Source organism: Lutispora thermophila DSM 19022 (genome assembly GCF_900142105.1).
GTDB classification, from domain to species: Bacteria; Bacillota; Clostridia; order Lutisporales; family Lutisporaceae; genus Lutispora; species Lutispora thermophila.
This window is the reverse complement of the sequence record NZ_FQZS01000006.1, coordinates 115,343-230,685: the sequence shown is the minus strand read 5'-3', so window position 1 is coordinate 230,685 and position 115,343 is coordinate 115,343. Positions and strand designations below refer to the sequence as shown.

Annotated in this window: 102 protein-coding genes, 1 tRNA gene, 1 pseudogene and 1 riboswitch (1 of these 105 cut by a window edge); of the genes and pseudogenes, 19 read left to right on the top strand and 85 right to left on the bottom strand. The window is 35.1% G+C overall.

Annotation, left to right across the window (positions count from 1 at the left end):
- Together spoIIP and gpr are read right to left on the bottom strand one after the other, a co-directional pair.
- Positions 1–508, bottom strand: the beginning of a protein-coding gene (spoIIP, locus tag BUB48_RS05470; protein ID WP_073025236.1) for a stage II sporulation protein P. 701 nt of this gene lie to the left of the window's left edge; 508 of the gene's 1,209 nt are visible here — the first part of the coding sequence; it begins with the start codon at positions 506–508; the stop codon falls past the left edge of the window.
- 101 nt (positions 509–609) lie between these two features.
- Entirely contained in the window at positions 610–1,584 is a 975-nt protein-coding gene (gpr, locus tag BUB48_RS05465; protein WP_073025235.1) for a GPR endopeptidase, read from the bottom strand.
- 171 nt (positions 1,585–1,755) lie between these two features.
- Here gpr and rpsT point away from each other — a divergent pair, with 171 nt between their 5' ends.
- Positions 1,756–2,019: a 30S ribosomal protein S20 gene (gene rpsT, locus BUB48_RS05455; RefSeq protein ID WP_073025233.1), complete on the top strand. Its 264-nt coding sequence runs from the start codon at positions 1,756–1,758 to the stop codon at positions 2,017–2,019.
- Between the two features lie 44 nt (positions 2,020–2,063).
- On the opposite strand, the gene holA is transcribed toward rpsT, so the two are convergent.
- The 4 genes from holA to BUB48_RS05435 all read right to left on the bottom strand — a co-directional run bounded on the left by holA (position 2,064) and on the right by BUB48_RS05435 (position 6,527).
- On the bottom strand, positions 2,064–3,119 hold the full coding sequence (gene holA, locus BUB48_RS05450; protein ID WP_073025232.1) for a DNA polymerase III subunit delta: 1,056 nt from the start codon (positions 3,117–3,119) through the stop codon (positions 2,064–2,066).
- A 27-nt stretch (positions 3,120–3,146) separates the two neighbouring features.
- Entirely contained in the window at positions 3,147–5,477 is a 2,331-nt protein-coding gene (locus BUB48_RS05445) for a DNA internalization-related competence protein ComEC/Rec2 (RefSeq protein WP_073025231.1), read from the bottom strand.
- 322 nt (positions 5,478–5,799) lie between these two features.
- Complete coding sequence (locus BUB48_RS05440) at positions 5,800–6,180, bottom strand: phage holin family protein (protein ID WP_333782559.1); 381 nt, start codon at positions 6,178–6,180, stop codon at positions 5,800–5,802.
- Positions 6,181–6,263: 83 nt separating this feature from the next.
- A complete protein-coding gene (locus BUB48_RS05435) occupies positions 6,264–6,527 on the bottom strand; it encodes a hypothetical protein (RefSeq protein ID WP_073025230.1) in 264 nt (87 codons plus the stop codon).
- Positions 6,528–6,687: 160 nt separating this feature from the next.
- Between BUB48_RS05435 and BUB48_RS05430 the strand changes: the two genes are divergently transcribed.
- A complete protein-coding gene (locus BUB48_RS05430) occupies positions 6,688–7,887 on the top strand; it encodes an alanyl-tRNA editing protein (protein WP_073025229.1) in 1,200 nt (399 codons plus the stop codon).
- Here BUB48_RS05430 and BUB48_RS05425 read toward each other — a convergent pair.
- Positions 7,851–8,153, bottom strand: coding sequence for a hypothetical protein (locus BUB48_RS05425; protein WP_073025228.1), 303 nt, complete (start codon positions 8,151–8,153; stop codon positions 7,851–7,853). The two genes, BUB48_RS05430 and BUB48_RS05425, sit on opposite strands and share 37 nt — an antisense overlap.
- A 109-nt stretch (positions 8,154–8,262) precedes the next feature.
- On the opposite strand from BUB48_RS05425, the gene BUB48_RS05420 reads away from it, so the two are divergent.
- Together BUB48_RS05420 and BUB48_RS18020 are read left to right on the top strand one after the other, a co-directional pair.
- The gene (locus tag BUB48_RS05420) at positions 8,263–9,189 is read left to right on the top strand and encodes an AEC family transporter (RefSeq protein WP_073025227.1); all 927 of its coding nucleotides are present in this window, start codon (positions 8,263–8,265) and stop codon (positions 9,187–9,189) included.
- A 199-nt stretch (positions 9,190–9,388) separates the two neighbouring features.
- A tRNA-Sec gene (locus tag BUB48_RS18020) sits at positions 9,389–9,485 on the top strand.
- Between the two features lie 237 nt (positions 9,486–9,722).
- On the opposite strand, the gene BUB48_RS05415 is transcribed toward BUB48_RS18020, so the two are convergent.
- From BUB48_RS05415 to BUB48_RS05395, 5 genes are read right to left on the bottom strand one after another with little or no spacing between them, the layout of a single operon-like run.
- On the bottom strand, positions 9,723–9,986 hold the full coding sequence (locus BUB48_RS05415; RefSeq protein WP_073025226.1) for a cysteine-rich small domain-containing protein: 264 nt from the start codon (positions 9,984–9,986) through the stop codon (positions 9,723–9,725).
- A 19-nt stretch (positions 9,987–10,005) separates the two neighbouring features.
- Entirely contained in the window at positions 10,006–11,925 is a 1,920-nt protein-coding gene (gene selB, locus BUB48_RS05410; RefSeq protein ID WP_073025225.1) for a selenocysteine-specific translation elongation factor, read from the bottom strand.
- Positions 11,926–11,950: 25 nt separating this feature from the next.
- Positions 11,951–13,354 (bottom strand): L-seryl-tRNA(Sec) selenium transferase, encoded by a 1,404-nt coding sequence (gene selA, locus BUB48_RS05405; protein ID WP_073025224.1) that lies wholly within the window; start codon positions 13,352–13,354, stop codon positions 11,951–11,953.
- A gap of 15 nt (positions 13,355–13,369) precedes the next feature.
- Entirely contained in the window at positions 13,370–14,413 is a 1,044-nt protein-coding gene (selD, locus tag BUB48_RS05400; protein WP_084524386.1) for a selenide, water dikinase SelD, read from the bottom strand.
- Between the two features lie 49 nt (positions 14,414–14,462).
- A complete protein-coding gene (locus BUB48_RS05395; RefSeq protein WP_073025222.1) occupies positions 14,463–15,086 on the bottom strand; it encodes a DUF655 domain-containing protein in 624 nt (207 codons plus the stop codon).
- A gap of 146 nt (positions 15,087–15,232) precedes the next feature.
- Here BUB48_RS05395 and BUB48_RS05390 point away from each other — a divergent pair, with 146 nt between their 5' ends.
- On the top strand, positions 15,233–16,489 hold the full coding sequence (locus BUB48_RS05390; protein WP_073025221.1) for a D-alanyl-D-alanine carboxypeptidase family protein: 1,257 nt from the start codon (positions 15,233–15,235) through the stop codon (positions 16,487–16,489).
- 42 nt (positions 16,490–16,531) lie between these two features.
- Here BUB48_RS05390 and BUB48_RS05385 read toward each other — a convergent pair whose 3' ends face one another.
- The 8 genes from BUB48_RS05385 to BUB48_RS05350 all read right to left on the bottom strand — a co-directional run bounded on the left by BUB48_RS05385 (position 16,532) and on the right by BUB48_RS05350 (position 22,057).
- Positions 16,532–16,915: a RidA family protein gene (locus BUB48_RS05385; protein WP_073025220.1), complete on the bottom strand. Its 384-nt coding sequence runs from the start codon at positions 16,913–16,915 to the stop codon at positions 16,532–16,534.
- Positions 16,916–16,932: 17 nt separating this feature from the next.
- Positions 16,933–17,586: a helix-turn-helix transcriptional regulator gene (locus tag BUB48_RS05380; protein WP_073025219.1), complete on the bottom strand. Its 654-nt coding sequence runs from the start codon at positions 17,584–17,586 to the stop codon at positions 16,933–16,935.
- Between the two features lie 89 nt (positions 17,587–17,675).
- Entirely contained in the window at positions 17,676–18,014 is a 339-nt protein-coding gene (gene rsfS / locus BUB48_RS05375; protein WP_408631039.1) for a ribosome silencing factor, read from the bottom strand.
- Between the two features lie 37 nt (positions 18,015–18,051).
- Positions 18,052–19,017, bottom strand: a complete 966-nt coding sequence (locus tag BUB48_RS05370) for an LCP family protein (RefSeq protein WP_073025217.1) — start codon at positions 19,015–19,017, stop codon at positions 18,052–18,054.
- 16 nt (positions 19,018–19,033) lie between these two features.
- The gene (yqeK, locus tag BUB48_RS05365) at positions 19,034–19,606 is read right to left on the bottom strand and encodes a bis(5'-nucleosyl)-tetraphosphatase (symmetrical) YqeK (protein WP_073025216.1); all 573 of its coding nucleotides are present in this window, start codon (positions 19,604–19,606) and stop codon (positions 19,034–19,036) included.
- 11 nt (positions 19,607–19,617) lie between these two features.
- Positions 19,618–20,253: a nicotinate-nucleotide adenylyltransferase gene (nadD, locus tag BUB48_RS05360; protein ID WP_073025215.1), complete on the bottom strand. Its 636-nt coding sequence runs from the start codon at positions 20,251–20,253 to the stop codon at positions 19,618–19,620.
- Between the two features lie 291 nt (positions 20,254–20,544).
- The gene (locus BUB48_RS05355; protein WP_073025214.1) at positions 20,545–21,189 is read right to left on the bottom strand and encodes an NlpC/P60 family protein; all 645 of its coding nucleotides are present in this window, start codon (positions 21,187–21,189) and stop codon (positions 20,545–20,547) included.
- A 208-nt stretch (positions 21,190–21,397) separates the two neighbouring features.
- Positions 21,398–22,057 (bottom strand): MgtC/SapB family protein, encoded by a 660-nt coding sequence (locus BUB48_RS05350; protein ID WP_073025213.1) that lies wholly within the window; start codon positions 22,055–22,057, stop codon positions 21,398–21,400.
- Between the two features lie 213 nt (positions 22,058–22,270).
- Between BUB48_RS05350 and BUB48_RS05345 the strand changes: the two genes are divergently transcribed.
- Positions 22,271–23,104, top strand: a complete 834-nt coding sequence (locus BUB48_RS05345; RefSeq protein ID WP_073025212.1) for an aminotransferase class IV — start codon at positions 22,271–22,273, stop codon at positions 23,102–23,104.
- A gap of 34 nt (positions 23,105–23,138) precedes the next feature.
- Here BUB48_RS05345 and BUB48_RS05340 read toward each other — a convergent pair whose 3' ends face one another.
- Positions 23,139–24,509: an alanine/glycine:cation symporter family protein gene (locus tag BUB48_RS05340; protein ID WP_073025211.1), complete on the bottom strand. Its 1,371-nt coding sequence runs from the start codon at positions 24,507–24,509 to the stop codon at positions 23,139–23,141.
- A 337-nt stretch (positions 24,510–24,846) separates the two neighbouring features.
- On the opposite strand from BUB48_RS05340, the gene BUB48_RS05335 reads away from it, so the two are divergent.
- Genes BUB48_RS05335 through BUB48_RS05325 form a run of 3 tightly spaced genes read left to right on the top strand, consistent with a single transcriptional unit; the run spans position 24,847 to position 26,123 of the window.
- Positions 24,847–25,290, top strand: a complete 444-nt coding sequence (locus BUB48_RS05335; protein ID WP_073025210.1) for a cell wall hydrolase — start codon at positions 24,847–24,849, stop codon at positions 25,288–25,290.
- Positions 25,291–25,317: 27 nt separating this feature from the next.
- Positions 25,318–25,815: a hypothetical protein gene (locus tag BUB48_RS18485; protein ID WP_242944171.1), complete on the top strand. Its 498-nt coding sequence runs from the start codon at positions 25,318–25,320 to the stop codon at positions 25,813–25,815.
- Positions 25,816–25,841: 26 nt separating this feature from the next.
- Positions 25,842–26,123 (top strand): hypothetical protein, encoded by a 282-nt coding sequence (locus BUB48_RS05325; protein ID WP_073025209.1) that lies wholly within the window; start codon positions 25,842–25,844, stop codon positions 26,121–26,123.
- A gap of 68 nt (positions 26,124–26,191) precedes the next feature.
- Here the strand turns inward: BUB48_RS05325 and BUB48_RS05320 are convergent, their stop codons facing one another.
- Positions 26,192–27,925 (bottom strand): ABC transporter ATP-binding protein, encoded by a 1,734-nt coding sequence (locus BUB48_RS05320; protein WP_073025208.1) that lies wholly within the window; start codon positions 27,923–27,925, stop codon positions 26,192–26,194.
- Positions 27,926–28,219: 294 nt separating this feature from the next.
- On the opposite strand from BUB48_RS05320, the gene BUB48_RS18015 reads away from it, so the two are divergent.
- Positions 28,220–28,393, top strand: coding sequence for a hypothetical protein (locus BUB48_RS18015; RefSeq protein ID WP_175548367.1), 174 nt, complete (start codon positions 28,220–28,222; stop codon positions 28,391–28,393).
- On the opposite strand, the gene BUB48_RS05315 is transcribed toward BUB48_RS18015, so the two are convergent.
- Complete coding sequence (locus tag BUB48_RS05315) at positions 28,390–29,304, bottom strand: N-acetylglucosamine kinase (protein WP_073025207.1); 915 nt, start codon at positions 29,302–29,304, stop codon at positions 28,390–28,392. The two genes, BUB48_RS18015 and BUB48_RS05315, sit on opposite strands and share 4 nt — an antisense overlap.
- Positions 29,305–29,466: 162 nt before the next feature.
- Between BUB48_RS05315 and BUB48_RS05310 the strand changes: the two genes are divergently transcribed.
- Complete coding sequence (locus tag BUB48_RS05310; protein WP_073025206.1) at positions 29,467–30,744, top strand: sensor domain-containing diguanylate cyclase; 1,278 nt, start codon at positions 29,467–29,469, stop codon at positions 30,742–30,744.
- Between the two features lie 68 nt (positions 30,745–30,812).
- Here BUB48_RS05310 and BUB48_RS05305 read toward each other — a convergent pair whose 3' ends face one another.
- Positions 30,813–31,343, bottom strand: a complete 531-nt coding sequence (locus tag BUB48_RS05305) for a cob(I)yrinic acid a,c-diamide adenosyltransferase (protein WP_073025205.1) — start codon at positions 31,341–31,343, stop codon at positions 30,813–30,815.
- A 28-nt stretch (positions 31,344–31,371) separates the two neighbouring features.
- Positions 31,372–32,064, bottom strand: a complete 693-nt coding sequence (locus tag BUB48_RS05300) for a Crp/Fnr family transcriptional regulator (protein WP_073025204.1) — start codon at positions 32,062–32,064, stop codon at positions 31,372–31,374.
- Positions 32,065–32,163: 99 nt separating this feature from the next.
- Between BUB48_RS05300 and BUB48_RS05295 the strand changes: the two genes are divergently transcribed.
- The 3 genes from BUB48_RS05295 (at position 32,164) to rbr (ending at position 35,187) form a co-directional block, all read left to right on the top strand.
- A complete protein-coding gene (locus BUB48_RS05295) occupies positions 32,164–32,895 on the top strand; it encodes an ATP-binding protein (RefSeq protein ID WP_073025203.1) in 732 nt (243 codons plus the stop codon).
- 54 nt (positions 32,896–32,949) lie between these two features.
- Positions 32,950–34,512 (top strand): hydroxylamine reductase, encoded by a 1,563-nt coding sequence (gene hcp, locus BUB48_RS05290; protein ID WP_073025202.1) that lies wholly within the window; start codon positions 32,950–32,952, stop codon positions 34,510–34,512.
- Positions 34,513–34,653: 141 nt separating this feature from the next.
- Positions 34,654–35,187 carry a rubrerythrin gene (gene rbr, locus BUB48_RS05285; RefSeq protein ID WP_073025201.1) on the top strand — a complete coding sequence of 178 codons (534 nt, stop codon included), beginning with the start codon at positions 34,654–34,656 and terminating at the stop codon, positions 35,185–35,187.
- 53 nt (positions 35,188–35,240) lie between these two features.
- On the opposite strand, the gene msrA is transcribed toward rbr, so the two are convergent.
- From msrA to BUB48_RS05230, 11 genes are all read right to left on the bottom strand, one after another.
- Complete coding sequence (msrA, locus tag BUB48_RS05280; RefSeq protein ID WP_073025200.1) at positions 35,241–35,711, bottom strand: peptide-methionine (S)-S-oxide reductase MsrA; 471 nt, start codon at positions 35,709–35,711, stop codon at positions 35,241–35,243.
- 24 nt (positions 35,712–35,735) lie between these two features.
- Positions 35,736–38,045, bottom strand: a complete 2,310-nt coding sequence (helD, locus tag BUB48_RS05275) for an RNA polymerase recycling motor HelD (RefSeq protein WP_073025199.1) — start codon at positions 38,043–38,045, stop codon at positions 35,736–35,738.
- Positions 38,046–38,079: 34 nt separating this feature from the next.
- Positions 38,080–38,898, bottom strand: a complete 819-nt coding sequence (locus BUB48_RS05270) for a PHP domain-containing protein (protein ID WP_073025198.1) — start codon at positions 38,896–38,898, stop codon at positions 38,080–38,082.
- Positions 38,899–39,162: 264 nt separating this feature from the next.
- Positions 39,163–40,167 (bottom strand): asparaginase, encoded by a 1,005-nt coding sequence (locus tag BUB48_RS05265; protein ID WP_073025197.1) that lies wholly within the window; start codon positions 40,165–40,167, stop codon positions 39,163–39,165.
- Positions 40,168–40,194: 27 nt separating this feature from the next.
- Positions 40,195–40,842 carry a DNA-3-methyladenine glycosylase gene (locus BUB48_RS05260; RefSeq protein WP_073025196.1) on the bottom strand — a complete coding sequence of 216 codons (648 nt, stop codon included), beginning with the start codon at positions 40,840–40,842 and terminating at the stop codon, positions 40,195–40,197.
- Positions 40,843–41,721: a DMT family transporter gene (locus BUB48_RS05255; RefSeq protein ID WP_073025195.1), complete on the bottom strand. Its 879-nt coding sequence runs from the start codon at positions 41,719–41,721 to the stop codon at positions 40,843–40,845.
- A gap of 275 nt (positions 41,722–41,996) precedes the next feature.
- The gene (locus BUB48_RS05250) at positions 41,997–42,374 is read right to left on the bottom strand and encodes a desulfoferrodoxin (protein WP_073025194.1); all 378 of its coding nucleotides are present in this window, start codon (positions 42,372–42,374) and stop codon (positions 41,997–41,999) included.
- Positions 42,375–42,493: 119 nt separating this feature from the next.
- A complete protein-coding gene (gene menA, locus BUB48_RS05245) occupies positions 42,494–43,447 on the bottom strand; it encodes a 1,4-dihydroxy-2-naphthoate polyprenyltransferase (protein ID WP_073025193.1) in 954 nt (317 codons plus the stop codon).
- 14 nt (positions 43,448–43,461) lie between these two features.
- Positions 43,462–44,550 (bottom strand): redox-regulated ATPase YchF, encoded by a 1,089-nt coding sequence (gene ychF / locus BUB48_RS05240; RefSeq protein ID WP_073025266.1) that lies wholly within the window; start codon positions 44,548–44,550, stop codon positions 43,462–43,464.
- A 300-nt stretch (positions 44,551–44,850) separates the two neighbouring features.
- Entirely contained in the window at positions 44,851–45,771 is a 921-nt protein-coding gene (locus BUB48_RS05235; protein WP_073025192.1) for a pseudouridine-5'-phosphate glycosidase, read from the bottom strand.
- The gene (locus tag BUB48_RS05230; protein ID WP_073025191.1) at positions 45,765–46,697 is read right to left on the bottom strand and encodes a carbohydrate kinase family protein; all 933 of its coding nucleotides are present in this window, start codon (positions 46,695–46,697) and stop codon (positions 45,765–45,767) included. The genes BUB48_RS05235 and BUB48_RS05230 overlap by 7 nt, the downstream gene beginning before the upstream one ends.
- A gap of 186 nt (positions 46,698–46,883) precedes the next feature.
- Here BUB48_RS05230 and BUB48_RS05225 point away from each other — a divergent pair, with 186 nt between their 5' ends.
- Positions 46,884–47,453 (top strand): hypothetical protein, encoded by a 570-nt coding sequence (locus BUB48_RS05225; protein ID WP_084524384.1) that lies wholly within the window; start codon positions 46,884–46,886, stop codon positions 47,451–47,453.
- 59 nt (positions 47,454–47,512) lie between these two features.
- Here BUB48_RS05225 and BUB48_RS05220 read toward each other — a convergent pair whose 3' ends face one another.
- The 8 genes from BUB48_RS05220 to BUB48_RS17530 form a co-directional block, all read right to left on the bottom strand.
- Positions 47,513–48,277 carry a MerR family transcriptional regulator gene (locus BUB48_RS05220; protein ID WP_073025189.1) on the bottom strand — a complete coding sequence of 255 codons (765 nt, stop codon included), beginning with the start codon at positions 48,275–48,277 and terminating at the stop codon, positions 47,513–47,515.
- A gap of 56 nt (positions 48,278–48,333) precedes the next feature.
- Positions 48,334–49,800, bottom strand: a complete 1,467-nt coding sequence (locus tag BUB48_RS05215; RefSeq protein WP_073025188.1) for a M1 family metallopeptidase — start codon at positions 49,798–49,800, stop codon at positions 48,334–48,336.
- A gap of 152 nt (positions 49,801–49,952) precedes the next feature.
- Complete coding sequence (locus BUB48_RS05210; protein ID WP_084524389.1) at positions 49,953–50,840, bottom strand: cell division protein FtsX; 888 nt, start codon at positions 50,838–50,840, stop codon at positions 49,953–49,955.
- Between the two features lie 4 nt (positions 50,841–50,844).
- Positions 50,845–51,513, bottom strand: a complete 669-nt coding sequence (locus tag BUB48_RS05205; RefSeq protein WP_073025187.1) for a cell division ATP-binding protein FtsE — start codon at positions 51,511–51,513, stop codon at positions 50,845–50,847.
- Between the two features lie 24 nt (positions 51,514–51,537).
- Positions 51,538–52,632: a coiled-coil domain-containing protein gene (locus tag BUB48_RS05200; protein WP_073025186.1), complete on the bottom strand. Its 1,095-nt coding sequence runs from the start codon at positions 52,630–52,632 to the stop codon at positions 51,538–51,540.
- Positions 52,633–53,057: 425 nt separating this feature from the next.
- The gene (locus BUB48_RS05195; protein ID WP_073025185.1) at positions 53,058–53,627 is read right to left on the bottom strand and encodes an accessory gene regulator ArgB-like protein; all 570 of its coding nucleotides are present in this window, start codon (positions 53,625–53,627) and stop codon (positions 53,058–53,060) included.
- Complete coding sequence (locus BUB48_RS05190; protein WP_073025184.1) at positions 53,590–54,963, bottom strand: sensor histidine kinase; 1,374 nt, start codon at positions 54,961–54,963, stop codon at positions 53,590–53,592. Before BUB48_RS05190 ends, BUB48_RS05195 begins: the two co-directional genes overlap by 38 nt.
- Before the next feature lie 42 nt (positions 54,964–55,005).
- Complete coding sequence (locus BUB48_RS17530) at positions 55,006–55,149, bottom strand: AgrD family cyclic lactone autoinducer peptide (protein WP_084524381.1); 144 nt, start codon at positions 55,147–55,149, stop codon at positions 55,006–55,008.
- A 332-nt stretch (positions 55,150–55,481) separates the two neighbouring features.
- On the opposite strand from BUB48_RS17530, the gene nifJ reads away from it, so the two are divergent.
- Positions 55,482–59,006 (top strand): pyruvate:ferredoxin (flavodoxin) oxidoreductase, encoded by a 3,525-nt coding sequence (nifJ, locus tag BUB48_RS05185; RefSeq protein WP_073025183.1) that lies wholly within the window; start codon positions 55,482–55,484, stop codon positions 59,004–59,006.
- 31 nt (positions 59,007–59,037) lie between these two features.
- Here nifJ and BUB48_RS05180 read toward each other — a convergent pair whose 3' ends face one another.
- Positions 59,038–59,208 carry a CDIF630_02480 family spore surface protein gene (locus BUB48_RS05180; RefSeq protein WP_073025182.1) on the bottom strand — a complete coding sequence of 57 codons (171 nt, stop codon included), beginning with the start codon at positions 59,206–59,208 and terminating at the stop codon, positions 59,038–59,040.
- Positions 59,209–59,472: 264 nt separating this feature from the next.
- Between BUB48_RS05180 and BUB48_RS05175 the strand changes: the two genes are divergently transcribed.
- Positions 59,473–60,846, top strand: a complete 1,374-nt coding sequence (locus BUB48_RS05175; RefSeq protein ID WP_073025181.1) for a uracil-xanthine permease family protein — start codon at positions 59,473–59,475, stop codon at positions 60,844–60,846.
- An 86-nt stretch (positions 60,847–60,932) separates the two neighbouring features.
- Here the strand turns inward: BUB48_RS05175 and BUB48_RS05170 are convergent, their stop codons facing one another.
- Positions 60,933–62,321 (bottom strand): radical SAM protein, encoded by a 1,389-nt coding sequence (locus BUB48_RS05170; protein ID WP_073025180.1) that lies wholly within the window; start codon positions 62,319–62,321, stop codon positions 60,933–60,935.
- 207 nt (positions 62,322–62,528) lie between these two features.
- A complete protein-coding gene (locus BUB48_RS05165; protein WP_073025179.1) occupies positions 62,529–63,083 on the bottom strand; it encodes a TetR/AcrR family transcriptional regulator C-terminal domain-containing protein in 555 nt (184 codons plus the stop codon).
- A 182-nt stretch (positions 63,084–63,265) separates the two neighbouring features.
- Here BUB48_RS05165 and BUB48_RS05160 point away from each other — a divergent pair, with 182 nt between their 5' ends.
- Positions 63,266–64,342 carry a UvrB/UvrC motif-containing protein gene (locus tag BUB48_RS05160; RefSeq protein WP_073025178.1) on the top strand — a complete coding sequence of 359 codons (1,077 nt, stop codon included), beginning with the start codon at positions 63,266–63,268 and terminating at the stop codon, positions 64,340–64,342.
- A gap of 44 nt (positions 64,343–64,386) precedes the next feature.
- On the opposite strand, the gene BUB48_RS05155 is transcribed toward BUB48_RS05160, so the two are convergent.
- The 6 genes from BUB48_RS05155 to BUB48_RS05130 all read right to left on the bottom strand — a co-directional run bounded on the left by BUB48_RS05155 (position 64,387) and on the right by BUB48_RS05130 (position 73,584).
- On the bottom strand, positions 64,387–65,433 hold the full coding sequence (locus BUB48_RS05155; protein WP_073025177.1) for an HD-GYP domain-containing protein: 1,047 nt from the start codon (positions 65,431–65,433) through the stop codon (positions 64,387–64,389).
- A gap of 601 nt (positions 65,434–66,034) precedes the next feature.
- On the bottom strand, positions 66,035–66,856 hold the full coding sequence (locus tag BUB48_RS05150) for an EFR1 family ferrodoxin (protein WP_073025176.1): 822 nt from the start codon (positions 66,854–66,856) through the stop codon (positions 66,035–66,037).
- A gap of 59 nt (positions 66,857–66,915) precedes the next feature.
- Complete coding sequence (locus tag BUB48_RS05145; RefSeq protein ID WP_073025175.1) at positions 66,916–67,920, bottom strand: aldo/keto reductase; 1,005 nt, start codon at positions 67,918–67,920, stop codon at positions 66,916–66,918.
- A 213-nt stretch (positions 67,921–68,133) separates the two neighbouring features.
- The gene (locus tag BUB48_RS05140) at positions 68,134–69,219 is read right to left on the bottom strand and encodes a dipeptide epimerase (RefSeq protein WP_073025174.1); all 1,086 of its coding nucleotides are present in this window, start codon (positions 69,217–69,219) and stop codon (positions 68,134–68,136) included.
- A gap of 134 nt (positions 69,220–69,353) precedes the next feature.
- Positions 69,354–70,529: a DUF819 family protein gene (locus tag BUB48_RS05135; RefSeq protein ID WP_073025173.1), complete on the bottom strand. Its 1,176-nt coding sequence runs from the start codon at positions 70,527–70,529 to the stop codon at positions 69,354–69,356.
- 403 nt (positions 70,530–70,932) lie between these two features.
- Positions 70,933–73,584, bottom strand: coding sequence for a translation factor GTPase family protein (locus BUB48_RS05130; RefSeq protein WP_073025172.1), 2,652 nt, complete (start codon positions 73,582–73,584; stop codon positions 70,933–70,935).
- A 170-nt stretch (positions 73,585–73,754) separates the two neighbouring features.
- On the opposite strand from BUB48_RS05130, the gene BUB48_RS05125 reads away from it, so the two are divergent.
- Positions 73,755–74,444: a DUF3298 and DUF4163 domain-containing protein gene (locus BUB48_RS05125; RefSeq protein WP_073025171.1), complete on the top strand. Its 690-nt coding sequence runs from the start codon at positions 73,755–73,757 to the stop codon at positions 74,442–74,444.
- A 156-nt stretch (positions 74,445–74,600) separates the two neighbouring features.
- On the opposite strand, the gene BUB48_RS19080 is transcribed toward BUB48_RS05125, so the two are convergent.
- From BUB48_RS19080 to BUB48_RS04970, 32 genes and pseudogenes are all read right to left on the bottom strand, one after another.
- Entirely contained in the window at positions 74,601–74,702 is a 102-nt protein-coding gene (locus BUB48_RS19080) for a cysteine-rich CWC family protein (RefSeq protein WP_207648319.1), read from the bottom strand.
- A 79-nt stretch (positions 74,703–74,781) separates the two neighbouring features.
- Positions 74,782–75,918, bottom strand: coding sequence for a radical SAM protein (locus BUB48_RS05115; RefSeq protein ID WP_073025170.1), 1,137 nt, complete (start codon positions 75,916–75,918; stop codon positions 74,782–74,784).
- A 15-nt stretch (positions 75,919–75,933) separates the two neighbouring features.
- Positions 75,934–76,518, bottom strand: a complete 585-nt coding sequence (locus BUB48_RS05110) for a GrpB family protein (protein WP_073025169.1) — start codon at positions 76,516–76,518, stop codon at positions 75,934–75,936.
- A 228-nt stretch (positions 76,519–76,746) separates the two neighbouring features.
- Positions 76,747–76,920: a hypothetical protein gene (locus tag BUB48_RS18010; protein WP_175548366.1), complete on the bottom strand. Its 174-nt coding sequence runs from the start codon at positions 76,918–76,920 to the stop codon at positions 76,747–76,749.
- Between the two features lie 77 nt (positions 76,921–76,997).
- Positions 76,998–78,998: a ferrous iron transport protein B gene (gene feoB, locus BUB48_RS05105; RefSeq protein WP_073025264.1), complete on the bottom strand. Its 2,001-nt coding sequence runs from the start codon at positions 78,996–78,998 to the stop codon at positions 76,998–77,000.
- Between the two features lie 130 nt (positions 78,999–79,128).
- Positions 79,129–79,413: a FeoA family protein gene (locus BUB48_RS05100; protein ID WP_333782555.1), complete on the bottom strand. Its 285-nt coding sequence runs from the start codon at positions 79,411–79,413 to the stop codon at positions 79,129–79,131.
- A gap of 463 nt (positions 79,414–79,876) precedes the next feature.
- On the bottom strand, positions 79,877–80,686 hold the full coding sequence (locus BUB48_RS05095) for an alpha/beta fold hydrolase (RefSeq protein WP_073025168.1): 810 nt from the start codon (positions 80,684–80,686) through the stop codon (positions 79,877–79,879).
- A 67-nt stretch (positions 80,687–80,753) separates the two neighbouring features.
- Positions 80,754–80,879, bottom strand: a complete 126-nt coding sequence (locus BUB48_RS18815) for a hypothetical protein (protein WP_278308946.1) — start codon at positions 80,877–80,879, stop codon at positions 80,754–80,756.
- Between the two features lie 186 nt (positions 80,880–81,065).
- The gene (locus BUB48_RS05085; protein WP_073025166.1) at positions 81,066–81,842 is read right to left on the bottom strand and encodes an EFR1 family ferrodoxin; all 777 of its coding nucleotides are present in this window, start codon (positions 81,840–81,842) and stop codon (positions 81,066–81,068) included.
- A 304-nt stretch (positions 81,843–82,146) separates the two neighbouring features.
- A complete protein-coding gene (locus BUB48_RS05080) occupies positions 82,147–83,877 on the bottom strand; it encodes a methyl-accepting chemotaxis protein (RefSeq protein WP_073025165.1) in 1,731 nt (576 codons plus the stop codon).
- Between the two features lie 25 nt (positions 83,878–83,902).
- Positions 83,903–84,391 carry a chemotaxis protein CheW gene (locus tag BUB48_RS05075; protein WP_073025164.1) on the bottom strand — a complete coding sequence of 163 codons (489 nt, stop codon included), beginning with the start codon at positions 84,389–84,391 and terminating at the stop codon, positions 83,903–83,905.
- A gap of 1,062 nt (positions 84,392–85,453) precedes the next feature.
- The gene (locus tag BUB48_RS05070; RefSeq protein WP_073025163.1) at positions 85,454–87,616 is read right to left on the bottom strand and encodes a methyl-accepting chemotaxis protein; all 2,163 of its coding nucleotides are present in this window, start codon (positions 87,614–87,616) and stop codon (positions 85,454–85,456) included.
- Positions 87,617–87,981: 365 nt separating this feature from the next.
- Positions 87,982–89,280: a sensor histidine kinase gene (locus tag BUB48_RS05065; RefSeq protein ID WP_073025162.1), complete on the bottom strand. Its 1,299-nt coding sequence runs from the start codon at positions 89,278–89,280 to the stop codon at positions 87,982–87,984.
- Complete coding sequence (locus tag BUB48_RS05060; protein WP_073025161.1) at positions 89,273–89,959, bottom strand: response regulator transcription factor; 687 nt, start codon at positions 89,957–89,959, stop codon at positions 89,273–89,275. The genes BUB48_RS05065 and BUB48_RS05060 overlap by 8 nt, the downstream gene beginning before the upstream one ends.
- Positions 89,960–90,050: 91 nt before the next feature.
- On the bottom strand, positions 90,051–91,991 hold the full coding sequence (locus BUB48_RS05055; RefSeq protein ID WP_073025160.1) for a CotH kinase family protein: 1,941 nt from the start codon (positions 91,989–91,991) through the stop codon (positions 90,051–90,053).
- A gap of 24 nt (positions 91,992–92,015) precedes the next feature.
- Positions 92,016–92,687, bottom strand: a complete 672-nt coding sequence (locus BUB48_RS05050) for a DUF4956 domain-containing protein (protein WP_073025159.1) — start codon at positions 92,685–92,687, stop codon at positions 92,016–92,018.
- A 17-nt stretch (positions 92,688–92,704) separates the two neighbouring features.
- Complete coding sequence (locus BUB48_RS05045) at positions 92,705–93,382, bottom strand: polyphosphate polymerase domain-containing protein (RefSeq protein ID WP_073025158.1); 678 nt, start codon at positions 93,380–93,382, stop codon at positions 92,705–92,707.
- Positions 93,383–93,513: 131 nt separating this feature from the next.
- Positions 93,514–94,539, bottom strand: coding sequence for a protein-glutamate methylesterase/protein-glutamine glutaminase (locus BUB48_RS05040; protein WP_073025157.1), 1,026 nt, complete (start codon positions 94,537–94,539; stop codon positions 93,514–93,516).
- A gap of 31 nt (positions 94,540–94,570) precedes the next feature.
- Complete coding sequence (locus tag BUB48_RS05035; protein WP_073025156.1) at positions 94,571–95,386, bottom strand: CheR family methyltransferase; 816 nt, start codon at positions 95,384–95,386, stop codon at positions 94,571–94,573.
- A 43-nt stretch (positions 95,387–95,429) separates the two neighbouring features.
- On the bottom strand, positions 95,430–97,259 hold the full coding sequence (locus BUB48_RS05030; RefSeq protein ID WP_073025155.1) for a methyl-accepting chemotaxis protein: 1,830 nt from the start codon (positions 97,257–97,259) through the stop codon (positions 95,430–95,432).
- 31 nt (positions 97,260–97,290) lie between these two features.
- Positions 97,291–97,776, bottom strand: coding sequence for a chemotaxis protein CheW (locus tag BUB48_RS05025; RefSeq protein ID WP_073025154.1), 486 nt, complete (start codon positions 97,774–97,776; stop codon positions 97,291–97,293).
- Positions 97,777–97,823: 47 nt separating this feature from the next.
- A complete protein-coding gene (locus tag BUB48_RS05020; protein ID WP_073025153.1) occupies positions 97,824–99,953 on the bottom strand; it encodes a chemotaxis protein CheA in 2,130 nt (709 codons plus the stop codon).
- A 46-nt stretch (positions 99,954–99,999) separates the two neighbouring features.
- On the bottom strand, positions 100,000–100,362 hold the full coding sequence (locus tag BUB48_RS05015) for a response regulator (protein WP_073025152.1): 363 nt from the start codon (positions 100,360–100,362) through the stop codon (positions 100,000–100,002).
- Between the two features lie 322 nt (positions 100,363–100,684).
- The gene (locus BUB48_RS05010; protein ID WP_242944170.1) at positions 100,685–102,580 is read right to left on the bottom strand and encodes a sensor domain-containing diguanylate cyclase; all 1,896 of its coding nucleotides are present in this window, start codon (positions 102,578–102,580) and stop codon (positions 100,685–100,687) included.
- 431 nt (positions 102,581–103,011) lie between these two features.
- Positions 103,012–103,755 carry an SDR family NAD(P)-dependent oxidoreductase gene (locus BUB48_RS05005; protein ID WP_073025150.1) on the bottom strand — a complete coding sequence of 248 codons (744 nt, stop codon included), beginning with the start codon at positions 103,753–103,755 and terminating at the stop codon, positions 103,012–103,014.
- 316 nt (positions 103,756–104,071) lie between these two features.
- Positions 104,072–104,821, bottom strand: a complete 750-nt coding sequence (locus BUB48_RS18005; RefSeq protein ID WP_073025149.1) for an ECF transporter S component — start codon at positions 104,819–104,821, stop codon at positions 104,072–104,074.
- Entirely contained in the window at positions 104,788–106,473 is a 1,686-nt protein-coding gene (locus tag BUB48_RS04995) for an ABC transporter ATP-binding protein (protein WP_073025148.1), read from the bottom strand. The genes BUB48_RS18005 and BUB48_RS04995 overlap by 34 nt, the downstream gene beginning before the upstream one ends.
- Entirely contained in the window at positions 106,446–107,339 is an 894-nt protein-coding gene (locus tag BUB48_RS04990; RefSeq protein WP_073025262.1) for an energy-coupling factor transporter transmembrane component T, read from the bottom strand. The genes BUB48_RS04995 and BUB48_RS04990 overlap by 28 nt, the downstream gene beginning before the upstream one ends.
- A complete protein-coding gene (locus BUB48_RS04985; RefSeq protein WP_073025147.1) occupies positions 107,336–108,259 on the bottom strand; it encodes a DUF4430 domain-containing protein in 924 nt (307 codons plus the stop codon). The genes BUB48_RS04990 and BUB48_RS04985 overlap by 4 nt, the downstream gene beginning before the upstream one ends.
- Before the next feature lie 99 nt (positions 108,260–108,358).
- Positions 108,359–114,040 carry a DUF4430 domain-containing protein gene (locus tag BUB48_RS18290; protein ID WP_073025146.1) on the bottom strand — a complete coding sequence of 1,894 codons (5,682 nt, stop codon included), beginning with the start codon at positions 114,038–114,040 and terminating at the stop codon, positions 108,359–108,361.
- Between the two features lie 175 nt (positions 114,041–114,215).
- Positions 114,216–114,368, bottom strand: a complete 153-nt coding sequence (locus tag BUB48_RS04975; RefSeq protein WP_139249913.1) for a DUF2292 domain-containing protein — start codon at positions 114,366–114,368, stop codon at positions 114,216–114,218.
- A 159-nt stretch (positions 114,369–114,527) separates the two neighbouring features.
- A riboswitch (cobalamin riboswitch) is annotated at positions 114,528–114,726 on the bottom strand.
- Positions 114,727–114,846: 120 nt separating this feature from the next.
- A pseudogene (locus BUB48_RS04970) lies at positions 114,847–115,095 on the bottom strand (GNAT family N-acetyltransferase); the annotation flags it as partial.
- Between the last annotated feature and the right edge of the window lie 248 nt (positions 115,096–115,343).

Below are 115,343 nucleotides of genomic sequence, written 5' to 3'. Positions count from 1 at the left end.
AATCAGTTTCTGCCAAACTCTCATGCTCTTTCATTTCTTCTGCTGTATATTCATCTTCCTCACTGAAATATATTTCTTCTTGAGGCACATCGGAAAAGCTTTTTATATCTGGCAAATTATCGTTTATGGTTCCAGATGTGTATAATCCTCCTTGATTAATATCCATAAATCCTGAATAAGTAACCTTAAAAAAATTAAGTGGATCCTCTAGAAATTTGGAAGGCAGTGAAACCAATCTATCTGAAAAAAAGTCATCTATTCCTGTAATGGTAATTCCTTTATATTCTTCATAAGCAGCTTTCAAAGTAGGTATTGAATTATTCAAAAAAAACAGAAAAATATTGTTTGTATTTTCTTCGTCTATACCTTCATATATCTTAGTATTGCTGAAAACTTCATATGTTTCCTTCACGTCTCCATTAAAAGAGAAAAAAAACAAAAGAGTTACCATTAAAGCTAAGATAATAAAACAGAACCTCTTATTTTTATATCTCCTTTGTATATTCAAATACCTACACCCCACTTCACATTGGATCCAAAAAAGAAAATAGTATATATTTTAACTTATATGCCACATTGATACTTTTATGATAAAAACATTACAGGAAATCAGTTAGTAAACCTATGGACATCATCCATATGTATGCCTGGATGCAGTGAAATATTCAAACCATCTGCTATTACATCTGAAATTTCCTCTATAAAATCATCTATCTCCTTAGGAGTAACCATTAAACTTCCCATTTGTGGTGATAAAACCTCGCTTATAAGAGCCATCTTTTCCTCTCTGTCTATATTCCTTAGCATTTCATAGAAGCTCTTTTCGTTCTTTGCTTCTTTTATAAGATTATCAATAACCATATCAATTGTATCATTGGCCATAGTAGCTGCATCGACTACAGTGGGTACACCAATGGCAATTACAGGAACTCCCATAGTCTTTTCGCTTAATTCCTTTCTATTGTTTCCAACACCCGAACCAGGATTTATTCCAGAATCTGAAATCTGAATTGTTGTATTTACCCTCTGAAGCTTTCTAGAAGCTAAAGCATCTATTGCAATAACAACATCTGGTTTAACCTTGTTCACAACTCCCAATATTATTTCACTGGTTTCTATCCCTGTAATGCCTAAAACTCCTGGAGAGATGGCACATACAGACCTCACGCTTTCGTCAATCTGCTCAGGAAGGTATTCTCTCATATGCCTTGTAACCATTATTTTCTCAACCACTTTTGGTCCCAATGAATCAGGAGTAATGTTCCAATTACCTAAACCTACTACCAAAATAACAGACTTATCGTTGAGCTTTATCAGCTTTATTAATTCTTTAGCCAAGGCTCTGCTTACATCTTCCATCAAGTCTATATCTTTTTCCTTAAGTCTTGGGATCTCAAGGGTTATGTAGTTTCCTACAGGCTTTCCCATCAATCTGGCTCCGATTTCATCCTCAACCCGTACTCTTGTTATTCTTATATCATCATTTCCATCTGTAACAACACTAACTCCCGGAATGCTTTCATTACTTGTACTCTCATGTAACTCTTTTACTTCCAAAGCTAAATCGGTTCTTATATTCGTCATTGTTTTCCCTCCAAAAAATCCCTTGTTATCTTTTCCATAATAATATTATCAATATTTTTTTGTATTATATTCATAATACAGCCAAACAATACTTTTGGTAGGCTATTGCTTTTTACCATTCTGTGTGATAAAATACCATTTGTTAATTGATTTTTAAAGGAGGTGAATATATTGGCAAACATTAAATCCGCAGTTAAAAGAATCAAAGTTACAGAGTTCAAAACTCGTAGGAATAAGATGATTATTTCCTCCTTGAAAACTTCAATAAAGAAATTCGAAGAATCTGTAAAGGCCGGAAATCTTGAGGAGGCCCAAGTACTATATAGAAAGGCTGTTAGCTTAATAGATAAGGCAGCTGCAAAGGGAACCATCCACAAGAATACAGCTGCAAGGAAGAAATCAAGACTTTCCAGCAAATTGAAAGCTGCAATGTAATAGAATATAATAACCCTGGCAATATGCCAGGGTTTTTACTTTTTTCATTCATCAAATAAAGTAGTAAATAACAGTTCTATCGAAAGTCTCTCTTGCATTTTACCGGACTTAATATTAACATCACACTCTATGCACCTGTTAAAAGCATTGTACAATGTATCAAAACTCATTATGTCTATATGTTTCATATAGAGCTTTACCGTATATTCATGTATTTGTGCCTCTTTGGCAATTCCTTTTGCATCCAGCCCCTTACTTTTAAGCTCTTTTATCTTCATTAAGTTCTTGATTCCTTTTGAAATCATAGACAAAATACCAAATGAATTTTCACCGGATAAAAGCATATCATTATATATTTTGAGAGATCTTGAAATATCTTTCTGCCAACATGAATCAATTAGCTTGAATATATCATTTTCTAAACTCCTTCTTAATAAACCTTCTAGATGCTCTTCAGTTACTGTAATATCATCTCCCACATAAGCCAGCACTTTATTTATTTCGTTCTGTACATGATAAAGATTGGTTTCGGAATTTTTATCCAAATAGCCTATATTTTCTGCAAAATACTCTACAGTTGAAATCTTAATTGTTTTCCCGGCTCTTAAGAAATGTCCTCTAATCCATTGGACCAAATCACCCTTATCTATTTTGTCAAACTTATATACTCTTCCATTTTTATTGATATCCTTGAATAACTTTTTTCTTCCATCCACATCCCCATGATTTATAAATACTAAGCAAGTTGATTCTGGAATTTCAAAAATAAACTTTAAACCATCAGACTTATCATTTTCTTTTGGCTCCTCAATATATTCTTCTGATGATTTTTTAAATTTTGAAGCAAGCCCCTTATAATCCTTCACTACAACTAATCTTTTATCACTTCCAAAAGGCAAAGTGCTGCAAGCATTAATCAAATCCTTTATATCTAATGTGTCATCTTCAAAAATAGCGAGATTTATTTCAGGAAATCCCGTCAATACGTTTTTCTCCAGCTCTTCTAAGGCTTTATCCAGTAAAAAACTTTCACTGCCATATAATAAATATAATCTACCTATATCTCCCGATTTAAGGCTATTAATAAAAGACCTATACATAAAAATCCTCCTATGGTTTTGTACATATTATCTTACAGTTTTTAACTTCAACTTATCACCATTGGTAATAATCCTAATTGCTCCATTTGTATCTGTTCTATAAATAAGAGCTCCGGCTTTTTTGATGTTTTCCAGCACTTTTTCAGAAGGATGTCCGTATACGTTTTTCCCCACTGATATTAGGGAAATCTTTGGCGATACCTTGTTTATAAACTCCATACTGGAAGAAGTAGAGCTACCATGATGAGGAACCTTTAAAACAACAGAACCGATATCCAGATCTTTCAATATATTTTCTGCTTCTCTCTCAATATCTCCTGTAAAAATCATTGAAAATCTTCCGTAGTTTAATTTTGCAACAATGGAATTGTTATTTTCATCTGAGGAAGTCCCCACAATCAGTTTATCAGTTGGAAATAAAACTTCCAAGCATATATCCTTCTCCAATAAAATCTTATCCCTAGCACCAACATAATATATATTGGCACCTTTACGTCTGGATATATCAATGAGCCTTTCTAGCTTATCACTTTTAAATGGAGCTTTGGGCAATAAAAGATTTCTTATGTTAAACTCTTCAGCCACTTTTATAAGCCCTTCCATATGATCTTCATGAATATGAGAAACCATAACAGTATCAATGCCCCATACCCCTAATTTTCGTAGAGCCGGCACTGTCACTTTTGAACCAACATCGTAATAGAAATCGCCCTCTTTTGCTGACCCCCCACCATCTATCAATATATTCTTTCCCTTTGGTGTAGTAATCAATATAGAATCCCCTTGTCCCACATCCAACATCACTATTCTTAAGTCATCATTGATAATATATTTTACACTAATAACCATAGTAAATATAGCTGCCATCATATAGATATAGAACTTCCATTTCCATATATAATAACTTATATACTTGTCATAATTGACTAAGCAAATAAGAAATAAATAGTATATTAAATACACATAAATAGGTAATGCAGATATGCTTATGCCTGCAAATGGCAGACTGCCTGAAATTTCTACTATCTTAAGTAATACGGATATCAAATAATAATCGACAGCGAATACATATATAGATATGTATGGTAAAAAAACTCCTATAACAATGCCAGGAAAGGCTACAGCTATTATAGCATAGGTCATCGGTACAGCAATGATGTTAATGATAATATTGATTATTGATAAGTATTGAAAATAGTAAATCAAAATAGGAGCTATGCCCAATTGGACTGCTATCGATAAAGCGACAGAGTTGTTTATAATCTTTGGTATATTAATGGATTTGAGCTTATTAAGCACTGGATTATACAAAAAAGCTATGGAATAAATGCAACTATATGAAATTATAAAACCCTGATTGTGTATCAACATAGGATTAACAAGGAGCATTAGAATAGCTGAAAAAGAAGCTGATGAAACCAGATCATATTCCTTTCTATAAATCTTGCTTATAGTAAGGACAATCATCATCAAAAGAGCCCTCACCGCAGGTGGAGGACTTCCTATCATCATTGTATAATAAATTAGGATAAGTCCACATATTAATCTGCTTTTCCTTTCATTTACTTTCATCAAACTTAATAACTTATTAATCATAGATGCTACATATGCCACATGTAGACCCGAAACCGACAGCAAATGAGAAAGTCCGGTTTTCTGAAAATTAGTCAATTCTTCTTCATCAATCCACTGTTTGCTTCCTAATATAACTGCTTTCAAAAAAGCTGCCTCTTTTTCCGGCATAGCTGAATCAATAACTGCTTCCATTCTTTTTTTCATGTTATGTAATAGCAGGATTCTCAAATCTCCATTTGTCTCTTTTATCAATTCATTACTTGCCGATACAAACTGATTATATATTCCATTGCTTCTGTTATATAAACTATAATCCTGATCTCCAAAATTCCTTTTGTTTATAAACCCTACAGCTTGTCCTCTTGCTTTCACTAAATCTCCTGCTCTATAAAAAGAATTACCATAGTTCTTAAATAATATTTTTTCTTTATATTTATAATGCTTTCCTTGATACACAAATCCTTTCATCTCTGCATTGTAAGCAGTATAACTTCCTTTATTAATTCCGTCATCTATAATCAGCAACTCAACTTCTATATTCTTATTCTCATAGCTGCTCAACTTGCTTTCATAGGAAGCAAACCAGGTATAATCTATCATCCCTATAAAGAAAGCTAATATAATGAATATAAAAGTTTTATCTTTCTCCTTCAGATTCATAAAAAATAGACATAGCATTAATAGTAAGCTTATGATTATAATAACTATTGGTGGCTTGATTAAATTTGAGATTATCATGCCTGTAAATATTGAAATAGCTATATGAAACAGAGGCTTATCCATATACTGTTACTCCCATTTTAATAGTTATATGGAAATTATATCATAATATAGATATATACTTCCAGGTTATGCATATTAGAAAAAAATAAGAAAGCCTTCCTATGGAATCATTTAAAATACCCAAGGAAGCCTTCCCTCCGTGTTCTACTGAATCTAAACTCCAAATGAGTTAAGATTCAGTACAAACCCGATTAACAATTCTATGAATCAGAGAGCACTTTAGCTTTTCCTTATTAGAATTGTTTAAGCAATGCATTTAATGAAAGTATAGATTTAATAAGCTTATAACATTCCTAGCGTTATAAAACTGTCTGAGGCAGTTCTACATAAATCTTGTGGGTAACAGCATATCTATTAACCCTATTACCAATGCGCCTATTAAAGCGCCCCATATAGATACAGCCATGTTATTTACAAAATACTGTGTAAAATAAATTATAGCTGCAGATACTAAGAAACCCGATATTCCTCTTCCAAAAGGTGCTGCATCAAAATTGAACAGCATTCCGATTAGATAATCCACCGCAGAAATTACTAATGCAGCAATTAAAGCGGTCCAGAACCCTCTTATCGAAAAGCCCGGAACCAACCAGGAAGTAACTAGAAGGACAACAGCTGCCACTACAAACCTAATAATAAATCCTACAACGCTTCCTCCCATATTTTTTCTGGTTTCTCCATTATTCATGTTTCCTTCGTCCACTAAAGTTCACCTCCAAAATTTACATCTTTCGTATCGTTTACACACTATATATTATTGCTGTATTTTCTCTTTTTATTTATCCATTATTTCCCATAATCTTGTTTTTTACGACTTCTCATCTCTTGTACTGTATTCTTAGTTCCCGAATACAATCCTGCTGCTGAAAGTCCATATATAATTCCTTGAAATATTCTCATCTTAAGCTCTGGATGATCCAAATAAAAGACCCCAGCTATCACCCCCATGATCAATGAAACCAAAGCAGAAAACTTTCTCGGCAATCCCAAACTCTTTAATACTTCTGTTATAGCAATTATTACAGGTATTATAATGGCCTCACTAAGCATACATTCCCTCCTTTCCTCTGATATATTATATGAATCGGTAGTGCTTGTTTTATGCATGTTTACAAATAGCAACTAATAAGATAAACTATTTTAAAAGTATTCTCTTACACTTTTTGAGCCTTAGTAAGTTTCAATTTAATCCAACACAGGAGGATAGAAGATGACTGAAAAACTATATCTCAACAATTCTTATATTTATGAATTTGAAGCCAACATAATAAATTGCACTCCATATAATGGTTATTATGCTATAATCCTCGATAAGACAGCTTTCTATCCTGAAGGAGGAGGTCAACCTTCTGACCGGGGATATATAAATGAACATGAAGTATTAGATGTTATTGAAAAAGATGGACAAGTACTTCATATTGTAAATCATGGTATAAGCACCAGAAAGGTTATATGTAGAATAGACTGGAATAGAAGATATGATTTCATGCAGCAACATTCAGGGCAGCACATTCTTTCCCATTGCTTTTTAGAGTTATTTCAAGGTAATACAGACAGCTTCCACTTAGGCTCAAACACCGTAAGCATAGAAATAGATATCAAAGAATTCAGTCAATATGACTGCAATAAAATTGAAGCTATGGCTAATGAAATTATATACAACAATCTACCCATCTCTTCATCAGTTATCCCTGAAGAAGAGTTGAATAAGCTACCTTTAAGAAAGCAACCAAGTGTTAAAGATAATATAAGAATAGTCAAGATCGGAGATATTGACTATAATCCTTGTGGTGGCACCCATGTAATGGCTACAGGGGAAGTAGGAATTATAAAAATCGTAAAGTGGGAAAAATTAAAATCATCCTATAGATTCCATTTCTTATGTGGAAAGAGAGCACTGATGGATTATGGATATAAAAACTTGTTACTACAATCCTTGTGCGCAAAATTATCTGTAAAAGATTTTGATTTGGAAAAAGCTGTAGATAGACTGATGGAAGAAAACAAAATCCTAAATAAAGAATATATAAATTCTAACAAAGCTCTATTAAGATTTGAAGCAAAAGAGCTTTATAACTTATCTGACACAGTTAACGACATTCGAATAATTAAGTCAGTTTACAATGATAGAAAGTTTGATGATATAAAGTACATGGCCTCAGAATTAACAACAAGGGAGAAAACTATAGCATTGCTAGCAACGATAAATGAAAATGCGCAGGTAGTTTTCAGCCGTTCAGAAGATGTTTGCATGGACATGAATATGTTACTAAGATCTGTATTGCCTAAGATAAATGGTAAAGGGGGAGGTAGTTCAAAAACTGCTCTGGGAGGAGGATCTGTTGGAAGCATAAAATGCATGATGGAAGAAGCTTATGATTTATGCTTAAAATCTTTATCACAGGCATAATCACTTTCAATTTTTTTTACCAGCGTTTTTATTAGGGTCTTCAACATATCATTGACTTCATCTATTATATCTCCCATATCATCAGCTCTATTTATAGCACCTTCCAAATCGCTTTTATGGGCAAGGGTTATCCTGTTAAACTCATCTGCAGCTCCGACTAATAGCCTATAAGAGCTTACTAGTGGATTTAATAAATCAATAAGAATCTTGATGTCTCTTAATAAGGGATCTGAATGATCTATGTTTATTGTTTGTTTTTCTTCCATATTATCACCTGCTCACATGATAGAGTATCCTTTAAGCCTTCGACTTCTAAATAAAATTTATGTAACATTGTTAAATGTTATTCCCATTTTATGAGTTTTGAGGTGGATTATGAGTTTCCAAGTAGCTGTAAATCAAATTCTAATTTTATTTACAATAATGATCATAGGATTCATATGTAAAAAAACTAAGTTAATAGATGAAAACACGGAGAAATCTCTATCAAGTGTTATGTTAAACATAACACTTCCTTCACTTATGCTCTCCACAATAAATGTTAGCTATGATCCAGATACTTTGCCAAATATGCTCCAAATATTCTGTATTACAATTGTTTTTTATATCATAATAATATTGTTCGCCAATGGAACCGCTCGATTGTTTAGATTTAAGTCTCCTTTAGCAGATACTTACATTAACTTAATCACCTTTGCAAATGTCGGTTTCATGGGATTCCCCATAGTAAATGCCATGCTTGGTCAAATAGGAGTATTATACGCCACAATAGTCAATCTCATATTTAATCTATTATTGTGGACATATGGAATATTGATTATCAATAAGGAAGGTTCCATAGATTTAAAAAAGCTTTTCAATATTGGCACAATATCATCTTCTTTAACAATAATACTTTTTACATTGAAAATCAGAATGCCTGCAGTTCTTCTTACTGCATTGGATATGATTGGAGATATGACAACTCCTATCTCTATGATACTTATTGGTTCTTATATTGCAGATATTGATTCAGTAAAAAGCTTCTTTGATTGGAGAATAGGAGTGATATCCTTTTTCAGACTTTTATTGATACCTACTGTTTTAGCTTTTGTACTTAGCTGGTTAGGTATAAATAATACAGTGATCTCCTTATGTACAATATTGGCAGCTGCGCCTTCTGGCACTACCAATGCCATATTTGCTAAACAGTTCAATGCGGAACCGACTTTTACATCGGTTGCAGTATTTGTTACAACCCTCCTATTCTTAGTAACTCTACCATGTATAATATTCATTCTTAACAATTATATACTCATATAGTAAATGTCATTGGGTATAATAAATAAGATTATAGTAAAACCAGTTTCTACATCAGCAAGAAATTCCTTTTATGTAATACGTTTAATGGAATGAATAAATAAAAAATATACAATTTTAATGCATTATATTATTATTTCTACAAAAAACGATTGTTTTTATTTCTATGCTGTGATATTATGTTAAACGGAGCTTATAACAAGGGGGTAGATGGGTGCTGGTGTGCCCTCTGGTCTTCAAAACCAGCGTGGGGAGTTGGTAGCTTCCTGGGTGGGTTCGATTCCCACATACTCCCGCCAACTAAGATAAAAACCTCTCATTGGGAGAGGTTTTTTTATGATGTTTAGGAAAGTATGAATTTCATTAATTTATACTTTCCGTTAAAAGCATTTCAAGAAAGGCTTCATTGATTGTTATAAACGCTTCCAAAGGAAGCCTCTCTTATAAAAATATTAACTTTCCGTAATGACTTTCAAAAAAGCTTTTTCGTTAATAAAATACTTCCGTAAGCCTTTCTTATTTTTTTCATGAAGTTTTTATTCTTTTTTCTTAGCCATATCTATTAAGGCCGATACTTTTCCCATTATATAATCATATCCTTTTTCACTGTGAGGGATTAAACAATTACTGCAATCCTTTATTCCACCTTCAACATATTGATAATTTCCTCCACAATTTTCTTTTAGTGCATACAATGGACAATAGCAAAACAGACAATTGAACTTTTTATTATCTCCTGATTTATGGCAAGGATAAAATTCACATTCTTTATGGGTAAAAAATTTATATTGCTCTCCCACGTTACCCCCTCTTTCATATTTATTTGCTACTATGCAATATTCTCTTATCCTCTACTCTCCTGGTTATTTTGATTTGATCAAAATAATCCAAAATAGCCATAGCATATTTCCTACTGGTTCCTAACAGATCTCTAAACTCCCCAAGCTGTATAGATTTATTTTTCTTAATATAATCTACTACCAACTCTTTTGCATCTTTTATTGCTTCCTTTGAGAAAACTGTTTCCAAATCAACTCTTATGAGTTCTCCACTGTCTATTAAAGTATTATATATGGGTTCAAGTATCTTTTCCTGAAGTTTCAGTATTGTGCTTAAATCCTTATACTTCGGTGGATTGTACTTGTTGCTATTATATAAATCCATAATCTGCTTTCTTATTTTCTCCTGTTCTTCGCTTAACTCTACTTTAAAATCCCATAGTGAAACATTCTGTTCATTTACCTTTACCACTTTATTAGAAATCAGGAAACCATAAAGCTCATCGCTTACTTTTGGCTTTGTATAACTCATAACTTTTGTCCTAAGCTCCTCTTTTGACATCCCAGTTTTAAGCGGATTCTTTTTATGGAAATCCTCAAGGACTATCTTTACTTTTTCAACTAAATCCTCTAAAAACCTGCTGTGTACATAAAAAGCTCCTTCCATAGTCTTAAAGGATTTAATGGCACCCTTCTTTTCAAGATTCCCCAACACTATGTTGCAGCTTTCAATGGAGATATTGCCTGCTGCCTTTGCTATTGCAGCAACATCAGGATATGATTCACTCATCCTGAATATTTGCTGTTCTACAATATCTTCTATATCCCCCTTTTCTTTTACACTAAGCTCTTCTATATTTTCTTCTCTGAATCTTTTCCTTTTTGGAGGATTTGGATCCAATATTGTTCCTCCTCCTATGGTTATCATGGGTGAGTAAAATCTAATTACGAAACGATCATCCTTTTGACATGCAATTTGCTCTTCAAGCCTCATTTGTACAAATGCATTTTCTCCAGGTAGCAACTCCTCTCTATCAAGAAGTACAACTCTTCCAAATACTTCAGCAGATCCATGATATATCCTCAATCTATCTCTGTTGCTTATACTTCTCTCTGCATCTTTTAATAGCTCCAATTTTGCATCAAACATATATGTGGGTTCCATAGAATCTATTGCAGCAATAACATCACCTCTTGAAATCTCCTCCACTTTTATACCGGCTAAGTTTATTGCAACTCTTTGACCTGCTTCCGCAATACCTACCGTAGTCTCATGAACCTGTATACTTCTTACCCTGGACTCTATCTTATGCGGATAAATCATTATCTTATCGCCTTCTTTGATTGTTCCGGAAATTAAAGTACCAGTAACAATAGTTCCAAACCCTTGTATACTGAAAACTCTATCTATAGGAAGTCTCATTGGCTTATGAACATCTTTAGGTTCTACCTCTTCTGTGAGAAAATCAATTTCATTTACCAATCTATCCAAGCCTTCTCTCGTTGTAGAAGAAACCGGTATAATAGGTGCATTCTCTAAAAAAGTTCCCGAAACATCTTCTTTTACCTGTTCAATAACTATCTCAAGCCATTCATCATCTACCATGTCTTTTTTTGTAAGAACAATTATTCCCTTTTTTATTTTCAACAGTGACAATATATTCAAATGTTCCTTTGTCTGAGGCATAACACCTTCGTCAGCTGCAACAACAAGCATTACTAAATCTATACCACCGATGCCTGCCAACATATTTTTGATAAACCTCTCATGGCCCGGTACATCTATAATTCCTGCTCTTCTTCCACTAGGCAGATCGAAATAAGTAAAGCCCAACTCAATGGAAATGCCTCTTTCCCTTTCTTCTTTAAGCCTGTCTGTATTCCTGCCTGTTAAAGCTCCTATAAGTGTTGTTTTTCCATGATCTATATGTCCAGCAGTACCAATAATCACATGTTTCAAATCAGAAACCTCACTTTCGATCGACTTATTCTAAAGCTTTAATAAGTGCTTCTTCTATTATGTCAAACTCATCTTCCCAGATTGTCCTCATATCTATTAAAATTCTATCTTTAGATATTCGAGTAATTATAGGCGTTTCATTGCTTCTCAGCTTATTTTCCAGTTGATTAACGGAAATTCTATCCGATGATATGCTAATTACGATAGTAGGCATCTTGTGCATTGGCATAGAACCTCCTCCTACCTCCGAATAATCATCACATAGCAACATTGAACATTTATCCTCTAAGGAATGCATCAATTTGTTATATAACTTTTCTGCTCTCTTTCTTATTTCTTCTTTATCTTCTGTGAGCATTCTTAATACAGGTATTTCTTTTATAGCTCTTTGCTCATCCAAATAAAGCTTTAAGGTTCCTTCCAATGCTGCAAGGGTCATCTTATCAATTCTAAATGCTCTAGTTAGAGGATTTTTCTTCATTTCGTCTATATATTTTCTTTTACCAACAATTATACCTGCTTGAGGTCCTCCAAGCATCTTATCTCCACTAAAGGTTACTACATCCATACCGGAAGCAATTGCTTCCTGAACTGTAGGCTCATAGGGCAGTCCATATTTTGATAAATCTATAAGCATACCGCTTCCCAAATCTTCAATAACCGGTATACCTTTCTTTCTCCCTAAATCTACTAACTCGTCAGATTTAACTTCTTCTGTAAATCCTATTATCCTATAATTGCTTGTATGTACCTTCATCAATGCCTTGGTATTATCACCTATTGCTTTTTCATAATCCCACAAGTGAGTCTTGTTGGTAGTTCCCACCTCAACTAGCTTCGCACCACTTTGAGCCATAACATCTGGAACTCTGAAAGAACCTCCGATTTCAACAAGCTGTCCTCTCGACACTATTACTTCACCATCTTTTGCCATGGTGCTGAGAACAAGCATAACAGCTGCTGCATTGTTATTTACAACCATTGCAGCTTCAGCTTTAGTCAAATAACATAGTATTTCCTCAACATGGTCGTACCTGGATCCCCTTGAGCCTTTAGCAAGATCCATTTCTAGATTTGAATATCTGGATGAAATCTTTACAAGGTTATCAATTACAGCAGGACTAATACAAGCTCTACCTAAATTTGTATGAAGAACTACTCCGGTTCCATTTATAACATTCTTCAAATTGTTGCCGCTTTTATCCTTAACATAGGCGATAATTCCATCTATTATAGAATTATGACTTAATACAAGCTTATGGACATCCTCAGCTTGCAAAATACTTTCTCTGTACTTTTTCAGGTATTCTCTGATGGAATCCACTAGTACAGTTCTAGGGTATATATCTAATAGCTTTGTTATATGCTCATTATTTAATAACTCATCAACAGAAGGTATACTGCTAAGAAGTGCTTTTTTATCAGACATATTCATCCTCCATTTTTAAATTACTTCTAAAGGTTTTTTACCTTTATTTTTAACTTTTCCGATTATGCTGAAAGGAGTTTTGTTCTTTTCTCTCAGTAAGCTAAGTAATTCTTCAGCTTTGCCCTCACTGACGGAAATCATCAATCCTCCTGAGGTTTGAGGGTCAAATAATATATCTTTTATTTCCTGCTTTACGTTATTGATAAAAACCACTTTATCCCCTATATGTTCTTGATTCCTGTATGCACCTCCGGGGATTATACCCATTTTCGCAAGTTCAATGCTTTCCTGTACAACAGGTATATAATCGGACCATATTTCAATTGTTACATCGCTTCCTTCTGCCATCTCCAACGCATGACCTAATAATCCAAAACCTGTAATATCTGTGCAGCTGTTTACTCCCACAGCTTGCATTGCTTCACAAGCATCCTTGTTCAGATACGACATAATATTTATAGCCTTTTCTATTATTTCTTTTTCAACCAAATCTGCCTTTATTGCCGTGTTTAGTATCCCAATTCCTAAAGGTTTCGTAAGTATCAATACATCTCCAGGTTTTGCATTAGAATTTGTAACAACTTTATCTGGATGAACAATACCCATAACTGACAATCCATATTTAGGCTCATTATCCTCTACACTATGTCCTCCCGCTACCACTGCACCTGCCTCAAGAATTTTATCTGCACCGCCTTTAAGAATCTGCCCCAGTATATCCACCGAAAGGCAATTGGGAAAACATACAATATTCATAGCTGTTAAGGGCCTACCTCCCATGGCATACACATCACTTAAAGAGTTGGCAGCCGCCACTTGGCCGTACTTATAAGGATCATCTACAACGGGCGTAAAAAAATCCATTGTAAGTATTATACCAGTATCATCATTTATTTTATAAACAGCTGCATCATCTGATGTATCCAGACCAACTATTAAATTATCATCATTAAACTTTGGTAAATGGCGCAAAACTTGTGCCAAGGTCTCTGGACCTATTTTGGCCGCTCAACCTGAGCTATGTGTCATCTGCGTAAGCCTTTTATCTTTTATATCCATTTTATCATCCCCTTCATCAGCAACGATTGCTTCTGTTATTCTAACACAACTATTTTACCTTTATCAAATCCTTAATAGCTTCGTATCTCTTTGCTCCTATTCCTGAAACATTTTTTATATCCTCTATGCTTTTAAAAGGACCATTTGCTTCCCTATATTCTATAATCCGTTTTGCATAGGCTTCTCCAATTCCCGGTAAGCTGTCAAGTTCATCTATACCTGCAGTATTTATATTTATCTTTCCGTCATTGAAACTACTGTTTACGCTCGTTTTTCCATTGCCTGATAAAATTTCTGCCTTTTCAATATTCTCCCCAATTCTTGGTATATATACCTTCTCTTCATCCGATAGTTTTTTAGATAAATTAACTGCATCAAGATCTGCATCAACAAGAGCTCCTCCTACATAATTAAGAGCTTCTCCCAGTCTAGTGCCTTCTTTAATCCATATAAATCCTGGATTTTTAACTGCTCCACTAATATGAACCCCTATTAGTTCTGATTCCTGTTGAGTTCTCTTGATCTCATCTTCATCTTTTTTTGCGTCTTCATATTCATTACTTTCCAAAGATATCTCAGTAGGTTTATGAGAGTTAATATACACGTTCCCTATGAGAGCTAAAGCTAGAATAATTATAATGCAAATAAGCACTTTTTCTTTTTTGCTATACATAATTATCCACACCCCTCATTTTTGATACTACTTAGTTCTACATTCGATAAATTATTCCTTGTTTTTCACATATTCTTTATTTATTTAATGTTTTTTTAAACTTTTTTTGATATACTATTCTATGAATATTTGAATTGGAGGTAGAAATGAAGAAAAGAATCATAATTTTGACAGCAGTTTTAGTCTTTATATGCAGCTTTAGCACTACATGGGCAGAACCAAATATTACATCTCCTTCAGCTATTCTCATGGATGCAAAGACAGGACGGATCTTATATGAAAAAGAAAGTGAAGTACAAAGATTCCCTGCTAGCACCACAAAAATTATGACTGCCATACTATGTATAGAGCAAGGGAATTTAAATGATATTGTCACCATAGGCACTAACCCTCCTCTCATTGAAAAAGGAAGCAGTCAAATTTATCTTATTCCCGGTGAGCAGTTAACTTTAGAACAGCTCCTCTATGCAATGATGCTAGAATCTGCAAATGATGCTGCAGTAGCTATTGCGGAACATATATCAGGTTCGGTGGAAGAGTTTGCAAAGCTCATGAATAAGAGAGCTAGAGAATTAGGTGCACTAAATACGAACTTTGTAAATCCAAATGGTCTTCATGACGATACTCATGTTACTACTGCAAAAGATATGGCACTTATTGCCAAACATGCAATGACTTTACCTAAATTCAGAGAGGTTGTAAGTACACTAAAATATACTATTCCAGCGACCAATAAGCAACCTGAAAGAAATTACATAACAAACACAAACAAACTTCTATGGCAGACTTATAAAAAATACAGCTATGAATATGCAATCGGCATAAAGACGGGATATACAACAAAAGCAAAACATAATCTGGTAGCTGGAGCCCTAAAGGATGGAATGGAGCTCATATCTGTTGTAATGAATGAAAACAGCACAAACAGTGATGCTAATATGTACACAAACACCATTGCCCTCTTTGAGTATGGCTTTAATAATTTTACAAGCAGAAAGCTGTTAACAAAGGATCAGATAGTAACTACTATAACCATTCCTGATTCTGATGAGAAACTGAATCTTTTGGCTGCTGAAGACTTTTACTTTACTATGTCAGAAAATGAAACCTCAAAAATCGAAAGTAATATTACGCTATTGGACAATATCAGCAAACCTATAAGCAAAGGCCAGGTACTAGGTTATATAAGCTATTCCATAGATGGGGAAGAAATTTATAAGGTGAATTTGCTGTCAGCAGAAGAACTGTTATTGCCTGAAAAAAAATCTGTACCTGTTTTAAAATGGTTTTTTCGACTATTTATAGCTTATATTGTTTGGAGGACCATTGTAGTTACTAGCCGCTATATCAGAAAAAAAAAGAAGAAAAAAAAGAAAACAAGCTCCTGTACTCTTTATGGATAGAAAAAGAGGCCGATTCTGGTAATAGGCCTCTTTTTCTATATATTATTCAATATATGCTATTACTTCAATCTCTACCTGCACATCCAATGGAAGCCTTGCAGCTTCTATGCAGGATCTGGCAGGTTGATTTTTTGTAAAATACTGAGCATATATCTCATTGATCTTACTAAAGTTATTCATATCTTTGATAAATACTGTAGTTTTAAGTACATTATCTAGATTAGTACCTGCAGCTTCAAGTATTGCTTTAACATTTTCCAAACATTGTCTAGCTTGAGCTTGAATATCCCCCTCAGCTATCTTTCCTGTTTCAGGATTCAAAGGTGTTTGACCTGAAACAAACAAAAGATTTCCACATCTTATTCCTTGTGAATAGGGACCTATGGCTGCTGGAGCCTTAGTTGTGCTAATTACTTCTTTAACCATTTTCATACCTCCTAAAATTATGCATTTACTCTTATTTCATCCAAGTAGTTATAAATTGTGTACCTGGAAACACATAGCACTTTTGCAACATAGTCTACTGCTCCTTTTATCAAGAATACACCTTTCTCTTCCAAAGCTTCAACTATGCTTACTTTATCTTCCTTTGACATAAAAGCAACAGGCTTCCCGAAGTTCTCCAGTGTCTTATCTACAATATTGCTTAGAACTTCATTTATTGTACTTCCGAAACTATCTTCCTGACTCTCAACGGAAGAATCTTGAGAAGCAATTTCAAACATATCGTTTAGGATATTCTTCACTACAGTGATTTCAGATACGTCAATATTTATGCATAAGAAACCTATTAGCTCTCCATTTTCATCTTTTATATACATAAGGGAAGACTTAAGTATTCTACCATCTGATGTCTTTTTCATATAATTAATTTTAGGTTTATCGAATTGTCCCCTTTTAAGCGTTGATAGCCCATATTCACTCATTGGACCTCCTACCTGACGGCCTGTAACATGAGAATTAGCTATAGCAACTATTGAACTTTGAGGATTTTTTATATCATGCAAAACCACTTCACAATTTTTACCAAAAGTCTCTGCTAAACCTTCTACTATAGGAATGAATGTTTCCAATAAAGGATGTACTTTATTTTTCAAAGTTTACCCTCCCCACATACACATGTCTACTTTATATTGTATCACAATTAAAATCTCACTTCCATCATGGATGTGAGATTTTAATATAATCATTCAACAGTAATAGTTTTTGCATCTACCCAGAGCCTTTCCAGGTTATAAAAATTCCTTTCCTCTTCATAGAAGATATGAACAACTACATCATAATAATCCAATAGTATCCATCTGCCACTTCTAAATCCTTCTTTATGATGCAGTTGATAACCTTCTTTATCCATATTCTCTTCTACGTTATCACAAAGAGATTGAACATGCGTAGTGGAAGTACCTGTTGCAATAACAAAATAGTCACTTAAAGTAGAAAGTTCCCTAATATCGAGGACCTTTATGTCCTTTGCCTTTTTATCCTGTAATGTTTGTACGATTCTGTCAACCTTTAGCTTAGATATTTCCTGCAAAAATACCCCTCCAGTATATTGATTGTATTCATTTCCTGCTAACAACATCTGACTCTTGGTCATCTATGCTATCAATATTCTCTCCTGCACTTTTTTGGATGCCAATGGCACTGCATACTTCTTCATTAAACTGCTTTAACCCATCCTCATCATAGATAAAATAAGAAATATTATTAATATATTTTGCATCTCCAGGTAGAGTATACATCTTTATATTCTCTACATCAATATCCTTCAATCTTAATGCATAAGAAGCTAACTCAGACTGATCCATATTAGTCTTTAAATATTTGCTGGCAGTATCCAGTATTGAAAAAGCCTTAGGTAACATTTTGGGACTGGTCATATGCTCTATCAAGGCTTTAGCAAACTGTTGCTGAACAGGTATTCTATCCAAATCTCCATTTGCATAGGTTGCCCTATATCTTACAAAATGCACTGCATTCTTTCCATTTAGAACCTGTTCGCCTTTTTTAATATTTATATGAAGATTCTGAGTGGGATCATCATACTTCATATTTATAGGTACATTAACTTTCACTCCGCCCATTACATCGATTATCTTTTCAGCACCTTTAAAATCCATCGTAAAATAATAATGAATGGGTATATCTAGAAGTTTGCCTACAGTATCCATAGCCAGTAAGGCTCCCTCTTTTTTGCTCACTGCATGATTAATTTTGTCATAACCATAATTTTCAATATAAACCCTGGTGTCCCTAGGAATAGAAATAATAGCTGCTTTATTATTATCTTTATTAAATCTCACCACCATCATAAGATCTGATCTGGCATCATCTATGCCCATAACAAGAAAATTCACTATTGAATCATCTTTAGCACTTGGTGGTTGAAGATCAGGATTGTCTTCTATTATTTGAGCTAGTTCAGACTCATTATGCTTAAACTTGCCAAGATAATAATAAGTTGAACCTCCTATAATCAAAGCAAAAACCAGAAACGAAACAGTAAAAATTATTAAAAATCTCTTCATGATAACACTCCATTCATCATAGTGTTGTGTTTTTTATTAAAAAGTTTCTTGCATCGACTGTATCATGATGAAGCAGTCCTTTTCTATCAATAATATATTTAATTGTTAAGTCAAAAGCAAATAGCAAGGCTTTGTCTATGTCTTGATAAACTAAATCCCTTATATTATCAATACCATCAAATTTTCTTGAAGGTTCTATATAATCAGCAATAAAAACAATTTTCTCCATGAGAGTCATATTTTCTTTTCCTGTAACATGATATCTTACTGAAGAAAGTACCTCTACATCATCTATACCAAATATAGATCTTGCTATATAAACAGAACCTGGTCCATGCAGAATTTCAGGTATATTATAGCTTTCTTCGTCTACCGGGAAACCGCAATTCTGAGCATAATTGACTAAATCCTCATAACTTTCTTCCTTGCTGCAGTCGTGAATTAAACCTGCCAACCTCGCTTTACTTTCATCTACATCATAATGCTCTGCGATAGATGCAGCAATATCAGCTACATTTAAAGAATGGATGTACCTTTTTTTTGATAAATGCTCTTTTAAGTACTTATCTATAAAATTCAATCCCACCATAGCAAACTCCACTACTTCACATACAAACCGTTCTTTCTTATATAATGCTCCACAGACTCAGGCAATAAATACCTTATAGTCTTATTGTTTTTTATCCTATTTCTAATATCTGTAGATGAAATTGCTAAAGAAGGTACTTCAATACTATATATCTCCTTACCGTATTTAGACTTGATTTCTTCAAGCTTTTGTTCCATTTCATATCCATAAAAACCCGGTCTCGTGGCAGCTACAAACTGACACATTCCCAATAACTCCTCTACATTGTGCCATGTAAGTATTTCTAAAATGGCATCGGCACCTGTAATAAAATAGATTTCTGCATCATCGCCATGTATTTTTCGTAGTTCCCTTATTGTATCAACGGTATATGTGATACCGCTTCTTTCTATCTCCAAACGAGAAACTTCGAAATAAGGGTTTGTTATCGTAGCCAAAACTGTCATTAAATATCTGTGATACGCATCTGTAGTAAGTCTATTCATTTTATGAGGAGGATTTTTAGTTGGCATAAAAAGAACCTTTTCCAACTGAAACTTATCTCTTACTGCCTCAGCTGTTACCAAATGTCCGTAATGTATTGGATCAAAAGTACCTCCCATAACCGCCAGTCTTTTATATATATTTACTCTATCGTTTTTATCCATCTTCTTTTGTACCTCATTCTATTATTATACTGCATTCATTATCATGCAGATGTAAATATTATACACCATTATTTTTTTGCAAGCAATTAAAAACCGCAAATTATTGCAAATACTGATCATTAGCTTTTTATCATCTTCATATAATATATGAAGATGAGCTTTTGAAAAAAATTCTATACACTTTGTTAACTTTTTAACTTTATCATAGTATAGACATTATCCCCTTTAAAAAATTTTATCTTAGAATTATTACATCACAAAACATAAAAAGGTAGCCTTTCGACTACCTGTCTATAATCCCACAACCCGTTTCAGTAATATCTTCAAATACTCCAAATTAACAGGCTCTTTGCCTTCAAGTACATTTGTCCAATACTGAGTTGCTGTTATATATCCCTTTTGCCTCAATCTATCCACGATAACTAAAATCTCTTGCTTATGTTCTTCATATACAATATAAGGACATTTACACCATCCAGTCCATGGTGTTGCTCCGGTTCCTTTCAAAGGTGTTTTCACCACCCCGTATTTCGTTCCTTTTGCTTCGATTACCCATCCACCACCTATATATACACCTATATGCCCTGATTTGTATACCAAAATTCCCGGAATCTCTGGCAAGTTATTAATTTGACCTTTTTCTTTTGCAGCATTTACCATACCGCCTACATTTACATCTGTCTTTGAATCATATTTTATACCGTTACCGGTATCCCAAATATATGCTTTTATTAGGCCAATACAATCCACAGTTTTTTTCCCAAGCCAATTTTTTCTGATGAAACTTTCATACTGTCCTACTTCTTTAGGATACTGCTTCAACTTTTGCTTAAGTAATGTTTCATTGAGTGTCAGACCGAATGTCCCCCATACATAACCCCATTTCTCTTTCAATGCTTTTTGAGCATACTCTACAAGACCTTTATTAGTTTTCATTCATTCATCACTTCGCCCTTAATAAACATATTTTACTATACTTAATTCATATACCTATACTTCTCTGCCTAATATAGAATATTAGAACATATGCTGTAATAGTTCCTATGAATGATGGGAATTCTTTATGACTCCTCTTAAAACATTTAATCCAATATTTTGTAAAATTCCATGAACATAAAATATAATTTATTTTCATAAAGGAAATTTAAATTTCAATCATGCTTATACCATCAATTGAGGTAATTGCCTTAATTATATCCTCAGGTTTTAAGTCTTTTGTTCCTTTCAATACCAGCTTTATTATCACATTGTACTCATCTATTGGTTCAATAGAAATGTTCTTTATAGCAACATTGAGTTTCCCCAATTCAATGCCAATTTTACCTAATTGCCCAGGCTTATCCACAGACTTTATGATTAAATGAAGATATTGTCTTTTTTTATTTATAACTACTTCTATTTTATTCAATGTAATCAAGGATAGCAGTACAAAAATAGTAGCACATATTGCTCCAGAATAGAATCCAAGCCCACACACCAAGCCTATGCAAGCTACTGACCAAAGACTGGCTGCAGTTGTAAGGCCCCTTATGGTTGCACCCTCTTTGAGTATTGTACCGGCCCCTAAAAAGCCTATTCCACTTATGACTTGTGCACCTAATCTCATTGGATCCATATTAGCTTGATATTTAAGCAATTCAAATGCATACAAGTTTCCTATCATAACTAGTGAAGAAGCTACACTCACTAATATATGAGTTCTAAAACCTGCGGGACGATTTGAGGTTTCTCTTTCTAAACCGACCAATCCAGCTAATACCGCTGCTGTACCAAGTCTTAATAATACATCCAATAAACCAGTCATAAACATCACTCCTGTTATATCACTCACTTGAGGCCTTATTGCCTAAAATTCATTGATTCTAAAGTTCATGTATCAAATAAGCCTCACTAAATTATACGTAAATACCTAATTTTTGAAAGCTTGTTACATGTAATGTTTATTATGTAAAATAAATATAGTTCATATTATGATATAATACTAATGTAAATAATAAAAAGTATTGGAGATGATGGTATGAATAATGAAGCCATAGAAAAATACTCAATACATAATGGAGACATCATAAATAATGAATCTCAAGCTGTTTATGAAAACTCCCATTATAAAATAGTTTACGAAGTAATACGTGTTATAGATGGTATACCTTTATTTTTGGAAGATCATATGTCCAGATTGTTAAAGTCATCAGAAATGATTGATATTAATATATCACACTTGATTGATAAAATTCAATCGGATATAAAGAAGGTTATACTTATAAACCATAGCCCTCTTAAGAACTTGAAAATAATAGTATATAAAGATTACAATAATACCATCAACTATTCAATCTTCTTTATCAAAAGCAGCTATCCAAATCCGGATCTTTATGTGACTGGTATCAATACAATATTATTTAAAGCCTTAAGGGAAAACCCTAATGCAAAGGTACAGAATTCTCAATTACGAGAAAAAATCAATAAAGAACTTCTCAAAAATGATGCTTATGAAGCACTTTTGGTTAATGAACAAGGTTATATAACTGAGGGCAGTAAATCAAATGTGTTTTTTACCAAAGACAAGACTCTATACACTTCCCAAAAACAAGATGTGCTTCTAGGTGTAACTCGCACTCATGTAATTGAGTTAGCCAATGAACTAGGTATAAAAGTTATTGAAGAACCAATACACAAGTCATTTTTAAACCTTTGTGATGGTTTATTCATAACAGGAACTTCTCCAAAAGTACTGCCCGTTTGCAAAGTAGACGACATGACATTCAATTCTTCAAAAGATGAAACAATACAGAAGTTAATGAAGGCTTATGATTTAAGAATCAAAGAGTATGTAAACAGCTATAAATCATAAAGCGAGGGTTTCATTCCCTCGCTTTATGATTTATTTACGCATTTACATTTTTCCTTGCTGCCTTATTTTCACTTGCAAAAAACTCTTTAGTAAGCTTGATTATGACACCACTTAGACCTAGAACACCTATTAAGTTAGGAATTGCCATCAAACCATTCAATGTATCTGCCAAGTCCCATAGGGTATTCAATCCGCCTATAGCACCTATAACAATAAATGGTATCCATATGATCCTGTATAGTTTGTTAATCTTAGGTCCGAATAGATATTCTGCGCAACGTTCTCCATAATATGCCCAGCCTAGTATGGTAGAAAATGCAAATAGCAATATACCTATTGATACTATATATCCTCCAGGTCCCGGAAGACCTTCATTAAATGCCAATGTTGTCAATTCTGATCCAGTTGCTCCACTATTCCATACACCTGACATTATAATTGAAAGGGCAGTCAATGAGCAAATAACTATTGTATCAACAAATACTTCGAATACTCCCCATAAACCTTGACGAACAGGATGGTCAGTAGTTGCTGCAGCATGAGCTATTGGAGCGCTACCAAGGCCTGCTTCATTGGAAAATACTCCACGAGCAATACCTTTTGTCATAGCAATCTTCATAGTAGAACCTGCAAAACCACCTATAGCTGCAGTACCAGTAAAGGCGCTCCCAAATATCAATCCAAAGGCTTCTCCTATATGAGATATATTAACAATAATTATATATAGAGCACCAAGAATGTAGAATGCAGCCATGAAAGGCACTAATTTTTCTGTAACTTGACCTATTCTTTTTATGCCTCCAATTATAACTATAGCTGATAATACTGCCAATACAATTCCTGTAACTAATTTGCTAATTCCAAAGCTTACTTCCAGAGATGCAGCAACAGAATTAGACTGAACCATGTTGCCTATACCAAAGGCTGCCAAAGCTCCAAATGCAGCAAATATATAAGCTAACCATTTCATCTTCAGGCCCTTTTCAATATAATACATGGGTCCTCCTACATAACGGCCATCAGGAGTTTTTTCCCTGTATTGAATAGAAAGTACAACTTCACCGAACTTAGTAGTCATTCCAAATAAAGCTGAAATCCACATCCAGAATACTGCGCCAGGTCCTCCAACAGCTATAGCTGTAGCAACTCCGGCGATGTTGCCTGTTCCTACCGTTGCAGCCAACGCCGTTGCAACAGCCTGGAATGCTGTAATTTCACCTTCGCCTTTTCCTTCTTTTGAGAACATCTTGAATAAGGTGTTCTTCAAAATGTAGCCCAACTTGCCAATAGACATAAAATTAGTGCGTAAAGTTAAATAGATGCCTGTACCTACTAATAATACCAACATAGGTGTGCCCCAAACAAAACCGTTAATAATACCGTTGATTTCCATCAACTTATCCATATAACCCCTCCTATTACTTGCTATTCATATTATATACACCCAACATACACTGAAATTAATTATATTGATTTTGGGTCATATAATATTTATTTACATTTTATCAATAACTCTGAATAAATACAACTAAAATTATTCATTTATCTTACTATTCTCATAATTGTTAATAATTTGACAACAATTGAGATAATTTTCCAAACTATAAAACCTCCTTCGCTTAAGTAATTTCCATAATTTTCCTTTCGGTATTTAAAATTTATTCCTCTAAGCTTTATTTATCAGTAGCAGTATTTTTTTTGCAACATATAATGTTATTAACATTGTACCAGAGGTGTGTGTTATGTCTTACGACATTCGTGAACTTTTTGCTAGAGTTATAAAATGTGAAGCTGGTGGCGAAGGTGACAATGGCATGAAGGCTGTTGCCACTGTAGTCATGAACAGAGTTCATGTACCTAATGGCGAATATTTCAGAATTGGTCAGGGCGATTTAAGAAGAATACTAAATCAGCCTGGTCAGTTTGATTGCATGACATCTGTTATTGGCGGAAGACCTAACCCCCAGAATATATGGTCAAACCCTCCAGAAGAGATTCATTATTCAGTGGCAGATTGGGCATTATCAGGGAATAAAATACTAGGAGCAGCATGGAGCCTTTGGTATTTTAATCCTTTTCAACCTACATGCCCTCAAATATTTCCCAGAAATGGAACTGGATCCTTTGCCACCAGAATTCAGCAGCATTGCTTCTATAACCCTACCCAATTATATTACTTAACTTGATTTGAAAGGAGTGTAAAAATGAGCTGTATGGATAGTTATAGAATTAACAATATTCCTGTTGTCCCACTACAACAAATGGGAGGAACAGCTTATCCATATGGATCCTTTGGCAACCAAATGATGCAAAATCAAACGCCTTCCACTACTCAATCTATGCCACAGATGCCGCAAACGAGCCAAATACCTCAAGGCGCTCAAATGACACAAGTACCAACTGTACCTCAAATGCCTATGATGTCTCAAGATACCCAAATACCTCAGACTCCGCAAATTCCTTTACAAGAAATGCCTCAATCAGAAACACCTCTTGGAGTTATGGATATAGAGTTTACCCAAGGCTACTTGAGAAGCCAAATAGGTTCTAAAGTAAAGGTTGAATTCTTAATAGGAACAAATATGTTGATAGATAGGGAAGGTTTGTTGGTGGATGTTGGTGTCAGCTATATCATCATCAATGAAACGGAAACCGATGACCTACTTTTATGTGATATTTATTCCATTAAGTTTGTAAGGTTTTATAGATAATAAAGCCTGACAAAGGAGATGTTGAAATGAAATCATATTTGATTAGCTATGATATTAACAGAAACAACAAAAATATTTATGATCTTCATAAAGTAATAAAGGACTGTTCATATGAAGATACTTGGGTTCAATGCTTCCATAATCTATGGATAATCAAATCCGAACATGACATAAACAGAATATATGAATCAATTAAAGATGTTCTTGATGCCAACGATTGCTTCTTAGTGGTTGAAATAACTAATAACTGCGATGGATGGCTTGAAACAAATATTTGGGATTACATTAATAACACCGTGTTTAAATAATAAGTTTGCTTCTCAAAGTAAAATCAGCCTTGATTTCATATTTCAAGGCTGATTTTGTACATGGCTCTTTAGTTCACATCTGAAAACTGAGCATTATATAGTCTTGCATAGACGCCATTGTTATTCAACAATTCTTGATGATTTCCTTTTTCAGCAATACCTTCATCGGTCAAAACCAGTATTGTCTTTGCGTTTTTTATTGTAGAAAGCCTATGAGCAATAACAAATGTTGTTCTATTCTGCGAAAGCTTTTCCAAGGACTCTTGAACAATCTTCTCGCTTTCATTATCCAATGCGGAAGTAGCTTCATCCAAAATCAATACCGGTGGATTCTTTAAAAATACCCTAGCAATACTGATCCTCTGTTTCTGCCCTCCAGAAAGCTTTACTCCTCTTTCTCCCACATAAGTATCATATCCATTTTCCAGCTCCATTATAAAATCATGGGCATTAGCTTTTTTTGCAGCTTCTATTACTTCTTCTTCTGTCGCATCTGGTTTCCCATATCTTATGTTTTCCATTACCGTTCCGGCAAAGAGATATACATCTTGCTGCACAATTCCAATATTCTTTCTCAGGGATCTCAGTTTTATATCCCTTATATCAATATCGTCAAGCAATATCTGTCCTTGTGTCACTTCATAAAATCTAGGAATAAGACTACATATGGTTGATTTTCCCCCACCAGATGGTCCAACTAATGCCACTGTCTCCCCGGGGTTCACATTTAGATTTATGTTCTCCAGTACATAACGACTATCGTCATACTTAAAGGACACATTTTTAAAAGTAATCTTTCCTTTTACTTTCTTCAATTCTATGCTGTCTTTTTTATCCACAATATCCGGTTCTGTATCCAATATATCAAGGAATCTTTCAAAGCCTGTCATACCCTTTTGAAACTGTTCTGTAAAGTTTATCAATGTTCTGATAGGATTTAACAAGGTATTAATATACAACAAAAAAGTAACTAAATCTGTAGGCCTTACAGTGCCGGTTTTCATCAATAAAGCACCTGATATTACAGTAATGACATAAATTATTCCTTGAAACAATGCGACACCACTGAAAAACTTGCCCATATATCCATAACTTTCTTCTTTTGTATGTAAAAACTCTTTATTTCCTTTGTTAAATTTATTTATCTCTATTACTTCGTTTGAAAAGGACTTAACTACCCTTACACCGGCTATACTGTCCTCCAACTGTGAGTTAACATCTGCAATTTTTTGCCTGTTTTTCATAAAAACTGATCTCATTTTTTTATTATATACATAACCAAAATAAGTCATAGGTGGGATAAAAGCAAATACAATCAACGTCAACTTCCAATCCACATTAAGCAATATGAGAAAAGAACCAACTATCTTTACAAAAGATATAAATAATTCTTCAGGACCATGATGAGCAAGTTCAGAAATGTCGAACAGGTCATTTACGATTCTTGACATAAGTTGGCCTGTCTTGTTGTTGTCATAAAACGAAAAAGATAATTTCTGGAGATGATTAAATATATCATTTCTCATATCATATTCCATTCTTGCTCCCATAATATGTCCCCAAGCATTAACATAATAATTGCATCCATACTGCACAAAATAAAGTACCAACAATCCTATACCAATTCTAATTATAAGTCCAACTGAAGCTCCTCCTCCTGTTATTGCTTCATCCAATAGAAAAGAAACTATAACAGGAAACACAAGATCTACACCAGCAGCAGTAAAAGCACAAAGCATATCAAGTATAAAAAGCTTTTTATATGGTCTATAATAACTTATAAATCTCTTTAATTTGCCCATGGTCTTCCTCCTATTTCATATTGTATGAAAAATAACAAACATTATATATGATATCATATAATAAAAAATCTTTATAGTACAATAGTAGTTCTTATATGCTTGCATATTGCATTAATATCAAAAACTGCATATAATATAATATATACCCTATACCTGTATATAGTAATAATCCATGGAGTGAGAGTTATGAAAATTTCAGTTGCAGAAAATGCAAAAATGAAATTATTAAAAGATAGTAATAGTAATTATAGAATAGTTATAAAAGGTTTTGGCTGATCAGGCCCTGAATTCGAGTTGGTTCCGGGTGAACCGCAAGAAGGTGATGAAACATATACTGTAGATGGTATTAACTTTTCTATAGAAAAAGAGTTCATCGACTTGATACCAGGTTTTCAAATAGAATACAATGATGACCTGAGCCAGAATGGTTATGTAGTTTATGTGGATGGTGCAAGCAGAAGCTGCTAGATAGCAGCTTCTTTCCATGCCAGCATTAAAGCTCCATAAACAGGTTCTTTTTCTCCTAAGCTTACATGGATTTCAGGCGAGTTTTGTTTCAGTTGGTCAATCAATATGTTTCTTACCACTTCCGATTTTGTTAGAACACTTCCTGACAATGCTAATTTAAAGCTTTCTAAATTCATTTTCCTTTTTAATGCATAAACCATGTTACAAAGTTGATATGCTGCATTTTTTACAATATTTTCAGCCGCTTTATCACTTTTTGCCATATCCATCACTACAGGAGCAAGTTCTCCAATATGCTGTTTCTGAGTTCTGGGATCATATATGTATGTCATTAGTTCTTCCAAAGTTTTAACTTTCAGTTTTTCCATTATAGCTTCAGTAAGCATGGTGTATGGTATAATGCCATCCATGCTTCTAACTATCGTATTGAGAGCATCTCTGGCTATGGAATAGCCACTTCCTTCATCTCCAATAATATGACCCCAGCCACCAACTCGAACATGAGTCCCATCTTTTTTTATTCCGTATGCAATTGAGCCTGTACCGCTTATGATAACTGCTCCCTCCGCTTTTCCATTTGCTCCTACAAGAGCGACAAAAGCATCATTATATAATAACAGTTTATTACTATATCCCAATTCATTCATCATCTCTTTGTAAATCATTTCATCCATTTTATTGTTTATACCGGCACAACCCATGCATATACATTCTATATCCTCATGTTTTATTTTCAACTCATTTTTACAATAGGCCAGCAAACTACCAAAACTTTCCTTGACCTTTTCAATTCCCACGGACTGATAATTAACAGGACCACTTTTAGCGGTTCCTATAACTCTTTTATTGCTATCACCTATCAAAGCTTTCAGATTTGTGCCACCACCATCTATTCCTATGTATATCTTCATATACCATACCCCCGATTACTATACAAAAAGCATGATTTTCCTTGATGAAATCTTTCTCTATATACTATATCATAATATTAGAATAATTGTTTGATTTCATTAGATTTACAGATATAATAAAAATATACAGGCATTTTGGTTTTGAGGGGGACACAAACTAAAATGAATTTAGAAAAATCATGTATAGATAGCATATCCATCTATACTGAAAAGCTAAGGCAAGCTTATGAAATAATAGAAAAAACCTCCATAGTTATTTTTGAATGGTCAATTGGACCCGGTATTCCAGTTAAATATGTATCAGAAAACATATCTAACTACGGATACACATCAGATGAATTTTATAGCGGCAAAATTGACTACTGGGATTTCGTCCATAAGGATGATGTGGAAAAGACTATGAATGCTATATACGAAAAAAGGGCTTCCAAAGAAAAGGAATTCAAACACACCTATAGAGTGGTTTGCAAAGATGGTTCCATAAGATGGGTAGAAGAATGGACTCTGTGGGAAAGGGATTCCTATGGAAATCCTATAGCGGAAAAAGGCATAATAAGAGATATAACTGAGCAAAAAGAAACAGCAGAAAAGCTTAGACAAAGTGAAGAAAGATATAGAAAACTTTTTGAAAATGCATGTGCCCTCATATGTACCTTTGATGGAAAAGGAAGATTTACCTCAATTAATAATGCTTGTGCTGATATAACCGGATATTCAAAATCCGAATTAATGAACATGAGTATTTTTGATTTTCTGGTATTGTCAAAGGCTGATGAAAAAGTCTTGAGAAGAAGACTAATAGGTCTCATAAGTAAAATACAGAACAAAAACATAGAACTGACAATCATGAACAAAAATAAAATGAAAATTATTTTAGAAGGTCGCCTTCTACTTATAAACGAAAACTATTCTACTGCAGAAATACAGGCAGTGCTTCAAGATGTAACATCAAAAAAAGAAGCGGAAAACAAAATATATCATTTAAGCTATCACGATAAGCTAACTGACTTATATAACAGGGCTTACTTTGATGAAACATTGGAAAAAATGAGTCAATCGGGTGAATTCCCCTATAGCTTGATAATGGGCGATATGAACGGCCTTAAAAGCACCAATGATTTATATGGCCATAAAACTGGAGATAAACTTATTCAAACAATGGCAGATATTTTAAGAAAGTGCTGCAGAAAATCCGACATAATTGCTAGAATCGGCGGAGATGAGTTTGCAATAATACTTCCAAACTGTTCAGATCAGGAAGCACGCAAGATTTGCAACAGAATAAAAAGAATGTGTGCTTTATATGAAAACGATAAAATTAAACCAGATATTTCACTAGGTTATAGCACAAAGGAGAATTCTGCGAAAACAAATGATGACTTAATACTTGAAGCCGATAGGAAAATGTACTTAGATAAGGCATGTATTATCAGAATATAGTATGTACGAAAGAGGCTTATATACATCAAACTTTTCTACTTGCTTGTACATAAGCCTTTTAATGTTTATTATTTATCAAACTCAACTAATACTACTTCATCTTCTAAAAACCTTGCCATAGCGTATATTGCATCAGATAATCTATTAACATATTTCATAAGAACAGGACTTACAGTTTCTTCTTTGCTTAGTGTTATTATCCTTCTTTCAGCTCTTCTGCATATTGTCCTTGCCATATGCAAAGCACCACTGGCCTTGCTGCTGCCTGGTAATATAAACTTAGGAATATTATTGGCTCTTCCCATGAAATTATCAATGAGTTTCTCTAGATACTCAACATCTTCTTCCTTAACTGGATGTGGAAATTTACTTCCATCCATCGTTGCCAGCTCTCCGGCTACATTAAACAACATTCTTTGGATCTTGTTGATCTCCTCAACTATCTCATCATTATCAACGAAGTTTTTCGCAAAACCCAGAGAACAATTGAGCTCATCTATGGTTCCATAACAGTCAACCCTTATGCTGTCCTTATCAACTCTGGTATTATCATAGAGACTGGTCTTACCTTTATCACCGGTTTTAGTATAGATTTTCATAACAAACCTCCTCATACACAATAATATATTATTCAGCCATGAGCTTTAACGCTTCAATATCCTTTATAATCACTGATGACTTATAGAAATCTAAAACGCCCTCATCTCTCATTTTGCACAGTTCTCTTGATAAAGCCGGTCTAGATACATTTAAATAATCTGCCATTTCATTTCTGTTTAATGACATCATGAAAGACATGGTTCCGATTTTATTATAATGATCCAGCAGCAAACTACTTATCCTTCCTCTAATACTCTTTTTGCTTAGATAATCAAGCTTTTTACTCAGTAGCAGAGCTTTATTTGATACTACTTTAAGCATATTCATAATCAATAATCTATGGCTATTGCACGTAGCTGCACATTGCCCTAGAATTTTATCAGAAGGCAAATACATTACATTACTTGATTCTTGAGCAATAACTGTAGCAGGCCATTGCTTAAGATCGGAAAATGCAGCCATTTCTCCAAACATGTCACCGGCTTCTACAATTGTTATTATAACTCTGTCTCCTACGGAGTTTTCTTTTGTAACTGCTGCACTTCCTGATAACATTATACCTAATCCTTTAAACTCATCTCCAGCTATTTTGATAGGCTCATTTTTTTCATACTTATCTATTTTAGGTTTTATACATTCGAGCATATTATTCAAGTCCTGCTGATTTATTCCATTAAACAATGGACATGCCGAAAGGACATTCAACCATTTTGTGTACATTTTTCATAAACCTCACTTTTGTAACTTTGGTTACCGATTTTATGCTTTGATACTATTATACTTAAACCATCAAGCAAAGTAAATGAAGGAGGAAACATTATGGTAAGAAAAATAATAAAAATAGATGAAGAAAAATGTAACGGCTGCGGTCTATGTATAGATGCATGTCATGAAGGAGCATTAGAATTAGTAAACGGCAAAGCCAAGTTAATATCCGAATCTTATTGTGATGGTTTGGGAGATTGCTTGCCTCAATGTCCAACAGGTGCTATTAAGATTGAAGAAAGAGAAGCCGATAATTATGATGAGGAAGCTGTAAAGGCTCGCATGGAATCAAAAAAGAATCATTCCCATAATACATTGCCATGTGGATGTCCAGGCTCTCATGCCAAAGTTATTGAAAGACCCCATCTAAATGAAGATTCAAATTGCACTTGTCATGATTCAACATCCAAGACTTTAGAATCACAGCTTAGGCAGTGGCCTTGCCAAATAAAGCTGGTTCCAGTTAACGCACCTTATTTCAATAATTCTAATCTCCTAATTGCAGCAGATTGCACGGCTTATGCATATGCTAATATTCATGGTGATTTCATGAAGAACAAAGTTACTTTAATCGGATGTCCCAAATTGGATAATGTGAATTATGCAGATAAGCTTACTGAGATAATCAAGCACAATGATATAAAAAGCATAACAGTATTAAGGATGGAAGTACCATGCTGCTCTGGCTTGGCCAATGCTGTTAAGCAGGCTCTATTTAACAGCGGCAAGATGATTCCCTGGAGAATAGTAGTTATAGGAACAGACGGCAGCATTGTAGAGGAATAGAAAATATTTTGCAAATGAACATAAATAAAAATTAAATTTATAGGAGGTAAAATTATGAGTAACATGTTTTGTTTTCAATGCGAACAGACAGCAGGAGGAAAGGGCTGTACTAAAGTAGGAGTTTGCGGTAAACAGCCTGATGTTGCTTACAAGCAAGATGAATTAATTTGTGCATTGGTTGGATTGGCACGAGCTGTTAATGGCAACAAGCCCTCCGATCATACTGTTGAACTGATGCTTAAAGGCTTATTTACAACAATAACAAATGTTAATTTTAACGCAGAAACAATTGGAAAATTGATCAGTGAAGTAGAAGAAGAAAAAAACAAACTAGGCGGCGCAGATGACTTCTCAGTAAATGCACTGTGGTCCGGCGATTCTGATATTGTATCCCTTCGTTCCACTTTATTGCTCGGAATAAAAGGTATGGCTGCTTACGCTTATCATGCAAGGGTGTCCGGCAAGAGCAATGATGAAGTAAACAACTGGTTCTTCAAAGGAATGAAAGCCTTTGGTGAAAGCCATAGCCTTGAAGAATGGCTGAATCTCCTTATGGAATTCGGAATGATAAATCTTAAATGCATGGAACTACTAGACGAAGCAAACACTTCTGCTTATGGAACCCCTGTGCCTACAAAGGTAACAACAATAATTGAGAAAGGCCCATTTATTGTCGTTTCAGGCCATGATTTGTGCGATCTTAAGCAGTTACTGGAACAGACAGAAGGAAAAGGAATCAATATATATACTCACGGAGAAATGCTTCCTGCTCACGGTTATCCGGAACTGAAGAAATTTCCTCATTTAAAGGGTAACTTTGGAACAGCATGGCAGAACCAGCAAAAAGAATTTTCAGATGTACCCGCTGCTTTCTTATTCACTACAAACTGTCTGATGCCACCAAAACCATCCTATATGGACAGAGTATTCACTACAGAAGTGGTCTCCTATCCTGGACTCGTTCACATAGATGATGTAGACGGCAAGAAGGATTTCACTCCTGTAATTGAAAAAGCGTTGGAGCTTGGCGGATGGCCAGAAGATAAAATAATGACAGGTATAAACGGCGGCACTGAATTGATGACAGGCTTTGGACACGGCACCGTTTTAGGTGTAGCCGATAAGGTTATAGATGCTGTAAAATCAGGAGCCATCAGGCACTTCTTCTTAGTGGGTGGTTGTGATGGCGCTAAGCCTGGAAGAAATTATTATACAGAGTTTGTACAAAAAGCACCAAAGGATACAATTATATTGACACTGGCCTGCGGCAAGTTCCGTTTCAACGACCTTAATATTGGTGAAATAGGTGGATTGCCAAGAATAATGGATATGGGGCAATGTAACGATGCTTATTCTGCAATAAAAGTGGCAATTGCACTATCAAAGGCTTTCGAGTGCGATGTAAATGAACTTCCATTGACCTTAGTATTATCTTGGTATGAACAGAAAGCGGTATGCATTTTGCTGACCTTATTGGCTCTTGGCATAAAGAACATTTACATTGGTCCTTCAGTACCCGCATTCTTCTCACAAAATGTGTTGAATGTATTAGTAGATAAATTCAACATTACTCCTATAACAACACCTGAAGAAGACTTAAAAAAGATATTAGGATAGTCTAATAGACAGCTGGTTATTACCAGCTGTCTACATTTATGTAATAATAATTATTAATTAATTTGCCAAAATTTAAAATTTGCTATATAATTATCATAATGTATAATAATTAGCTAAATATTATTTTGTGAGGTGTTTTTTATGGATATCAAAGGAACAAAAACTGAGAAAAACCTATGGGAAGCTTTCGCAGGTGAATCCATGGCAAGAAACAAATATACATACTTTGCTTCTGCAGCTAAAAAGGAAGGCTATGAGCAAATTGCAGCTATCTTCCAAGAAACAGCAGATAATGAAAAGGAACATGCAAAAATTTGGTTCAAACTTCTTAATGGCATAGGCAACACAGCAGAAAATCTAAAGCATGCTGCTGAAGGCGAAAACTATGAATGGACTGACATGTACAAGAAGTTTGCTGAAGAAGCAAAGGCAGAAGGCTTTACAACTATAGCTGCTCTTTTTGAAAAAGTAGCTGCTATTGAAAAGGAACACGAAAACAGATACAATGAGTTGCTTAAGAATGTAGAAGTTGGTTCAGTATTTGTTAAAGATGGCAAAGTATATTGGAAATGCAGAAACTGCGGCCATATCCATGTTGGTGAGAAGGCACCGGAAATGTGCCCTGTATGCTCTCATCCAAAGGCATATTTCGAAGTAGCAGCCCATAATTGGTAAAATTAAGGTTGGGTCATAACCCAACCTTATTAGCTATTAATCAAAAAAACTTTTTATAATTTTATATGGCAATAACCTCCTGGATTCTTTTTCAAATATTTTTGATGATATTCCTCAGCATCATAAAAACTCTTTAAAGGTTCAATTTCTGTCACTATTGGATCATCATATTTCTTTTGCTCCTCTTCTGCGCTAGCTTTAATGGTTGGCAAATCTTCTTCATGAACATAGTATATCCCCGTCCTGTACTGTGTTCCTTCATCCGGTCCCTGACGATTGGAGACTGTAGGATCAATAACTTTCCAGAATTTTTTCAAGAGATCCTCCAATGAAATCTGGTTCTCGTCATATTTTACATAGCATGCCTCTGCATGACCTGTCATTCCGGTTTTCACATCCTCATATGTAGGATTTTCTGTAGTTCCATTAGCATAACCCACTTTTGTTTCTACTACGCCCTTAATTCTTGACATATATTCTTCCACTCCCCAGAAACAACCGCCTGCAAATATAATTTCTCTCATTTACATCCCTCCTTGCAAACATTATTATATTATACTTGCCTGTCCTTTACACCCTTGCAAAAGTGGAGACATTTTCCCTGAATAATATATATTTAGCCTGTGAAGAGGTCTTGTCATAGCTACATATAATAATTTTATATCCATTTCATTGTCCCCATAATTTTCATCATTGCAATCGGCTATAAAAACTACATCAAATTCCAAACCTTTTGATAGATAAGAAGGCAAAATTACTATATTGCTGTCATATTCCTTCTCATTTCCTGTAATCAATTTGGGCTTGTATTTTGAGCCTTTGAAAAAAGAATAAACATCCCTACATTCATCTAAAGTCTTACATATTATAGCCATTGACTTATAATTTTCAACGGTTAATTCATCCATGTCCTTTTGGATTTGCTTGCATATATCCAAGAGATTATCTCTCCTGCCGATAGCCACTGGTTTGCCATGTCTTATTACAGGCTTAGCAACAGGGAAATTCTTTGCCTTTAAATTATCCAATACTGAATTGGCTGCATTCATAATCTCTACAGTTGTTCTGTAACTTTGCTCCAACACAAGCAGCTCACAGTGCTTACCTTCGAATACCTTCTCTTTTATCTCCTCCCAGTCTATGGTACCTCTATATGAATGTATTCCCTGGGCCAAATCTCCTAGAATTGTAAATGAAGAATCCTTAATTATCTTTCTTATAACAAGAATCTGAAAAGGACTAAAATCTTGTGCTTCATCGATTACTATATGTTTAACCGGTATCTTTTCATCTATTCCATATATTTTATACTTCATATATATGATAGGAGCCAAATCTTCAATCTCCACATAACCCTTCTTAAAAATCTCAAAGGATCGATGGACCATAAAATCAATCACTTCACCGGATATTCCCTTATCTGATAAATCAAGGCTTGTAATATGGTTCTGAAGAAAATCTTTATAATATTCAAAGGGATTTAATTTAGATATTCTTTTTATATACTCATTTACAGCTTTTTTTGAATAGGCTTCTATCTTGCCTACCAACTCATTTTTATTATCGATTATGTTTATTATAAGATTTTGTCTCTCCTCTGATTCTTCCATAGTGTTCTTTATCGTATTTATCTGATTTATGCATGTCTCCTCCAGTTCTTCTATTATTGCTTCCTTTTTAGCTTTGAGACGATTGCTCATATGCTTTTTAAGCTCATCAAGCCTTTTAACAATTGGAAGATTGATATATTCTTTTAAAAAGATATCATTAAGTTCTTCATATCTAAATACAGTAATCTGATTGAGCTTAAAATCTTCACAAGGTATATAGCTCTCCCCCACTTTTGCTATATAATCATCTATCAATTCCTTAAATAGCATTGAGCATTTTAATTTAGATTCCTCCATCATAAGATGGTTTCTCTTTATATGATGGGATTCCTCGCTTTCATTGACAAAAGTGTTTATCTTTTCATGTCCGTCAGCTATCTTTAGCTTGAGACCGATTAACTTCAAGGCAAATTCTTCAAAAGTAGTCTGCAATGCTTTCTCAACACCAAGCTCTGGGAGAACTTCTGAAATATAATTCAAGAATAGACGATTCGGAGCTATAATCATAAAATTTTCTGGCTTGAAAGCTTTTTCATAGTTATAGATAAGATATGCTATCCTATGGAGGGCTATAGTTGTTTTACCGCTTCCTGCAGCTCCCTGCACTATCAGCGGCGTCCACATGTCTGCTCTGATTATCCTGTTTTGCTCAGCCTGAATTGTTGTTACTATATCTTTTAATCTATTGTCTGCATTGGCACCCAATGATGCTTGGAGTATTTCATCGTTGGTTGTTATATCAATATCCAATATATCATCTAAACGTCCTTCATTAATTATGAACTGCCTTTTTAAAATTAGATCTCCCTTGATGATACCTTCAGGACATGAGTACTGTGCTTCCCCCAATCTTGACTCATAATACAGATTTGCTATGGGTGCCCTCCAATCCGTTATTATCAGCTCCATGGTATCTTCATCAATTAATGCCATCTTTCCTATATAGTATTTCTCTTTATTATGTCTACCTTCCTCTTTAAATTCAACACAGGCAAAATATGGTTTATTTTTTGCCTGTGTCAGATTTTTTAGCTTTACTTCCGCCCTATCCTGTAGCATTGTGTTTATCATAAGATCAATATATTGCTGACTACTTTCTGAATTAAAGTGTTTCTTTCCTTTTGCCACAGCCTCATCTATAACATCCTTACGCCTTATAAAGGATTCAAGACTTTTATATACATGTTTAAGAGTGAACTCAAGCCTTTCCTTCTCAAGTTCATATTCCTGGTGGTCTTTTGCTGCCATCAGTTCACCTCCTCTTTTGTGTTGCCGCTGTTCTTTATAGTTCAAGAACTATATTGTCATAAAATATGCTTGGCTTTCCTAGGCTTCTGTGAGTAAAGAATGTGCCATGACAATCTGACCCTCCGGTTATAAAAAGCCTGTTGCATTTGCAGAAATCAATACTGAATTTTGTTACTTCCAAATTATTTTCTGGATGATAACATTCAATACCCATAATACCTTCTTTAAACATAGCAGGTACTATTGCATCATATTCAAGACGATAAAAAGGCGCACCGGGATGAGCCAGTATAGGTATACCTCCAGCTTTTTTTATGACTTCAATTACTTCTTTTGGACTGGGAAACTCAGTTTTGTCAAATGGATTTCCCCATCCATCAAACAATGGAAAGAAATCCTTTGTGCTTTTGCATATTCCTCTGTCAATAAGATAGTTTAAGGCCTTCCATCCACCTCTTGTATTGTCATTTTCATATTTCTTGTAGTCAGTCAGGCTTACATTCAAACCTTTCCTCTCAAGAAACTTAATGCTCTCTTCATCTTTATTCTCCATTATTTTCGTATTAACAGATAGAAGTTTCAGCAACTCCTCATTATAGATATCTATACCGTAGCCAAGTATGTGATAATTACCTCCATCATATGTGGTATCAACTTCAACACCTGGTATTAAAATTAATCCGGCTTCACTGGCTAAATCCTTTGCTTTCTCAACATTTTCCACTGAGTTATGATCTGTTATTGCAAAAATTTTTATATCGTTTTCTAATATTTTCTTTACAACTTCTTCAGCTGTCCAAGTTCCATCAGAAGCTGAAGTATGAATATGCAAATCTACTTTGCCCTGCTTCAAATTAAGACCCCTCTCAAAGCAATTTTACATACTATTATATACTTAACTTCTGTAAAATTCCATTAAATTAATATTACATTAGTTATACAAAAATAAGAAAGGCTTCATTTGCAAACATTTTAGCAATCAATGAAGCCTTTTAACAATCAAGTAACTTTTCTTAAAACCATTACGGAAAGTTAATATTAAGGTGGAATAATAATTTTCTATGGGTTATAGAAAGCATGTGTTCATTTCTGTTATGTTTTTTATTTTATACCTCAGCTATATTTCATTTTCATAATATTGGCCGTGTTCCATTATGTCTCTCAATTCTTTTTCATCCTGAGTCACTGAAAGAGCTAACATTAGTTTTATTCTTGCTTTCTGTCCCGGTAAGTCTCCTCCGAATATTGCACCCATCTCTCTTAATTGCTTTCCTCCGCCTTCATAACCATATGTATCCAATACTCTACCAGTAGGACATCTTGATACAACAACCACAAAGACACCTTTATCTATAGCATATTTTATGCCTTCAAGCATCTGAGGGGGCACATTTCCTCTTCCCAACGCTTCAAGTACAATACCTTTTGCTCCCGTATCCACTGAATACTTTATAAATTTAGAATCCATTCCTGCTGCACATTTGATTAAATCCACATTAGTTTCTATCTTATTTGTAGGAATATATTGTCTGTTAACAACATTTCTATGATATATTACCCTATCATTATCAACAACGCCCAAAGCTCCAAATTCCAGAGATTTAAAGGTATCAAGGCTTAGCGTATTGGTTTTTGTTACTTCCCCTGCTGCATTGACTGTATTGTTCATAACAACTAAAACACCTTTGTTTTTTGAATGAGGCGATATCACTGTACATACAGCAGCTGCCAGATTGCTTGGTCCGTCATATCCCAACTCAGAGCTGTTTCTCATGGCGCCCACAACAACAATGGGTTTCTCGCAATTGATTGACAAATCCAGCAAATAGGCAGTTTCTTCCAATGTATCTGTGCCATGGGTGATGATAACACCACATATGTCTTCTCTCTGTACTGTTTTCAAAACTAAAGATCTCAACTCCATCATTTTCAATGGATCCATATGAGGTCCTGGCAACTTGCCGAATTCTATGGATTCTATTTCTGCAAACTTATCAATATTAGTAACCAGTGACATTATTTCATCACTTGATAGGGAAGGTATTGCAGCACCTATCCTTGGATCCACCGACATGGATATGGTCCCCCCTGTAAAAATTATTGCCACTTTTGGCTTACTCATCACATGACCCCCAATACTTGTGCTTTATTATTTAACACTTACATAAGGATTATCTTTTATGTAAAATCTCCAAGGAAAATATTTTGCTTCTTGGGCATAATCGATCCCAATTCTTTTGGTTTCTACAATATCATATTCCTCTTTGAAACTCCTATTTTCACATATAAAAAGTCTGTTTCCTGTCAAGTCTTCTCCGTTGTATTCCTTCTCTATATTTAAAGCTTTGCATAACTTGCCCGGCCCATTGGTTAAATTGATTATTTGTGATTTCTTAAGTTCTCCCAAAGCTTTACCGTATCTATATACTGCCATAATTTCACTTCCCTTAATTGGTTCCAAAGCTCTTATTAAAACGGCTTGAGCAATTCCTTCCTTTGCAGCCACTACATTCAAACAATAATACATGCCATATATTAAATATACATAGGCATGACCTTCTTCTCCATACATAACTTCTGTCCTTGCAGTCCTTCTGCCATTATAACTATGAGCTGCTTTATCTCCAACGCCCATATAGGCTTCAACTTCTACAATTTTCCCTATAAGCTCTTTGCCATCCATTGAATGTACTAAATATTTCCCAAGAAGATCTTTAGATAATTTAACAGCGTTTTTACTATAAAAACTCCTATCTAGCCTTGAAAGATCTAATTGACTCTTCAAATCAGAATTCACCTAGCTAACCTCCGATTCCTTTGCCTCATATTCAATACCAGATTCCCTGGACACGATAATACTCCTTATGGTAACAGATAATATTACTATTATACCTCCCACAACAGCATAAACACTTGGCTTTTCACCAGCAAACAAGAATACCCAAACTGGATTCAGTAAAGGTTCTATAACAGTCAAAAGAACTGCTTCTATGGCAGACAAATGTTTCGAAGCTAATGCATACAGTATGTATGAAATTCCTAATTGAAAAACTCCCAATACTATTATTGCAATAATGCTCTTCAAATCTGGCAATCCACCAACGATGAAGGGTATTGCCACAATAAACGTAAGCACATTTCCTATTAACGTAGTCTCAACAGGAGAGCCAGACTTTTGTAGCCTGAGGCATATGGTGACACAGGCTAAGAAGAATCCGCTTACTACAGCAAGAACATTTCCTAGCATGCTGCCACCTCCTACACCATCCAAAAAGAACAATAACATGCCGCCGAATACAGATAAAATGGCTATATAATCATACCATCTAATCTTCTCTTTCAACAGCCATACCCCTAGTATGGCAACAAAAATCGGTGATGTAAACTGCAAAAGTATTGCATTGGCAGATGTAGTGAGCTTGTTAGCAGCTACAAACAATATTACCGTTGCGGCATAAGAAAAAGCTCCTCCCAATTGAGCTTTTGACCAGGTTAATCTTGGCTTCTTTAGATATAAAAATACTACAATTGATGCAATTAAACTTCTTGAACCGGCAATGGCTATGGGATTCCAATCTACAACCTTGATTAATATTCCTCCGGTGCTCCACAACAAAGAAGCCAACACAATAAAAAATATTGCTTTGTATCTTTCATTCCTAAATAGTTCCTTCATATTTCTACCCCATAATCTAATAAAATTCCACTACAGATAATTCTATATTTACTGGAAAAATCCTTTATATCAACTAAAATTACTTTATTTAACAAGTAAAATGCTCCCTCTATAGGAGCATTTTATCAATATGGAAGCCTGTTTAGATTTTTCCTTTTTCTTTATTGCTATAAATTGCTATATCTAAACACTTGTAATAAAATATGCTTATTAATCTAATCTTTCTATAATATATTAATATTAAAATGTCTTGTATAAACAAGGTTTAATTTAAACTATAGACTTGACTTCCATAATCCATGGATATTGCAGTATTCGTATATATCAACATTTTCTTTGTCGCAGAATACGGCTTTTGGTTCCTCTCCTGGTCTAAGATGAATTCTTTCTACTCCATTATCAGATACTACAGCAATCCATTCAATATAATGTTCCGGTATCATTGGGTGTAACACTGAACCTACCTGTACCACAATCTTTCCATTTTCTCTCGAAGCCACGGGAACATGCTTCTCAGTAGCTGCATCGGTAGTGTTTGCTTCGAGCTTGTTCATTGGCTTACCACAACATACCAGTTCACCGCCACCTTTGCTTATAAGTTCAACAATATTCCCGCATATACTGCATCGATAGAAAGCAATATTTTGTCTCATAGTTAACCCACCTTTCTTTAAATTGTTATTAATTAATTTATAACAAGTATAAATTAAAACATTATCAACTCATGGAAAACTTTTCTTAATTATCATTATAGTCCATTAATTTATAATCGTCAAATAACTGTTATTATTTCTCCAAGTAGCAATGTTATAGCTAATGCACCATTTATCATAACAAAATTTTTAACTGCCAATACAAAAGTATCCTTCTTGGTCTGGATTTGAAAAAAGGATTTAATATTCTTGCTGACAGGCAAAAATGTTATTAATGCCAGAGTACAGGCATATGGTATTATTCTCATTATTATCAATAGAATAAGCACCATATAGATGATATAATAAGATATTTTAAAGATCATCAGAGCCTTATCCTTACCTATGTATATTGGTAATGTATATCTGTTGTTTTCTATATCATCCTCAATGTCACAAATATTATTAGCAAGCATGATATCAGCTATTCCTATAATAGCAGGTACAGCAACCAAAGCAATATAAACAAGTTCCAGCAAGTTAATCTGTATGCTTAACATGTTTTCTTTCAAAGCCAGTGTAACTATATCACTATCAAATATATGTATATAAACAGCCAAAAAAGTGATGAAAAAACCCATAGTAAACCCTGAAAACACTTCCCCAAAGGGGGTTCGAGAAATAGGAACAGGTCCATAAGAATATGTTATACCTATAAAAAATGATAGTACTCCTATAAGAAGTACAATAGCATTTGAGTTTAAAAATAACAGCAACCCAAATGCTGTCGCCAAAGCAAGGAGAGCAAATATTGTTGTGCGGACACTTCTTTCGCTTAGTTTATCCCTTACAATGGCATTATGGCTTTCATATCCGTACCCATATTTTTTAACTGCCTTCCTGTAGTCTTGATAATTGTTGATTGCTGTTGTAGCCATATCTATACATAGTAAGGATACCAACATCATGGCAAAATTATTCACATTAAAGGTTTTGTAACGATAAATGGTATAAAATGTTCCTATGAAAAATGGTATAACACTAGCCACTTTTGTCTGTATTTCAACCAGTTTCAAGAAACTCCTTATCTTCATTCGTACCCTCTCTTTTATACATTAAATCTCAAATTTATGATGTCTCCATCTTCTACTATATAATCTTTTCCCTCTAATGTGAACAAGCCTTTTTCCTTTACTTTTTGTATAGAGCCAAGCTCCTTAAGGTCTTTAAACTTATATACCTCCGCTCTTATAAAACCCTTTTCGATATCTGAGTGTATTTTCCCTGCGGCTTTTTTTGCAACAGTACCCTTCTGTATAGTCCATGCTCTAACTTCATCATGGCCGGCAGTAAGAAAGGATATGAACCCAAGGTAATCATAAGCAGTTCTGGAGAGTTTGTCCATCCCGGATTCTTCAATCCCTAGATCCTCTAAAAACATTTCTCTGTCTTCCGAATCTAACTTTGCTATTTCCAACTCAGACTTTATACATAATTCAATGAAGGGTGTATTGGTATTTCTAGAATACTCCAAAAGATCCTCTCTTGATGGGTAGTCTTTTGATTTAAATTGCTCTTCATCCAAATTAACCACCAATATCATTGGCTTTTCAGATAGGAAACTAAAGGTCTTCAAATGCTCCTTTTCATCTTCATTGAGTTTTAAATTATGTATAAGAAGTCCCTTTTCCAAACCTTCTTTGCATTTCTTCAACACTTCCAGCTCCGCCAAGTTTTCCTTTGTAACTTTTTTTGATGCCTCAATTCTCTCTATCCTATTATCTATTATTCCTAAATCGGCAAAGAGCAGCTCCATGTTTATTGTATCTATATCCCTCATTGGATCTATGTTACCTTCTACATGCACAACATCATCAGATTCAAAAGCTCTCACAATATGTATTAAAGCATCTGTTTTTCTCACATTATCAAGGAATTGATTGCCCACTCCTTTTCCAGTGCTAGATCCGCTAACTAAACCCGGAACATCTACAACTTCAATAGTTGCATATGTAGTTTTTTTAGGTTCATACATGCTGGCTAAAAAATCAATTCTCTCATCGGGTATTTTGGTAATACCAATATTTGCCTCTACCTTTCCCGTTGTAAAACCGGCAACCTCCTCATCTGCTCCTGTTAAAAGATTAAATAAGCTAGTTTTACCTACAGAAGGTAGTCCTACCAATCCTATTTTCATATGGCTCGCAGGTTTCACTGAATATGCAATCCCCTGCTCTTCAACTCCTTTTCTCAGTATTGATAATTTTTTCAAAGTTTAACTGTATTTTACCATATTATATCATTTTTGTGCATACTATTGATAATCCTGTTTTTATTGCCTTCTCATATGATATTTTAATTGTCATTAATAAAAAAAAGGTATCCTTTGGAATCGTTTATTGAAACCCATTACGGAAAGTATATATTAAGGTGGAATTACATTTTCCTATGGCTTATAAAACTAGAAGCTTCGGAGCATAATCCGAAGCCTTCTCTACTATCTATATAACTTTGCAAGTTCTACAGCCAATTGGGCTCCAACTTTGGCATTATTGTATACTAACGCAATATTGGATTCCAGACTGTCTCCTCCTGTCAAATCCTTGACCTTTGCTAAAAGAAATGGTGTTGATTCTTTGCCGTGTATTCCTTTCTCATGTGCTTCCTTTATGGCTTTCTCTATAGCATTTGTTATAGTATCATAATCCATTTCATGTTCTTCCGGAATAGGATTGCCCACAACAACACCGCCATTTAATCCTAAATCCCATTTGGTTTTCAACGCTGCTGCAAGATCTTTAGCATTATCAACTCTATAATCGACTTTATAACCGCTCCTCCTTGTATAAAAGGCAGGGAATTCGTCTGTACCAAATCCTACTACAGGCACGCCAAAGGTTTCCAAGTATTCAAGAGTCAACCCTATATCAAGTATTGATTTGGCACCTGCACAAACTACTGCAACATTTGTATGAGCCAATTCCTGCAAATCTGCTGATATATCAAAGGTTTCCTGGGCCCCTCTATGTACCCCTCCTATGCCACCGGTAGCAAAAACTTTAATTCCTGCCAAAGCAGCAATAATCATAGTAGACGCCACTGTTGTAGCTCCATCCATCTTATTTGCCACAATAAATGGTATGTCTCTTCTGGAAGTTTTCACAACATTATGTGCTTTACCTAAGTATTCGATTTCATTTTCAGACAATCCTACTTTAAGCTTGCCTTCGAGAATTGCTATTGTAGCAGGTACAGCACCATTCTCTCTTACTATTCTTTCAACATTCAATGCAGTTTCAACATTTTTTGGATAAGGCATTCCATGGGATATGATAGTAGATTCTAATGCAACAACAGGTTTACCTGTCTTTAGAGCATCTGCAACTTCAAGTTTTATATCTAAATATTTTTCTAACATAACTCAATCTCCTTCATCTTTGATTTTATATTTTCAATTGACATGTAAGGGTTAATTGTGTTTTCATGGGAAATGGCAATAATTGAAGCAGCCATCGCCATTTTTGCCATTTCATCAATACTCATACCATAAAAGTGTCCATAAGAAAGAGCAGCCATGAAAGCATCTCCTGCTCCGGTAGCATTTACAACTTTTACTTTTGGTGTTCTTACATGATTCATAATATGACCATCATTATAAAATACCCCATCTTCGCCCAAACTGATAAATACTCTTTTGACCCCTTTTTGCAAGAAGTACTCGGAAGCTATCTTCAGATCATCTTCATTTTTTATAGCAATTCCCGTCAAAAGTTCTGCCTCGATCTTGTTGGGCTTGATGGTATGAAAGTATCCAATCAGATCCTTTACCTTTTTTGCCTTAGCAGTTGATACCGTATCAAGGAAGAAGTCAATGTCATTATTGCTCATTAAGATGTATTCTATTACTTCTCTTGGAATATTGGTATCAATTATGCATAATTTAGATTTCTCAATAACATTCATTTTTTCTTTTATGAAATCCACTGTCAACTTTTCATTTATATCCATATAGGATATAGCAGCAACCATATCTCCAGATTCATCTAACATAGATAAGTATATTGATGTTGCTTCATCTTTGAGAACTAAGGAATCCTTCATATCAAGACCTATTGACTCTGCTTCTTCAAGAATCTTCAAACCATAAGGATCCGTCCCAACAACACTTATCAGCTTTGTTTTAGCTCCAAGCTTTGTTAGGTTTTCTGCAATATTTCTGCCTACACCTCCCAAGGAAATTTTTATTTGTCCTGGATTGGAATCATGTAATACCAATTTGCCATAAGGAAAACCTTGTATATCAATATTAGCTCCACCAACTACACAAATATATGAATCCTTCATATTCCACTCCTATCATAATATTTGTAAAAAGTTACATAATAAATTTACTACAAAAATTTTATTAAGTCAAAAAAGAATATCATACATACACTTTACATTGATTTTTATTCATATGGTTATACTAAATTAAAGTGATATTCATTACTTTTTTGCATAATTTCATGCTAAATTAAAGGAGGATTACCAGTGAAATTAAAAGCATTGTTTTTGATACTGATATTTTCACTTTCATTGATTGTAGGGTGTACAAACAATCAAACAACTCCAGAACCTGCTCCAACCCAACAACCAAATCCATCAAATGAAACCCCGGATGCAGTTACAACCGCATCAATTGTAGACAATGCGGAGGACTTTGAAAAGGCTATTAGCAATACAGGTACTTGGATAATAGCTGTAACAAAGGATATCTCCACAAACAAAGAATTGGTTTTGGATGGAGAGTTTAAAAACGGAAAAAAAGATGATGCAGGCAAAGATATTATACAAAGAAAAATAGCCCTATATGCTCAGGATTCAAATAGAAATATAACAGCCAGATATACCCTGACTGCACCAAAGTTGACTATAAACAGTCCGGAAGCAAGCATTCAGCATGGAACATTCAAAGGCGATCTTTATGTATCTGCAAAAAACTTCAAGCTGGTAGACGCTACCGTTGAAGGCAATGTTTATTTTACAAATGAAGATGCTCAATCTACATTCAGCATGGATGAGAACAGCAAAATCACAGGTACTAAGGGAATGGCTAAGTAATATTGAAGCAGCCAATGCTTAAAATCAAAAAATTGGCTGCTTTTAACATCTTCTGTATATTATTTATTTATGCCAGTATATATGAGTATGGCGTCCCTCAAAAATTCAGCTGTTCCTGGTTGCATATAATCATAATAAGCTCTGAACCTTTCATCGCACACATACATCTGTGCTACTCCAGCATGAGCTTCCTTGCTGTACTCATGCCAATACATAGTTAACCACTGTTTATGAAGTTCAGCGGCTCTCTGTGCCAATTCTCCAGCCGGATCACCGGTTTTAAAGGCTTCAGCCAGTACATCCTTGACTTCCTTCTCCAATTTCACAGTTTTCTCATAATCTTCCTGTGTCATGTTCATGAACTTTTTATTTGATTCATCTACTGCTTCATTTCCATACTTTTCTCTGGCTTCTTTGCCATATTTTTTCTCGTTATCTTCTATCTTCTTTTTCTTAAAACCCTCAAATTTCTCTTTATCACTCATATTAATCCTCCCTTCCAAAAAGGCAATGGTTTTTTCTACATTTTCAATGAGCTTATCTATTTGCTGTCTTTTTTCAAGGAGCTTTATCCTATGGTCTCTCAGTGCATCAGCTTCGTTAAAAGCAGGCGAGTCGAGTATTCTTTTTATGTCTTCCAAGCTCATGTCCATTTCTCTGTAGAACATAATTTGCTGAAACCTGTCAACTTCTTTCTGACCATATATACGATATCCTGATGAATTGATCCTTGCCGGCTTTAGGATCCCTATTTCATCATAGTATCTTAAGGTTCTGCTGCTAACACCTGCCAACTTCGCCAGTTTTTGCACCGTATATTCCATGTTGTTACCTCCTTTCAATAAGAGCATACACCTTTACGCTGCGTTAATGTCAACAGCTATTTAAATATTTTTTCTACCGCTTCTTTTCCTGAAATTTCTTCAACTACATTTAAAAAGTCAATAACATGTGCGTTTTTATACTTATATCGTTGATAATAGGTTTGCATTATTTTAAAGAAATTTTCATCGCCTACAATATTTCTCAATCTATGGAGGATTAAAGCACCTTTTTTATATATGACATCGTTATAGCTCTTCCAACTTGCGAAGTTTGCAACTGAAGCCTCTACGGGATGATCTGCTGATTCTAGATTCTCATAGCTCTTCATTAATAAATCCAATTTATCATCATTACCTAATCTGTGGGCCAGATAAAGCTGAGTTGAATAATTGGCAAATCCTTCATCAAGCCAGGGTGAAATATGCTCATCATTTCCTACTGTCACGTACCACCATTGATGGGCTCCCTCATGAGCAATTACACTTATTAATTTATCCATATCTTTATAATGGCTTTGTCCTAAAGTGACAAGCTGAGGATATTCCATTCCTCCACCTGTCAGATAGGTTTCTACTATTGAAAATTCATCATAGGGGTACTTTCCGAATACCTCATTGAAATATGCAATAACATCTGCTCCAATTTCATCAGCTTCTTGTCCTAATTCTTTGTTTTTCATGGTATAATAATTCTTGATTTTTATACCATTAATTACTTGCTCTTCCATAATAAAGTTCGGGCTGCTGACCCAAACGAAATCTCTAACCTTTTCTGCCTTTATATCTACTATTTTATAACCTCCTTCGCCACTGTTTCTTTCAGATATTATTTTGCCTGTGGACGCTATGGTTTCATCAGCAGGTAACTTTATCACAACATTATAATCGGCAACATCACTGTAATTGGATTCTCCAATATTGGAATAATCTCTTATCTGCCATTTGCCCTCTTCCTGGGCAGCCAGTATGGGATACCAATAAGTAAATTGAGTTATATCTTTATATTGCCCAAATCTTGTTGTGCTGACAGGAATCTTCACTATAAACTCTATTTCAATTTCCGCACTGTGATTTTCCTTTATAGGTTTGTCTAAAGGAATATCTATGTAAAAATCATCATAATCCTGTAAAACCTCTTTGCTTAATTCCATATTTTCTATCTTCAGGTTTGTCAATTGAATATATGCTGGATCAAATCCATTGGGATAACATTTCTCTGCCGAGCCTATAGCCGGAACTGTGCTCAGTTTTCTATACAGATTGGGATATAGATATAATACTATGTTCTCAACGTCAACACCTTGATTATTCATATAGGTTATATTCTCTTTACATTTTAATATGCTTTGCTCTTTTTGATACTCCACATAAATATAGTATGAGTTAATGAAATGTTCATTTGATTCTTCCATTACTGCTGCTTTTTCAGCTATTGGCTGGGCTGCTGTATGAGGCAGCATCGTAGTACAACCTGTAAACAGACTCAAAATTGTAAACATCTGTATTAATACCCATTTTATCATTCTTCTATCACTCCTAGGTTTATAAAATATTGGGCCTTCATGTCTATTTTCTCACTTATAATCTATATTGCATATATCTTTTATCTATGAAATAAGGGATAGAATTTTATATTAAAATCCATCCCTGCAAATTTTTTGAACCTTTATTCCTTTTACCTGCTCTTGGCTGAACGCAAACCGAAAAGGCTGCCTAGTAAACCTAAAACAGCGCTTAACAGCATAATCATACTAACCAGGTTTGTAACCATGGATTTCTGGTCAGGTAGAGGTATAAACGGAAGAGGTCCTGTCATGACAGAATAAGCATATCTTAGCGTCAGTGATAGTATTATTGACGCCAACAAACCTCCTCCTAGAGTTAAAATCATCCCTTCAATTATAAATGGAAAAGATATGAACCCATCCGGGGCACCAAGCAATATAAGCGTATTTATTTGCTCTCTGTTCTCGTAAATTCCTGTCCTTATAATGTGGGATATTATAATCAAAGTGGAAGCTCCAACTGCAACAATAAATATATACCCAAGGGTTTTCAATACAGATGACAGGTTACGAACTTTATCGAAAATCTCTTTGTTATCTCTTATCTGATCTATGCCCTCAATATTTTTCAATCCTTCAATTACAGACTCCATAGACTTTAAGTCAATTTGCACCTCAATATATGGACTAAAAGGATTGTCATCCAAATACTGTAACACTTTAGCTTCCTTCCCCAATATTTCCTCCATTCTATGATAGGCTTCATTTTCATCTACCAATCTTACTTCTTCAACTCCAGCCAAAGTCTCAATATTATTTATGATATGTTCAACTTTTTTCTTGTCAATGTCCTCTGCAAAATAAACATTTATCTCTGCCTCATCCTCTATGATTTCTACCACTTGGTTGCTTATCCACCAACTTGATAACGTAGCAGCAGCAAAAAAAAGAATCAATCCTATACTCACTATTGATAGTATGTTTGACATGAAGTTAATCTTGATGATTGTTCTAGCTTCCTTCATAAAATAACCAAAATTATTCATTATAGTTTTCACTATATCAATCCAGCCTTTCTTGATGTATAATGCCGCTCTCAATATGAATAAGTCTGCCTTCTCTTAAATTATTTATAAGATGAGTTGCATGGGTAGTGATAACTACTGTAGTGTTCTCTTCTTTCAATGAAGCAAAAAGCTCCATTATGTTTATGGCATTATCTTTGTCAAGATTGCCTGTAGGCTCATCTGCAATGATAAGTCTCGGCTTTCTCACTATTGCCCTGGCAATAGCTACCCTTTGGCACTGCCCCCATGACAGATGCTCCACCATTGAAAACATTTTTTTCTCTAACCCAACTTTTTTTAAAGCAATTACCGCATTTTCCTTCAATTTTTTATTAGACATATCCAAAAATCTGGCACCCAGCATAACATTCTCAATAGCTGTTCTGCCATTTACCAGACGAAAATCTTGAAATACAGGCCCGATGGATCTCCTCATTTGTCTTATCTTAGAGGCTTGTCCCCTGATTATAGGTTGTCCTAATACAGTCAATTTCCCGTCGGTAGGAAACTCAATTCCTATAAAAAGCTTCAACAGGCTTGTCTTTCCCGAACCGCTTGGACCTGTAATATAAATCATTTCACCAGGTTCTATATGTAAATCAACATTTCTCAAAGCCATTGTGCCATCTGGATAGTTAAGGCATACACCTTCAGCTTCAATCAAATACATCACCTCCTATGGATCATTCTAGAATAGACTCCAGCCAATAATAAGTTCCATGAAATCTTCTCCTATTTTAACAGATTTGATAGTGGCGTTATTGCCTAGGTAAGGCAAAAGATCCAAAACCATCTGTCTATCTTTAAAAAGCTCCTCTATTGAACCATTCTCAAGCTTCATATCATAAAAACTGCCTTCTTCTGCTTGGAAAATCAAGGTATGCTCACCATCTATAATAAATTTGCCACTCAAATTTAGATTCCATTTTGGCAGCTCAATGCGGATTTTTTCAGACTGAAAATCGATAACCATTTCTTCTAAATCTGCTTCCTTTGAAATAATATCATTAATCGTATCTTCCTTTATAACGCTTTTTATTCCGTTTGCTGAAAAAGACAGATTCAACTCCTCTGGAGATATATTGCTTTCGTTCACTATCTTAGAAAAGTTCTCAGCAATTTTTGAAAACATTGTTTTTGCTTCATCCCATGCAATCTGCATACTTGTCAAATAATCCCTATAATATTCCTTTTCTTCTCCTAAGCTGGATATAAGCTCCTCCAAATCAACCTTAAGTGTGTTTGCCTTTTCCAGAGCCTCGTCCAACTCTCTCTGCCTGTCCTCCAGCAGTTGAATATTATACTTAAGCTTATCTTTATTATCCATAAGTTTGTTTTTGCTCTCTTCTACTTTATCTAGCAATTCTCCCGTATTTCTTGCAAGATCTCGCAGTATATTGATTCTTCTTATTAATGAACTTAAGCTATCTGATTCCAGTATTATGCCTATATAGGAAACAGGACCCATTCTTTGATAACTCTTCAATACCTGCTCCAATCCATTCTGTTTTGCTTTGTACTCTTCTTCCTGTAAAGAAATTTCGTTTTCCAGTGTCTTAATATCATCGTTTATCTCAGCAATTTCCTGGGCAATCCTTTCCTCTTCACTTTCCATTACATCAATTTCTTGTATAATTATAAAAAACTGTTCCAACACCTTTTTTTCTTCAACAGTAATTCCATCTAACTTTTCTTGCACTGTAGCAAAGGGATCAGCTTGCCCCGTTATTGCATTTGCAAATATAGAAATTATCAAAACCATAACCAATAAATATGATTTCATTTTATGCATTACCCCCTCTTCTACATGCCTCATGATTTGATTATAGCACTCACATTTTAATTGAGCAATGTGACCTATCAGTCATTTCAAATACACCTCATGTTTAATAGCTCTTGCAATATTTATCTCTCACACCAAAATATCATGATATGGCATATAAAAAGTTGTGCAGCTATCTGTATTATATCCTTGGACTCCAAAGCATCATTTTGTTTTGTTAATCTCATATAAATAAAAGAAAGTCCTCCTTTGGAAGCATTTAAAACAACCAAAGAAGCCTTTCTTTAAATGCCTTTAACGAAAAGTTAAATTAAGTAAATTTATACTTTCTAAGCATTAAAAAACTGAAAGTATAATAACTTTCAGCTTATTGTAATCTATTTTTCCATTTTTTTATAACAGTAACAATATCCATATAAACCACATTAATTATACACATACTTTTTCTTTATATATCCCAATATTAAAGAAATTGATTCCGCAAGTATTGTAAATAATGCAATATTTGAATATATCTCTGACATTTTGATGCCAATTATACCTAGTAGGATAACGACAAAAATGGATAAGTGCTTTAATTTTTTTCTTCTTTGTTGGTTGATGACTGGCTTGTTTGGATGGTCAACAGGAGAAAATATGTAAGCTATAATAATTGAAAAAATTATAATTGCGATTTTTACATATACCGGAATGATTATGGATATTCCCAAAAAAATACTTGATCCTAGAAATAGCAGGGATGATAGAAAGCACCTCCAGTAAGTCTCTTCGTGATGTCCTCCCGCAAAAACTCTTATTATAGAAAAGAATAAAAATGCCGTCAAAAATTCCTTTGTTAAAGAAAGTGAAGCAAAAAGCAATATGTATATAATTGTTTTGGAAGCTTCGCTAAGCAAACACTCAAATCCAAACTTAATCTTTATTAATTGCAAATCAGTTAAATTAGGTACATTATTCTTAATATGCATGGTTAACCAATTGGCTATATTGCTCATAACATTCATCCTTTATGGGAAATCTCAATATAAACTCGGTTTCTTCATCGCTGCTTATAACTTCAATATTTCCATTATATTTTTTTAACATGCTCTTTACAATGTATAAGCCCAAACCATGTTCAGCTTTTTGCTTCTTTGTTGAGAAACCATTGTCAAATATTTTGTCAATTATGGCTTCAGGTATTTTGGGACCGTTGTTGGCTATGGATATATGATACTCATTATTCTCTACATATGTACACATTGATACAGCCTTATTATCCTTTTTTTCTGATGATATCAAAGATTCAAAGGCATTGTCGATAATGTTGCTGATTATGCTTATAAGGTCATTATCCTTTATATCCAAAATACTTAATGGAACTTCAATATCTACGTCAAAATTTATGCTATTTTCATAAGCATAATTGCTCTTAACAACAAGAAGTCCATCAATATATACATTCCCTGTCTCAAATATTTTATATGATGTCTTTAATCCACTAGTAAGGCCATTGATATATTTCTTTATTCTTTCAAGAGCATCAGGTTTGTTAATTACACAAATAGCATGTATGGCATTCAAATGATTGGCAAAGTCATGCTTTTCTCTTCTTACAATGTTTATCATAGTTTCGAGATTATTTATGTACTCAGCTTGTAAAGTGAATTTTTGTTGTATATTCAAAAGCTTTACTCTATCTTGAAAATCAAGGATTCCAAATGTAATATATATTAAAAAAATAATAAATAACAATACCTCATATTTAAGCAAATCATCAAGATTATCAATCATAAAATTAAAACTCAGTATAAAAACACACATCATATAAATGCCTAAAACTGAATAATTAACAAGACCAGTACTTAACTTCCTATCTGAAGGTTTAATTACTGGCTTAAGTTTACTATTAAAAGCTACCAGAGCTATTATCATTTGAACAGTTTTAACTATTATGGAAAAAATCATTTTTATAGAAGGATAATTTATAATATCATTCATACTTATATCGAAGAATACGCCTGCTAAAATAACAATAATGTATTCTGAAATAGCAATTACAACACCGGCAAAACCAACCGCTAGCACAGATATAAACATATTATTTCTAAATATTACACTAAGCATTATACCCATAGAAGTTGACAATATTAGAGTATGATAGCCGAAAGGAAAACTGAGTGTTATCCAAAAAGAAAAAACTGTATATATGCAAATAAATAGCAAAATCTTAAGCTTATTTTCCTTCACATATGTCTTTCTATCGTTGATAGTAATCGAAGAACTCATTAAAAAAACGTATATTCCTTCTAATATTGCAAATAACACCTCATTTATAATGAGCTGGATCATATAAAAGCCCTCCATTATTGGCAAAATAAGGGGAAAACCCCCTTATTTTAGCAATTCTTCCGGACACTTAACCTGCTGAGATAATATCAATGTTGTTGCGGAAGCTGAAGTGGTACCAACAAATAGTGCAAATAAAGCCAGTATGGATAGGGATTTGCTGCGAACAAGACTAACTATTTTTTTCATAGTAACCCTCCTTTCACAATAAACAACTATTCATGCCTGTCCAAATTTAAGCCAATATGCTATTGTGAGAACCTGTAACATATTTCTTAAATTTGTGCTTATACTTGCTATTATTTGGAGTACTCATTTTTCAGCCGACTCATTGCATAAATTACAAAATTCTCCCAATATTTAATTTCATAATAACAGAATGTTTATAATTAATCAATATGTATTTAAATGTATTAAAAATTTATTGACTCCGATACTTTGATTAATCATGTATCAAATATTCAAAAAATCGAACAATATATCTATATACGGAAACAAAATAGTAAGAGAGGGAGAAAGCAATGACAAAAAAAATGAAAACTATGGATGGGAATCAGGCGGCTGCCCATATATCCTACGCTTTTACAGATGTGGCTGCAATTTTCCCTATTACCCCATCTACTCCTATGGCAGAAGGAGCAGATGAATGGGCTGCCCATGGTAAAAAGAACATATTCGGTCAACCGGTGAGAGTGGTAGAAATGCAGTCTGAAGCCGGTGCCGCAGGAGCTGTCCACGGCTCATTGCAGGCAGGAGCATTAACAACTACATATACTGCATCTCAAGGTCTATTGCTAATGATACCTAATATGTATAAAATGGCTGGTGAATTACTACCGGCAGTATTTCATGTAAGCGCTCGTGCCATAGCAACCCATGCTTTGTCCATTTTTGGAGATCATCAGGATGTGATGGCAACAAGGCAAACAGGTTTTGCCCTTCTGGCATCTAGCAGCGTTCAGGAAATAATTGATTTGGCGGGTGTTGCCCATCTAGCAGCAATAAAATCCAGAGTTCCTTTCCTTCATTTCTTTGATGGATTTAGAACCTCCCATGAATATCAAAAGGTTGAAGTCTTAGAATATGAAGAGTTGGAAAAACTCTTGGATTACGAAGCTTTAAAGGCTTTTAGAGACAGATCTCTTAACCCTGAGCATCCAGTGGCAAGAGGTACGGCTCAGAACCCTGACATCTATTTTCAAGGCAGAGAAGCCGCCAATCCATTCTATGAAAAAGTGCCAGATATAGTTAATAGCTACATGATTGAAATAAACAAGCTAACCGGAAGAAGCTATAAACCATTCAACTACTACGGAGCTGAGGATGCAGAGTATGTAATTGTAGCCATGGGCTCAGTCTGCGACACTATTGAGGAAACAATAGATTACCTGTTAAATAAAGGCGAAAAAGTTGGAATGATACAGGTACATCTATATCGCCCATTTTCATCAAAATATTTCTTCAATGTGTTGCCTTCCACAGTAAAAAGGATAGCTGTTCTCGACAGGACAAAGGAACCTGGATCCACAGGCGAACCATTATACCTCGACGTGAAGAGCCTTTTCTACGGCAAGACTAACCAACCCTTGATAGTAGGCGGAAGATATGGCTTAGGTTCCAAAGACACAAGACCTTCACAGATTATCGCTGTATATAAAAATCTGATGAGAGATGAACCAAAGGACGGTTTTACCATAGGCATAGTGGATGATGTAACGAATACTTCCCTCCCGGAAGAGGATATTGTTGACACCACTCCAGAAGGCACTATTCAATGTAAGTTCTGGGGTTTGGGATCTGACGGCACTGTTGGAGCAAATAAGTCTGCTGTTAAGATCATAGGCGATCATACAAATCTATATGCTCAGGCCTATTTCTCCTATGACAGCAAGAAATCAGGCGGCTCAACCATATCCCATCTTCGTTTCGGGAAAAAACCTATTAAATCTTCATATTTGATATATAACGCTGATTACATCGCTTGCCACAATAAATCCTATGTAAATCATTTTGATTTGCTTAAAGGCATTAAAAAAGGAGGTACCTTTGTATTAAATTGTCCATGGACCGTTGAAGAATTGGATGAAAAACTGCCTGCCTCTTTAAAGAGAAGCATAGCACAAAATGATGTGAAGTTCTACATCATTGATGCTATGAAAATCGCCAGAGAAATAGGCCTAGGCAACAGAATCAACATGATTATGCAGGCTGCTTTCTTCAAACTGGCCAATGTTATTCCTGTTGAAGATGCTGTAAAGTATCTGAAACAAAGTATAGAAGATATGTACGGCAAAAAGGGCGAAAAAATTGTTGAGATGAACAACAGAGCTGTAGATGAAGGCATTAAAGGCTTAATAAAAGTTGATGTTCCATCTCACTGGTCTCAGGCTCATGATGAACATCTACCCGTCAAAGAAGAACCCGATTTTGTTAAAAACATACAAAGACCCATGGCAAGGCATGAAGGTGATGAGTTGCCTGTCAGTTTCTTCAAGGGCATGGAGGATGGAACCTATCCCCTTGGAACCACAGCTTATGAAAAGAGAGGCATAGCTCCTATGATTCCACAATGGCAAACAGAAAAATGCATTCAGTGCAACCAGTGCTCTTTCATCTGTCCTCATGCCACAGTAAGACCTTTCCTTTTGGATGAAGATGAAAAATCCAAGGCACCTCACAGCTTTGAAACAAAGAAAGCTGTAGGAAAGGGAGTTGATGGATTGCATTATCGTATTCAAGTAAGCCCCCTTGATTGCACCGGCTGCGGCAACTGTGCAGATGTATGTCCTGCTCCTGAAAAGGCTTTGGTAATGGTAGACGCAGAAGAGGAAATTGTAAGACAAGAGGAAAACTGGGAGTTCGCCATGACTCTTCGCGACAAGTCTCACTTATTGGATAAAGGAACAGTTAAAAACAGTCAATTTGCCAGACCTTTGCTTGAGTTCTCGGGAGCTTGTGCAGGCTGTGGAGAAACAGCCTATGTGAAACTTATAACCCAACTATATGGGGACAGGATGATGATTGCTAATGCTACAGGTTGCTCTTCAATATGGGGCGCCAGCGCTCCTTCCATAGCCTATAGTACTACAGCAGAAGGCAAAGGTCCTGCCTGGTCAAACTCATTGTTTGAAGATAACGCAGAATATGGTTTTGGAATGGCTATAGCCGTAAGACAAATGAGAGAAAAATTGGGCCAATTGATGAGACTTGGTCTGGAATCGGATCTGGACGATGAATGTAAAGCTGCCTTTAGGGAATGGCTCGACAACATGGATGATGGCGATGGTTCCAAAAAAGCTTCCCTGAGACTTCTTGAAACTTTGAAAAAGCATAATCATAATAGTCATCCTATTGTAAGAGAAATACTGGAAAGAAAGGATTATCTCATAAAGAAATCCATATGGATTATTGGAGGTGACGGCTGGGCTTACGACATAGGCTATGGTGGTGTAGATCAGGTATTGGCCATGGGTGAAGATGTCAATCTTCTGGTATTGGATACAGAAATCTACTCCAACACCGGTGGCCAGTCATCCAAGTCTACTCCAACAGCTGCTGTTGCAAAGTTTGCTGCTGCAGGCAAAAGAATCAGGAAGAAAGATTTAGGTATGATGGCCATGAGCTATGGTTATGTCTATGTGGCTCAGATAGCTCTTGGAGCAAACATGAACCATGCGATAAAGACCATTATAGAAGCAGAAAACTATAAAGGTCCTTCTCTCATAATAGCCTATGCTCCTTGCATAAGCCACGGCATAAAAACAGGCATGGGAACCAGCGTTGCCCAAGAAAAGAAAGCCGTTGAAGCAGGTTATTGGCATCTCTACAGATACAACCCTATGCTTAGGAAGGAAGGCAAAAATCCATTTATTTTAGACTCCAAAGAACCTGAAGCCTCCTTTAGAAAGTTTATAGAGGGAGAAATAAGATATTCACAGATCATGAATGTCTTCCCTGATGTGGCTGATGAATTGTTCAGCAAAGCAGAAGAACATGCCAGAGAAAGATATGAAACCTATAAAAGATTGTCTGAAATGAAGTACTAAGCATAAAAGAAAGGAGCATTGCTCCTTTCTTTTATTTCTGATTGCTGTCCACCCATTCTTTGGCATTTTTTACTTGTTCATAATTAGGTATCGGAACTCTTGATTCAGGAGATTGAAATCTATCAATATTTGCCCAGGCTGCCGTGTTTTGCTCTTCAATAGGCAGGCCCATCTGCTTTTCTTTTCTCTTGTTTTCAGACATAATATCACCTCTTTATTATTATCTTCAAAAGAATCAAAAGTATTAAAGTTTAAAGTTGACAAAATATTATCCTTATGTTTTAATTATAAAAGTAAAAAAAATCTTTAAACTAGGTACAGAGATACCAGTAAGATTTGTCATATTCAGCTGTGGTTAATAATTATACCTAAGCTGGCAATGTATGATTATGATCTTGCTGTGTGCGAGATTTTTTTTTACGCTTTTTTAAGTCACACGAATCATACATTTATAGGAGGTATCATTATGACTACAAACAAAGTATTAGGTTACTTACCAGATGAAAGACCACCTTTCTTTGAGCTAATCTTATTTGCACTACAGCAGATTGTGGTAATGTTTCCAGCCACAGTTCTTGTTGCCTTGATAACAGGCTTTCATGTATCAACTACCATTTTTGCAAGCGGTTTGGCAACTTTAGGTTTTATACTCGTTACTGGAAAGCAAATTCCACTTTATTATGGATCAAGCTTCTCCTATATCGCAGCAATAGCTTCCATAATGAGCGCCGAAGCATTTGCAGGATATTCCCTTAATGACAAAATATCAATTGCACAGTTTGGGATTATAATGTCCGGCTTGGTATCAATAGCAGCAGGACTGATAATAAGAAAAAGCGGAAAAAAAGCCATAGATAAGGTACTTCCTCCTACAGTAACGGGAAGCATCGCAATTATAATAGGTTTATCATTATCAGCAAATGCATTGGCTGATGCTTCTTCCATACCCCAGAACATTCCAGAAGCAAGTCAAGCAATTGCGACAAATTGGGCATGGGTTATCGCTATAGTAACATTATTCTCAACCATACTGTACTCGGTTTATTTAAGAGGAAAACTTAGTCAGCTTCCGATACTATTCGGTCTCATGACTGGGTATGTATCAGCACTCATAATAGGTGCAGCAACTGGTATACCATTTGTTAACTTTAACACCATAGCTTCAAATAGCATTATCAGCTTACCCATATTCACATTTCCTAAGCCTACATGGCAAGCTGTCATTGCAATAATGCCCATTGCTATTGCAACCGTTCCTGAGTCAACCGCTCATATTTACCAACTTGATGTATATGTGAATGATTTGGCTAAAAAGAAAGGTTCTAACAAGAGATACGATTTAGATAGCAAGCTGGGATTGAATCTTATAGGTGATGGCATAGGAGATATCATATCTGCTTTAATAGGTGGGCCTGCCGGAACAAATTACGGAGAAAACATAAGTGCCATGGCAATTTCCAAGAATTTCTCTGTATCAGTTCTTATTGCTGCCTCAATAATAACCATGATAATATCATGCTTTACACCACTCATAAATATCGTATACTCAATACCAAAAGCTGTAATCGGCGGACTCTCCATATACCTGTTCGGTGTCATAGCGGCACAGGGCATAACAATAATGATGGATAAAAAGGTTGATATGTTCAGCGCAAAAAATCTTGCTGTCATCGCAGTAATATTGATAATAGGTCTTGGCGGAAGCTTCAACTTTGAAGGTGGTATGATTCCTGCATTTGGAATACAACTTCCTGCTCTAGCAACTGCAGCCGTTGTAGGAATAATACTAAATCTCATGCTTTCATTTGGGGACAAAGATGATTTCGATAATAACATATAGTTTATAGCAATATGGATTAGGCCTTTGGACCTAATCCATATATATTAAATACAATATCCTAATTGAATAAAAATATATCTATAAGATTATGCTAAATTCATCTTTTCATCGCTATTACATTCTGAACATTTGTGGGAGCAACTCCATAGCCTGTCAGCAACAGGTGCCCAATTCTCCGCGGCACTTTTGCATTTTGCCGATAAATCATGCACATCTTCCGGATGTTGAAAGTCAGTAGATTTTGCGCCTGATGCTTCAACCATTTGGCTTAGTCTTCCAGGGTTATCGAGAAGCGGACATGGTCTTAGATGGTTCTCATTAAATGGCTGATTATCATGATACTGCATAAATAAAGGCGATTTCAGAGCCTCAAGTAAAGTCTTCTCATAAATGCTTGAATCAGAATAGTGAATAAATGCACAAGGTTCAACATCTCCATTGGCATTTATATGCAAATAGCAACGCCCACCAGCAATACAGCCATCAACATATTGTCCATCATTCCAGAAATCCATTGTGAAAATCGGCTTAGTTTCCCTGAACTTGCGAATTTGATTATACATGTATTCCCTTTGTGAAGCACTAACCATTAATTCAGTTGCAGCGCCAACGCCTACTGGCATATATGTAAATAGCCAGGCAAATTTCGCTCCTTTATCAATCATATCATCAAAATACTCTTCACTGCCTATGACTTCTGTATTTTTACTTGTATAGCAACAAGAGATTCCAAAGGGAAGTTTTTTGCTCTTCAGTATTTCCATAGCTTTTACAACTGACTTATAGGTACCTTCACCGCGCCGTGAATCTGTCTCTTCTTCATATCCTTCTACGCTTATGGCTGGAACAAAGTTTTTGACACGAAGCATATCTTCTGCAAATTCTTCGTCAATCAAAGTACCATTAGTAAAAGCTAAAAATGCACAATCATCATGCTTTTCACAAAGCTTTATTATGTCACTCTTTCGAACCAATGGTTCTCCTCCTGAGTATATATACATGTAAACTCCTAGTTTTTTGCCTTGAGTTATTATATCATCTAATGTATCGATACTCATGCTCATTTTGTTTCCATATTCTGCAGCCCAACATCCTTTGCACTTCAGATTGCATGCTGATGTTGGATCCATGAGAATAGCCCATGGTACATTGCACTTATGCTCCTCTCGTACTTTGCTTCTCCTAATGCCTCCTAGAATTGTAGCATTTATGATAAAGTTTTCAAAAATAGTTTTTCTCACATCATTATCTATATCTGCGTAAATGCCTTTAACCAGCTTGTACCAATTATTATTCTTATCAGCTAGCACCTTTTTTACAGCTCTAAGCTGTACCTTTACCATATCATGCTTATCAAATCGTTCAATCCAATCGATCATCTTAGGTACATTGTTATCAGGATCAGAATCCAAATATGCTAGGGCTTTTTTTAATCCGAAGCTTTCTAGGTTCTCTATAATGTTTTTGTCTCTCATTACAAATCCCCCTTTGATCTGTATAAATATATTTTAGGAGATTTGCTTTATATTTTCATTTGACGAAAATATAAAATGTCAAAAATTACGACAAAAAACATTTAATGCAAATATTGTCTCAAATCCTTGTCCATGCCTATAACAATCAGAGAACTCCGGGTTATTCGAATTAAGTATTGTAGAACCATATTGAATTATGAATAAAGGTTAAGAGTCAATTTCATTAGATTCTTTTATAAGTTTATATGCCAAACCTGTAACTGCCATTTTTATCAACTCAACAAACTCTTGAGGAGTCTTTTTTGCATCTTCTAATAGCCATCTAGTTATGGATACACGGATAGCGTCAGCGAAAAAAGTTGCATAAAAGTCACTATTCTTATCATCTCGAATAATGTCCTTTAATCGAGAATGAATTATGGGATGCATCACTTCATTAAAATAATCAGAGAATGAGTTCTGACCTCTAACCCTTAACGCATTTCTATAAAATCCCCGATTCTCATAAAAGTATTCGCACATGTCTTCAATTAACTCCCATCCATTTACTTCCGATGATTCATTTATCTTTGCCACAAACTCGTTATAAAATATCCAGTTAACTAAATCATATTTATCTTTAAAATGATAATAGAAACTCTGTCGTGTCATATTGCATAATTCTGCTATATCGCTTATCTTTATTTTTTCCATAGGATGCTTAGCCATTAGTTCCTTCATCGCTGCAGATAATGCATTTTTTGTAATATGCGAATCAGGCATTTTGGTTCCCCCTTTTTATTCTCCATGATTTAATATCCACTTTAATAATTTTATCATATAGAAATAATCATCTCAATTTTCAGAAATATGTCATAGGTATAGAATTACTTCAATGCTTTAAACCAAATATGCTATAATGTTTAAAAAGCCCATCGTGGAATTTCAATATTGCGGTGATAAACATGGATATTAAAGAAAAAGTGAAAAATCTTACAACATCGCCTGGGGTATATTTAATGAGAGATTCTTTAGGCAATGTTATTTATATAGGCAAAGCGAAGAATCTAAAAAACAGAGTCCAAACTTATTTTCAAAACTCAGCAAATCATTCTTCTAAAATAGAAAAGCTTATTAAAAATCTAAAGGATTTTGACTATATCATCACAGATACAGAGCTTGAAGCTATGATTCTTGAATGCAAACTCATCAGAGAACTAAAACCAATGTATAATAGATTAATGAAAAACCCCTTGTCTTATGTCTATATTGTCATAAAAACCGATGAAGTATGTCCAAGCATAAAAATATCTAATACTCTGTTTGAAGATAAGCAAAATTTATGTTTCGGACCATATGGAAGCAAAAATACGGTTGAAAAAGCAATCCAAGGTATAAAAGAGTGTTATAAAATACTTTGTAGTAAAACATCTAAATACAACTCTCAGTGTTTGAATTATTCCCTGGGTCTGTGTATAGGAATGTGTATCAGTGACTCTTCTGTTGAATATTACAATAACGTGATTAGTAATTTTATTTCTTTTCTCAGAGGAAATGATTCAACTATAATTGAAGATATGAAGCATAATATGGAAGAAGCTGCCAAAAACCTAGATTTTGAAAAAGCAGCAAAATATAGGGATTATATCAATAGCATCAATTCATTAATAAAAAGAGAAAAAACATTAAGATTTGCTGAAAGCGACAATAACATAGTAGTAATGGAACCATTGAGCAAAGATATTGTTAAGTTATTTCTTATTAGTAATAATAAAATAATTTTTAGTAAAAAATATGCTCTTGAAAATAGAAATATGCAAAAATTACATACAATAATTAAAAATCATATATTGGCTTATTTTGGCGGCAATACAGTCTCTTCCTCTGTCACAATTGCCAAGGATGAAATAGATGAAGCTCAAATAATATTCAGCTACTTGAACTCCAGACCTGATAGTTATATAACAATCCCCCCGGATTGGCTTTATGATACCGAAAATTATCACATTGATAAAGCCATAAATAAACTGCTACATCAATAATCAAGCTCTTTGCTTTGCTATTATTTCGATCTTTATAGGCTTAATTATAATACTTCTTCTATTTTAAAGTATTTCATTTGAGATAAGTCAATATATTTTCCATTAAGGAATACTATCGGAGTTGATATTTTTTCAGGAGATATAAACACAATTTGTCCAATCTGACCATTACTCATCCTTACCAAAGTACCAATGTAATATCTGTATATATTTGATAAAAAAGTCATTAATATCCTCGTGTCAAATTTGCTATACCCGATTCTTATGATCTCCTTAAAGGCTTCAAAGGGAGTAATTCTTTTCTTATATGCTCTTTCTGAAGTTAACGCATCATACACATCAGCGACAGCTATAATCTTTGCATATTTGCTTATTTCATTTCCTCTAAGCCCACTGGGATATCCACTCCCATCTTCATTCTCATGGTGCATTAGTATTCCTTCCCTAATTTCTTCACTAAGTTGTGCAATCTCCAATGAAAGCTTATAACCAATACTGGTATGTTCTTTAATCTTTTCAAATTCTTCCGGTAATAATGAGCCTTTTTTGTTTAAAATATCAACAGGTACTTTAGCTTTGCCAATATCATGGAGAATTCCCGTCATTACAACATTTTTTATCTCTTCTTCTTCCAAGCCAAGCCATTTTGCCAGAAGAAAAGCGTATATGCCAACATTTATACTATGCTTATAGGTATATTCATCTATATCCTTTACCACATTCATGAACTCAGGCACATTTATCATATACCTGACTTCAGAATAAACTGAATCCGAAATACGCTTGATTCTTTCGTATTCCAACTTTCTCCCAGATGCCAGATCACACATCAGTTGCTTCATGTCATCAACATTCTTCTTATAATCCTTTTTTAAATGTTCAATGTATTGCTTCCGAATCTCCTTTTTATCCATTTGATGATCTTCATAAACACACAACTGTCTTATATCGAAATTATCCAATTTATTAATAATGTAATCATCAATCGCTGTATCCTTTGAAATAATTAAAAGTCCCCTATCGTCATACACATCATCTGCAAGAATGTATCCTGTCTCACATTGATCAATATGAACATATTTTTTTTTCATCTGACATCACCTTTTCTAAATAATATAAACTATTATAAAACATCAGAAGGGGTTAAAAGGTTTTATGCAGTATTTTCCTTGATTTCAACTCTGTAGTCTTGTATTCATTTGCAGCTTCCCATGGACATTCTTTATGTGAGCTCATCCGTACATCATATGTATAATATATTAAACTAACAGTATATTTATTATTTATATAATAATATCATATAATAACAAAATTTTACATAGTTCAACAATACTAAAAAAAGTCATCCTTTCAGACGACTTTTTTAGTTCTTATAAACTACATTATGCAATAATTTTTCAATTTTAAAATCTTAAATATGTTCAAGAATAAAAGAAAGGACTTCCTCCAGTTTTATGTCAAAGGCTACTGCAAACTCTTCATGTAAGCTCTTTTCAACAGCTTTCATGACTTCTTCATCTGATTTCATCAACTTTTTCCCTTAATATTAAACATGAACGCTTCTACTTGTTTCTGGTTATCATAATACTTATTTATATGTTTCCATTTTTCATAGAAGATTATGCAACTTTAGCCAGATCATTTACATAATATTATTATAGCAAATTAAATTTTAATACATGCCTCAATATCCTAAAAAATCTCAGGCTCACTTCTTCTTGTATATGTCATTTCAAGATCCTTCTTATGATACAAATATCCTTTATCATCAAAGAACTTAGCTTCTACAGGACATTTCTTTATACAGGCTCCACATTTGATACATATACCTAATATATTGCTTTGATCTTCATAACTGATGGATCCCATAGGACAAATCTTCGCACATAGGCCGCATTTATTACAATTATCATTTGTTTTAGGTTTCACTTTTAGGATATTTATGGCTGTACCATTGTTATCCTTGGGTTGATAATATGGACGTAATGATTTCTCATCCTTAAAACATAATATTTCTACAGGTTTATTATCAGATAGACAAATCCTTTTTGCTGCCTTTTCTGCCAATTCTTCAGCTAATAGCATATCTGATTCATCGGGTCTTCCTGCTGCAAGCACTTTAGAAAAAGCATGCTCTCCTACAAATGCACCGGCAGCAATTATCTCAAACCCATCATTATTTAAAATTCTAATTAACTCTTTTAAGGCATCATCATAATTTCGATTGCCGTACACAACTATTGGTATAGAACATGTGTTATCTGCTTTTATATTCTCATTTAAAAAAGACAGAAGTACATTGGGAACACGACCTGCATAGACAGGAGTTCCAAATACAACCAGATCATCTTTGCCAAATTCCAAACTACGCTTTCTTGCATCCGGAATGGTAAAATCAACAGTATCTATAGGGGCATCAATTTTTTCACTTATGGCATTGGCAACATATTCAGTAACCTTCTTTGTTGTTCCTGTAGCACTGAAGTACACTGCCCATACCTTATTTATCATCATTTAAATTCCCCCAAGCCTTAGTTAATAATTTAAAAACAACATATATTTTCTATTTTCAATCATTCAAACAGATCCTTTACAGTTTCCAACATATCTCTGATAGGTAAGTTGTAAGGGCATTTAGTCTCGCATAGTCCGCACTTGACACATTCACTTGCCTTTACAGGAAGTGTATTGAATCTTTCTTGTGCCCATTGCTGAAGATTATATCTGGTATAATAGCCCTCAAACATGAACATCATGGGAATATTTATTCCTACAGGGCAGGGTTGACAATAACCACATCTTCTGCAGAATGTATTTCCCAGTTCTCTTGCTTCTTTTAAGAGTTCCTCTCTTTCACTCTCATCTAATACAGGGTTATCAGCTGCCTTTACATTCTGCTCCAATTGCTCCATGCTGCACATTCCAGGTATGGCACAAGTTATATATTCTTTTTCCAATATGAACTTTAAAGCTCCATTTGCGTTTGTGATAGCTCCTCCAGCAAAGGGCTTCATTACAATTATGCCGATATTTTTTTCATAAGCCTTTTTAAATATCTCTTCAGCATGAGTTTCTATTGCATTGTATGGATATTGGATGGTTTCAAAAATATCATATTCAAGAGCTTTCTCAATAACTTCAATGCTATGGCTTGTTATACCTATATGCTTTATTAGTCCTTTTTCCTTGCATTCTAATAAAGCTTCCAACGCTCCACCCGGAGCCATGACTTTCTCAAAATCCTCTAATGTAGGTACATTGTGAAGCTGATATAGATCAACATAATCCGTCTTTAAGTTGTTAAGAGAAATATCTACGTCCTTTCTCATTCCTTCCTTATCCCTTGCCATGGACTTGGTAGCAAGGAACACGTTACTTCTTTTTCCAGCAAGCGCTTCACCTATTAAGCTTTCACTTACGGTATATCCTCTGGCGGTATCTATAAAATTTATGCCTAACTCTATTGCTCTCCCTATCAAGCTATTGGCATCTTCCTGATCCAATTGTTGGATCGGTATTCCTCCAAAGCTTACTCTTGATACATTCAATCCTGTTTTTCCAAGTACGCTGTACTTCAAACATATCCCTCCTGATATTCATAGGCTTTCTTGTTTTTATAATTCAATATAAACCTTTCTCATATTTATTATAATCTTATAAAGCATATAAAGCAAAAGCCCGTGTAAAGAAAAATTCATCTGCACAGACTTTTACCCGCATGTTAAAATTTAGCCACCGTTTCACACTATTCCAAACGATGGCTAAAATAAATGCTCATATTGGTTTATGCTTTAGATATATCTGATTTTTTCTATGCCCTTTATACCTAGACCAGGTTCATCGCTTACTGTAATGTCCTTTTCGTTAAATACTGCACCACCGATGATCGGGTCTTCACTGCATAGAACAGGACCATCCAAATCAACCTTTGTGATTATCTGTTTTGCACAAGCAAAGTGTACCGCAGCATTAACGCTTATTTTTGCCTCTAACATGCAGCCAATCATGCATTCTACCCCATACACCTCTGCAGCAGAAGCTATTTTAAGCGCATTAGTAATACCCCCGCACTTCATTAACTTTATATTGATAAGATCTGCTGCTCCCATTTGCATGATTTTTAGAGCATCCATTGGTGAGAATACGCTTTCATCAGCCATTACCGGCACATATGAATTCTGAGTTACATATCTGAGTCCTTCAAAATCATGAGCCTTAACTGGTTGTTCAACAAACTCTATATCTAAACCCTTCTCCTGCATTTGATTCAGAATGCGAACAGCCTGCTTTGGTGACCATGCCTGATTTGCATCAATGCGAATGAGAGCATCTGGTGCCACTTCGCGAACAGCTGCCAATCGTGCCACATCCAACTCAGGATTGCTTCCTACTTTAACCTTTAGGCACTTATAACCTCTATTAATTGCACTTACAGCATCACGGGCCATTTCATCAGGAGAATTTACGCTTATTGTTATATCTGTCTCAATGCTCTTTCTGCTTCCACCAAGCATTTTATAAACAGGAATCTTGTATAGCTGGCCATAAAGGTCCCAAAGAGCTATATCTACAGCTGCCTTAGCACTGGTATTTTTAACAATGCTTCCATTCATATCCTTAATGAGATTTTCAAAGTCATCTATTTCACGACCAATCAATACCTTCTTTATATGGTCATTTATTGCGCCTATTATAGCGCCTGTAGTATCACCGGTAATCGCTCCCGTAGGAGGAGCTTCACCATATCCTACATGTCCCGTATCCGTATGAATTTCAATAACAACATCTTCTACACTGTTTACTGTACGCAACGCTGTTTTGAACGGAACAATAAGGGGAACAGAAATCATTCCTAAACGAACTTCAGTAATTTTCATTTTATTCCACCTCACATTTTTTATTCAAACACATTCACTGTAAAAGTAATAATCTGATTTTAAAGCTTTTTCAGAGGCATTTTATTCCTCTTATTACTTAAGAGAAATTCATCATATTTAAAACTCTTATTTGCTCATGCAAGAGCTCTCATAATATAACCGGTTATCATTCCCAGATAGGTACCGCTAACTGTACCAAATAAAGCCATAAGAACTCCTACAGGCACTAATGAGCCGCTATATGTTCCTGCCAATATAGGTGCAGAAGCCACACCTCCGATATTAGCCAGTGAAGAAACGCCACAAGTAAACATATCAAGTTTAAGGAATTTAGCAAAAATAAGGAATAATATGCCATGGATGGCTAATATCATAAATCCTGCCGCAATCCATGCAGGAGCATCATTTAATTCCATGAAATTGGCACGAGAAGCAAGCAAAGCAACTACACCATATAGGAATACATTTGATAATTCTGCTGCACCAGCCAACTTTCCAAATGGGGTAGCCGCCAATATCAATCCGACAGCAGTAATGAATAATACTACCCATGTTGCCTTATCCAAGAAACCAAAGTTACTATTGAGCCATGTACCTACATTCTGTCCAACAGCAGAAACTAAAAGTGAAGAACCTATTAGTACCATCATGGTTGTAAAAGTAATTTCTTGTTTATTTTCTGCCATATCTGCTTCTAAACTTCTGCTTACTTGATCTAAACGACTGGTATCCGCTTTGGTCCATTTGTTGAACTTTGGTGCAAAACTGATTGACCATAATAAGAACATAACCCAAATTGAATAATCAATGGAGTCAACCACTAGAGCATATGCATACTCTACTTCTCCTACATTAAATATTTCCTGCAAAGTTGCCATATTACCAGAACCGCCTATCCAGCTTCCACATAAAGCACCTAATGCTTTCCATGATTCAGGACCTAATACACCCTTCATAACTATGAAAGTAACTATAAAGCCAATCATTACAGTTAAGCTACCAGTAAAGAAACCTATAATCATTTTAGGTCCCAGTTTGATCATCTGACGAATGTCACAACGAAGCAACATTAGAAATATCATCGCGTAAAGAATGTTGTTCTTCAGATTGCTATAGGCTGCTTTTGTAGCATCTAAATCCCAAAAGTTAATAGTACAAAGAATCATGCCAATTAAATAAACTAATACTATGGGAGGTACAAAACTAAAGAACTTTTGTACAGCTTTGCTTTTTGCATACTTTTGCGCAGCTAATAGACCGCCGCATAATGCAACAAGTACAGCAAAATAAGTGAAACCATTAGTAATCATAAAAAAACCTCCTATCAAAATATTATTACAACTACCCGATTATATTTTACTTTATTGAACCGGGATTTAGACAAAAATTTATAAATAAATAAAACCCAGCAAAAACCAACATCCTTGGCTTCCACTGGGTTTTGCCTATTCCGATACAGGGAATACCTCCATCACATAAGCAAAGCAGTTTAATTCTATATTAATATTATTAACAAATAGCAATATTATTTATATTTCTACAAATTAATTATAATTTAGTAATAATAAATTTGTCAATATTGTGTTTAAGCAATAACACATTCCCATAATTCATTAGATAAGGAAAATACTTCATCAACGTGATAACCATTCTTTCAATTTCTCTCTTCCCTAACATTTCCTCAAAGCAAAAGGAACATAGAATTTTATATATCTATTTCCCTGTTCCTCTCTTAATTATTTCATCCATTTGTTCTTTGGCTTCCGTTGATAACGTATCCCCCAGATAATTAATATCTATTTCTTGCCTTTCCTTGTATTCTTTTAATGCCATTTCAGTGGTTCTTTGTATTTCTTCCTTCAGTTCTCTGGCAGATAACAAAGCACATCCTGCACCTCTTATAATAATCTGCTGTAAACCGTCAGAGGTTGCAACTGTAATATTATATTTATCCTGATTTTCATGGGTGAACTTTTCTATATATTGATCAGCAGTTTGTGCTTCTCTGGTATATACTACATGTATATTATAATAATCTATCACTTCCTCTGGATGTCCCTGAACACGGTAAGCATCAAACACTACTATAATCCTACATTTCCGAATGCTTTGATAATTACATAGGGCATCAAGCAATTTTACTTTAGCTCCGTCCATGGTAGTCTCTGCAAGTTCTTTTAGCTCAGGCCAGGCAAATATGACATTATATCCATCTACAAGAAGATATTCTTCTTTGATTTCCTTTGGCACTTTTGAATAGACAGGAGACTTATAATAATCCATATCAACTTTTCTCTTATTTTGCCAAACATTTTTTCTTCCCTGATTTGCATAATAGGTTTTATTGAGGATTTTATCAACTTCCTCTGGGGCAATCCATTTTTCTTCCTGATATGTCAACTTGCTTTCGGCTATTTCATCAAAAATGCTGTTTCTTGTATTAAAATAGCTTTCAACGTGCATATGTTCCTTTACTTCATACCATTTTACAAAAAAGCTTGTGCCATTAGCACAGAAAACAGAGTCTGCCGGATTATTAACATCTGCTTCTGCATCGTAGCCTATCATATCTATTACCTCTTCAGTATTATGACATGGTTCATATCCCATGAGGCTGCAAAAAAGTCTTCCTTGTCCCTTTGTATATATCATGACTTCTTTCTGGTAATTTCTCATGGTAGCAACAGGTGCAGTCCCTGTAACAACTGCCATACCATCATCTATGTGTGATATCTGGCATATTCCGTGCATTTTATCAATGTCTGTCATTGCCCTTCCTACCATTTTTTCAGGCACCTGAAGCTGAAAATAATAATAGGGTTCCAACAGTATAGACTCCGCTTCCATTAAACCTTGGCGCACCGCCCGATAGGTTGCTTCTCTGAAGTCGCCGCCTTGCGTATGCTTATTATGGGCTCTGCCTGATACTAAAGTTATTTTCATATCTGTAATATCTGATCCAGTGAGAACCCCTTTATGGACCTTTTCTTCCAGATGAGACAGAATTAACCTTTGCCAACTTTTACTCAGCACATCTTCGCTACACCGCACATCAAACTTAAGTCCGCTTCCCCTCTCCCCAGGTTCCATCAAAAGATGAACTTCCGCATAATGACGCAAAGGTTCAAAGTGCCCTACTCCTTCAACGGCATTTCCAATAGTCTCTTTATAGACAATTTTGCCTGAGTCGAAGGATACATCAATGCCAAAGCGGTCTTTTATAAGACTTTGCAAAACCTCTATTTGCACTTCACCCATTATTTTCACCTGAATCTCCTGCAGCTGCTCATCCCACACAATATGAAGCTCCGGATCTTCCTCTTCCAGAAGACGCAATTTTGGCATTATGACTCTTGGATCACAGTCTTCAGGAAGTATAATCTGATATGACAATACAGGTTCCAATACAGGTACATTTAAATTCTTCTCTATCCCCAAACCTTCTCCCGGCTTTGTCTGAGTTAATCCTGTTACTGCACATACAGATCCTGCTTCAACCACATTGACGGCCTCAAACTTCTGTCCTGAATATATTCGTATGTGGGTAACCTTTTCTTCCCATATTCCGTTGCTTAAAATATCCCTTGTCTTAAGTTTTCCTCCGGTAATTTTCATATAGGTAAGACGGTTTCCCTGTTCATCTCTCCCTATTTTAAACACTTTGGCCCCAAATTCAGATGGGTAAGTTGGCAACTGAGAATACATCACAATTCCCCGGATAAACTCCTCGACACCCTCCAGCCTTAAAGCAGAACCGAAAAAGCATGGAAATACTTTGCGTTCTCTGATGGCCGTCTTTATTTGTGAAAGCTGGATGTTGCCCGTCTCCAGATAAGCTTCCATAAGAACCTCATCACACATGGCCATTTGGTCATAGAAATTCTCTTTTTCATCTTGCTCAAATTCAATGCATCCATCACTCAACTGTTTCTTTAACTCGTTCATTATTTTACCCTTATCGGTTCCTGCCTGATCCATTTTATTTATAAAAATGAACACTGGAATTTTATATATGGAAAGCAAACGCCATAATGTCATGGTATGAGCTTGTATTCCATCCATTCCACTGATTACTAAAATAGCATAATCAAGAACTTGAAGTGTCCTCTCCATTTCTGTTGAGAAATCTACATGACCTGGTGTATCCAGTAAGGTTATTTGCATATCTTCAAACTCAAACACAGCTTGCTTAGAAAAAATAGTAATTCCCCTTGCTCTTTCCAACTCATAGTTATCCAAATAGGTGTCTTTTTTGTCCACTCGTCCCAACTTTCTAATCTTGCCTGCCAAATAAAGCAAACTCTCTGATAAAGTTGTTTTACCAGCATCTACATGTGCTAATATTCCAATGACTAATTTTTTCATAAGTTCTCAATCCTTCGCTATCTATACATATATATAATATCAATAAAAAGAAAATCTAACAAATCATAAATACTTGTCAGTTAAGAATAAGCAATCTCATTATATTATTTCTTATCTTTTTAGCAACTTTCAGAACCGTAACTCATAGTATTATATATGGAGGGATTCACATGAATCGTGATAATTGCAAAACCAATATTTCTATGAGAAAGTATAAACATACATTCAAATTTGATAATATTGATGTACTAAACTTGACAATCATATATCCAACTATTCATATGGCAAATAATCAGATTTCTGAAGCAATCATAAACAACCAGATAAATATGCAAATTAGTGATTATTATATGTATGTTTCCATAAAATTATATGATCTTGCTGTTGAGACATATAAAGATTCCTTGGCCAATAATTTCCCATTTCATCCATACGAGGCTTACATGGAATATAAAATAACCTACAACCAAGATGGTTTTCTGAGCCTTTATATTGACAAATATGAATATACAGGCGGAGCCCATGGTAATACCGTTAGAAGCTCTGATACTTGGGAATTATGCAACGGTGCACATATACCCCTTTATTGCTATTTCAAACCGGAAGCAAATTACAAAGAACTATTGATAGAAGAAATCATCAGGCAAGCAGATGAAAATATGGATACAGATACACCGCCATATTTCGAAGATTACAGAAAACTGATTGTTGAGAATTTCAACCCTTTAAGCTATTACCTTACTCCAGAAGGCTTGTCCATATATTATCAGCAATATGAAATCGCTCCCTATGCCACAGGCATAGTTGTGTTTACCATTCCTTACAGTATTGTTGAATGGCATCCTGAGTGCCTATGTTGATTCTCAAATAGAAGTAAAGCCAGTTTGACTCATAATTGTCCTGACTGGCTTTTTTACTACCATAAACTAATTAAAAATTACATCAATCATTAGTGAATTTCTCGATGCAGTATTTGCATATACATGCTTTCCCTTTTTTATCATCGGCAACCATATCTAAAATTTTTTTGGAACCGCCACATTCTCACACCAGCAAGTTCCTTCGCCATGCTGACAATTGTTAGGATTGCCGCATAATGGACATATCTTCTCATCCATGTGCATTCCTCCTCTTACCTTCTTGCTCCGTTATAACACACTAACATTTCCATTCAAAATCAATAAGTTGCTACAATGCTTAGAAATCCATCTGTTCTTCCATCGTTACAGGCTTATACTCATCAGGCAATTCTTCTTCCTTTAGAAATATAAAATTGTCATCATTTAATATGGGTATAAATACTTCATATGGAATATTTAAAAATTCGCAAGCATAATCACTGGCTCCAAACCACTTGCCTTCTTTACTGCTTAAATTTAAGTCTCTGGCGAATTTTGTATGGTTTGAACAATCATGTACTACCAAATCCCAGCATTCTTCATCGGCTATTTTCATAAGTTTCAAAGTCAACTCCCTGCTCCAAATCGGTGATATATATCCAAGTCGGGAAATATACATGTTTTCTCCATAATAATTAAATATGTTATTCTCATTTAAATGCAATTCAGCACAATTGATAAAGTCCAGTTTCGTGTCTAAAATAGCTTGCTTCTTTTTCAGAAATGCATCGAAAAATTCTGGAGTCATCGGTGTTTCAATACCTACACTCTTAATATACTTTTTAGCGATTCCTATGTTTTTGATGACTTTATCAGAGCAATTAGAAGCTCCCAAATTGAAGCGTATCTCATCAAGGCCAGCTTCACCCAAAGCTTTTAAGTTCTCTTCCGTAGCCAATGTGCCATTTGTATATAGATGTTGATGTATATTAGCTTCACTGAACTTCTTTATAACCGGATAGTATTTTTCTATTTCCATAAACGGCTCTAAGTATACATATGATATTCCAGTTGGTTTCTTATGAATTGAAAGGAGCAAATCAATATCCTTCTCGTAAAACTTTGTACCACCGATTTCCCACATACCTTCTCCCACTGGAGGGATGCGTTCAAACTCTCCATAATTATAACAGAATTTACACTGTAAGTTGCATTTGTTAGTTTTTCTTATTGCACTGAGACCTGTGCCCAGAAGACATGAACGACATCCTTTTGGAAACTTATCATCATTGCCTACAAAATAAGTTCTATTCTCCAAGGTCTTTAAACCTTTAATTTCCTCCATCAACCTTTCATTTCTATAATCAACTGCTGTCTCTATTTGTGCAAAGGTAGCGTATATGATTTCCTCGTGTTTTGCAGTTATTTCATCTTTCTCAGTCAATTGCGAAAAATAATCAAACCAAAGCAATGCATCTTTCTTTGAAATTTTCATCATTTGTCCCCCTAATTAAGTGTTATTACCATTTGCCCTTTCCATGATCTCCTGAACTATTGAAGTTTTGGCATCCGCATAGTGTTGAACATAACGCCATTTTTTATTTGCCAGGCCTCTCTTCACTTCCTCATATATTTTACGATCTGCTTCATTGGATCTCAACCAATCCCTAAAGCGCAACATTTTATCAATCTCAGGCGCGCCATAACTGAACACGTGTAAATTAATATCTGTATCAGGTCCTTTAAACAGGCGATGCTCGTACCAATCTGGCTCACGGATCCACAATGTATATCCAGCTGCTTCCAAAGCCGGCACATAGGCTTCCTCATCAGCAGAATCACTTACAACCAGCAATATATCAATTATTGGTTTGGCACAAAGGCCCGGCACTGACGTTGATCCCACATGTTCAATCTGCAAGGCCTTATTGCCTAGTACTGAATAAATCCGCCTCGCCTCTCTTTCAAACAAATCAGGCCAACTGGGATCATATTCAGTGAGATTAATGGGTGCGTCATGAGGCTTAAGTTCGCCAACCATACTCTTTTGTAGTTCTTCATCACTTCTTGGTGTGAAACTTTTATCCGATAGCATATTATATCACTCCTTTACTTTTAATTACAAATGTATCTTGAAAGAAAGAATACTTCTTCTCCAGTTTCTACAGAGTTATGTTCTTCATTGCAAACCAATTAGTCCTATGCAACATAAGCTTCATATTATATGTCTATACCTTATAGATTAAAATGTCAATGAATACTAAAAAACCGCCAACGGATACAAAGCATCCCATGATTGGCGGTTAACCATTATGTTATGAGGTTAAATTGATGTATATCTTGAATATCCATATATATTTAACTCTTCCGTAAAATTTATCATTTTGCTGTTTTCAACTGTCATATTATTCTGTATGGTTGCAATTACAACTACAACTGTTTTTGCCAGATGAGCATGATGGGCATCCAATACATTTAACACCTTTTTTCTTTTCAATAACAATCTTTGTAATTGCAGCACACACTATTGCCAGTATGACCAGAATTAAAATTAAATTTTTCATAACGCTCCTCCTATACACTATGTGCTAGCTTTCTTTCTGCCTTTTCATTCCCTCTTTTTACAAGGTATGCAACATATCCAATCATAGCTGCTACAACAATTAACCCTGGTATGAAACCAGTGCCAACAAAGCCAGCAGTTGTTAATGTACCTATATGGTATGTAATGAATGCCACTACATAACCCATTGAGAACTGGAATGCAATACCGCCCCACAGCCATTTCCTGTCTTCCATTTCAGAGTTCATGGCACCAATTGCAGCAAAGCAGGGAGGTGTAAACAAATTGAACATAAGGTATGCTAATGCAGCAACAGAGGTTAAACCAAGGGCACCTGCAACACCTACTCCATCAGACATGAGTACAAATTCTTCAGTATCAATAAAGTTTGTTATTCCATATACAACCGCTAAGGTACCAACGACATTTTCCTTCGCAATGAAACCAGTAATCGATGCAGCTGCCAATTGCCATGCTCCAAAGCCTAAGGGTATTAACAATATTGCAAAGGGCGATGCTATGCTTGCTAAAATACTCGTACTTTCTGCACCTTCAGCAACAACCTGGAATTTCCAATCAAAGGTTTGCATGATTTGTACTATTGCATTGCTAAGAAGTATAATAGTACCTGCTTTTATAATAAACGCTTTCGCTCTGGAGAACATAGATATTGTAGCTCTCTTAATGCTTGGAAATCTATACTCCGGTAATTCCATTATAAAGAATGACCTTGTATGTTTATCACCGGTTATTCTTTGTATCAGTAGTGCTCCAACGATTATAATTCCAATAGCCATGAAATACATAGCGGTACCTACCCACGCGGCATCGTCAAAGAATACACCTGCAAATAACGCGATAATAGGCAACTTCGCTCCGCATGGCATAAAAGGTGTCAACATGGCAGTTGTTCTTCTTTGCCTATCATTTTTAATCGTCCTTGTTGCCATAATACCTGGAACACCGCAACCTGTTCCTATGATCATAGGTATAATCGATTTACCTGATAAACCAACTTTCTTGAAAAATCTATCCATGACAACAGCAACACGAGCCATGTAACCACAATCTTCAAGCAATGCCAACAGGAAAAACAGTACCATAATTAGTGGCAAGAATCCAACAACTGCACCAACACCACCAATAATTCCATCTAATAGAATCGCTGATAGAACAGGCGATACTCCTTCTCCAAGCAATCCTTCTACCCAGGCATAAAACGCATCAATCCAGCCACCTAATATATCTGCAAGCAATGGTCCTAAATAAACTTGTGAGATTGAGAAAACCATCCACATAATCGCTGCAAAAATAGGAATACCTAACCACTTATGTGCCAATATCCTATCTGCAGCATCCTGTCTGGTCTGCTTATTGCTGCTTATTTGTCTATGCTCCACTTTTGAGACTATTTCTTTGACAAACTCATATCGTTTTTTATCATAGGCTTCCACTGAACTTCTTTCTGAAGCATTCATTCCTTTACTGTCAAAGGGTGCAACTTGCTTATTGCTTTTTACCGATATTACCGTAGAAACAAGTTCTTCTAAACCGTTATCGCTGGATTTGGTCGATACTGTTTCAACTATAGGACATCCCAATAATTCCGATAACATTTTTACATCTATTCTTGTCTTCTTTTTCTTTGTTAAATCACTTTTGTTTAATGCAACAACAACCGATACTTCTAATTCAAGAAGCTGTGTTGTGAAAAATAAGCTTCTGCTTAAATTTGTAGCATCTACAATATTTATAATAACATCCGGTTTTTCATTTCTTACATAATCACTTGTAATACTTTCTTCAGATGTAAAGGGAGACATGGAATAAGCTCCCGGAAGGTCTACAACCGTAATATTTTTATTTGTCTTATTAAGGCTTTTTTTAAGCTCGCCTTCTTTCTTCTCAATGGTTACACCAGCCCAGTTACCTACATGCTCAAGTCTTCCTGTCAATGCATTGAATAGTGTTGTTTTTCCGCTATTGGGATTTCCAGCGAGGGCTACCCTAATGTTTTCCCCTGCACTCATAAATACTTACCTCCTACTTTCTTTATCTGCTCTTTAATAACTTAGTGAAATATATTTTTATGGTTATTAATATTTAAAGCTTCCTTTATTAAACTCTTATACCTTTAAAAAGCTATATTATAATTACATTAGTCAAATCCTTGTCTATACTATACCTTGCATCTTTTACTGAAATTATGTAATTATCAGCAAGTACGGATATGACAGTCACTGTTTCTCCTTCATAACAACCCAATGTAAATAAAAAATCCTTTAGTTCTTTATCATTTGTTCTAATTTCCTTTATAACGTATTCTGTATTAACTTTTGCCTGTGTTAAATTCATCAATGGTGCATCTGCCCCTTCTCTTCTGTTTAATTCTCTAGTTATATGTCTATTCCTTATAACACTCTCCATAAATATACCTCCAAAATTTATAATATATATCAAAATCATTTTTTACATAAATGATTTTTCTCAAATCTTATAACGGCATTACATATCTCTTGTTCTATTCATGCACATTTTCATATACTTTCCTGAAGTTTATTTTTAAGAGCTTTGAGAAAACGGAATAATCAATGATTTCATATATTCTCACAGAAAATTCTAACCTACAGTATGTACAAGTTAATTGAAAATGATTATCATTCTTATTGATATTTTATCATTCATTTTTATTTATTTCAATACCTATTAGCAATTTTTGCTCATTGAGATATATTGTGCTATAGAGAAATAGCTATAAGAAATGAAAATTCTTGCAAAAAATATACCCTTATATGTTCTTACAGAAACATACAAAGGGTATATTGAACATGAATATTCGTTTAATTTTACAAATTTCAATATTTTCGATGGTTCTGGAAGTGTAAATTAATTAATCTTCTATAAATCTAACTAATGAAGTATTGAACTCTTCCTTCTGATCATAAAAAGATCCATGACCTGATAATTCAAGAGGTAACAACCTAGAGCTTCGTATCATCTTTTTTTGCACCTCAGCTATGTGAAAAGGAACTACTTTATCATGAGTTCCATGTATGATTAAAGTAGGCACATCAATAGCTTTCATATCATCAAACAATACTTCTCTAATCCATGTCTTTGCCACGGCCGCTGTTGCCCATCCTGCTGCCTGCAAACCTAGATGAAAAAACCAATCTGAAAAGGCTTCTGATGTATGTTGAAAGAAAAACCTTTCTCCAAAATTCCTGAGCATTTGAGGACGATCATTATAGGTATCTTCTATCATCTGTATTACCTGCTCTTTATCAATGCCATACGGAAAATCAGGACGTTTTATCAGACTTGGAGCAGCAGCTGCAATAAGAACCAGCTTTTTTACTCCATATCCTTTATGACGTCCCATGTATCTTACTGCTATTGCACCGCCGGTAGAATGTCCGACTAAAATAAAATCCCGTAAACATAAGGCTTCAACAACACCCCTCACATCATCTGATAGAGTATCATAGTCATATCCATTAAAAGGTTTATCCGACATACCGAAACCTCTTGTATCGATTCCAATACATCTATAACCCAGCTCCGGCAACTTATCAAACTGATATTCAAAAAGATCATGACTGCCTGGCCAACCATGTAAAAACAGTATTGCCTTTTTAGATTCTGGATTCAAGTCTTCAACAAATATGTTTACATTATTCACATAAACATAATATCCCATGATCTCTCTCCTTAATGATTATTATAGATTATAATATTCATTAAGATGATATAATGTGTCTTTTTATTCAAGCTTTCAGCGATATTTTCTTCTTCATCTCCTTGTCACACTGAAGGAAACCTTTATTATAAACACCCATACCACGCCTATCATCAGTTATCTCTCCTGAACCTTCTATGCTGACAATAGTCACAAGATTTCTGCACCTATCCAAGAATTTTATATTTGAAGCATCAATCAATGTAGCATTAGTAAAATGTAAGCAAAATTTCCGGAACACTTCCGGCTTTTTCTATGACATCCTTGCGAATCATATGTTCTCCTTATTTTACTTCTCCATTCCCAGGTTGCCTTGCATGATCTCCAGATTGTCCTATAATTAATCATTAATCTTTGCAGGAACATAATTTTTTAAAAGATATCTTGGCTTATCCTGGGTCTTATTACCATATTCTATTGCTTTTTTTGGGCATTTGGCAATGCATGCCATGCAATGAGTGCATCTTTCTCCCCATTTAGGCTTTTTATCAACAACTTTTATATTATTAAAAGGACAAACTTTTTCACATATTTTACATCCTACACATTGATCCGTGGTATAAAAATCCTTTGCAACCAGCTTATACCGTGTCCAAACTGGTGCAAAAGGAGCAATTATCAAAGTTTCAAAAAGCCACACATGACGGGATTTGAGTTTTCTCTCATTTTTCATATCTTCAACAACTTGCTTTACCTTCTTTGTAGCTTTTGAAATTTTCGAATGAATTACGTCTTCTTCATCCATAGCATATCTGTTATTTGCAACATAATTACGCGGCATTACAAATTCCACGCAGCCTAAACATTTTAAATTTTTTCTCATTGAAAACAGTTTTGCTTGGACCTTTGCACTGCCACAATAACCACCACTTGTAAAAACAAAATATACTTTCCTATTTCCGTTAAATTTTATTGATTTTAAGTACTTAACTAAAAATATTGGCATTTCACAAACATATATAGGCGCACAAATTACATAAGTTTTTTCTGAGTACAAAGGTGATTTATCGTTACTCCTAATTCTATCAAACAAATCTAAGCATTCGTCATTTAATCCATCAGCAATCAATTTTGCTATATATTCTGTGTTGCCTGTACCTGAAAAATATAAAACCATTTCATTTGACCTCCAACTTTTACTATCATCTTTTATCCATAATTGCATTTTCATTCGCCGATCAAAAACTTTGCCAACTACATCTTTCACTTTTCATATTATACAATAGTTTACATAAGAAGTAGTAGTCTAAAAATTGACTATTTTCGACATCATATGCTTATTAAAATTGAATAACAGCTCCGAAAGTTTAGAATCCTGGGCTTCTTGTGTTATGATATGCTTAATATTTCATGTTTAAAAATATCAAAGCTAGAGGATAGCAATTTCCTATCCTCTAGCTTATAAAAAATTGAATATTGCTTTAGTATTTTCCGAATTCTTTATCGCTTAAAATGATTCTCTTCGGCTTAGCATCTGATGATTCTGATGATTCATCTTTATTGTTTATCTTTAATCCTTTATTTTCTGACATATTATCAAACATCTTAATTATACCTTGGTCTGAATTCCTTGTTCCTCCGTTGTAATTTATGCTATTGCCCGATTTTCTTAACTTAAATTTGAACACTTGTTCTTTCAATGCATCAGCCTGAGTTGAAAGCTCCTCACTTGCCGTTGCACTCTCCTCAGCAGTTGCTGAATTCTTTTGCACTACTTCCGATACCATCATAATTCCCTGATTTACCTGCTCAATACCGGAAGCTTGCTCATTAGAAGCAGCTGCAATGTCTCCAATTAGTGTTGCAACTTTAGAAACATCGTCAACAATTCTATTTAGGGCTTCTGAAGTCTTTTTGGCAATATCTGTACCTTTTTCTACATTCTTAATAGAGTCTTCAATCATTTCAGTGGTTTCCTTTGCAGCATTAGAGCTTCTTGCTGCCAAGTTTCTAACCTCTTCCGCCACAACAGCAAAACCTTTTCCATATTGTCCCGCTCTTGCCGCTTCTACAGCAGCATTTAAAGCAAGTATGTTTGTTTGGAAAGCAATATCATCGATTACTTTAATAATTTTAGATATATTATTAGAGGATGTGTTTATTTGCTCCATAGCTTTCAGCATGTCATCCATTTGCATATTTCCTTGTACTGCATTATCTTTTGCTATTTCAGCAAGAGAACTAGCCTGGTTTGAATTATCCGCATTAAGTTTAGTTTGAGCAGCGATTTCTTCCAATGATGAAGTTAATTCTTCAATAGTACTTGCCTGCTCAGTTGCTCCTTGAGATAAAGCTATGCTTGAATCAGAAACTTGCTTTGCGCTTTCAGCTACCTGTTCGGATGCAATATTAATATTTGATACTACGTCATTAAGATTATCTGCCATCTTATTGAATGCAGTGGCAAGATTTCCTACTTCATCTTTAGTATGTATATCAACATATACATCTAAATCTCCATCTGCAATCTTATCTGCTGCAACAAGAAGCTTTCTCATTGGATTGCTTATGGTACGACTAATAAATATTCCAAGAGAAATTGCAACTATCATAGCCGCTGCTATAACTATGATCATAGTAACTACTGCTGTATCTGCTGTAGCACTATTGGTGTCTGATTGATTCTTTGCACCACTGACCTTTAATTCTATAAGCTTGTCGATTGATTCTCGTACATCATCTGCGCTGGTCTGTAGCTCTCCCTTTGTATAAGCAAAAGCCTCTTCATCTCTATTTTTCAAGCAAATCTCCAATAGTACATCCAATTTTTTATCAAACTCAGTCATTGCCTTTTTAAATTGCTGGAAATTTACTTGTACTTCTTCTTGGACAATTGTTTTTTCAAAACTTTCTGCTAATTTATCTATTTCACTGAGATAATCTTGAACTTCTGAATATGCTTTTTGAATATCTGCTGGTGTATCATAAAGTATTAAGTCTCTTGCGTTTACTCTTGCCCTTTGAAACCATCTAGCAATATCTGCTACTTCAGAAAGTGGAACCGTCATATTTTCATATAGAATAGTGTCATTTTCATCTATTTTATTTATGTTTGCAATACCGACAACACCTACTATTCCTGAAATTAACGCAACGATGATAAAGCTAACAATTAGCTTTGCTCCGATTTTCATGTTATAAAACCATTTCATATATGTATCCTCCCTGCTGTTCATCTTAATTTATTTTATTTAAGTATTCCGCATCCTGATGGTTTAATAGCTTTTCACAATCCAATAGTAGCTTCACCTCATTTCCTTGTTTTCCTATTCCTTTAATATATTTATTACCCTCCTTTCCTACTTCCGGGGGAGCAACAATCTCTGTTTCCGGGATCGAGATAACCTCTGATACACTGTCTACAACCAATCCAATGGTTTGCTCATGAATATTCACTACTATCACGCAGGTTCTATCATTATACTCTCTGAAATTTTTCTTAAAACGTAGCCTTACATCCATAACCGGAATAATTTTGCCTCTAAGATTAATAATGCCCCGAATATAGTCTGGCAGTTCAGGTACCTCAGTTATTGCTTGTATTCCTATTATTTCTGTCACATTCCTGATTTCAATTCCATAGACTTCTTTATCTAGCTGAAAGGTTAAAAACCTATCACCTAGAGTATCCTTTTCCATAATGTTTTGATCTAAAGTTTCTGTCATAGTGACCACTCCCCTTTTAATGATTACATTTGACCATCTATCCTAAAGCCCTAATTTCTTCATTTATATAACCTCCTATATCAAATATGAAATTGAAACACATCAAAAAGCCATGGGCAAATGAAAAGTCAATATTTTGACCAAATGAAAATAGAGAATTTCCGGAGACTAAGTCATAATAATCAGCAACTAAGCCAATCAATCACCATAGCCAAGGAAATTCTCCATTATTTTTATAAGGTAGTTAGAAATACCCAAAGTTGTAAAGTTTATAAAACGCATTTATCCAAAACGAATATCAGGTACCAACATGTTAATGTACTTATGACAGATAACTTTTTATACACTGAAGTTCTTACTAAAACGTTTATATAAACTAAACCAAAAATAGAAAAAGTCCTAAATCATAATTATATTACAATGTTTTATGATGATTGATGTTTACTTATTTCTAGTTTTAGGAGCAAATCGTTAATGAGTTTATATAACTAATTGGATTGAGCGTTTTAATATGGAAATCCACTGTCTTAGAAAACTACCTATATTTCATGCAATAAGCAATTGCACAAAACTTTTTGCACAATATTACTAACCTTTTTTACATTATTTTCTTTGCGAATAATTTCATCATACTATAATTGTATAGAATTGTCAATTATTGTTCTATTTTGTCGTATATTAATTTTAATTGTCGTATTTTGTCTATGTTTATAGCAATATTAGAGGCAAATCATTTTTCTTAAGGAATTTACAGTTGTAGAAAAAGAATTATAGCAATTTGTATCTAATCAGGTTTTAATGATAAGAAAAGCTTCATTGGGAAGCATTTTATAGCAATCAAAGACGCCTTTCCTGAAACCCATTACTGAAAATTAATATTAAGTTAGAATTATACTTTCCTATGGGTTATAAAAAAAGACTTCTCCAGAATTACATCATTGGAAAAGTCATTAACTTATGAACTATTTTACCGTAACTATTTCATTGTCATATTATTGAATCTATTTTAAACTTTTCATATTCGCTCTCTTATATACACAGCAATTGAAGCTGAAAACCGATTTATACTTTAAATATTGATACAAGTTCCAACAATCTTTCTGCACTTTTATTGACATCATTGGTTTTTTCCAATACTTCGTTTGTTCTTCTAACTACAGCAGCGGCTTCATTTGCTAAATCTCCAGTTTCTGTAGCGCCTTCTTCTGATGCTGCTGCTATATCATTAATAGCCTTTACCATGTTTCGAACAGAAGCATATAGCTGTTCCGTATTAGCTCTTAGGTTTGCTACCATATCATTGATAAATTGAGCATCATTGCTATATTGCTCCCCTGTAACAACAAGCATATCATAATCCCTTACGACCTTATTATCCAGAAACTCTAATACCTCTTCAGCGCTTACGGCAAGGTCCTGAACTGATTCTAATACCAGTGTTGTTACACTATGAATTTCATTGGCGATTTGCTTTGAATTCTCCGCCAAGTTTCGTATTTCTCCAGCAACGACAGCAAAACCTGCTCCTGCACTTCCTGCCTGAGAAGCTTCTATTGCTGCATTTAATGCAAGAAGGTTTGTTTGTGATGCTATTTTTATAATCCCATCAGATAATATCTTTATTTTTTCAACGTTCTTTGATTTCTCTATTGCTTCTCTCAGCTTAACTGCAACATTCGATCCAATTTCCTGTGCCCTTTTTTGAGAATCTATTACAATAGTTTTAAGTTCCTCGGCTCTCATCCTTACTTCTTCTACAGATTCCGCACCATCTTGGGTTTTACTTGCTATGGAATCAATCGCCCCCTCAATTTCGCTGGAAGCAGCACTCATTTCTTCCGCCATAGCAGAATTTTCATCCATTTTTGAAGATAGCTTATTTATAATACTAGACATAAAGTCTATCTCAGAAGTCAGTGCAGTCATATTTCCATTGACATTTTCAATTGCCTTACCAACCATGTGAGCTTCTTCAACAACATTTCTAATTATCTTCGAAACCTTTACATTTATATTATTGAACCCTCTTGCCAGACCACCTATTTCGTCATGCCTTCTTGTATATTTTTCTTCCACTACTCTTGAAAAATCTCCAGATGACATAATATTGCATTCCTGTGACAAGTAAGTTATAGGCTTTGAAATATTTTTCCCGATTAAGAAGGCAATCACAAGTCCACCAATTAGAAATAATGAAGATATAATTAAAAAAGTTTGTTTCAATGCCGATAATCCTGATAGCATTTCTTCTTTATCAATTACAACGGCAATGGACCAACCATAAGCTTTAATTGGCGCATAACCTAACACTTTTGCAATGCCATTGTATTTGTATTCTCCAAAATCAGCATTGCCTTTCATCATTTGTTGCTTTATATCGCCAAGTCCATCAAAGCCCAGTTTGCTGTTTATATTTTCTTCATGTTCCGATTGAGAAGGAGTTTTCTCTTCCATAACATCTTCATGGTCTTTAGCAGAGGCAGAAGTAACAGTATCAGCTGTTATGGTTGCTGAAGATACTGTATCAGGTTCATTAATAATAACCGAGGCTGAAGAACTTGAATCAGTTTTCCTTGCAGTTGCTATTATTTGTGATAGAAGATTTTTATCGGCATGAGCAATAGTATGGCCTTGACTGTTTATTATAAAAGCCTCTCCAGTCTCTCCAAACTTAATTCTCCCGGCAAAATCACTTAACTCCATGCCATCTCTTATTGCCATGAGTACACCTGCTATTTCACCATCAACTTTTACTGGGACAGCATATATCATAATAATTTCTGTACCATTATCGTCCAGCATAGGATCCGAAACAACTGCCTTTCCCGATAATGCTTTTTCAAAGATGACATTTCCTCTCATGTCTGCAAATGTGCCGTTATCGCATAAAGCTTGTCCATCTTTTCCTATCAACATCATTTTCTTATGTCCTGATCTTTTCACTTCATCAGATAATATAGTCCTTAATGCTGAATTATCTGCTTCAGGATTGTTCAATATATTCATATAGTCTAATGATGCAATTATATTCAATTTGTTAAATTGGTTTTGTACTCCATCTTCTATGGTTATTGATGCCTCCATGGCAACTTTCGGCATCGTTTCTTTTAAAACAGCTACCAGTGAGTTATAGGATGTAATATATGCCACCAGTCCCAGACCCAAGCATACAAAAAACACTAATAATCCCAATAATGCAATTATTTTTGTACTTATCTTTTTCATATCATCATCCTATCCAAGCATAGAAATAAGAAATGCTTATATTAGAAGTACTTTAGCAACAAATCAGCCTTTTCTGAAATGCATAGAACTTATAAATTTATGCTTTCCATGCATTATTAAGAAAGCCTTCTTATGGAAGCATTTATTACAATCAAGGAAGCCTTTCTTGAAATACTTTTTCGGAAAGTATAAATTAAAATTTAAACTTTCCTATCATTATAAAAAGGACAAAACATAATTGTTTTGTCGTTTCAAGTTAGATTATATCAAAATTTGGATTAGTTATCAATATTTTCTTCTACTTGATAATCTCTATTATTAATTTCTGGTAGAGAGATAATTAAATGGATATCTTATTATAGTTTTTATTCAAAATTAATTTCAAACCAAAAAACACTGCCTTTTCCCTTCTCAGACTCAACCCCATATTTGCCATTATGCATTTCAATCACTGTTTTGACGATAGATAAACCAAGACCTGTCCCCATAATAGGCCTTTTATGCTTTTTATCAACTTTATAGTAACGCTCCCATATATAAGGCAAGTCACCTTCTTCTATTCCTTCTCCATGATCGATAACCTCTATCCTCACAGAGTTTCTTTTGACGATTTGTCGTACAATAACGGTTTTATCTTCACCACAATGTGTGATGGCATTGAGCAAAAGGTTATAAAAAACTTGGGTCATCTTTACTTCATCGGCCAGTATGCTAATATCTTCACTATACTCAAAATCCAGATTATAGCCCTCATTTTTAACAAGTTCATTCATGCGTTTTATAGTTTTTCTCAAGCTTTCTGTCAGGTTGTAATTCATCTTATTTAGTTTTGATGCGCCTGACTCAAGGAGTGAAATATCAAGCATATCGTTTACAAGGGATGTAAGACGCTTTGTCTCATCCATAATTATTTGGCTTTGCTCAGGTGTGACTTCATCGGGAAAATCGTGCATCATCTCAGCATAACTGTATATCAGAGCTAGAGGTGTTCTTAAATCGTGAGAAACATTAGCCATCAGCTCCCTACGCAACCGTTCTACCTTTGAAAGCTCAGTAGCAGCAGTATTTAATGTATCAGATAATTCTTTTATCTCCAAATATCCCTTACCATGAAACTTTGTTTCGTAATTGCCAAGTGCCAGGGCCTTGGCACTTTCATTAATTTGCTCAATAGGATTTGATATGCGTTTCGATATGATGATTGCAAGCATAGTTGCAAGAAGCACCATAATCCCCGTTATAATTAAAAGCTGCATTTGAAGGGTTGATATGGTAGAATCAACGGGAGTTATCATGGCATAAAATGTTAAAGAAATCTTACTACCATCATCTAAAACATACTCGTGAACCTTTGTAATGGTTTCCGGTCCACGATTATGTTTGTCAGGAGCAGGAGGAACAGGTCGAATAGGTGGCGCAAACTCTTTTGTAGGTTTTACAGTTATCTCTTTGTTCATTTCCAATTCGTATAAGATATTCTGAAGATCCGGGCTGCTTATGTTTTTCCCCACCAATGAGATGGCCTTTTCTATCTCCCTCTTACGGATTAACTTATACATATCACTTAAGAATATTGTCTGAAATATCCATAGTATTGCCAGCAATAAGACACAAAAGCCTATGAGATAGATGAATATTTTCCATTTTAACTTAAGCTTATCCATCGAGTCGATACCCCAATCCGCGGAGAGTTTTAATGAAATGGGCATATGGACCTAAAGACTTGCGCAGCAGTTTCATATGTGTATCCAATGTTCTGTCATCGCCACAATAATCAAAGCCCCATACTTCAGTCATTATCTTCTCCCTTGGTACTGCAATATTTTTATTTCGTATCAGAAAAAACAACAGGTCATATTCTTTAGGTGCCATATCTACTTCCACCCCATCTATGAAAACCTTATATGCGGTCATATCTGCCTTTAGTCCATCCTTCTCAAATATAACATGCCCCTCATCATCCCGCTTTGCAGGCTTGCTTTTACCTACTCTACGCAAAATGGCATCTATTCTGAGCATAATTTCTTTTGAAGAAAAAGGCTTAACAACATAATCATCAACCCCAAGCTCAAAACCCAACACCTTATCATACTCCTCACCCCGAGCAGACAGCATGATTATAGGTGTGTCGGAAAACTTGCGAATTTCCTTAACGGCAGAAAAACCATCTAATTCTGGCATCATAATATCCATGATGATTATATCAAAGATGTTGTTACGGCAAAGCTCAACTGCTTCCATACCATCTCCTGCATCCATAACTTCATGACCTTCAAAGACGGCGTATCTTTTTATTACTGCACGAAGCGCTGCTTCATCATCGCATATTAGAATTTTAGCCATTTATGTTCATCCCTTTCTCAACATCTTATTATGATTTTCTTTTCTCATAGAAAAGCCTGCCGCGAAAGGCAAAGATTATGGGGCATCAGTCTCAATATCTCTTTTTGTACTTTGCTGCAAATATAATAGCAACGATTTGTACAAATATTAACCCGCCTACGAGGACTAAGCTATTACGCGCTAACTCTTTATCCGATGAAAAGTTCAAACCCTGAGAATTCACTACATCATTTTTTTGTATTTCCTGTATCATCTTGCCATTATCATCAGGATGAATCCTTTGATCACCACTTTGGAGCATACTGCCAAACTGCTCATCTCTTATTACTCTCGAAAAATCCATATTATTTCCTTTCCTTCCGCCCTTCATACTGCCTAGATCAGATAGCTTCAAATCTCCTGCTGATATTAACTGAGTTGGATTTGCATTTTGTTCTGCTGTGGTTGATGGTATTGTACCGTCAAGCTGACCCTGCACACTTTGTGCTCGTAGATTGCCAAGTGCAATAAAGGTAGATACAGCGGTCTTGTACTCCTCATAGGTGCAAAATGCAGTTGCATCATTTTTTACATATTCTGAAATCAGAGCATCAATCTCATTAACTTTTTGTTCAAACTTACCGTTGGCAAAATAATTATCTATCAACTGCTGCAAATAGCTGTGATATAACTCTAAATATTGACTATTTGCCAACAACTTTTCTAGCAACGGGCGGCTTGACATTTCAACACCACTTACCGGGGTATCAATGGGGAAGTTGATCACAGAGGATGCACTGCTACTTTGAAATCCGCCCCAAGCAAGGTTATAATCCCATGGCAAAATTATAACCTGACCATCACGCTCATAGATGTAGTAATTTTGTGCCATACTGGAGTTATAGCTATCCAAGTTTACAACAATAGTATGGGCTGCCAAATAACGCAGAATCCTGTCAACATCAAAATAGGTTTCAAGATCTTCACCTTTCGAAAGCGCCTTAATAGCTTTAACAACCCGCAGAAAATCCTTTTCCGTTCCTTTTCCTACAACATTGTTAAAAATAGCACTATAACTTTCTGTGTTATCATCTACATATTCAAGACTACCCCCCGAATTGCCCGGTCCACCCTTTCCTTTTAAATTTCTATCCATATCTTTTCCATAACCATCCATTCTTTCCGGAGAGTTTTTTTCTGAGGAATCAGCATTATCTGAATCAAACGGTGATTTAGGATTCGGAATTGAGTCCACATCTAATGGTATGAAAGATTGATTTCCTTTATTGTCAGGTTCTTGTTGAAAACCTTTGCTTTGCTGAGATTGTCCACCAAAGGGCATTTTCGTTTCGTCATCTTGCATGTCAGGCATGTTTGGAGCATTTTCTACTGGTCTTCCAGGAGGATTTCCACCATCACCATTCATATCAATGCTTTTCACATTATAAAGCATTCCTGATGTATCTCCAAAAACCCGCTGCTCATAGCTGTCATTATACAGCTCCACTGCTAGGTACAACCCCCAACTCTCACCATTAACTTTTATATCTGCATAACCAAAATAGGGAGCATTCACTCCTATTTCGCTCATAAGGTCATAGGAGACATATTCCTTCATATAGGTATTATCTCCAATCATATTATTGACGACAAAGCTCTCAAGTCCAAAGCATGTTTGTCCCTTAATATATTCGTCAAATTGCAATCGAAAGCTATATCGTTTGCTATCAGAACTTGCCACCTGAGTTAAGCTGGAATTTCCCTTTGGACGAATACCTACATTTTGAAATTTCACACCGTTAACAATCACATCAGCCATGATATATTGCTCATTTATTGCGTTATCCAGCATTTCCTGCCAATCATCTTCATCTGCAATTATCTCAATAGAAATTATATCTGACCCAAAAATCTTAGTGGCATATTCCGGCTCGGTTTTCACATTGCTGTTTTTCCCTTGCATATTGCCAATTCCAACAAGAGCAATGCTTACCATCAAGGCGAAAACTACAGCAACTGCAACAATTATATTTATTTTATCACTTTTTATCATGTTTTCACCTCGGTTTCCTCATGCTTAGTTTGCATATTCACCATTGTAACTTACAAGGCAAGCATTTTTAACTCCATTTATTGTTAGCAATTCATTTAGAAGCTTTGCTGACATATCCAGAAGTCGTACTTCAACAGTAAGCTCTATGCCGTTTTGAGAAACAGTTTTTGCTTTGATTAAACTTTTCTTTGTCTTGTTTTTTATCATTTTCATGCAATGATTTTCAGCTTCATCGCTTTCGAGATTGAGCACTATTATATATGGTGTATCGTTGCTTTTCTTATTGACAAAAATAAGCAACATAATACCAATGAATACTGACCCGACTATGGAAAGTGGAATCAATCCTGATCCTATGACAATACCTGCTGAAATTGCCCAAAACAGAAATGCAATATCAAGGGGTTCTTTAACAGCTGTTCTAAAACGAACAATAGACAAAGCGCCTACCATACCAAGGGACAAAACAAGGTTTGATGTTACTGCCAAAATAATAAGGGTTGTGATCATGGTCATGGCCATTATGGAAACACCAAATGACGCTGAGTACATAACCCCCGCAAAGGTTTTTTTATAAACATAGAATATGAACAATCCAATAGCAAATGAAAGAAGCATTGCAAGGGCCACATCCAAAATAGAAAACTCTGCTGCTTTTTCCAGAAAGCTAGATTTGAAAACATCTTTAAAAGTCATCCTAATTTGCCTCCTATTTATATAATTCTTGCTGACACATATTTAGAAAATGAAGTGCTCCTTCTGCTGGAAAGAGACACTATGCCACGTATAATCTCTGGCAAGAAGTTGTCATACTTCACTTCCAGAATATAAACTCCCGAAATGGGTATGGAAACAGGTTCTTCTTTCAAAAAATCATGTATGCTTTGGCTTGTGCGAATATCATAATCCATAGTAACCCTTACATTACCTATTGGATAAACGTAAGCCTCACGAAAATAATCTACAATGTTTTTCGGCCTAAGCTGCTGATAATACATTTTTGCATAAAGTTCCAAGCACAGGGGATTTCCTTTTTCCTTTAATACAACAAAGTCACCATCCAGTATTCGCCTGCATTCATCCTCTGATATGAAAGCACTTTCCTTAAAACAAATGCCGCTTTTTTTGCTCTTTTTCTCAAGGCGTATAAAAGATGTGTCGTTATTATATAATCGCAAGCGAAATTTTTCACGCTCTTTTACGCTATCTAACTTTTCCCTTAATACTTTGTCGTTATAATTGTCAAAATAAAGACTTTTGACCCGATATCCTTTTCCGTCCAAGGAGTTTTCATCGGGTCTAGCTACAAAAGGGAGCCTTGATCTAAGCTCTATTACATCGGCATAATTTATATAATGCTTCAGTTCGTGTCTGCCATGGAATTTGTTCATTTCACATGCCCCTTTTCTTTGAGATGGCTTTATTCTAATCCATGAAACTGAAGTGCAATTGTTCAATATCTGAATTCTATCTGAATATTATAAGAAGATTAAATTAGAAAGGATGTATCTGATGAATTGATTTATTTCAACATCTCCAGTATAGAAGCTGCTATCTTATCCAATGATACTTGCTTGCTGACCGCACCAATATTGTAAGCAACTTTTGGCATACCATAAACTACGGATGAATTTTCATCCTGACCAATTGTTTGTGCTCCGTTTCTTTTCATTGCCAATAACCCTTTGGCTCCATCATAACCCATTCCGGTAAGGATAACTCCTACAGCATCTTTTCCTGCTACCTTAGCAACAGACTCAAACAATACATCAACCGATGGGCAATGTCCATTTACCTTGTCACCTTTAAAGCACTCTACTCTATATCTGCCTGATATCTTTCTTATTCTCATATGTTTATCTCCTGGCGCTATAAGCACCTTCCCCTGTTCAACATAATCTCCATTTTGTGCTTCTTTTACATTTAGATTAGTTGAAGTATTCAATCTTTCGGCAAAAAGCCTTGAAAATACAGGTGGTATATGTTGAACTATTACCATTCCGGGTATTTTAGCCGGCATGTTTTTTAATATTTTGGATATAGCTTCCGTTCCTCCTGTAGAAGCTCCTATGGCAATTATTTTGCTTGCATCAAAACTCTCATTTACACTATTGGAATATACGCTGCTTTTTGCTGCATTTTGAACTATCTTTGCAGTCGAAGCAATCTTTATTTTCTCAATCATATCATAGATAAAACGTTCCAGACTTTTTTTCTCCCCCATATATGGTTTAACTACAAAATCAACTGCACCTGCATCCATGGCTTCAAAAACAGCGCTACTTACTGAGCTTACAACAATAACAGGTATAGGATATTGTGGAATGAGCCTGCGTATGAACTCTATGCCGTTCATCTTTGGCATTTCCACATCACAAGTCATTACATCAGGCTCAAACTGCAATATCTTATCTCTTGCATCAAAGGGATCTTTTGCTGTAGCTACCACTTCTATTCCTGGCTCCGATGAGATACCCCTAGATAGCAATTCCCGAAAAACAACGCTATCATCAACTACTAATACTCTTATAGTTCTTTTGATTCTCATGTAATCACCTCTTTTTGCTTTAATCCCAACTTCATACCTTCCTGTAGACTGATGGCATAACATACTTAAATCCTGTTTCGTTACGAGGTATTGATTCAGTATGTCCGATAAATAAATATCCTCCATACTCCATGATATCATAGAATTTCTTAACAAGCTCAATCTTAGTCTTATGATCAAAATAGATCATGACATTACGGCAAAAAATAACATGTAATTTTTTGCGAAAGGGGAAAGTCTTCTCCATAAGATTAAATTTTCTATAGATTACTTCTTGCTTAATCTCATCAATTATCATATAGCTTCCGTTATCAAGCTTTTGAAAATAATTCAATCTCCATAGTGATGGCAAAGACTCTATTTCATCCTTGTTATATACTCCATTAATGGCTTCATTAAGTACTTTACTTGAAATATCCGTGGCAAGTATTTTCGTATCCCACTGTATTTTATCATTCTTAAAATAATCATCTATTATCATGGCAAGAGTATAGGGTTCTTGACCAGATGAGCATCCAGCACTCCATATCCTTAAATCCTTATCTTTTACCGTTGTAGAAAGATAGGGAAGCACTTTATCCCTGAAATATTGGAAATGATCTGCTTCCCTCATAAAAAATGTATGATTGGTTGTTATTTTATTGATTAGTGTTGTTATAGCCTTACCAGACTTATCAGAAAGGATATATTCATAATACTCGGTGAAGTTTTTACAATTACTATTAACCAATTCATGATATAATCTATTGATTACAAGGGACTTTTTTTCCTCTTTCAAACGAATACCATAATTATTTTCTATGTATTCTGCCAATCTTTTAAATTCATTTTTTGTAATTGTAATCATAGTTTAAACCCACCTAACTATTTAGTTATATAATATTCCTTAATTAATATTTCCCAAACTCACTATCATTCAATATGATGCTTGGCCTCCCATCAACAGATTTATCGTTGTCATTATTAGCATCTTTATTGGTTTTTACTATTGATTCAATCATATCAAGGATTTCGGGGTTTAATTTGCTGATGCCATTTTTACTTATATTAGTCTTTTTTAACTTGAATTTACTTATGAAATTCTGCAGTAGTTCAGCCTGATTTGCAAGCTCTTCACTGGCAGCAGCGGTTTCTTCTGCTGTTGAAGAATTTGTCTGAACAACATTTGAAACCTGAACAATGCCTTGACTTATTTGACTGATTCCAGCAGCTTGTTCATTGGAGGCCGTTGCTATATTATTGATAAGCTCATATACCTTATCTATTTCATTAACAATACTACTTAGAGAATCGGCTGTTTCACTAGCTATTTTTGTTCCTTCATTTACCTTGCTGATTGAATTCTCAATGAGCTCAGTTGTCTCTTTTGCCGCATCTGCTGATTTTGCAGCCAAAGTCCTTACTTCTTCTGCAACTACGGCAAAGCCTTTTCCATATTGTCCTGCCCGGGCAGCTTCCACTGCTGCATTTAGCGCAAGTATATTGGTTTGGAAAGCAATATCATCGATCACTTTTATGATTTTATTTATACTGTTTGAGGAGATATTGATTTCCTCCATGGCCTTAAGCATTTGCTTCATTTGCTCATTACCTCGATCAGCATTAGCTTTGACTGCCCTTGTCAATTCATTGGCTTTATTTGCATTATTTGCATTATTCTCTGTCTGTGATGAAATCTCTTCCAAAGAAGCAGTAAGTTCTTCTATAGAAGTGGCCTGTTCAGTAGAACCTTCGGAAAGAACCATGCTGGAATCAGATATTTGCTTTGATCCAGTAGCAACCTGTTCAGCAGAAATTGCAACATTCCCCATTAGCTCATTAATATTGCTTATCATTACATTTAGCGCTTTTCCCAGGACATCGTTTTCCGAACGAATATCAACAGATATGGAGAAATCACCTTCTGCCATCCTCTCTGCCAAACGTGTTTGCTCTTTTATTGAATTAGCCAGAGCATTAAAAGCCTTAGCTAATTTCCCTGTCTCATCATTATATGTATCTTCAATATCGACATTTATATCTCCTAATGCCAGTTTATCCGCAATCTCAACCATTTGGTTTATTGGCTTGCTTATAACTGTTGATATTATTAATCCCAATACTATTGCAAGAGTTACGCTTACGACTGCTAAAGTTACTGTTGTTATCCTGGTGGTCTTGTATACACTAATTACCTTTTCATACTGTATTCCGCCATTTTTAGCCCTTGTATCTATTAGTCCTTGTAAGCCAGTCTGAACATTATTTGCTATCTCCCTCATTCCGTCACTAAATAGTACAGCATATGCCTCTTCTCTTTTTCCATCCTGTACTAATTCAATTATATCATTTAGAATTGGAAGATAAGCTTCATATGCAGTAGTAAAAGCTTCATAATATGATCTTCCTGTCTCAGTCTGTATAGTTTTCTCGTATTCAGCCATTATTTGCTCAATCTCATCTGTTCTTTGTTTGATGCCATTGATTGCTTCATCAGTCTCCTTTTCTGATTCTATAAGCACCAAATTGCGAGTTTCAACACGATTTTCCTGATATAGATTTAGTGCACTGGATACCTGTTTTATAGGTACTGTTGCATAATTATATAAATATTCAGCATTATCACTTATGACCCCTAAGTTATATAATCCTATTATTCCCATCAAGCCTGTTATGAAAGCCACAATAAAAAAGCCCATTATTAACTTTACTGATATTCTTTGATTTCTATACCATTTCATGCTATCCCCTCCATGTTGTCAAAATTTCTCATTACATGACCTCATTCAAATTATCAATATCTTCATCTGTCAATAATTTTTCACAATCCAACAGCAATCTTACTTCATTACCGATTTTACCTATATTTTTAACATAACGGTTTTGATTTCTCTGATTCATCTGTGGCAATTGAGAAATATCCGTTATGGTGACTACCTCTGTTACTCCATCTACAATAAGTCCAACAGACATCCCCATAATATCTATAACTATGATGCAGGTTCGATCATTATATTCCTTGGCCTCTTTTCTGAAGCGAAGCCTAACATCCATAACAGGGATAATCTTTCCTCTCAAATTGGTGATTCCCTTTATATAATCAGGTAGCTCCGGCACCTCTGTGATGGTCTGAATCCCGATTATTTCGGTTACATATTGTATCTCGATACCGTAACTTTCACTATCAATGGAAAATATCAGGTATCTTCCTTTCTGTGTATCTTCCTCTTCCATCACGTTAATTTCAATGTCAGTCATCTTACTGCCTCCTTTTTTAATACAAATATGATGTCCCTATGTGCAAATTATTTTATATGAATTAAGCTTGCTATATCCAAGATAAGACTTATACTCCCATCGCCTAGCAATGTACATCCTGCAATACCTTTAATGTGCTTAAATCTCTTGATATATTCAGGCAAAGATTTTACTACTACCTGCTGCTGGCCTAATAATCTGTCAGCAAAGACGCATATGGCATTGCCATCCTGTGAAACCATGGTTATGATACCATCAGATATGTCTGTTACATCAGTTTCCACCTTAAAAAACTCATTTAACCTTATGATGGGATAACATTCTCCCCTAACCATAATCATTTCATTACCGTCCGGATCTACAATTATGCTCTCTTTATTAGTTCTGAATGATTCCTTTATAGTAATAGTAGGTATAGTGAAAGTGGATTTTCCTACCTTCAGATTCATACCGTCAATAATAGCCAATGTCAGTGGTATTTTCAAAGTCATTTGAGTTCCTTTATTTTCCTCGCTTTGAATTGAGATACTACCCCCTATGGACTCAATGTTCTTTGCCACCACATCCATGCCTACTCCACGACCTGAAAACTCAGTCACATTTTCATTGGTTGAAAAACCTGGCAACAATACGAGTTTATATATTTCAGAATCAGACATATCTGCTTCATCCATAGTAATTAGCCCGTTTTGTCTGGCCTTTCTCAGTATCTTATTTTTATCTAACCCTCTTCCGTCATCTCTGACAATAATATGTACATCACTGCTCACATTTTTGGCTTCCAATGTAATTGTTCCATGTTTAGGTTTTCCCTTTAGCTGCCTTTCATCTGCTGTTTCTATTCCGTGGTCTACTGCGTTTCTCACCAAATGCATCAAAGGATCCGTTATACGCTCTATGATGTTCTTATCAACTTCTGTCTCTTCGCCTTTTATCTCTAGTTGAATCTCCTTGTTCAGTTTTCTGCACATATCTCTGACGATGCGATTCATTCTCTGGAAAGTAGCGGATAAAGGTATCATTCTTACTGACATTACCATGTCCTGTATCTCATCAGTTATTTTACTGAGCTGTCTTGCAGACTTTTGAAAATTGTCCAATTCCAACCCTTCCAAATCAGGATTTTGCAATACCATAGCCTCTGCAATAACCAGCTCGCCTACCAGATCCATAAGCTTGTCTAACTTGGCAACACTGACACTTATAATGTTTTGGGTTGGCATTACATTATGATTCTCTGCATTAGGTTGCTTTTTTTCCTCCTCAAGATTTATCTTCCTCATATCAGTATGTAACTTTTCTTCCTCTTGGCTATCTTTCACATTTTCATCTGGCTTATGAAGAATATTGCCTTCTTGGTTATTGTTTTCTTCTTCATAATTTGCATCTTGTAAAGATATTTCTGAAGATGAATAATCAAATACTTCTTTATCAAATCCTTCAGAGAATGTTTCTTCATCAATCTCTGCAAACTCCAACTCTCTTAAAAAAACCGTATCCATTAAATGGTTATATACTTCATCTTTTGTTTTATCTGTTTTTAGATGAATCTTGAATCCTTCACGGCGTATTACTTCAACACTTCCATCATCATCCAAAATATTCTGAGGGTAATATATAACTTTACTAGCAACTTTCTTAAGGTTATGAATCACTGAATATGCTCTTATGTTCTCCATCTCACAACCTTCTTCAAAGAATATAACAGCCTTAAATAAATTGACTTTTTCTACCTCATAATGTTCATTTGATACATTGGAACCACTATTTTTCTTCAGTTCTGAAAGAAAATCTTTAATTTTATTGACCAGGTTAGTTGCATCGCCATCAACATCATCATGATTCCTGATTTTCTCCAGCTCAACTTTTATGAAATCAACACAGTCAAGAATTAAATCATTTAATGAAGAACAAAAGTTTTGCTCCGGATTCTCCTCTCTCAAATAAAAAAACAGGTCCTCTATTGCATGAGATAAAACAGATATTTCATTGTACATCATCATAGCTGAAGAACCTTTTATGGTATGCATAATTCTGAAAACTTCGTTTATGTTCTCTTCCGAATAATAATTATTCATATCACTTGACAAAATAACCTGTTCAAGCTGCTCCAGCAATTGGGCAGTTTCAAAAAGAAACATTTCCACCATTGTATCGTTTGTGTTGAAATCTGTCATATTTACCTCCATTTTAGTAATCTACGGCAATTAATGTGAACCATAATCAACTGTTTGCAATTTTTTCTAATGTTTTAATTAAATGTTCCTCTTTAAATGGTTTTACAACAAAGGATTTTGCGCCACTCATTATGGCCTCCTTTACCATTACCTCCTGTCCCATAGCTGACAGCATTACCACGTTAGCATTGGGACTAATAGCATGAATAGCTTTTAGAGCTTCTATTCCTGACATATCAGGCATAGTTATATCCATTGTTACTATATCCGGCTGTAATTCCTTGAATTTCTGAATACCTTCGATACCGTTTTTTGCTTCTCCAACTACTTCAAAACCATTTTTCTCTAAGATTGTTTTAATAGCTAACCTCATAAATGCGGCATCATCCACAATCAATACTCTCTTCATTCCTATTCACCTTCATTCCAAATTAATATGTATAATACAATTCGACATAACTTATCATTATTCTACTTATTCTGACATTTTTATCCCTATTCAAATATAATATTTTATCCATAATTTTTCAATATGTTTAACGTGAAAATCTACTTTTCTTTAAGTTATAGATGAAACACTTGGTTAAAACTTACTATTTTCATGCCAAATTACTCTAATAAATTCACCAAAAAAATTGACACTATCCTATCCTCCATCTGAATAGGATAATGCCAATCCATATCCATCTCTATTTGATTCACTTGTTAATGACACAACAAAACTCTTTGGATCAGGATTTAATCGTGCAAAAATTTACTTGATTTCTGCCACCATCTTTTGATTGATATAAAGCCATATCTGCCGCCCTAAACAAATCTTCATATGAGATGTTAATGTCTGGGATGGTACAACTAACGCCTAGGCTTACAGTGACATAATTGCTCGCAAGTGACTGCTCATGGAAAATGTGCAATGCCTCAATATTTTGTCTTAACATATCTGCAATCTTAACTGCTTCTTCTTTATCTGTATCAGGCAGTATCACGATAAATTCTTCGCCACCGTAGCGAGCTACCATGTGGTTTGAGCCCGATAATGAACTCATTACGGTTTGTCCAACCTTAATCAGACACTTGTCACCCGCCAGGTGTCCATAATAATCATTGTATTCTTTGAAATAATCAACATCCATAATTATTAAAGCAATTGGTCTCTTATATTTTAAGCACCTTTCCCATTCCAACTTTATGCTTTCGTCATATTTTCTTCTATTCCATAACTCTGTTAAGGGATCTCTTAATGATAGATCTTTTAGTTTTCGGTTTGCTTTTTCAAGTTCAAGTTTCTGCTGTTCTATTTTTTCATTTGCCTTAACCAATGCTTCGGTACGATGCAATACTATTTTGTCAAGATTCTTATTCACTTCAGTTAGCTTTGCTGTAATAATTTCTTCTTGCTCCAAGGATTTGGAAAACTTCTTTGCCAGCAATAGAGAGTTTGCAAAAGCGAAAACTAATAACCCTGTAGAGCTAAGGTCACCTGTTCTGAACATAGTTTTCAAGAAAATACTCCCACTATCATTCATCCATACACTAACAAAAATAATATCATTTAAGGTAGATAATAAAAAAGCTGAAGCACCTAATACAATAAACCAACTATCCTTCTCCTTGTTGGCAGAAATTTTAATAAATACAGTAGATAAATATATCATGGCAATAATGGTCCATATCTGATATAAAGGATTTACAACTGTAAATATCCTTGCAGGAGTTAATATAACAAGAGCTCCAAAAACCGTTCCAATCATTTGGGCCACTTTTAATATACGCACATTAAAATATGTTGGGAAAACCGACCGGAAATACATCCATATTATAGGTACCCCCAAATAGTATGTGAGAGTCATTATCTTATGATAAATCTCCCAATTAAATTGCGGGAATAGATATATTAAAAAGCATTCTCCAACCAACAAAGTTCTTATTCCGATTAATATGCAAAATGTTCCAAAGTAAAGTGCAGAGGTGTTCTTTTTTCTGAATATAAATAAAGCAAGATGATATGTTCCCATACACATTAAACATCCAAATAAGAAGATGTTATATGCTATTTTTTTGTACCTCAATCCAAGTATTTGCTTTTCACTGCCAAGCTTTATGCTTTCCAATATTCCACCACTTCGATGATAGAAATTTGAAACCTGAATTACTACCTCATTTTTCCCTTTATTTGCTTCAAAAAAAGCAACTTGAGGAAGATACTGAGGTGTCATTGTATTTTTTGTTGTTCCAACAATACCCGATCTTCCCATCAACTCTCCATTAACCCATAATTTGTATGCAGTATGCATCCTGGGTATCTTTAAAGCTAACCTTTCTTTTTTATCTGTCAAAAATGTAAGTCGATAGGTTGCATAACCATCTCCTGAAATAGCAATTTTCTCTGTCTTGTAATGATTCCAAGAACTAGGAACATCTATATACCCTGTTATCATACCATTATCTATTTCATTGGGATCAATGAGTTGATTCCAGTAAAATTCCCATTCCCCATCCAATTGAATAACATGATTTTCAAATTGAATTTGAGTTAAGTCCATTATACCTTGTTGTGCTTTCGGACGAGAATTAGAGAAATGGTTGGAGCAACTTGCCATAAGGAATGTGGCTATTATTAGGATCAAAAGCAACTTCCGATTATACACTTAAATCACCTTTTTCCATTGGTAACTTAATATTCTCATTTATGCTTTTGCATGTATAAGTTTGATTTTTTATTCCATCTTATTTCGTCCAACATAAAATACGGAACCGCTTCAGCAGTCATTGATCCTGCTGATCCAGTCCCGTAATTCTGCTATTTCCCCTCAATTATTTCAAACAGTTTTGCTGCTGAATTACTCTGGATATTTATAAATAAGTTTTATCATAAAAGCTATATAATTTCAAGTTTTGCAGAACCATTGGCCAGTGCATATTAGTGTACACCTTGTTAAGCTCTGGTACAGAATAATAAAACTGAAGTAAAAGCCGTCTGCGTGAGTAAATGGATACGCAGACGGCTGGAATTACATTATTCGAAAACGGATAGCAGTTATCTGCTTATAAGTTTATATTAACAGTCTACTCCACCATCAACACTGATTAGCTGTCCATCGATGAAGGAGGACTCATCAGTAGCAAGGAATAAGCAAGCTGAAGCGATTTCGCTTCCCTGACCAACTCTCTTAAGAGGAGACATTTGAATCATGCCGCCAACAGCATCTACTCCGCCAACGGAGTCAAGCATAGCAGTATGAATAGCGCCTGGGCAGATACCATTTACATGGATTTCTGGTCCCAGTTCTCTTGCCATAGCCTTTGTAAGACCTACCATAGCATGTTTTGTTGTGCAGTATGCAGTGAGTCCCCAACGAGCTGAAGTACCTGCTATTGAAGAGATATTGATGATGTGACCTTTGCCCTTCTCCTTCATAACCTTTGCACAAAGCTGACCAAGAAGAATTGCTATAGTAACATTAACATTGACAACCTGATTCCATTCTTCCATAGTAAGCTCCATGAAAGGTGTTATGCTTAGCTGACCTGCATTGTTAATAAGAATATCAACAGTGCCATATGCTTCCATAGTAGCATCAAAAATCTTCTGTGCACTTGAAAGATCTGTGGTATCAGCAACTACATAGATTGCTTCGCCACCTGCAGCCTTAATCTTCTCAACTGCAGCCTTAGCTCTCTCTTCATTTCTTCCAGTGATAACAACCTTAGCGCCTTCTTCAGCAAAAAGATATGCAGTATCTCTGCCCATACCGGAAGTAGAACCAGTAATTATAGCAACTTTTCCATCTAATTTACCCATTATGTATACCTCCATATATCAAATTTAATGTACAAAGTATTATATCACTGCTGATTTATAATGACAATTACAAAATAATCAGTTACTTTACAATATTTTTTGAACCATGCGTTAATTTTGAAAATTGAATAAACTACTATTGTATGATAGCTGCATTTAATATATTTATTGCCGTAACTCCCATGGCTGTTCACTCAAAATACTATTCTTTTTCATAATTTTATTTTAGTTTTCTCTCATTTGTTATTAATATTCACTTCGCATAACTGTCAAATTACTACTAATAATAAACCATCTCTAGATATTATTATTATCGCTATAGGCTAACTGCTTCGTCTTCTGTTTCAATTAACCCATACTTTATCTTAATGCGCTCCAGCTTTTCAATCATAGGTTGAGAAATAGTATATAGGAAGAACACCGTAGCTATAGCATGAACCATGTCAAACCAAAATCCTGAAATATAGGTAGCAAGCAAAGCCTTCCATGAAAATTGTGATGTAAAAATCAACATCGAAGCGATATTAATAATCCCTCCATAGATGAAAAAGGTAGCTAGCCCTCCAAAAACGCACAAAGAAAGCTTCGTCTTTTTTAAAAAGCCTTTTTTATATAGGATACCTGCTATAAAGCCAATGATTCCAAAGCAAAACATCTGCCATGGTGTCCATGGCCCTTGTCCGAAGAAAAAGTTAGACACAAAACCTGTAACGGCACCTACAAGGAAGCCGGACTCTGCACCAAAACATACACCTGTGATAATGACAATGGCAACAACGGGTTTAAACTGGGGTAGCATAAAAAAGGCTCCTCTTCCTGCCACAGCAATAGCTGATAATACGGCAATAACGATTAACTCTCTAGCCTTAGGCTTTCTGTTTTCAAACACCATTACAAAAGGAATCATTGTATATATTATTATTAAAAGGCTTATAAAATAATATTTTCTATCATTTAGGACAAATACACCAAATAAAATGGTAACCGGAATGATAAAGAGTATAAGTATGGTTGCCAATAATGTGCGTTTACTTATGCCATTTTTTGCTGGCTGTTTCTCTGACATAGTTCTATCACATCCTCTATTGTTACTGCATCAGGGCAAATATGCCTAACCATCCTATTGGCTGCAGTTGTATAAAAACTGTTTTCTGCAAAGAATTCTTTAGTTGGATTAGATGTTATGATGCTTCCATCAAAAAACATTGCACACACATCCGCATATTTTGCACAAAATTCAATATCATGGGATACCATAACAATAGTTACCCCTTTTGATGTCAAATTTTTAAAGAGACTTGCTAGCTTTTCTTTAAAATAACCGTCAATTCCTTTGGTTGGCTCATCAAGCAGCAATATTTTAGGCTCAAGCAGAAGTACTTTTGCAATGGCTGCTCTTTGCTGTTCCCCTCCACTTAGATCGTAGGGGTGCATGTGAAGCAATCCGTCTAATTCTGCAAATTCTGCTACTTCTTTTACTTTCTTTGCTTTCTCTTCCTTAGTCAGTTTTGTATCAGATAGCATTTCATATAAATCCAGTTCTACTGTTTTCTTTACGAATAGAGCCTGTGGATTTTGAGGAAGTACTCCCAAATTATTTCTATAACGTTCTTTTATACTCATATTTGCTATGTTTTTACCATTTACCAATACTTTGCCTCTATAAGGCCTATACAGCCCGCTTATAATAGATAAAGCAGTTGTTTTTCCTGTGCCATTTCCTCCAACAATACAATAGAACTGTCCTTCTTTTACTTCCATGGATAAACTCTTTATTACATCCGGCAAATTTTTTTCATATTTAAACCATACATCCTTAAGCTGAATAACTACGTTCTTTGATGTCGATGGATGTTGCATCAACTTATGTTCTTTTTTAATAACTTTGCCTCCAAGGAGTGTATCAATCCATTTACGTCCGTCTTTAACAGTAACGGGACAAGGCAGATTGTTTTCCACTCTTGCATATATCTGCATAGGCGTAGTCATTGCAACAGACATGGGATGCTCCATTGCACTTAACATCTCACCAACTTTTTGAGGTGTGTCATCTGCAATGATACTTCCTTCATCCATAACAATAATGCGGTCAGACATTGGAATTATCTCTTCCAAACGATGCTCTGTCAAAATAATTGTGATACCAAGTTCTCTGTTTATCTTTTTTACTATCTCCATAAAATCCATAGCCGCTATAGGGTCTAGCTGAGATGTAGGCTCATCAAGGATTAATACGGAAGGTTGCATAGCCATAATTGAAGCCAGATTTAGAAGTTGTTTTTGTCCTCCTGAAAGCTCCGTAACGTTTTTATGAAACCAGGTTTGTATACCGAAAAAACTTGCCATTTCTGCCACTCTCAAACGGATTGTGCTATTATCATAACCAAGGCTCTCAAGACCAAAAGCCAGTTCATGCCAAACCTTATCCGTAACTATTTGATTGTCAGGACTTTGAAGCACATATCCGATTTTTGAAGCCTGTGTACGATGGTCAACTTCTTCCAAAGGTTGTCCATAGAAACAAATCTCCCCTTTACGCTTTCCATGGGGTGTAAGTATAGTTTTTAAATGCCTTAGCAATGTAGTTTTACCGCAACCGGATTTACCACAGATTGTAACAAACTCTCCGCTGTTTATTGTAAGATTTATATCATTAAGAGCATATTTTGATTGCTGAGGATAGCTGAAACTCAGATTCTTGATACTATATACTTCCATTTGATTTCCTCCATAATATTGATAATAACCGGTAGCATGCATAGTATAAAATAAGCGGTATAAACAACTAGACTAAATATAGTTGTATTTATTGTTTTTATAGAAGGGAAAAAACGCATTGTGTTCTCTCCCATTACAGCACCAATTAACACGATAACAATTAATCCCGCCATAACAGCAAATGTTACTTTATCACGATTATCAAAGCGAAATATGGAAAAGCTGGTCCGTTTGGGTAAACCATATCCTCTGGCTCTCATGGAATCTCCCGTTTCGATAGCATTTTCCAAAGCCCATGTAGTCATAATTGACAGGATTTTTATTCCATTCCGAGCTTTTGCAATTACATTGCCTTGGGTAACATCTCTTCCTACACATTTTTGAGCATTTGAAATCACTTTTATTTGAGCTGTGTATCTAGGTACAAAACGTAGCACCATAGAAAGAATCAAGGATAACCCTGGTATAATTCTGCCAAATAGATAGATGAATTTATCAGAAGTCATCACTGCATTATAGCATGAAAACCATAATATTACTGTTACAAACATACAAGCTGAAGCTACACCAAAGAGTATGGATTCAAGAGTGATCGGATTGCCACTTTTTAAATAAAATAATATGGTGACTCCCTGATGGTTAAATGCAGGATTGAGTATTGCCATAAACAACAGCAAAGGCATCATATAAAGTATGTTAAATTTCACTGCCTTTTTACCTTTTAGCATAACTGAATAGACAAAGGCACTAACGAGCGATATCCCTAAGAATACAGGATGCATAAAAAACATGCTGAATAACAATACGGCTGAAAAATATGTGAAATTTACTATTGGATGAAATGAAGAAAAACTATCTATGATCATTCTTCTCCTCCTATAACCGCCCATTCTCCGCCAATATCTCTCCCTAAATCACAGGTGTAAACCCATTCGATGACGTCTCCATCCTGAAGCATATACCGGCTGCAGCCGTAATTTGGAAACCAGCCATTTACCCTATACATCCAACCGCTTAGCTCTCCACAGTCAAATTCATACAGATTATTAATTCCCTCAATATAGTAGCTATTGTAAATAGGTGTCATTACAAATTCCATATGAATTTTATTCTTTTTCATCTCTCTAAGGAGCACATCAAATACTGATTCTCCCTCATAAAAAGTAACCGTTTGTGCTTCATATATAACTCCATCTTCCGGAAGCACCTCAAGCTTATCCATGTTGAAAAGATGCATATTATTTAAAATAGATTTACATGTAACGGATAATGTGCAGGTTAATTCTTTATCGTAATTTATTTTTACATCCTGCCATTCAACAGGTTTTGGTTTTCCTTCAGGTACTGGGTCTGTTAGATACTTATCCTTTTTATCTTTATTTTTATTGTCTCTTTCTATTATCTTTTGTTTTTCAAGTTTTGGATCCATCAGCTTTTCTTTTTCAGTTTCATTTTTTAAGGGATTTTCTTTCTTATTACTTTCTGGCACTTCGTTTGGTTTATCTTCTGCTTGCTCGTTTATTTTTTCTACCTGTTTTGTTTCCATATTGGGACTTTTTTCCGATTCCTTTGCCATGTCTTCATCTGCTAAAATATTCCCTTTATTATCCAGAACATCATCTAAGGTATATTCATTATAATTAGGAATATCAACCGCTGTTTGTGCCCCTTGACCTATATCATCAGGACTTAAAGGTACTACTTCGTTACCGTCTCCAAAGCAGAAGAAGGCTATTGCCAATAGGCCTATGACAAATATTGCTGTAAGTAATTGCTTCCTGTTCATCTGCTTATGCCCTCCTTTTTAAATGCTAAGCAAGGATAAATCCTTATCCTTGCTTAGCATATCCAATAATTCATTCTAAATCTGAATACCAATGTTACTTTATTTATTTACATCTGTCATATCGTATAGACGATTTTGTCCATTGATAAACCTATCATAGGCAACAAACGCATACATAGCTTGATCTGTAGCCATTGGATCCACTTCCCCCGGATTTGCTCCACCATTACCTTTTCCTCCGGGTTTTACATGATAGAATCCCCCTCCAGGAACAGCAAAGCTCAATAATGCATCAACTACTGAATTACCGTTTTTGACAAATCTAGGATCATTATGAGGATCAATTCCCAAACTAGTCAAGGCTACGATAACCTGAGCTATGCTTTCAGAATTAATAGATCCCCAACTGGAATAACCTCCATCTGATCTTTGAGCCTTTGACAACCAATTCAGCCCTCTATCCACTGCTGCTTTTACCTTTTCATCTTTGTCATAATATGGTGCAAGGCTTTGTATAGCCATAGCAGTTATGTCCGGATCCGCTTCAGATGGATTTTCACCTAATGCCCATCCTCCGCCTTGAATTTCTCTATTCAATATAAAATCTATGAGCATTTGTCTTGTAGTCTGTACTTTTACAGTGTTATCCATGGGTATTTCATAGTTTTTGCTATCTAATGCAATCAGTGCAAAGATAGGACCGTTAATACCTTGTTTGATTAAGGTGTTAAAATCAGCCAGAGGCTTTGTCAAATCATATCCAGCCACATTTTTAACATCTTTCCCAATTGCGGTTAAGGCTAAGATAACACGATCATATTCCGTATATTTTATACGATGTAAAATCCCTGACTTTTCTTTTAGAGTTTTTTCAACATTAGCATAATATTTTTCAAAATACTCTTTAGGAATATTTAGGCCGGAGCGGGCCAGCCCGAAGACTGTCCACTCCCCGCCAACACTTGCTACTATAGGATCAGTAATTGTTTTTTGCATAAACTCTGCAGTTTCTTTAATCTGTTTTTTTACATCAACACTATTTTGTTTTTGTACATTATTCTGTTTTTGTATGCCTATTTCTTCTGTATTATTATTGTTTTTATAATCAAAGGCTCTCATGGCTACTACGGCTGCCATCTCTCTGGTGACAAAGGCTTTGGGATCAAAAATGCCATTGTTACCTACCATCAGTCCATAAGCTACCGCTGTTTCAACCTCAGATTTAGCCCAATCTGACACTTTGTTTGAATCTTTTATTGTAGTATTTGCCCTAGTTGGTTTAAGTTGCAGTGCTCTGACGACAATTGCTGCCAGTTGCTCACGGTTTATATTTCCATCGGGATTGAATTCATTACCGCTTCCATTTATAATCCCAGCTTTATAACCGGCATTAATATATGGGTAATACCACTGATTCTCTTTAACATCTGTGAAGTTAATTGTTTTATCGATTTTAATATCAAGCCCTAACACAGAAACCATTATTTTTGTAAACTCAGCTCTAGTAATATTAGCCTTTGGATTAAACTTACCATTATAGCCTGTTACAAACCCTTTTTCAGTAGCTCTTATAACAGCTTCCAGAGCCCAGGATGAAATGGAACTCGCGTCTGAATAAATATTATTCAATTCGTTGTCTGATTTTATTGCAATTTCCTTATTATCATTCTGATTATTTTGATTTCCGTTTTCAACAACCTGATTGTTTGAATTCAATGAGCCATCGGAAGACAAACCTCCGGAAGGTGAGCCACCAGGAGAAGAACCTCCAGAAACAGGACTTGCTGAAGAATTATATATGATAGTATAAGTAGCATCTGCTCTGTTTCCATCTGCATCTATGGCTATTATAATTATGGTATTTTCCCCATCAACCAGAGTAACTTCATATTTACCATTGGTTCCTGTTATTTCTTTCCCATTGAACTTAACAGTTGGAGTCAAACTCTTGCCTTTTACATCCTTTGCGGTAACTTTAAAGGTTAGTTCTTTATCTGTCACCTTTTGCTTATCTTTTAATCCTTCTACAGTAATTTTTGGCTGATCCCATTTGGTAATATCTTCACCTAAATCTACTCCTAGGTTAGTAGTATAACGCCATTGTACTACATCTCCATCTTTCAGCTTATATAAGCTTGCACCGTAGTTAGGATACCAGCCATTAACGTTATACATCCATCCGCTACCACTACCATGATCGAACTCTCCATCTCCGTCTATCCATTCAACATACACACTATTATATTTTGGTGTCCAAACATAGGTGTACTTTACTCCTCGGCGATCCATTTCTCTTTTTAATACATCCCAGACAGATTCTCCATCTTTAAACTCAACTTTCGTAGGTGGTAACACATATCCTTTTCCGATAGTCTCTTTGTCTATAGAAAGAGTAATATATTTTTTAGGTTCAGTAGATCCGCCACTGCCACCACTTCCGCCGTTTCCGCCACTGCCACCGCTTCCGCCTCCAGGAGTTTGTGAATCACTTGCAGCGTAAACAACAAAATCAGTAAAATGCTTTGTCTTTATAATTAAGTCATTTCCGCTGTCATAGGCATACTCCGGTTTACCACTCTTTAGACCCTCAGAATCGCTTGCATATTTTTGAATTATATGGAGCGATCTATTTTGTATATAAGCAGCTTCCTTGCCTTTCATACCGGCAAAGGTCAAAGTCACAAAATGGCTAAACTCAACTCTTGAGCTTCCGCCCATGGAGTAAACATAAAGGATCTGATCCAGCTTTTTGCCCTCAGGAAGCTCATTGTTAAGTTTTTCTCTTATGGAGGCATTATTAGCATCTTTCGATGTTATTAGCTCTAGAGCCGATACATCACCGCTTGAAACTTTTGCGTCCTTAGGAATTTCCACTGTTACATTGCCCTTAACAGCCTTAATTTGTGGTAGGCTTTCATTTAATGGCAGTGCAACGGTAACCTTTGAATTCCTATCAGCAGGGATTTCTATTGTTATTTCTTTATTACCATCCTCTTTTGTTATAGGTATATTATATTCCTTATCGTCTGACGGAATTTGAACCTTTGGCTTATCTCCCTCCGGTAATGGTATCTCATTTTCCGTCGGCTCCTCCGGTTTTTCTGGTTCTACCGGTTGATCATTCTCTAATTTTACGTCTGTCATATCATAAAGAGAGTTCTTGCCCTCTAAAAATCTAATATAGGCCACAAGTGCATAGGTACCTTGGTCTGTAGCCATGCCGTCTATTACTCCGGCTTCTGCTCCACCGCCTGTGTTACCTCCGGGTTTCACATGCATAAAGCCGCCATCGGGTCCTGCAAAGGTCAACAAGGCGTCAACTGCTGAATTGCCATTTTTAATAAACCTCGCATCATTATGAGGATCGATGCCTAAACCGGTTAAAGCTACAATCACCTGGGCAATGCTCTCACTGTTTACACTTCCCCAGCTTGAATATCCGCCATCTTCTTTTTGTGCCTTTGATAACCAATCAATTGCTCTATCTACTGCAGCTTTTACATCCTGGCGTTTTTCATAATATGGTGTCAACCCTTGGATGGCCATGGCAGTGATATCCGGATCAGGAGTATTTCCTGATAGTGCCCATCCTCCTGCATTTTCTGTACCCTTGTTTATTTCTCTGTCTAGTATATAGTCTATAAACTTATCTCTTGTGGATTGTTCAGCTACCCCATCTATTACTGGTATTTCATAATTGTGACTGTCAAATGCTATCAGTGCAAAAATTGGGCCGTTTATGCCTTGCTTTTTTACATAATCAAAGTCTGCAAGGGCTTCTCTTATATCATAGCCTCCTACATCTGTTATATCCTTGCCTATAGAAGTCAAACCTATAATCAATCTGGAATGTTCTGTTCCCTTATTTCTATCCAATCTACCTTCAGGCTTGCTTCCTGAAGCAGGCATCAGCCTTTTTACTTCATTTACTACATTATTGTAATAGATATCATAATAGCCTTCATAAACTTTATATCCTCCTCTTGCCAGAGCAAGGATGGACCATTCTCCTCCTCCGGTTCCGAAGGTTGGATTTGGTGTGGTTTCATGAATATAAGCAAGGCTCTTTGCAAGATGTTCCCTGGCTAACTGGATAGTGTCAACTGGATTATCAGGTGCCTCTACTATCACTTTTGCCTGTACTATGAGCTCAATTGCTGGTTCTGCCTGGCTGATTCCTTCCGGCAAATCAAAGGTGGCTGTTGCAGTATAGTCTCCTGCTTTATTAGCATTATAGTCTGCAATTGTCCAATTTAAATTCACTATATGCTCTTTTTCGTCACTGTCTGTAATAGTAGTTGTTTTCGGTAAAGCTGCTATGGCTTCTTCCAGGCTTGTGCCAAAATCCACCGTTATATCAGCTACTGGTGTTATAGATTTTATTGTAACCTTTCTTTCAGGCTCCTTACCGCTTAACGCATTTTTGAGCTCCTGCAATGCTTCGTCAACCATATCTTGGGTGCTTTCCATATTCATAAGCACTTCATAAACATTATCATATGCGGCCCTTACCAGCGGATTTGAAAGGATTTGATCTTTCTTTGGACTACTGTTTATTTCTCCAATTTTTGCTGTCAAATCATCCTTATTGGCTGCAATAATAAATGGTTCCATTCCCCAGTCTGATACAGCACCAAGGTCTGCGCCATAACCATAAACTGTAAACTGAACCCTGACTACATCTCCGTCTTCAGGAGAATAGTCTGAAAATCCATAGTTTGGAAACCAATTGTTTACAGCATACATCCAACCTGACATAAATGTATAGTCAAATTCTCCAAGCCATCCATCATTAGATCTCCCATCTACATCATAACCAATTTGATCCAGAATATATTGCGGAATATTTGCCTCCTCTGGCCCTCCGTCTCTTATAGATGACAGATAAAATCCACCTTCTATGCTGCCTGTATAATCAAAGCTATCCTCACCCAAATACTCCGTCAACAAATCAGTTATCAGTTTTGCACCATTATCGCCTTCATAAAATGGGACTTTTATAGGTTCAATAATATAACCTTGGCCTAAAGTAAATTTTTCTACCGAAAAAGTAACATGCCCTTTTGCAGTTTTAGGTGATTGTATTGCTTCAATGACATCAAAATCTTTAGTTGTCCTAACAATCAAGGGGTAATTGTCATCTCTATCTTGGCTAATCTTCAATGAGTAACTTCCTGGAGCTGTAGGTGCAGTAATAATAGCTTCGCCATTCTCATCTGTGTAATATGATTTTCCAGAAAGGCTTATTTTCACACCTTCCAACTTAACATTGACATCTTCATCTTTTTCCCAATCGTAATATGTTGATGTTATAGTTACTGTAAAATCCGTACCTGCTTCAACTATATCTTCTGATAATTCCACTGTAGGAATATATGTAGCAGGTGGATATCCTCCGTAATAAATAACAATTTCATCGCCATCATTAATCGTACATGAATCTATGGCTGTATCAGGAATTTCATTATTGACTGCATATAGCCAGCCATCATAGTTGCCAAAGGTTCCTTCCTTTTCCCCGTTAATTGCAGAAATATATTTCCCATATTGGCTTTCAGAAGCAGCTATAGGTATGTTTTCACTCTGCAGCACTTCATAAACTGCTTCATATACCGTACTTTTCTTAGTCTCATAATTTGCTTCTGAGATAATAGTACTGTTTATACCTTCTACTCTAATGCTTATCTGTTTGCTGTCATCTGCAGCAAAAACATTTATGCCTGTAAACATGTTTAACAATAAGCATATTATTAGAAGTATTGACAAAAACCTTTTCTTCATCTTTCAAACCTCCAAAAATCTAATGGAACTCTATTTTGAACTACCATAATTTTATATAGGCCTATCAACCTTCAATTCTAGCTATAAAAAGCAAAAAAACCATAGCCACCACCTTTCGACGGTACCTCTGGTTTTCCAGTCAGTACATATAACGTTTTTAAACACGGATTGCATATTAGAGCTTTATAGATTTCTTCATCTCTTCAATTCTAATTGGAAGCTTATCTTGAATAATAACTTTAATCTCTCCATATTCAATCTTCCTAATTAATTCAATGAGTTTCTTTTCTTTTTCGCTTAATTCAAAATTGCTTAATTGTTTATCCACCTTATCCCTCCTTAACAAGTAAACATAAATTATAAATTTAAGATAGTTGTTTTAACTTTTTGGGAAAATTAAAAACCTTCCCAAAAAGCCTAGGAAGGTTTGCAAAAATATTATGATTTATCCATATCTTATCGCACACCTCCCTATTCCACATAGGGCTCAATGGCATCGAAACAGGCAGGTCTTCTGGCTTAAGCATCATCACCTTTACATCCTTCCCAGTTTCCCAGTGGCATTATGTAAAGGCTCCTCTATCACAGCGGCGGGACCGCGTAGGAATCTAACCTACTTCCCTTTTCACCAATTCATGCTTTTAGCTTGTAAAAACATAATTGGCACCTGTTTCTTATATTCAGTTTATTATATTATTTTTTAATCTATTATATCATATAAAACTACTTTTGTCATCTAATATTTACCTCTTGCATTAGAAGTGATGTCTCAAACTACAATAAAATCTACTGCTGTATATAATTCTTTATAACTTTTCTCTGATTTCCAGATATTCTCTCTGCAAAACAGCCATATGAATGATATCATGCCATCCTCCATGACGATAAATCACTTCCCGTGATATTCCTTCCTGTTTAAAGCCCAATTTCTCATATAATTTTATTGCCCTGCTGTTAAAGGAAAAAACTCTTAAATATATTCTGTGCAAATTCAACTCCAAAAATCCGTAATCAAGAAGCAATTTCATTGCCTCTGCTCCATATCCTTTGCCCCATTTCGTAAAATGATTCTCTCAGATTCAAACAGCATAAAACCACTCCTTCAAATTGTATAATTGACTTAAGGATATTTTATAATGTGAATGTTATGATATCAATTGTCCTTTTACCATCGCTTATAATATTGAGACAATGATTTTGATGTGCTTAACTAGCCACTAATCTCTAAGAATCAGCCATCCATTTGCTTTCAAGCATTTCTTAACACTGTTTAACAATTAGAAGAAACTTTCCCAAGTTATAA

Bases quoted from the DNA above. Each gene is read 5' to 3' on its own strand.
- hcp (WP_073025202.1), top strand. From the start codon at position 32,950: ATGAGTAACATGTTTTGTTTTCAATGCGAACAGACAGCAGGAGGAAAG.
- BUB48_RS05125 (WP_073025171.1), top strand. From the start codon at position 73,755: ATGAATCGTGATAATTGCAAAACCAATATTTCTATGAGAAAGTATAAA.
- BUB48_RS05425 (WP_073025228.1), bottom strand. From the start codon at position 8,153: ATGGAAGAAAAACAAACAATAAACATAGATCATTCAGATCCCTTATTA.
- BUB48_RS05035 (WP_073025156.1), bottom strand. From the start codon at position 95,386: ATGATTACAATTACAAAAAATGAATTTAAAAGATTGGCAGAATACATA.
- holA (WP_073025232.1), bottom strand. From the start codon at position 3,119: ATGTATAGGTCTTTTATTAATAGCCTTAAATCGGGAGATATAGGTAGA.
- gpr (WP_073025235.1), bottom strand. From the start codon at position 1,584: ATGACGAATATAAGAACCGATTTAGCTTTGGAAGTAAAAGAGTTACAT.
- BUB48_RS05195 (WP_073025185.1), bottom strand. From the start codon at position 53,627: ATGAGCAATATAGCCAATTGGTTAACCATGCATATTAAGAATAATGTA.
- BUB48_RS05310 (WP_073025206.1), top strand. From the start codon at position 29,467: ATGAATTTAGAAAAATCATGTATAGATAGCATATCCATCTATACTGAA.
- BUB48_RS05420 (WP_073025227.1), top strand. From the start codon at position 8,263: ATGAGTTTCCAAGTAGCTGTAAATCAAATTCTAATTTTATTTACAATA.
- BUB48_RS05265 (WP_073025197.1), bottom strand. From the start codon at position 40,167: ATGAGTAAGCCAAAAGTGGCAATAATTTTTACAGGGGGGACCATATCC.
- BUB48_RS05015 (WP_073025152.1), bottom strand. From the start codon at position 100,362: ATGAAGAGAGTATTGATTGTGGATGATGCCGCATTTATGAGGTTAGCT.
- BUB48_RS18485 (WP_242944171.1), top strand. From the start codon at position 25,318: ATGGATAGTTATAGAATTAACAATATTCCTGTTGTCCCACTACAACAA.
- BUB48_RS05180 (WP_073025182.1), bottom strand. From the start codon at position 59,208: ATGTCTGAAAACAAGAGAAAAGAAAAGCAGATGGGCCTGCCTATTGAA.
- BUB48_RS05300 (WP_073025204.1), bottom strand. From the start codon at position 32,064: ATGTACACAAAATGGTTGAATGTCCTTTCGGCATGTCCATTGTTTAAT.
- BUB48_RS04985 (WP_073025147.1), bottom strand. From the start codon at position 108,259: ATGAACAGGAAGCAATTACTTACAGCAATATTTGTCATAGGCCTATTG.
- nadD (WP_073025215.1), bottom strand. From the start codon at position 20,253: ATGGATAAAAACGATAGAGTAAATATATATAAAAGACTGGCGGTTATG.
- BUB48_RS05340 (WP_073025211.1), bottom strand. From the start codon at position 24,509: ATGGATAAGTTGATGGAAATCAACGGTATTATTAACGGTTTTGTTTGG.
- BUB48_RS05235 (WP_073025192.1), bottom strand. From the start codon at position 45,771: ATGTTAGAAAAATATTTAGATATAAAACTTGAAGTTGCAGATGCTCTA.
- menA (WP_073025193.1), bottom strand. From the start codon at position 43,447: ATGAAGATAAGGAGTTTCTTGAAACTGGTTGAAATACAGACAAAAGTG.
- BUB48_RS19080 (WP_207648319.1), bottom strand. From the start codon at position 74,702: ATGGATGAGAAGATATGTCCATTATGCGGCAATCCTAACAATTGTCAG.
- yqeK (WP_073025216.1), bottom strand. From the start codon at position 19,606: ATGGTGGGATTGAATTTTATAGATAAGTACTTAAAAGAGCATTTATCA.
- BUB48_RS05140 (WP_073025174.1), bottom strand. From the start codon at position 69,219: ATGAAAATTACTGAAGTTCGTTTAGGAATGATTTCTGTTCCCCTTATT.
- BUB48_RS05255 (WP_073025195.1), bottom strand. From the start codon at position 41,721: ATGAAGGAACTATTTAGGAATGAAAGATACAAAGCAATATTTTTTATT.
- BUB48_RS05165 (WP_073025179.1), bottom strand. From the start codon at position 63,083: ATGCCTGATTCGCATATTACAAAAAATGCATTATCTGCAGCGATGAAG.
- msrA (WP_073025200.1), bottom strand. From the start codon at position 35,711: ATGAGAGAAATTATATTTGCAGGCGGTTGTTTCTGGGGAGTGGAAGAA.
- BUB48_RS05045 (WP_073025158.1), bottom strand. From the start codon at position 93,382: ATGAACAAATTCCATGGCAGACACGAACTGAAGCATTATATAAATTAT.
- ychF (WP_073025266.1), bottom strand. From the start codon at position 44,550: ATGAAAATAGGATTGGTAGGACTACCTTCTGTAGGTAAAACTAGCTTA.
- BUB48_RS05315 (WP_073025207.1), bottom strand. From the start codon at position 29,304: ATGAAGATATACATAGGAATAGATGGTGGTGGCACAAATCTGAAAGCT.
- BUB48_RS05355 (WP_073025214.1), bottom strand. From the start codon at position 21,189: ATGAAAACTAATAAAGGTCTTGTAGAGTATGCTCAAAAAGCATTGAAA.
- BUB48_RS05150 (WP_073025176.1), bottom strand. From the start codon at position 66,856: ATGATGATAAATAAGGTATGGGCAGTGTACTTCAGTGCTACAGGAACA.
- BUB48_RS05060 (WP_073025161.1), bottom strand. From the start codon at position 89,959: ATGGCTAAAATTCTAATATGCGATGATGAAGCAGCGCTTCGTGCAGTA.
- BUB48_RS05130 (WP_073025172.1), bottom strand. From the start codon at position 73,584: ATGAAAAAATTAGTCATTGGAATATTAGCACATGTAGATGCTGGTAAA.
- BUB48_RS05005 (WP_073025150.1), bottom strand. From the start codon at position 103,755: ATGGGTAAATTAGATGGAAAAGTTGCTATAATTACTGGTTCTACTTCC.
- BUB48_RS05325 (WP_073025209.1), top strand. From the start codon at position 25,842: ATGAAATCATATTTGATTAGCTATGATATTAACAGAAACAACAAAAAT.
- BUB48_RS05190 (WP_073025184.1), bottom strand. From the start codon at position 54,963: ATGATCCAGCTCATTATAAATGAGGTGTTATTTGCAATATTAGAAGGA.
- BUB48_RS18005 (WP_073025149.1), bottom strand. From the start codon at position 104,821: ATGTCAGAGAAACAGCCAGCAAAAAATGGCATAAGTAAACGCACATTA.
- BUB48_RS05110 (WP_073025169.1), bottom strand. From the start codon at position 76,518: ATGCTATCGGATAAAAGTTTCACACCAAGAAGTGATGAAGAACTACAA.
- BUB48_RS05295 (WP_073025203.1), top strand. From the start codon at position 32,164: ATGGTAAGAAAAATAATAAAAATAGATGAAGAAAAATGTAACGGCTGC.
- BUB48_RS05430 (WP_073025229.1), top strand. From the start codon at position 6,688: ATGACTGAAAAACTATATCTCAACAATTCTTATATTTATGAATTTGAA.
- BUB48_RS18290 (WP_073025146.1), bottom strand. From the start codon at position 114,040: ATGAAGAAAAGGTTTTTGTCAATACTTCTAATAATATGCTTATTGTTA.
- BUB48_RS05155 (WP_073025177.1), bottom strand. From the start codon at position 65,433: ATGAAAAAAAAATATGTTCATATTGATCAATGTGAGACAGGATACATT.
- BUB48_RS05080 (WP_073025165.1), bottom strand. From the start codon at position 83,877: ATGAAATGGTTTTATAACATGAAAATCGGAGCAAAGCTAATTGTTAGC.
- BUB48_RS05050 (WP_073025159.1), bottom strand. From the start codon at position 92,687: ATGACTTTTAAAGATGTTTTCAAATCTAGCTTTCTGGAAAAAGCAGCA.
- BUB48_RS05040 (WP_073025157.1), bottom strand. From the start codon at position 94,539: ATGAGAATCAAAAGAACTATAAGAGTATTAGTAGTTGATGATAGCGTT.
- BUB48_RS05115 (WP_073025170.1), bottom strand. From the start codon at position 75,918: ATGAAAATTTCAAAGAAAGATGCATTGCTTTGGTTTGATTATTTTTCG.
- BUB48_RS05250 (WP_073025194.1), bottom strand. From the start codon at position 42,374: ATGAGACAAAATATTGCTTTCTATCGATGCAGTATATGCGGGAATATT.
- BUB48_RS05175 (WP_073025181.1), top strand. From the start codon at position 59,473: ATGACTACAAACAAAGTATTAGGTTACTTACCAGATGAAAGACCACCT.
- BUB48_RS05445 (WP_073025231.1), bottom strand. From the start codon at position 5,477: ATGGATAAGCCTCTGTTTCATATAGCTATTTCAATATTTACAGGCATG.
- BUB48_RS05085 (WP_073025166.1), bottom strand. From the start codon at position 81,842: ATGGTTTTATATTTTTCAGGTACAGGCAACACAGAATATATAGCAAAA.
- BUB48_RS04995 (WP_073025148.1), bottom strand. From the start codon at position 106,473: ATGGAAGTATATAGTATCAAGAATCTGAGTTTCAGCTATCCTCAGCAA.
- BUB48_RS05135 (WP_073025173.1), bottom strand. From the start codon at position 70,529: ATGATTACTAATGGTTTCACTTATTTTGCTGTACTTGTTGCATTATGC.
- BUB48_RS05070 (WP_073025163.1), bottom strand. From the start codon at position 87,616: ATGAAAAAGATAAGTACAAAAATAATTGCATTATTGGGATTATTAGTG.
- selA (WP_073025224.1), bottom strand. From the start codon at position 13,354: ATGTCTGATAAAAAAGCACTTCTTAGCAGTATACCTTCTGTTGATGAG.
- BUB48_RS05215 (WP_073025188.1), bottom strand. From the start codon at position 49,800: ATGATAAAATGGGTATTAATACAGATGTTTACAATTTTGAGTCTGTTT.
- BUB48_RS05020 (WP_073025153.1), bottom strand. From the start codon at position 99,953: ATGACAGATTTCAACACAAACGATACAATGGTGGAAATGTTTCTTTTT.
- BUB48_RS05075 (WP_073025164.1), bottom strand. From the start codon at position 84,391: ATGACAGAAACTTTAGATCAAAACATTATGGAAAAGGATACTCTAGGT.
- BUB48_RS05435 (WP_073025230.1), bottom strand. From the start codon at position 6,527: ATGCTTAGTGAGGCCATTATAATACCTGTAATAATTGCTATAACAGAA.
- BUB48_RS05030 (WP_073025155.1), bottom strand. From the start codon at position 97,259: ATGAAATGGTATAGAAATCAAAGAATATCAGTAAAGTTAATAATGGGC.
- BUB48_RS05385 (WP_073025220.1), bottom strand. From the start codon at position 16,915: ATGGTTAAAGAAGTAATTAGCACAACTAAGGCTCCAGCAGCCATAGGT.
- BUB48_RS05335 (WP_073025210.1), top strand. From the start codon at position 24,847: ATGTCTTACGACATTCGTGAACTTTTTGCTAGAGTTATAAAATGTGAA.
- BUB48_RS05055 (WP_073025160.1), bottom strand. From the start codon at position 91,991: ATGATAAAAAGTGATAAAATAAATATAATTGTTGCAGTTGCTGTAGTT.
- BUB48_RS05350 (WP_073025213.1), bottom strand. From the start codon at position 22,057: ATGACTGGTTTATTGGATGTATTATTAAGACTTGGTACAGCAGCGGTA.
- BUB48_RS05370 (WP_073025217.1), bottom strand. From the start codon at position 19,017: ATGAAGAGATTTTTAATAATTTTTACTGTTTCGTTTCTGGTTTTTGCT.
- BUB48_RS05390 (WP_073025221.1), top strand. From the start codon at position 15,233: ATGAAGAAAAGAATCATAATTTTGACAGCAGTTTTAGTCTTTATATGC.
- BUB48_RS05345 (WP_073025212.1), top strand. From the start codon at position 22,271: ATGAATAATGAAGCCATAGAAAAATACTCAATACATAATGGAGACATC.
- BUB48_RS05095 (WP_073025168.1), bottom strand. From the start codon at position 80,686: ATGGGATATTATGTTTATGTGAATAATGTAAACATATTTGTTGAAGAC.
- BUB48_RS05305 (WP_073025205.1), bottom strand. From the start codon at position 31,343: ATGAAAATCTATACTAAAACCGGTGATAAAGGTAAGACCAGTCTCTAT.
- BUB48_RS05395 (WP_073025222.1), bottom strand. From the start codon at position 15,086: ATGTATAGCAAAAAAGAAAAAGTGCTTATTTGCATTATAATTATTCTA.
- BUB48_RS05065 (WP_073025162.1), bottom strand. From the start codon at position 89,280: ATGGATAAGCTTAAGTTAAAATGGAAAATATTCATCTATCTCATAGGC.
- BUB48_RS17530 (WP_084524381.1), bottom strand. From the start codon at position 55,149: ATGAAAAAAATAGTTAGTCTTGTTCGCAGCAAATCCCTATCCATACTG.
- nifJ (WP_073025183.1), top strand. From the start codon at position 55,482: ATGACAAAAAAAATGAAAACTATGGATGGGAATCAGGCGGCTGCCCAT.
- BUB48_RS05025 (WP_073025154.1), bottom strand. From the start codon at position 97,776: ATGACTGACATTGAAATTAACGTGATGGAAGAGGAAGATACACAGAAA.
- BUB48_RS04990 (WP_073025262.1), bottom strand. From the start codon at position 107,339: ATGATCATAGATAGTTTTTCTTCATTTCATCCAATAGTAAATTTCACA.
- BUB48_RS05230 (WP_073025191.1), bottom strand. From the start codon at position 46,697: ATGAAGGATTCATATATTTGTGTAGTTGGTGGAGCTAATATTGATATA.
- helD (WP_073025199.1), bottom strand. From the start codon at position 38,045: ATGGCAGCAAAAGACCACCAGGAATATGAACTTGAGAAGGAAAGGCTT.
- BUB48_RS05100 (WP_333782555.1), bottom strand. From the start codon at position 79,413: ATGGAGAGTGTTATAAGGAATAGACATATAACTAGAGAATTAAACAGA.
- BUB48_RS05200 (WP_073025186.1), bottom strand. From the start codon at position 52,632: ATGAAATCATATTTATTGGTTATGGTTTTGATAATTTCTATATTTGCA.
- rbr (WP_073025201.1), top strand. From the start codon at position 34,654: ATGGATATCAAAGGAACAAAAACTGAGAAAAACCTATGGGAAGCTTTC.
- BUB48_RS05220 (WP_073025189.1), bottom strand. From the start codon at position 48,277: ATGGAATATACGGTGCAAAAACTGGCGAAGTTGGCAGGTGTTAGCAGC.
- BUB48_RS05320 (WP_073025208.1), bottom strand. From the start codon at position 27,925: ATGGGCAAATTAAAGAGATTTATAAGTTATTATAGACCATATAAAAAG.
- BUB48_RS05160 (WP_073025178.1), top strand. From the start codon at position 63,266: ATGGATATTAAAGAAAAAGTGAAAAATCTTACAACATCGCCTGGGGTA.
- BUB48_RS05170 (WP_073025180.1), bottom strand. From the start codon at position 62,321: ATGAGAGACAAAAACATTATAGAGAACCTAGAAAGCTTCGGATTAAAA.